82 protein-coding genes, 2 tRNA genes and 2 pseudogenes are annotated in these 90,932 nt (G+C 68.0%); 33 read left to right on the top strand and 53 right to left on the bottom strand.

Annotated elements, in window-relative coordinates; genetic code table 11:
• Nucleotides 1-155: 155 nt before the first annotated feature.
• A complete protein-coding gene (locus tag A5680_RS12505; RefSeq protein WP_067819711.1) occupies nt 156-929 on the top strand; it encodes an MmpS family transport accessory protein in 774 nt (257 codons plus the stop codon).
• A gap of 5 nt (nt 930-934) precedes the next feature.
• Here A5680_RS12505 and A5680_RS12500 read toward each other — a convergent pair whose 3' ends face one another.
• Nucleotides 935-2,275, bottom strand: coding sequence for an MFS transporter (locus tag A5680_RS12500; protein WP_067819691.1), 1,341 nt, complete (start codon nt 2,273-2,275; stop codon nt 935-937).
• 69 nt (nt 2,276-2,344) lie between these two features.
• On the opposite strand from A5680_RS12500, the gene cmrA reads away from it, so the two are divergent.
• Complete coding sequence (gene cmrA, locus A5680_RS12495; RefSeq protein WP_055404879.1) at nt 2,345-3,151, top strand: mycolate reductase; 807 nt, start codon at nt 2,345-2,347, stop codon at nt 3,149-3,151.
• On the opposite strand, the gene A5680_RS12490 is transcribed toward cmrA, so the two are convergent.
• Nucleotides 3,152-4,714 carry a helicase HerA-like domain-containing protein gene (locus tag A5680_RS12490; protein ID WP_067819708.1) on the bottom strand — a complete coding sequence of 521 codons (1,563 nt, stop codon included), beginning with the start codon at nt 4,712-4,714 and terminating at the stop codon, nt 3,152-3,154.
• Nucleotides 4,715-4,823: 109 nt separating this feature from the next.
• Between A5680_RS12490 and orn the strand changes: the two genes are divergently transcribed.
• The 3 genes from orn (at nt 4,824) to A5680_RS12475 (ending at nt 6,053) form a co-directional block, all read left to right on the top strand.
• A complete protein-coding gene (gene orn, locus A5680_RS12485) occupies nt 4,824-5,471 on the top strand; it encodes an oligoribonuclease (RefSeq protein ID WP_055404880.1) in 648 nt (215 codons plus the stop codon).
• 30 nt (nt 5,472-5,501) lie between these two features.
• Nucleotides 5,502-5,577, top strand: a tRNA-His gene (locus tag A5680_RS12480).
• An 86-nt stretch (nt 5,578-5,663) separates the two neighbouring features.
• The gene (locus A5680_RS12475; RefSeq protein ID WP_156349678.1) at nt 5,664-6,053 is read left to right on the top strand and encodes a hypothetical protein; all 390 of its coding nucleotides are present in this window, start codon (nt 5,664-5,666) and stop codon (nt 6,051-6,053) included.
• 5 nt (nt 6,054-6,058) lie between these two features.
• Here the strand turns inward: A5680_RS12475 and A5680_RS12470 are convergent, their stop codons facing one another.
• Together A5680_RS12470 and A5680_RS12465 are read right to left on the bottom strand one after the other, a co-directional pair.
• Entirely contained in the window at nt 6,059-7,255 is a 1,197-nt protein-coding gene (locus tag A5680_RS12470) for an Ig-like domain-containing protein (protein ID WP_082459959.1), read from the bottom strand.
• Nucleotides 7,256-7,386: 131 nt separating this feature from the next.
• Nucleotides 7,387-9,672, bottom strand: a complete 2,286-nt coding sequence (locus A5680_RS12465; RefSeq protein ID WP_082970349.1) for an MMPL family transporter — start codon at nt 9,670-9,672, stop codon at nt 7,387-7,389.
• 221 nt (nt 9,673-9,893) lie between these two features.
• Here A5680_RS12465 and A5680_RS12460 point away from each other — a divergent pair, with 221 nt between their 5' ends.
• The 3 genes from A5680_RS12460 (at nt 9,894) to A5680_RS12450 (ending at nt 13,203) form a co-directional block, all read left to right on the top strand.
• Complete coding sequence (locus A5680_RS12460) at nt 9,894-11,105, top strand: GNAT family N-acetyltransferase (RefSeq protein WP_369827653.1); 1,212 nt, start codon at nt 9,894-9,896, stop codon at nt 11,103-11,105.
• Between the two features lie 147 nt (nt 11,106-11,252).
• Nucleotides 11,253-11,328: transfer RNA gene (locus tag A5680_RS12455), tRNA-Lys, on the top strand.
• 132 nt (nt 11,329-11,460) lie between these two features.
• Nucleotides 11,461-13,203 carry a DUF3556 domain-containing protein gene (locus A5680_RS12450; RefSeq protein WP_067819686.1) on the top strand — a complete coding sequence of 581 codons (1,743 nt, stop codon included), beginning with the start codon at nt 11,461-11,463 and terminating at the stop codon, nt 13,201-13,203.
• 4 nt (nt 13,204-13,207) lie between these two features.
• Here the strand turns inward: A5680_RS12450 and A5680_RS12445 are convergent, their stop codons facing one another.
• Nucleotides 13,208-13,435 carry a DUF3618 domain-containing protein gene (locus tag A5680_RS12445; protein ID WP_067819696.1) on the bottom strand — a complete coding sequence of 76 codons (228 nt, stop codon included), beginning with the start codon at nt 13,433-13,435 and terminating at the stop codon, nt 13,208-13,210.
• A gap of 98 nt (nt 13,436-13,533) precedes the next feature.
• Between A5680_RS12445 and bcp the strand changes: the two genes are divergently transcribed.
• Nucleotides 13,534-14,007, top strand: a complete 474-nt coding sequence (gene bcp / locus A5680_RS12440) for a thioredoxin-dependent thiol peroxidase (protein WP_055404883.1) — start codon at nt 13,534-13,536, stop codon at nt 14,005-14,007.
• An 11-nt stretch (nt 14,008-14,018) separates the two neighbouring features.
• Here the strand turns inward: bcp and A5680_RS12435 are convergent, their stop codons facing one another.
• A complete protein-coding gene (locus A5680_RS12435) occupies nt 14,019-14,369 on the bottom strand; it encodes an MmpS family transport accessory protein (RefSeq protein ID WP_082956067.1) in 351 nt (116 codons plus the stop codon).
• Between the two features lie 179 nt (nt 14,370-14,548).
• Here A5680_RS12435 and A5680_RS12430 point away from each other — a divergent pair, with 179 nt between their 5' ends.
• The gene (locus A5680_RS12430) at nt 14,549-14,854 is read left to right on the top strand and encodes a hypothetical protein (protein WP_156675083.1); all 306 of its coding nucleotides are present in this window, start codon (nt 14,549-14,551) and stop codon (nt 14,852-14,854) included.
• A gap of 66 nt (nt 14,855-14,920) precedes the next feature.
• Nucleotides 14,921-15,442 (top strand): DUF3060 domain-containing protein, encoded by a 522-nt coding sequence (locus A5680_RS12425; protein ID WP_067819680.1) that lies wholly within the window; start codon nt 14,921-14,923, stop codon nt 15,440-15,442.
• 9 nt (nt 15,443-15,451) lie between these two features.
• On the opposite strand, the gene A5680_RS12420 is transcribed toward A5680_RS12425, so the two are convergent.
• The 5 genes from A5680_RS12420 to A5680_RS12400 all read right to left on the bottom strand — a co-directional run bounded on the left by A5680_RS12420 (nt 15,452) and on the right by A5680_RS12400 (nt 28,717).
• Nucleotides 15,452-16,777, bottom strand: a complete 1,326-nt coding sequence (locus tag A5680_RS12420) for a dipeptidase (protein WP_067819677.1) — start codon at nt 16,775-16,777, stop codon at nt 15,452-15,454.
• An 82-nt stretch (nt 16,778-16,859) separates the two neighbouring features.
• Nucleotides 16,860-17,252: a holo-ACP synthase gene (locus tag A5680_RS12415; protein WP_055405288.1), complete on the bottom strand. Its 393-nt coding sequence runs from the start codon at nt 17,250-17,252 to the stop codon at nt 16,860-16,862.
• A gap of 11 nt (nt 17,253-17,263) precedes the next feature.
• Nucleotides 17,264-26,497 (bottom strand): type I polyketide synthase, encoded by a 9,234-nt coding sequence (locus A5680_RS12410; RefSeq protein ID WP_067819671.1) that lies wholly within the window; start codon nt 26,495-26,497, stop codon nt 17,264-17,266.
• Nucleotides 26,498-27,040: 543 nt separating this feature from the next.
• The gene (locus A5680_RS12405) at nt 27,041-27,763 is read right to left on the bottom strand and encodes a DUF1906 domain-containing protein (RefSeq protein WP_067819669.1); all 723 of its coding nucleotides are present in this window, start codon (nt 27,761-27,763) and stop codon (nt 27,041-27,043) included.
• A 60-nt stretch (nt 27,764-27,823) separates the two neighbouring features.
• On the bottom strand, nt 27,824-28,717 hold the full coding sequence (locus A5680_RS12400; RefSeq protein WP_067819666.1) for a MerR family transcriptional regulator: 894 nt from the start codon (nt 28,715-28,717) through the stop codon (nt 27,824-27,826).
• Between the two features lie 40 nt (nt 28,718-28,757).
• On the opposite strand from A5680_RS12400, the gene A5680_RS12395 reads away from it, so the two are divergent.
• Nucleotides 28,758-29,897 (top strand): aromatic ring-hydroxylating dioxygenase subunit alpha, encoded by a 1,140-nt coding sequence (locus A5680_RS12395; RefSeq protein WP_067819664.1) that lies wholly within the window; start codon nt 28,758-28,760, stop codon nt 29,895-29,897.
• A gap of 59 nt (nt 29,898-29,956) precedes the next feature.
• Here A5680_RS12395 and A5680_RS12390 read toward each other — a convergent pair whose 3' ends face one another.
• Nucleotides 29,957-31,303 (bottom strand): lipocalin-like domain-containing protein, encoded by a 1,347-nt coding sequence (locus A5680_RS12390; protein WP_055405413.1) that lies wholly within the window; start codon nt 31,301-31,303, stop codon nt 29,957-29,959.
• A 93-nt stretch (nt 31,304-31,396) separates the two neighbouring features.
• Here A5680_RS12390 and A5680_RS12385 point away from each other — a divergent pair, with 93 nt between their 5' ends.
• Nucleotides 31,397-32,863, top strand: coding sequence for an aldehyde dehydrogenase (locus A5680_RS12385; protein ID WP_067819661.1), 1,467 nt, complete (start codon nt 31,397-31,399; stop codon nt 32,861-32,863).
• Between the two features lie 17 nt (nt 32,864-32,880).
• Here the strand turns inward: A5680_RS12385 and A5680_RS12380 are convergent, their stop codons facing one another.
• From A5680_RS12380 to A5680_RS12360, 5 genes are all read right to left on the bottom strand, one after another.
• Nucleotides 32,881-33,333 (bottom strand): MaoC family dehydratase, encoded by a 453-nt coding sequence (locus A5680_RS12380; protein WP_067819659.1) that lies wholly within the window; start codon nt 33,331-33,333, stop codon nt 32,881-32,883.
• Complete coding sequence (locus tag A5680_RS12375) at nt 33,330-33,803, bottom strand: MaoC family dehydratase N-terminal domain-containing protein (RefSeq protein WP_197499783.1); 474 nt, start codon at nt 33,801-33,803, stop codon at nt 33,330-33,332. Before A5680_RS12375 ends, A5680_RS12380 begins: the two co-directional genes overlap by 4 nt.
• Nucleotides 33,804-33,865: 62 nt before the next feature.
• A complete protein-coding gene (locus A5680_RS12370; RefSeq protein ID WP_067819656.1) occupies nt 33,866-34,291 on the bottom strand; it encodes a nuclear transport factor 2 family protein in 426 nt (141 codons plus the stop codon).
• Nucleotides 34,292-34,386: 95 nt separating this feature from the next.
• Nucleotides 34,387-35,973 (bottom strand): AMP-binding protein, encoded by a 1,587-nt coding sequence (locus A5680_RS12365; RefSeq protein WP_067819653.1) that lies wholly within the window; start codon nt 35,971-35,973, stop codon nt 34,387-34,389.
• Between the two features lie 11 nt (nt 35,974-35,984).
• Nucleotides 35,985-37,112: an aromatic ring-hydroxylating dioxygenase subunit alpha gene (locus tag A5680_RS12360; protein ID WP_055402513.1), complete on the bottom strand. Its 1,128-nt coding sequence runs from the start codon at nt 37,110-37,112 to the stop codon at nt 35,985-35,987.
• Between the two features lie 103 nt (nt 37,113-37,215).
• On the opposite strand from A5680_RS12360, the gene A5680_RS12355 reads away from it, so the two are divergent.
• Entirely contained in the window at nt 37,216-38,502 is a 1,287-nt protein-coding gene (locus A5680_RS12355) for a cytochrome P450 (protein ID WP_369827652.1), read from the top strand.
• Between the two features lie 4 nt (nt 38,503-38,506).
• Here the strand turns inward: A5680_RS12355 and A5680_RS12350 are convergent, their stop codons facing one another.
• Together A5680_RS12350 and A5680_RS12345 are read right to left on the bottom strand one after the other, a co-directional pair.
• Entirely contained in the window at nt 38,507-38,698 is a 192-nt protein-coding gene (locus tag A5680_RS12350) for a ferredoxin (protein ID WP_055402510.1), read from the bottom strand.
• A 17-nt stretch (nt 38,699-38,715) separates the two neighbouring features.
• Complete coding sequence (locus A5680_RS12345; RefSeq protein WP_067819649.1) at nt 38,716-41,100, bottom strand: CoA transferase; 2,385 nt, start codon at nt 41,098-41,100, stop codon at nt 38,716-38,718.
• A 98-nt stretch (nt 41,101-41,198) separates the two neighbouring features.
• On the opposite strand from A5680_RS12345, the gene A5680_RS12340 reads away from it, so the two are divergent.
• Nucleotides 41,199-42,020 carry a FadR/GntR family transcriptional regulator gene (locus A5680_RS12340; RefSeq protein ID WP_067819646.1) on the top strand — a complete coding sequence of 274 codons (822 nt, stop codon included), beginning with the start codon at nt 41,199-41,201 and terminating at the stop codon, nt 42,018-42,020.
• A 10-nt stretch (nt 42,021-42,030) separates the two neighbouring features.
• On the top strand, nt 42,031-42,750 hold the full coding sequence (locus A5680_RS12335) for an SDR family oxidoreductase (RefSeq protein WP_067819644.1): 720 nt from the start codon (nt 42,031-42,033) through the stop codon (nt 42,748-42,750).
• On the opposite strand, the gene A5680_RS12330 is transcribed toward A5680_RS12335, so the two are convergent.
• Nucleotides 42,713-43,582 (bottom strand): LLM class flavin-dependent oxidoreductase, encoded by an 870-nt coding sequence (locus A5680_RS12330; RefSeq protein WP_067819641.1) that lies wholly within the window; start codon nt 43,580-43,582, stop codon nt 42,713-42,715. The two genes, A5680_RS12335 and A5680_RS12330, sit on opposite strands and share 38 nt — an antisense overlap.
• A 76-nt stretch (nt 43,583-43,658) precedes the next feature.
• On the opposite strand from A5680_RS12330, the gene A5680_RS12325 reads away from it, so the two are divergent.
• From A5680_RS12325 to A5680_RS12305, 5 genes are read left to right on the top strand one after another with little or no spacing between them, the layout of a single operon-like run.
• Nucleotides 43,659-44,723: an acyl-CoA dehydrogenase family protein gene (locus A5680_RS12325; protein WP_067819638.1), complete on the top strand. Its 1,065-nt coding sequence runs from the start codon at nt 43,659-43,661 to the stop codon at nt 44,721-44,723.
• Nucleotides 44,720-45,826, top strand: a complete 1,107-nt coding sequence (locus A5680_RS12320; RefSeq protein WP_055402498.1) for an acyl-CoA dehydrogenase family protein — start codon at nt 44,720-44,722, stop codon at nt 45,824-45,826. Before A5680_RS12325 ends, A5680_RS12320 begins: the two co-directional genes overlap by 4 nt.
• 6 nt (nt 45,827-45,832) lie before the next feature.
• Nucleotides 45,833-46,981, top strand: a complete 1,149-nt coding sequence (locus A5680_RS12315; protein ID WP_055402496.1) for an acyl-CoA dehydrogenase family protein — start codon at nt 45,833-45,835, stop codon at nt 46,979-46,981.
• Nucleotides 46,978-47,913 (top strand): acyl-CoA dehydrogenase family protein, encoded by a 936-nt coding sequence (locus A5680_RS12310; RefSeq protein ID WP_067819636.1) that lies wholly within the window; start codon nt 46,978-46,980, stop codon nt 47,911-47,913. The genes A5680_RS12315 and A5680_RS12310 overlap by 4 nt, the downstream gene beginning before the upstream one ends.
• The gene (locus tag A5680_RS12305) at nt 47,910-49,412 is read left to right on the top strand and encodes a class I adenylate-forming enzyme family protein (RefSeq protein ID WP_067819633.1); all 1,503 of its coding nucleotides are present in this window, start codon (nt 47,910-47,912) and stop codon (nt 49,410-49,412) included. Before A5680_RS12310 ends, A5680_RS12305 begins: the two co-directional genes overlap by 4 nt.
• Nucleotides 49,413-49,422: 10 nt before the next feature.
• On the opposite strand, the gene A5680_RS12300 is transcribed toward A5680_RS12305, so the two are convergent.
• From A5680_RS12300 to A5680_RS12250, 11 genes and pseudogenes are all read right to left on the bottom strand, one after another.
• Nucleotides 49,423-49,827 carry a hypothetical protein gene (locus A5680_RS12300; protein WP_231977618.1) on the bottom strand — a complete coding sequence of 135 codons (405 nt, stop codon included), beginning with the start codon at nt 49,825-49,827 and terminating at the stop codon, nt 49,423-49,425.
• A gap of 11 nt (nt 49,828-49,838) precedes the next feature.
• The gene (locus A5680_RS12295; protein WP_231977617.1) at nt 49,839-50,381 is read right to left on the bottom strand and encodes a carboxymuconolactone decarboxylase family protein; all 543 of its coding nucleotides are present in this window, start codon (nt 50,379-50,381) and stop codon (nt 49,839-49,841) included.
• Nucleotides 50,382-50,383: 2 nt separating this feature from the next.
• Nucleotides 50,384-51,223: a TauD/TfdA family dioxygenase gene (locus tag A5680_RS12290; protein WP_067819625.1), complete on the bottom strand. Its 840-nt coding sequence runs from the start codon at nt 51,221-51,223 to the stop codon at nt 50,384-50,386.
• Nucleotides 51,224-51,251: 28 nt separating this feature from the next.
• Nucleotides 51,252-51,587, bottom strand: coding sequence for a hypothetical protein (locus A5680_RS12285; RefSeq protein WP_067819623.1), 336 nt, complete (start codon nt 51,585-51,587; stop codon nt 51,252-51,254).
• Nucleotides 51,588-51,591: 4 nt separating this feature from the next.
• Complete coding sequence (locus A5680_RS12280; protein WP_055402485.1) at nt 51,592-52,860, bottom strand: aromatic ring-hydroxylating dioxygenase subunit alpha; 1,269 nt, start codon at nt 52,858-52,860, stop codon at nt 51,592-51,594.
• A 19-nt stretch (nt 52,861-52,879) separates the two neighbouring features.
• Nucleotides 52,880-53,623: an SDR family NAD(P)-dependent oxidoreductase gene (locus A5680_RS12275; RefSeq protein ID WP_055402524.1), complete on the bottom strand. Its 744-nt coding sequence runs from the start codon at nt 53,621-53,623 to the stop codon at nt 52,880-52,882.
• A 17-nt stretch (nt 53,624-53,640) separates the two neighbouring features.
• A pseudogene (locus A5680_RS12270) lies at nt 53,641-53,919 on the bottom strand (2Fe-2S iron-sulfur cluster-binding protein); the annotation flags it as partial.
• Between the two features lie 106 nt (nt 53,920-54,025).
• Entirely contained in the window at nt 54,026-54,478 is a 453-nt protein-coding gene (locus A5680_RS12265; RefSeq protein WP_055402481.1) for a MarR family winged helix-turn-helix transcriptional regulator, read from the bottom strand.
• Nucleotides 54,462-55,724: an amidohydrolase family protein gene (locus A5680_RS12260; RefSeq protein ID WP_055402479.1), complete on the bottom strand. Its 1,263-nt coding sequence runs from the start codon at nt 55,722-55,724 to the stop codon at nt 54,462-54,464. The genes A5680_RS12265 and A5680_RS12260 overlap by 17 nt, the downstream gene beginning before the upstream one ends.
• Complete coding sequence (locus tag A5680_RS12255; RefSeq protein WP_197281196.1) at nt 55,721-56,059, bottom strand: hypothetical protein; 339 nt, start codon at nt 56,057-56,059, stop codon at nt 55,721-55,723. The genes A5680_RS12260 and A5680_RS12255 overlap by 4 nt, the downstream gene beginning before the upstream one ends.
• Entirely contained in the window at nt 56,056-57,324 is a 1,269-nt protein-coding gene (locus A5680_RS12250) for an aromatic ring-hydroxylating dioxygenase subunit alpha (protein ID WP_055402476.1), read from the bottom strand. The genes A5680_RS12255 and A5680_RS12250 overlap by 4 nt, the downstream gene beginning before the upstream one ends.
• Before the next feature lie 126 nt (nt 57,325-57,450).
• Here A5680_RS12250 and A5680_RS12245 point away from each other — a divergent pair, with 126 nt between their 5' ends.
• A complete protein-coding gene (locus A5680_RS12245; protein WP_082459818.1) occupies nt 57,451-58,890 on the top strand; it encodes an aldehyde dehydrogenase in 1,440 nt (479 codons plus the stop codon).
• A 75-nt stretch (nt 58,891-58,965) separates the two neighbouring features.
• On the opposite strand, the gene A5680_RS12240 is transcribed toward A5680_RS12245, so the two are convergent.
• On the bottom strand, nt 58,966-59,826 hold the full coding sequence (locus A5680_RS12240; protein ID WP_067819621.1) for an SDR family oxidoreductase: 861 nt from the start codon (nt 59,824-59,826) through the stop codon (nt 58,966-58,968).
• A 194-nt stretch (nt 59,827-60,020) separates the two neighbouring features.
• Here A5680_RS12240 and A5680_RS12235 point away from each other — a divergent pair, with 194 nt between their 5' ends.
• From A5680_RS12235 to A5680_RS12225, 3 genes are all read left to right on the top strand, one after another.
• Nucleotides 60,021-61,046 (top strand): hotdog fold thioesterase, encoded by a 1,026-nt coding sequence (locus tag A5680_RS12235; protein ID WP_067819619.1) that lies wholly within the window; start codon nt 60,021-60,023, stop codon nt 61,044-61,046.
• Between the two features lie 81 nt (nt 61,047-61,127).
• Complete coding sequence (locus tag A5680_RS12230; protein WP_055402470.1) at nt 61,128-62,333, top strand: amidohydrolase family protein; 1,206 nt, start codon at nt 61,128-61,130, stop codon at nt 62,331-62,333.
• A 96-nt stretch (nt 62,334-62,429) separates the two neighbouring features.
• Nucleotides 62,430-62,807, top strand: a complete 378-nt coding sequence (locus tag A5680_RS12225; RefSeq protein WP_082970348.1) for a hypothetical protein — start codon at nt 62,430-62,432, stop codon at nt 62,805-62,807.
• Here A5680_RS12225 and A5680_RS12220 read toward each other — a convergent pair.
• From A5680_RS12220 to A5680_RS12210, 3 genes are read right to left on the bottom strand one after another with little or no spacing between them, the layout of a single operon-like run.
• On the bottom strand, nt 62,770-63,069 hold the full coding sequence (locus A5680_RS12220; protein WP_067819613.1) for a hypothetical protein: 300 nt from the start codon (nt 63,067-63,069) through the stop codon (nt 62,770-62,772). The two genes, A5680_RS12225 and A5680_RS12220, sit on opposite strands and share 38 nt — an antisense overlap.
• Before the next feature lies 1 nt (nt 63,070).
• Entirely contained in the window at nt 63,071-64,564 is a 1,494-nt protein-coding gene (locus A5680_RS12215; protein WP_067819610.1) for a molybdopterin-dependent oxidoreductase, read from the bottom strand.
• Between the two features lie 13 nt (nt 64,565-64,577).
• Nucleotides 64,578-65,078 (bottom strand): oxidoreductase, encoded by a 501-nt coding sequence (locus A5680_RS12210; RefSeq protein WP_067819607.1) that lies wholly within the window; start codon nt 65,076-65,078, stop codon nt 64,578-64,580.
• A 217-nt stretch (nt 65,079-65,295) separates the two neighbouring features.
• On the opposite strand from A5680_RS12210, the gene A5680_RS12205 reads away from it, so the two are divergent.
• Nucleotides 65,296-67,263, top strand: coding sequence for a SpoIIE family protein phosphatase (locus A5680_RS12205; RefSeq protein WP_067819604.1), 1,968 nt, complete (start codon nt 65,296-65,298; stop codon nt 67,261-67,263).
• On the opposite strand, the gene A5680_RS12200 is transcribed toward A5680_RS12205, so the two are convergent.
• The 6 genes from A5680_RS12200 to A5680_RS12175 all read right to left on the bottom strand — a co-directional run bounded on the left by A5680_RS12200 (nt 67,260) and on the right by A5680_RS12175 (nt 73,388).
• Nucleotides 67,260-68,504 carry an acyl-CoA dehydrogenase family protein gene (locus A5680_RS12200; RefSeq protein WP_067819601.1) on the bottom strand — a complete coding sequence of 415 codons (1,245 nt, stop codon included), beginning with the start codon at nt 68,502-68,504 and terminating at the stop codon, nt 67,260-67,262. The genes A5680_RS12205 and A5680_RS12200 overlap by 4 nt on opposite strands.
• A complete protein-coding gene (locus tag A5680_RS12195) occupies nt 68,501-69,643 on the bottom strand; it encodes an acyl-CoA dehydrogenase family protein (RefSeq protein ID WP_067819599.1) in 1,143 nt (380 codons plus the stop codon). The genes A5680_RS12200 and A5680_RS12195 overlap by 4 nt, the downstream gene beginning before the upstream one ends.
• Nucleotides 69,644-69,738: 95 nt before the next feature.
• A complete protein-coding gene (locus A5680_RS12190; RefSeq protein ID WP_067819597.1) occupies nt 69,739-70,710 on the bottom strand; it encodes an alpha/beta hydrolase in 972 nt (323 codons plus the stop codon).
• Between the two features lie 136 nt (nt 70,711-70,846).
• Complete coding sequence (locus tag A5680_RS12185) at nt 70,847-71,995, bottom strand: amidohydrolase family protein (RefSeq protein WP_067819594.1); 1,149 nt, start codon at nt 71,993-71,995, stop codon at nt 70,847-70,849.
• A complete protein-coding gene (locus tag A5680_RS12180; RefSeq protein ID WP_067819591.1) occupies nt 71,992-73,032 on the bottom strand; it encodes an amidohydrolase family protein in 1,041 nt (346 codons plus the stop codon). Before A5680_RS12180 ends, A5680_RS12185 begins: the two co-directional genes overlap by 4 nt.
• Entirely contained in the window at nt 73,029-73,388 is a 360-nt protein-coding gene (locus A5680_RS12175; protein ID WP_055402515.1) for a Rieske (2Fe-2S) protein, read from the bottom strand. The genes A5680_RS12180 and A5680_RS12175 overlap by 4 nt, the downstream gene beginning before the upstream one ends.
• A gap of 150 nt (nt 73,389-73,538) precedes the next feature.
• On the opposite strand from A5680_RS12175, the gene A5680_RS12170 reads away from it, so the two are divergent.
• Together A5680_RS12170 and A5680_RS12165 are read left to right on the top strand one after the other, a co-directional pair.
• The gene (locus A5680_RS12170; RefSeq protein ID WP_067819588.1) at nt 73,539-74,765 is read left to right on the top strand and encodes a cytochrome P450; all 1,227 of its coding nucleotides are present in this window, start codon (nt 73,539-73,541) and stop codon (nt 74,763-74,765) included.
• Between the two features lie 9 nt (nt 74,766-74,774).
• Nucleotides 74,775-75,932 (top strand): Zn-dependent alcohol dehydrogenase, encoded by a 1,158-nt coding sequence (locus tag A5680_RS12165; protein ID WP_067819579.1) that lies wholly within the window; start codon nt 74,775-74,777, stop codon nt 75,930-75,932.
• Here A5680_RS12165 and A5680_RS12160 read toward each other — a convergent pair.
• From A5680_RS12160 to A5680_RS12125, 8 genes are all read right to left on the bottom strand, one after another.
• The gene (locus A5680_RS12160; protein ID WP_067819577.1) at nt 75,925-76,665 is read right to left on the bottom strand and encodes an SDR family NAD(P)-dependent oxidoreductase; all 741 of its coding nucleotides are present in this window, start codon (nt 76,663-76,665) and stop codon (nt 75,925-75,927) included. The genes A5680_RS12165 and A5680_RS12160 overlap by 8 nt on opposite strands.
• The gene (locus A5680_RS12155) at nt 76,662-77,102 is read right to left on the bottom strand and encodes a VOC family protein (protein ID WP_082956153.1); all 441 of its coding nucleotides are present in this window, start codon (nt 77,100-77,102) and stop codon (nt 76,662-76,664) included. The genes A5680_RS12160 and A5680_RS12155 overlap by 4 nt, the downstream gene beginning before the upstream one ends.
• 68 nt (nt 77,103-77,170) lie before the next feature.
• The gene (locus tag A5680_RS12150) at nt 77,171-79,075 is read right to left on the bottom strand and encodes a YhgE/Pip domain-containing protein (protein WP_067819571.1); all 1,905 of its coding nucleotides are present in this window, start codon (nt 79,073-79,075) and stop codon (nt 77,171-77,173) included.
• Nucleotides 79,076-79,077: 2 nt separating this feature from the next.
• The gene (locus A5680_RS12145; RefSeq protein WP_067819568.1) at nt 79,078-79,755 is read right to left on the bottom strand and encodes a hypothetical protein; all 678 of its coding nucleotides are present in this window, start codon (nt 79,753-79,755) and stop codon (nt 79,078-79,080) included.
• Nucleotides 79,756-79,778: 23 nt separating this feature from the next.
• Nucleotides 79,779-80,396 carry a TetR/AcrR family transcriptional regulator gene (locus tag A5680_RS12140; protein ID WP_067819566.1) on the bottom strand — a complete coding sequence of 206 codons (618 nt, stop codon included), beginning with the start codon at nt 80,394-80,396 and terminating at the stop codon, nt 79,779-79,781.
• A gap of 55 nt (nt 80,397-80,451) precedes the next feature.
• Nucleotides 80,452-81,276 carry an SDR family NAD(P)-dependent oxidoreductase gene (locus A5680_RS12135; RefSeq protein ID WP_067819562.1) on the bottom strand — a complete coding sequence of 275 codons (825 nt, stop codon included), beginning with the start codon at nt 81,274-81,276 and terminating at the stop codon, nt 80,452-80,454.
• Between the two features lie 48 nt (nt 81,277-81,324).
• The gene (locus A5680_RS12130) at nt 81,325-82,560 is read right to left on the bottom strand and encodes a cytochrome P450 (protein ID WP_067819559.1); all 1,236 of its coding nucleotides are present in this window, start codon (nt 82,558-82,560) and stop codon (nt 81,325-81,327) included.
• Entirely contained in the window at nt 82,557-83,579 is a 1,023-nt protein-coding gene (locus A5680_RS12125; protein ID WP_067819555.1) for an LLM class F420-dependent oxidoreductase, read from the bottom strand. Before A5680_RS12125 ends, A5680_RS12130 begins: the two co-directional genes overlap by 4 nt.
• An 85-nt stretch (nt 83,580-83,664) precedes the next feature.
• On the opposite strand from A5680_RS12125, the gene A5680_RS12120 reads away from it, so the two are divergent.
• The gene (locus A5680_RS12120; RefSeq protein ID WP_067819553.1) at nt 83,665-85,161 is read left to right on the top strand and encodes an acyl-CoA carboxylase subunit beta; all 1,497 of its coding nucleotides are present in this window, start codon (nt 83,665-83,667) and stop codon (nt 85,159-85,161) included.
• Nucleotides 85,162-85,167: 6 nt separating this feature from the next.
• On the opposite strand, the gene A5680_RS12115 is transcribed toward A5680_RS12120, so the two are convergent.
• Genes A5680_RS12115 through A5680_RS25200 form a run of 4 tightly spaced genes read right to left on the bottom strand, consistent with a single transcriptional unit; the run spans nt 85,168 to nt 87,831 of the window.
• The gene (locus A5680_RS12115) at nt 85,168-86,211 is read right to left on the bottom strand and encodes a TIGR03857 family LLM class F420-dependent oxidoreductase (RefSeq protein ID WP_067819550.1); all 1,044 of its coding nucleotides are present in this window, start codon (nt 86,209-86,211) and stop codon (nt 85,168-85,170) included.
• Nucleotides 86,208-86,588 (bottom strand): nuclear transport factor 2 family protein, encoded by a 381-nt coding sequence (locus A5680_RS12110; RefSeq protein ID WP_067819547.1) that lies wholly within the window; start codon nt 86,586-86,588, stop codon nt 86,208-86,210. Before A5680_RS12110 ends, A5680_RS12115 begins: the two co-directional genes overlap by 4 nt.
• Complete coding sequence (locus tag A5680_RS12105) at nt 86,588-87,706, bottom strand: PHB depolymerase family esterase (protein WP_067819544.1); 1,119 nt, start codon at nt 87,704-87,706, stop codon at nt 86,588-86,590. Before A5680_RS12105 ends, A5680_RS12110 begins: the two co-directional genes overlap by 1 nt.
• Entirely contained in the window at nt 87,694-87,831 is a 138-nt protein-coding gene (locus A5680_RS25200; protein ID WP_231977616.1) for a hypothetical protein, read from the bottom strand. Before A5680_RS25200 ends, A5680_RS12105 begins: the two co-directional genes overlap by 13 nt.
• A gap of 80 nt (nt 87,832-87,911) precedes the next feature.
• Between A5680_RS25200 and A5680_RS26280 the strand changes: the two are divergent.
• The 4 genes and pseudogenes from A5680_RS26280 to A5680_RS12090 form a co-directional block, all read left to right on the top strand.
• Nucleotides 87,912-88,013: pseudogene (locus A5680_RS26280) on the top strand (cysteine hydrolase); the annotation flags it as partial.
• A complete protein-coding gene (locus tag A5680_RS12100; protein ID WP_067819542.1) occupies nt 88,010-88,630 on the top strand; it encodes a PaaI family thioesterase in 621 nt (206 codons plus the stop codon). The pseudogene A5680_RS26280 and the gene A5680_RS12100, both read left to right, overlap by 4 nt.
• Before the next feature lie 8 nt (nt 88,631-88,638).
• Nucleotides 88,639-90,291 (top strand): acyl-CoA synthetase, encoded by a 1,653-nt coding sequence (locus A5680_RS12095; RefSeq protein ID WP_067819539.1) that lies wholly within the window; start codon nt 88,639-88,641, stop codon nt 90,289-90,291.
• Nucleotides 90,292-90,420: 129 nt separating this feature from the next.
• Entirely contained in the window at nt 90,421-90,879 is a 459-nt protein-coding gene (locus A5680_RS12090) for a cupin domain-containing protein (RefSeq protein WP_067819530.1), read from the top strand.
• The last annotated feature ends 53 nt before the right edge of the window (nt 90,880-90,932 follow it).

Raw genomic sequence — 90,932 nt, 5'->3', positions numbered from 1 at the left:
GGAAGCCGGCCCGCGCGGCGCGGTCCCGCGCGGTCATGCGGGCGATGACGGTCGCCGCCCTCGCCGCCGGCAACGGGTGCCCCTGAGCCGGCGCCGGTGAGGTGATTCGCCGTTCGAGCGCCCGGCGCAGGTACTCTGCAATCCATGAGGTGGACATGAACGATTCACGTCCCACCGACCGGTTCAGTCCCCCGTTGCCGGCGCAGGGCCCGTGGTACCCACCGCCCACCGATCCGGCGTACGCCGAGCAGGCGCCATACGCCCCCGCCTACGGCGGGCAGGTTCCGCCGTGGGCGCCGAACACGAACGACGCCAACACGACCAGGCAGCTGCCGGCGTATTGGCAACAGGACCTCCCCCCGTCGGGCGACCTGCCTTCGCAGGGCACGGGTTCCGCGCCCCCTGGAGGCCCGAAAAACCCACCGCGCTGGCTGTGGATCGTCGCCGCCGCGGCGGTGCTGCTGGTGGTCGCCTTGGTCATCGCCCTGGTGCTAGTCAACGACGCGATCAAGACGCAGACCGCCGTCCCGCCGCTGCCCGCCATGCCGGAGACGACCACGACGATGCCGAGCCCGTCGCCGCGCACGTCGTCACCGCGCCTGCCGGCTCCGGTGCCGCCGAGCGCCGGCGCGCCCACGCCCACCGAGTCCACCGGGCCGGCCGCCATGCAGGACATCGTCTACAGCGTCGCCGGTGACGGCCGCGCGATCAGCATCATGTACGTCGACAGCGGTGACGTCATCCAGACCGAATTCAACGTCGCGCTGCCGTGGACCAAAGAGGTCAGCCTGTCCAAGTCGGCGGTGCACCCGGCCAACGTGACGATCGTCAACATCGGCCACAACGTCACCTGCTCGGTCACCATCGACGGTGTCCAGATGAGCAAGCGAGTCGGCGTGGGGCTGACGATCTGCGACAGCAGGGGCTGAGCGCCCTACGACGGTTCGGCCGCGAGCGCGCCGCGCGCCGGAACCCGGACCGCCAGCATCGCCAACAGCCCGGCGGTCAGCACCAGGCAGATGCCGGCCAGCCCGGCGCGCACGGCGCCGAAGATGTCCACGAATACGGAGAACAGCCACGGCGCGAGGAACGCGACCGCGCGGCCGGTCATCGTGTACAGGCCGAACGCGACCCCTTCCCTGCCGTGCTTGGCCATCTGCAGCAACAGGGCGCGTGAGGACGACTGCGACGGGCCGATGAACATGCACAGCAGCAGGCCGCAGATCCAGAAGGCCACCGAGCCGGACAGCAGCATCAACGTCAGCCCCAGGGTGACGATCGCGGCCAGCGACCCGACGATTACCGGCTTCGACCCGATTCGGTGATCGACGAATCCCCCGGCGACCGCGCCCACCGCCGCCACCACGCTGGCCACCACCCCGAAGATGAGGACGTCGCCCTGCGAGATGCCGTACACGTTGACCCCCAACACGGCGCCGAAGGCGAAGATCGCCGCCAGCCCGTCGCGGAACAACGCGCTGGCGAACAGGAAGTACACCAGGTTGCGGTCGCGCCGCCATTCGGCGGCGACCTCCGTGACGAGCTTGCGGTAGCCGCCGAGCATGCTCGTCGGCTCGTGCAGCTCGGTCGAATCGGGCAGCCGGTGCGCGACGAACAGCAGGGGCAGCGCGAAGATGGCCAGCCACGCCGCCGCGACCAGCATCGCCTCGCGGACGTAGAGGCCGTCGTGCAGGGACACGTGCAATAGCCCTCGGGTGGCATCCGGTCCGGAGCCCTTCCCGGAGATGAACCCGGTGTAGACCACGAGCAGGAGCAGGACGCTGCCGGCGTAGCCGGCCGCCCAGCCCAGGCCGGAGATCCGGCCGGCGGTCTGCGGCGTCGAAAGTTGGCGCAGCATAGCGTTATACGGGACGCTGGCCAGGTCGCTACAGGCCGCCGTCGCTCCCATCAACACCAGCCCCGCCCACAGGTAGCCGGGGCGGTTATGGATGAAGAACATCCCGCACGTCAGCGCCACCGCCAGCGCGGTCAGCACGCCAAGTGCCACCCGCCTGCGGCGCGGCGACTCCACCCAGACGCCGACCGCCGGCGCCAGCAGGGCGACGGTCAACCCGGCGATGGCCGCGGCGCGGCCCAACCAACTCGCCGGGGTGGTGCCACCGGAAATGCCCACCCCCACGCTGCTGGTCAGATACACCGCGAAGACGAAGGTGGCCACGATCGCGTTCAGTCCGGTGGAGCCGCAATCCCACAGCGCCCACGCCACCACCCGCGATGGCACCGGCGTGAGTGAACGCGACGACGGCTGGGCCATGCCCGGCAGCCTATGTGCAGCTCACCCGCCACGCCCAGCCGCGCTGCGCCCGCTGTCTACGATTGCCCTATGCCGATCCCAGCTCCCAGCCCAGAGGCGCGCGCCGTCGTCACCGGGGCTTCGCAGAATATCGGCGAAGCGCTGGCCACCGAACTGGCCGCGCGCGGACACAGCCTGATCGTCACCGCGCGACGCGAAGACCTGCTCAACCAGCTGGCCGCCCGCCTGACCGATAAGTACCGCGTCGCGGTCGACGTGCGGCCCGCCGACCTGGCCGACCCGGGTGAGCGGGCGAAACTGTGCGACGAACTGGCGGCCCGGCCCATCTCGATCCTGTGCGCCAACGCGGGCACCGCCACCTTCGGTCCGGTTGCCACGCTGGACCCGGCGGGGGAAAAAGCCCAGCTGCAGCTGAATGTGCTGGGCGTGCACGACCTTACGCTGGCGGTGCTGCCCGGCATGGTCGAGCGCCGGGCCGGCGGCATCCTGATTTCCGGTTCGGCGGCGGGCAATTCGCCGATTCCCTACAACGCCACGTATGCCGCCACCAAGGCGTTCGCGAACACCTTCAGCGAATCGCTGCGCGGCGAGCTGCGCAACTCGGGGGTGCACGTCACGCTGCTCGCGCCCGGTCCCGTGCGCACCGACCTCCCCGATGACGCCGAACGCTCGCTGGTCGAACGGTTGGTGCCGGACTTCTTGTGGATCTCGACCGAGCACACCGCCCAGCTGTCACTGGATGCGTTGGAGCGCAACAAGATGCGCGTCGTTCCGGGTTTGACGTCGAAGGCGATGTCGGTGGCCAGTGGGTACGCGCCGCGCGCCATCGTCGCGCCGATCGTCGGCAGCTTCTACAAGAAGCTCGGCGGCGGCTAGCTATTTCCGGCCGCGCCGGCCGGTGCCGAAGATGCCTTTCACCGCTTCCCGGATGGCGGTGTTGATCCCGCTCTTCACGGTTGGGTTGCTGAGCACGTCCTCCCACAAGGCGGGCCCCTTGGGTTCCGCCGGCTGCGGCATCGGCGGGGGCGGCTCGTTCGCCGGGACCGGCGGGTAGTCCGACTGCGATTGCGGCGGCTGCGGCGCGCTCGGGGCACCGACATCGGGCGGCGGCGCCGCTCGTTGGGCCGTCTGGCCGTACTTCACCTGCAGCGGACTGGCTTTCGCCGCCTTCGTGATCTCGTCGGTGCCGATCGAGGCCATCAACGAGCGCGGCACCCGCATCCGGGTCCACGCCACGGGCGTGGGGGCGCCCTTCTCGGAGAGCACAGTGACGACTGCCTCGCCGATACCAAGGGACGTCAGCGCCGACTCCAGGTCGTAGACATCGGTTTTCGGATACGTGCGCACGGTCTTGCTCAACGCCTGCTGATCGTCGGGCGTGAATGCCCGCAGCGCGTGTTGGATTCGGGCGCCCAGCTGGGAGAGCACGTCGTTGGGCAGGTCCGTGGGCAGCTGGGTGCAGAAGAACACCCCGACACCCTTGGAGCGAATCAGCTTCACGGTCTGCTCGACTTGTTCGAGGAAGGCCTTCGACGCATCGGCGAACAACAGGTGCGCCTCGTCGAAGAAGAACACCAGCTTCGGCTTGTCGACGTCGCCGACCTCCGGCAGCACCGCGAACAGGTCGGCGAGCACCCACATCAAGAACGTGGAGAAGATCACCGGGCGTAACGACTGACCGCTGAACTCGAGCAGCGAAACGATGCCGTGCCCCTGGCCATCGACGCGCAGCAGATCCTGGGGATCGAGCTTGGGCTCACCGAAGAAGGTGTCGCCGCCCTCGGCGGCGAGGTTCACCAGCGCCCGCAGGATGACCCCGGCGGTCGTCGACGAGACGCCGCCCAGGTCTTTGAGGTCGGCTTTGCCCGCGTCGCTTGCCAGGTGGCTGATGACTGCGCGCAGATCGTCCAGGGTGACCAGCGGGCGGTTGGCCTGCTGAGCCCAATGGAATATCAGACCCAGCGTCGATTCCTGAGTGGCGTTGAGCCCCAACACTTTCGACAGCAAAACCGGGCCGAAGCTGGCCACCGTCGCGCGCACCGGCACGCCCAATCCCCCGGTGCCCAGCGACAGGAACTCGACCGGGAACCCGGTCGGCGCCCAGTCGTCGCCGGTGTCTTTGGCGCGCGCGGCGGTCTTGTCGTTGGCCTCCCCCGGCCGCGCCAGACCGGACAGGTCGCCCTTGACGTCGGCCATCAGCACCGCGACACCGGCCGCACTGAGTTGTTCGGCGATCAGCTGCAGCGTCTTGGTCTTCCCGGTCCCGGTGGCGCCGGCCACCAGGCCGTGGCGGTTGATCGTGGCCAGCGGGATGCGGATCTGCGCGGTCGGGTCGGCCGCCCCGTCGACGACCACCGTGCCCAATTCGAGCGCCTGCCCGTCGACGGCGTAGCCGTTGGCGATCCGGCGCGCGGGTGTCTCCGCCGATTCGGTGCTCATCGTGCTGCGCCCTTCGAGTGGTTCGGCATGCAGTCCGGCACCGCTCACACTACTTCTCCGGCGGGGGCGACGGGCGGCGTGAGCGCCGCGGGGGCCTAGTGTGAGCGCTGTGCGTGACGAGTTGGTGTGGATCGACTGCGAGATGACCGGGCTGGATCTCGGCTCGGACAAATTGATCGAGATCGCGGCCCTGGTCACCGACGCCGATTTGAACATTTTGGGCGACGGAGTCGACGTCGTGATCCACGCCGACGACGCGGCGCTGTCGTCGATGATCGACGTCGTCACCGAAATGCATTCGCGTTCAGGGCTGATCGACGAGGTGCGGGCGTCCACCGTCGACCTGGCGACCGCCGAGGCCATGGTGCTCGACTACGTGGGCCAGCACGTCAAGCAACCGAAGACGGCGCCGCTGGCGGGCAATTCGATTGCCACCGACCGCGCCTTCATCGCCCGCGACATGCCCGCGCTGGACTCGTTCCTGCACTACCGGATGATCGACGTCAGCTCGATCAAGGAGCTCTGCCGGCGCTGGTATCCGCGGATCTACTTCGGCCAGCCGGTGAAGGGCCTCGCCCACCGGGCGCTCGCCGACATCCACGAATCCATCAACGAGCTGCGGTTTTACCGCCGCACGGCGTTCGTGGCGCCGCCGGGACCGTCTACCAGCGAGATCGAGGCGGTGGTCGCCGATCTGGGCGGCGGCGACGGCGCATCGGGACCAATCGATTCGGCCCCGGAGCCACCGACCGGTTAGTATCGACGTCGCCGCTCGTTGGCGGCAATGGTGGCTGTAGTTCAGCTGGTAGAGCACCAGGTTGTGATCCTGGATGTCGCGGGTTCGAGCCCCGTCAGCCACCCCAATCGGCTGGGAGGCGTTGCCTTCCCGCCCGCTCGGGTCCTCGACGACCCACGCGTTTGCACCCGTGAGCGGAAGGGACAGCGGGCCGTGCCGCCGAACCCACAGATCCGAGCAGCCGTCGCGGTCTGCGCCGTGTTGCTCGCGGGCTGCGGCGGGGCCAGCCACCCGGCGGCCACCGTCACCTCGACCCTGCCCGCGGAAACCAAGACGGTGACGGTGACCGTAACCCCGCCGCCCCCGCCCGGGCCGAAAACGACCATCGAGTCGGACGGCACGTTCATCGTCGGCACCGACATCGAACCGGGCACCTACCGCAGCGCCGGCAAGAGCGGGTGTTATTGGGCGAGGCTGCGCAGCCTGAACACCAACGACGTCATCGACAACAACGTCAACGACGGTCCCCAGGCGGTGCAGATCCTGCCGACCGACCGGGCATTCATGACCAGAAACTGCGGGGTCTGGCAGAAGGTCGGCTGAGCGCCTCAGGTGTTGGCGTTGCCCGCTTTCCACTGCGGCCAGGGGACGTTCCAGTCGCCCAGCCCCTCGGTGCCCGGCAGCGTCGACCCCACGGTGTTGATGACCTCGACGATGTCGCCGCTCTTGCTGTGGTCGTAGAACCACTCGGCGTTGCTGGGGCTCACGTTCAGGCAGCCGTGGCTGGTGTTGGTGTGCCCCTGGGCGCCGACCGACCAGGGCGCGGAGTGCACGAAGACGCCGCTGTAGGACATCTGGGTGGCCCAGTCCACCTCGGTGCGATATCCGTTGGGCGAGTTGACCGGAACGCCGTAGGTGGACGAGTCCATGATGATGTGCTTGAACCGCCCACCGATGATGTAGAAACCGTTCGCGGTTGGCGTGCTGTCCTTGCCCATCGACGTCGGCATCGTCTTGACCACTTCGCCGTTGACGCGCACGGTCACGGTCTTGGTGGTGTCGTCGGCGGTCGAAATGACCTCGTCGCCAATGGTGAAGTGGGTCTTGACGTTGTCCTCGCCGAACATTCCGTCACCCAGGTCGACGCCGTAGGTGTTGACCGCCACATCGATGGCCGTGCCGGACTTCCAGAAATGCTCTGGGCGCCAACGCACTTCGCGATTGTTGAGCCAGTAGAACGCGCCCTCGACCGGCGGGTTGGTGGTGATCTTGATGGCCTTCTGCGCCGCGGCGCGGTCCGCGATGTTCTCGTCGAACCGGATCGCCACCGGCTCGCCGACGCCGACGACCTCGCCGTCGCCGGGGGCGACGTAGGGCATGGTCAGGTGGGCGGGTGAGCTGGTCTGGAAGGTCATCTGCCTACTCGCCGCGCCGCCCATGCCCAACGCCTTGACGCTCAGGGTGTAGCGCCGGTTGTAGCCGAGCTGGTCCGTGGTGGACCAGCGCAGCCCGTCGGGGCTCAGCTGGCCGCCGATCGACTTGCCGTTCTCGTTGACCATGGTGACCGACGCGAGGACGCCGTCGGCGACGCTGACGGTCACCGGCGCATCGACGGTGACGCCGACGGCGCCGTCGGTTACTGAGGCGGTGAGCTTCGGCACCAGCAGGTCGGCGAAGGGGGTGCCCTTGTCGAAGATCACTTTCGCCGGCGCCGCGGTGTGGTTGCCACCGCAGGCAACGCCGAACACAGCAACCGAAGCGATCGCGGCAGCCAGCCACGATCGTCGTCTGCGCAAAGGCGTCATCGAGTGACCTTCCACGAATTTGATCCCGTTGGTCACCGCTGACCAGAAACAGTGCATGCATTGTAATGCGTTTTGTGTGTTCGCATGCCGACCTTGACAGCTGCGCGATCAGGTGTCACGCGCCGGCGCGCTCAGGCCGGTTGGCCGACCCTGTCGCGGAGTTCCGCTTCACCCGTCTCGAAGCGTTCCCGCAGCCTCTGCAGCGGTTTGGGCGCCCACCACGTCCACCGACCGAGCAGGTGAAGGAACGCGGGCACCAGGACCATCCGCACCAGCGTGGCGTCGGCCAGCACGGCCAGGGTCAGCCCGACGCCGAGCATCCGCATGAACGACACGTGCGCGGGAATCAACGCGGCGAACGAAATCGACATCACCACCGCCGCGGTGGTCACGACCCGGCCGATGCCGGCGATGCCCAGGGCCGTGCTCTCGTCCGTGGCGGCACGCGCCTCGGCCGGCGTCGGCGGCGTCTCCTGACTCGCCTGCGACGCCAGCCAGTATTCGTGGATCCGCGAGACCAGAAACACCTCGTAGTCCATGGCCAGACCGAAGGCGATGCAGAACAACAACACCGGGATGTTGGCGTTCAACGTCCCGTTGGGGGTGGTCCCCAAGGCGCCGAGGTTGCCGTCCTGGAAGATCCACACCATCGCCCCAAACGCGGCCGTCAGCGACAGCAGATTGCACGCCAGCGCCTGCAGGGGCAGCAAGGCGCTGCCGGTCAGCAAGAACAGCAACGCGAAGGTGATCAGGGCGATCAGCCCGAACACCACGGGCAGCCGCTTGGTGATCGCGCCGACGCTGTCGCGGTTGATCTGCGCCAACCCGGTCATCTCGACCGCCCGCCCCGCGGGCCCGGCGACCTGGTGCAATCGGTCGAGCTGGGTGTTCGAGGCCGCCGAGTAGAGCGGCGCGCTGCTGGCCACGGTGAGGAACGCGGTGCCGTTGGCGGCGCCGGTGGGCCCGGCGGGCGGGCCGACCCGGCTCCCGGCGACGAACGTCCCGGTTGGTGCGGTGACCGCGGACACGCCGGACACCCAGGACAGCTCGGCGGCGTAGTGATCCAGATCCGCGGGGCCCACGCCGCGGGCGTCGGGCACGACGACGGTGACCCCGTTGCCGAACCCGTTGGCGAAGTCGTTGTCCAACATGTCGGCGACCTGGCGCGCCGACGCCGACCGCGGCAGCACGCGCTCGTCGGGGAACCCCCACTTCACGCCCAAAAACGGCACCCCCAGCAACAGCAGCAACGCCACGACGCTCAGGCCGACCGGCATGGCGTGGCGCACCACGTACCGGGTCGACCGGTACCAGAACTGCTCCTCGAGCGGTTTGTGCGCGTGGTCGCGGAACGACCGCTGCCCGTGCAGGATGCGGTGCAGCACACGGCGGCCGTCCAGCGAGTCCAGCCGGGGACCCAGCAGCGCGATCGCCGCCGGGGTGACCACCACCGCCGCGACCGCGACGATGACCGCGGTGACCACGATCGTGTAGGCCGACGACTTGAGGAAGTACATCGGGAAGACCGCCATCACGGCCATCGACAACCCGACGGTGGTGGCCGAGAACAACACCGTCCGGCCGGCGGTGGCCATGGTCCGCACGAGCGCGCGCTCGCGGTCGCCGCTGCGCGCCAGCTCCTCGCGGAAACGGCTGATGATCAGCAGGTTGTAGTCGATCGCCAGGGCAAGCCCCATCGCGATGCTCAGGTCCAGTGCGTAGGTCGACACGTCGGTCGCGAAGCTGATCAGCCGCAGCACCGACATGGTGCAGACGATCGCGAGGGTGCCCAGCACGACCGGTAGCGCGGCCGCCACCACGCCGCCCAGCACCCAGACCAGCACCGCGAAGCTGAGCGGGATCGCGATGGATTCCATCAAGAGCAGGTCGCGCTCGTTCTGGTCGTTGATCTGGGCATACGCCACCGCCATGCCCCCGGCGCGCACGGTGACACCGTCGCGGTCGTGCACCAGTTTGTCGGTGAGCCGGCTGGCGTATTTCTGGGCGTCGTTCTCCCCGCCCTTCAGGCCGGCCACCACCATCCCGGATTTTTGGTCCTTGCTGATCAGTTGGGTGGCGGCCTGCGGCGACGACGTCCACGCCGAGGACACGTTCAACACCCACGGCGATCGGCGCAGGTGGTCGACGATGTCCAAGCCGACCCGCCGCGCCTGATCGCTTTGAGCGCCGGCGGGGGCGGTTACCACGATCAGCATTTGCTGATCCGTTTGGTTGAACTTGTCGCGAAGGACGCCGGACGCCCGGGCGGACTCCGAAGTCGGGTCCTGAAAGCCGCCGCCGGACAAACTCTTGATCACCGGCAGACCGAAGATCGCCGCTCCCACCAGGACCAAGACCGCAACCGCGATGACGCGGCGCGGCGCGGCGATGGCAAGTCGGGTGATCGCTTGCAGCATCTTCGGTCCCTTCGGTAGGAATCCCCCGGCGTATCCCTATACCCGAACGCGACGACCTGACCCATATGCAGTTGGGACGGCGGCCATGTTTGGTTATCCACCGCTCGGGTATCGGACTCAAAGGGGCACCCTCAGTACGGCATTCGCTCTGCGGAGCGCCGGTTCGGCTGGGCTATAAGCGGATTGGATGAGCCTTGAACTCGAAAAACGACGCCATCAGCATGCGACATCCAACCGAAGACGACCTGGCCGCCGTTTACGAAAATCAGGCCCGCACGTTCGGCGATCCGGTCGACCCACGCGGCATCGAGGCGTGGAAACGCCGCGTCGACGTCGACGACATTCTGGTGGCCGAGGACGTCTCCGATCCCCGACAGCCATTCCTGGTGGGCACGTCGATCATCTATCCCACGCAGCTGACAGTGCCGGGCGGCGCGAGCCTGCGAGCCGCGTGGCTGACGATGATCGCCGTCGCGTCCACACATCAGGGAAAAGGCGTGTGGGGACAGCTCAGCGCCGAGGGGCTGGGCATCCTGATCGAGCGGGGCTATCCGATCGTCTTCGGCGTGCCGACCCAGACCGCGATGTACGACGGCTTCGGCGCGGGCGTGGGAAGTTACCTGCGCAGCTACTCGATCGACCGCCGGTTCGCCAAGCTGCGGACGCCGCCGAAGGAGATCCGCGCTCGGGAGATCACCGCCGCGGAGGCGAAAAGCCATCTGCCGGAAATCTACGAACGATGGTGTGCCACAACGAATGGCGCGGTCGCCCGGGACGAGGCGTGGTGGGCGGATCACCTGCAAGACCTGCCGACGCAGCGAGGCAACGGGACCGCGCTGAACTACACGATCCACCCGGACGGCTTCCTGACCTACCGCGTCGTCGGTGGGGCGGATCACGGCTACCGGCCGCCGCTGGGCACCGTGGTGGTCGAAGACTTCTGCCCCATCACCGACGAGGCCCACACCGAATTACTGCAGACGTTGCTGGTCCTGGAGATGTTCAACACCGTCGAGATCGACCTGCCTGTGGACGACCCGCTGCCTCTCAAGCTCACCGACCCGCGGGCCGCCGAAACCACCGGCGTCAGCGATTTCCTCTGGGTGCGCATCAACGACGTGCCCGAGGTGCTTGGCACCCGCGCGTACGCCGCGGATATCGAGCTCGCACTCGAGGTCACCGACCCCCTCGACCTGGCCGGCGGCCGGTTTCTCCTGCAGGCCCGCGACGGCGTGGGGAAATGCACCCCGCACGACGGGCCCACCGACGTCAAGATCGGCCTGGCCGACCTGGCCACGATCTACCTGGGCGCGCACCCCGCCTCCGAGCTCCTGCGAGCCGGCCGGATCACCGAAGAGCGCCCGGGTGCAATCCTGGACCTGGATGCCGCCTTCAGCACGGATCGCGCGCCGTACTGCGGGACGCTTTTCTGAGAGACGTTGCGCCGCAGTCGCTTCCGCCGCTCGGCAGCGCCGACGCCCCCGCGGGCCCTCCCGGGTGGCTACCGCACGAGAAATCGCGGGATTTCACTCCGCGGCAGGACCCTGTTATTGTCGCGTACGCGGTCTCGGCCGTCGAAAGCGCCGTTAGCTCAGTTGGTAGAGCAGCTGACTCTTAATCAGCGGGTCCGGGGTTCGAAACCCTGACGGCGCACCATTGAACGTTTAGGGCGGCCGCCGACCGCCCCATTTTTTTCGGCCTGATTTGCCCGCCGCGCGGCCGATCCTGCCGGTAGCTTCTCCTTCACAGCGATTGCCCCTAGAAACGAGCCGCGTCGAAGGAGCTGCAATGGGGTTCATCCAGCCGAATCTGCCCGTCGTCGACGTGGCCGAATGGAGCAAGCAGACCCGCGCGCAGCGGATCGTGCCGATGGTGCGCCACATCGCCGAGAACGGCTTCGGCACCCCGCTGATCATGCACGTGATGTATGGCGTGAAGATCGCGCTCTACATCCTCGGCGGCTGGGTGTTCGGGTGGTGCACGACCGGCATCGGCAGCTTCACGGGCGTCGCCGCGTGGTGGTCGGAACCGATCGTGTTCGAGAAGGCCGTGCTGTACACGATGCTGTTCGAGGTGATCGGCCTCGGCTGCTGCTTCGGTCCGCTGGCCGGCCGGTACTTCCCGCCGATGGGCTCGATCCTGTACTGGTTGCGGCCCGGCACCATCCGCTTGCCGCCGTGGCCCGACCGGGTGCCGCTGACCAAGGGCAGCGTCCGAAGCCCGATCGACGCGGTGCTTTACGGCGCGCTGCTGGTGCTGCTCGCCATCGCCCTGGTGTCCGACGGAACCGGCCCAATCCCGGCCCTGCACACGAACATTGGCGTCTTGGCGCCCTGGCACACCGTCGCGATCCTGGCCGTGCTGGCCGTCGTCGGCCTGCGGGACAAGGTGATTTTCCTCGCCGCCCGCGGCGAGGTCTACGCGCCGCTGGCTTTGGTTTTCCTGTTCGCCGGGGCGGACTCCATCATCGGGGCCAAGGTCGTCTTCATGGTGATCTGGCTCGGGGCGGCCACCTCAAAACTCAACCGGCACTTCCCGTTCGTGATCTCGACGATGCTGGCCAACAACCCGTTCATCCCGTCGGGGGCGCTCAAGCGGTCGATGTTCAAGCGCTATCCGGACGACCTGCGGCCCAGCGCGCTCGCGGGATTCATCGCGCATTTCTCCACCGCCGTGGAAGGCCTGGTGCCGCTGGCGCTGCTCCTCTCGCACGGCGGCTGGCCGACGGCCGTCGCCGCGTTCGTGATGATCGTCTTCCACCTGAACATCCTGCTGGCCTTCCCGATGGGGGTGCCGCTGGAGTGGAACGTCTTCATGATCTTCGGGGTGCTCTCGCTGTTCGTCGCGCACGCATCCCTCGGGCTGTCCGACCTGGCCAACCCGGTGCCGGTGGCGATCCTGTTCGTCGTCATCGCCGGCGTCGTCGTCGTCGGAAACCTCTACCCCCGCAAGGTGTCCTTCCTGCCGGGCATGCGGTATTACGCGGGCAACTGGGACACCACCGTGTGGTGCGTCAAGCCGTCGGTCGACGACAAGTTCCGCACCGGCTCGCGCGCGCTGGGGCCGATGCAACACCTGCAGCTCGAGCGGCTGTACGGCTCCAAGGAACAGACCCTGGTCCCGCTGCACCTGGCCATGGCGTTCCGCGGGATGAACACCCACGGCCGCGCGCTGTTCACCCTCGTGCACCGCGCCCTGGCCGGCTACGACGAGGACGACTACAACCTGTGCGAGGGCGAGGTGCTGTGCGCGATGGTGCTGGGCTGGAACTTCGGCGACGGGCACATGCACAACGAATGCCTCATCGAGGCGCTACAGCAGCGCTGCGACTTCCAGCCCGGCGACGTGCGGGTGGTGATCCTGGACGCGCAGCCCATCCACCTCCAGCGGCAGGAGTACCGGCTGGTGGACGCGGCGACCGGCGAATTCGAACGCGGCTACGTCGAGGTCGAGGACATGGTCACGACGCAGCCCTGGGCCGACGACCTCCCGGTGCACGTTCAGAGCGGCACGGGCGCCGGCATGACCTGAGGGGTCAGCGGTTGCGAACCCGGTGCACCACGACCACGACCACCAGGACGCCGACCCCGGCCAGCGAGACGGTCACCGCGGGCTTCTTGACGAACTCGACCACCTTGACCTTCAGGTCGTCGGCCAGGCGGCGCGGGTTGGCTCGCACGGCCAGCGAGTCGACGGTCGCCGCCAGCTGGTCGCGAGCGACGTCGATGTCGCGCTTGATGGCCTCGGGGTCCCGGTCCGCCACGTGTCTGTCCTCCCAATCGGCCTGATGCACCTGAGGCACTACCCTAGATCAGCTGGCGATAACCCCAACGCTCCGGTGAACAGAAAGGGGCCCCAGAATTGGCCGAGACCACGCGGCTTGCGCCGGGTGACAAAGCGCCCTCCTTCAGCCTGCCCGACGCCGACGGCAACACGGTGTCGCTGTCCGACTACAAGGGCCGTCGCCTCATCGTGTACTTCTACCCCGCCGCGTCGACGCCGGGCTGCACCAAGCAGGCCTGCGACTTCCGCGACAACCTGCACGAACTGAGTGACGCCGGCCTCGACGTCATCGGCATCTCCCCCGACAAGCCCGAGAAGCTGGCCAAGTTCCGCGACGCCGAGAAGCTGACGTTCCCGCTGCTGTCGGATCCCGACCGCAAGGTGTTGACGGCCTGGGGCGCCTACGGCGAGAAGCAGATGTACGGCAAGACCGTGCAGGGCGTCATCCGCTCGACGTTCGTGGTCGACGAGAAGGGCAAGATCGCCGTCGCTCAATACAACGTGAAGGCCACCGGCCACGTCGCCAAGCTGCGCCGCGACCTGTCAGTCTGAGCCGCCCCCGGTTACGCGGCGCACTGCGCCAGGCCGGCTTCACCCGTGCCCGTCGTCGACTTGGTGTCCTTCACCGTCCCATTGACCGTGATCGTGCAGGTCGTCTTCTGGCCGGTCGGGTTCGCGGCGACGGTGAGCACCGCCGCGGGACTGGTGTCCTTGCTGGTAAACGAGATCGACCACGGCACAGGCTGATTGGTCACCATCTGCAGGGCGCCGGTCGCGTCGATGTACGACACCGCCGCCAACGGCGCGTCCGAGGTCACGGTGTACACCACCGCATCGCCCGGCGCGGCGAGTGCACCCGGCGCAGTTATCGCTGACGCCAACAGTGCGGAGGCCGCAGCGATTTGTGACTTCATCAGTGCTCCCTTCTGCCGCCCCCGCTGACGCGTACTCTGCGCCAACTCCGGAGCTTCGGCAACTTCTACACCGGTGTGCACGTCAACCAGGTTGAGATCGGTAGCGCGAGTGAACGCCGAAAATTTCGCCAGCGGTGCGCTTCGGCGTGCGGCACAATCAGCAACGAAAGGACCATCAGATGAACGCACCTCGCTCTTTGCGGCGGGTCATTGCAGCCGCGCTGCTTTCGGGCGGCGTGGCCGCGGCCGGCATGGGTTTGGCCGCACCCGCCGAGGCCGGCCCGTCGTATTGGCACTACTGCCCGGGCCAGAAGTGGCAGTACACCACTCCGATGCCGCCCGGAACGGACCTCAGCGTGTGCCATTGGTTTGCGGCTACCCCGATTCCCGGTTCCACGCCCGTGCGGTTCAACCTCGTCGAAATCGATGAAAGCCAGATTCCGCCGTCGGTACTGGCACCGCAACCCGGCTTCCCCTGGCCGTGACGGGTTGATGCCGCCCTTGCCGGCAGACCGTTGCGCTGCACACCGCGCGAAGCGGATCATCTAGCCGTGGACGCGGACGACCCCGAGCAATACATTCGCAAGCTCGAGCATGGCGCCGGCCAGGGCAACGGGTCCACCCCTCAGCCGTTCGGCACGGCGAACGACGGGCAATCCGGCGGCCTACGCGCGTTCGCGGATTTCGTGAAGTCACTAAACACGCCGCGGGGCAAGGTGATCTTGGGAGCGTGCTCGGTCGTAGCGGTGTTCGCGATCGGGTTCTTCTTGAGCCACTCCGGCACCACCGTGCAGGGGAACCTCGTGATGATCAATAGCGGCGCGAGGGACAAGATCGACTGCAACAACGGAAACCTGAAGCTGGACGGCGACAACAACAACTACACGGTCACCGGCCACTGCAAGAGGCTCGAGGTCTTCGGCAGCGGGAATCGCGTCGCATCCGACAGCGCCGACACCATCAGCGTCTTGGGCAACGACAACGCGGTGACCTACCACTCGGGCTCACCGAGGATCGAGAAGACGGGAAACAACAACGCCGTGTCTCAGCGGCCGTACCCGGTTGGTACGTAAGGCCACCCGTCAGCCCAGGTTGGCCAGCAGTAGGGCCTCGGCGACCGCGGCGCGTTCCAGCACGCCGAGGTGCAGGCTCTCATTGATGCTGTGCGCCTGGGTGTTTGGGTCCTCGACGCCGGTGACCAGGATCTTGGCTTGCGGGAAGGCCTCGGCGAACTCGGCGATGAACGGGATGGAGCCGCCCATCCCCATGTCGATGGCATCGGTACCCCACGCCTGCCGGAACGCGGCGCGCGCGGCGTCGTACACCGGGCCGCTGGCGTCGATGGCGTAGGGCTCGCCGATGTCGCCACGGGTGACGGTCAGGCGCGCGCCCCACGGCACGTGCTCGTGCAGGTGCGACGTCAACGCGTCCAGATGCGCCGCGGCGTCGCCGCCGGGCGCGACCCGCATGCTGATCTTCGCCCGGGCCCGCGGGATGAGCGTGTTCGACGCCTTCTCGACGGGCGTGGTGTCGACGCCGATCACGGTGATCGCCGGCTTGGCCCACAGCCGCTGCGGCGCCGAACCCGAGCCGATCTCGGCCACCCCGTCCAGCAGTCCGGAGTCGGCGCGCACCCGCTCGGGTGGGTAATCCACCGGGGCAGCGGTGCTTTCGTGCAGGCCGGCCACGGCCACGTTGCCGTCGTCGTCGTGCAGGCTGGCCAGCAGCCGCACCAGGACGGTCAAGGCGTCGGGCACCACGCCGCCCCAGATGCCGGAGTGCAGCCCGTGGTCGAGCGTGGCGACCTCGACCACGCAGTCGACCAGGCCCCGCAGCGAAACCGTCAGCGCCGGAACGTCGGTGCTCCAGTTGTCGGAGTCGGCGATGACGATCACGTCGGCGGCGAGCGCCTCGCGGTGGGCGGCCAGCAGCCGGCCCAACGACGGCGAGCCGGATTCCTCCTCGCCCTCGACGAAGACGGTCACGCCGACCGGGGGTTGGCCGCCGTGCGCCCGGAATGCAGCCAAATGCGTTGCGATGCCGGCCTTGTCGTCGGCACTGCCGCGGCCGTAGAGCCGCCCGTCGCGTTCGGTGGGCTCGTAAGGCGGCGACGCCCACTGGCCGGCGTCGCCCTCCGGCTGGACGTCGTGGTGGGCATACAGCAGCACGGTCGGCGCGCCCGGGGGTGCGGGATGGCGCGCGATGACCGCGGGCGCGCCGCCCTCGGTGACGATCCGCACGTCACCAAAACCGGCCTGTGACAACAGCTCCGACACCGCCCGCGCGCTACGGTGCACTTCGTCGCGCCGGGCCGGGTCGGCCCACACCGATTCGATGCGCACCAGGTCTTCGAGGTCGCGGCGCACCGCCGGCAACACCTCGCGGACGCGCTCGACAAGATCGCTCATGCCCTCGAGGCTATCGTCCCGTAGACCGTCGAGCGTCACGCCAGCGTGACGCTGGACGTCGAGCGTTACGCCAGCATGACGTTCAGGGCGTCTCCAGGATCGCCACCGCGGCGGCGGTGTCCCCCTCGTGGGTCAGCGACACATGGATCGTCACGTCGGCCAGATGCTTGGCGATGTCGCCGCTCAGCCGCACCCGCGGCCGCCCCCACATGTCGGTGACCACCTCGATGTCGCGGTGGATGTCCTCGGGCAGCACGGGTCGCTGCGCGAACCGGGATCCCGACCAGGCCTTGATCACCGCCTCCTTCGCGGCCCAGCGGGCCGCCAGGTGGCGCGCCGCGAACGAACTCTTGTCCGAGGCGTCGCGGCGCTCACCCGGCGTGAACGTCTCGGAGAAGACGGTTCCGGGCTGGTCGACCTGCTCGGCGAAATCAGGGATGGAGACGACATCGATCCCCACACCGACAATTCCCATGGCAGGCCAGGCTAACGGACGACCTCGTAGGCGTCGTCGTCGCCCAACCGGGACGCCGGGTTCAGCAGCATCGCCGCCTCCTGGCGCTTCTCCGGCACGTCGTGGTTGAAGCGACGGTCCGCCGGCCGCTCGTACATCGGCGCACCGCCGGCGATAGCCGAGGCCAATCGCCGCTGACCGGCCAGCAGCCGCGCCTCGGCGCGCCGCTGGTAGTCCGCGCGCTGCTGCGGGTCCAGGGCGGCGATGAACGCCTGCGGGTGCACCAGCGCCACCAGCCCGGACACGTGGCCGAACCCGAGGCTGGTCAGCATGCCGGCCTTGAGCGGGAACTTGTCCCCGAGCCGCAGCGTTTCGCGCACCCAGACGAAGTGCGCCGAGCCGGCCAGTTCGTCGTCGACGCAATCCAGGCTGCGGTTGGGCGGGATGACCCCGTCGCGCAGCATCTGGCACAGCCCCATCATCTGGAACACCGCCGCCCCGCCCTTGGCGTGGCCGGTGAGGCTCTTCTGCGACACCACGAACAGCGGCGCGCCCTCGGAGCGGCCCAGCGAGTCGGCCAGCCGCTCGTGCAGCTCGGTCTCGTTGGGATCGTTGGCCAGGGTCGAGGTGTCGTGCTTGGAGATCACCGCGACGTCGTCGGCGCCGACGCCGAGCTTGGCCAGCGAGCGCGCCAACTGCGAGTCCTTGCCGCCGCGGCCGGCGCCCAGCGCGCCGAGCCCAGGGGCCGGGATCGACGTGTGCACCCCGTCGGCGAACGACTGCGCGTAAGCCACCACGGCCAGCACCGGCAGGCCCATCTTCAGCGCCAGGTCGCCGCGCGCCAGCAGGATGGTGCCGCCACCCTGCGCCTCGACGAAGCCGAGCCGGCGCCGGTCGTTGGGCCGGGAGAACTTCGCGTCGTCGATGCCCCGGCCCCGCATCATGGAGGTGTCGGCGGTGGCGGCCATGTCACCGAAGCCGATGATGGCCTCGAGCGTCAGGTCGTCGAACCCGCCGGCGACCACCAGCTCGGCCTTGCCGAGGCGGATCTTGTCGACGCCTTCCTCGACCGACACGGCCGCGGTGGCGCACGCGCCGACCGGGTGGATCATCGCGCCGTAGCTGCCCACGTAGCTCTGAATGACGTGCGCCGCAACGACGTTCGGCAGCACTTCCTGCAGGATGTCGTTCGGCTTGTTCCGGCCGAGCAGGTTGCCGTGATACATGGTCTGCATCGACGTCATGCCGCCCATGCCGGTGCCCTGGGTGCTGGCCACCAGGCCCGGGTGCACCCACCGCATCAGCTCGGCCGGGGTGAATCCCGACGACAGGAACGCGTCGACGGTCGCGACGATGTTCCACAGCGCCACCCGGTCGGTCGAGCTGGCCATGTCCTGGCTGATGCCGAACACCGTCGGGTCGAACCCGGTGGGGATCTGCGCGCCGACGACCCGCGACAGCTTGGTCTTGCGCGGCACCCGGATCTCGGTGCCGGCCTTGCGGATGACCTGCCAGTCACTGGAATCGGGCACCGGCCGGATCACCGTGTGCTCGGGATCGAACTCGACGAAGGCGCGGGCGTCGGCCTCCGAGGACACCACGAAGGCGAAGTCCTTTTCCAGGAACACCGACACCAGCAGTGGCGACGCGTGATCGGGGTCGATCGCGCCGTCGTCGACGAACTCGCGGATGCCCACCCGCTCGACCACGACGTCGTGGTAGCGCTCGACCAGCTCGGTCTCGTCGACCAGCTCACCGGATTCGGTGTCGTACCAACCGGGTTGGGGGTCGTCCTCCCAGCGGACCAGCCCGGTGGTCCAGGCCAGCTCCAGGACGCCGGCCGCCGACAGTTGGTTGTCGACCTCCATCTCGAACCGGGTGCGCGACGATCCGTACGGCCCGATCTCGGCGCCGCCGACGATGACCACCAGGTCGGCCGGGTCAACGTCGAGGTCGGCCCATTGCGGGGGCGGCGCCGGGTTGAAGCCGCGCGGCGGGGACGGCAACGCGGCGATGGTGCCCTCGGCGTCGACGCCGTCGGCGTCGTCATCCGAGGCGGAGCCGGCCCGCTCGCGCGCCTTGGCGGCCAGCTCGGCCATGTCGAGGTTGGCCTCGGCGAGGCCGCCGGTCAGGTCCGCCTTGATCGGCGCGCCCGCCGCCGCGACCTTGGACTCGACGTCGCAGAGGTCCAGCAGCATGGCCGCCATCTGCTCGGTGGAGTACGTGGTGACACCGGCCTCCTCGACCGCGGTGACGATGGCGTCGTTGTGGCCCATCAGCCCGGTGCCGCGGGTCCAGCCGATCAGCGCGTGCGCCAGGCTGACCCTTGCGGCCCAAGAGGATTCGGCGTGCCAACGGCTCACCAACGCGTCCAGCGCCGACTTGGCCTCGCCGTAGGCGCCGTCGCCGCCGAACATTCCGCGGTTGGGCGAGCCGGGCAGCACCACGTGCAGCCGCGACGCGATGTCACGTTCGGCGCCGATCTTGGACAGGCCGCCGATCAACCGCTGCACCGCCCACAGCAGGACCTTCATCTCCATCTCGGAGCGCGAGCCGGCCTCCGAGAGGTCGCCGGCGACGCGGGGCGCCGCGAACGGGAACAGCAGCGTGGGGGTCTGCGCGTCCTTGATGTGAATGGACTGCGGCCCAAGGCTTTCGGTCTGCTCGTTGCCGACCCATTCGACCAGCGCGTCGATGTCGGAGTAGGACGCCATGTTCGCGGCGACCACCCAAAGCGACGCCCCGTACCGGGCGTGGTCGCGGTACAGCCCGCGATAGAACGCCAGCCGCTCGTCGTCGAGCTTGGATGTCGTGGCGATGACGGTGGCCCCGCCGTCGAGCAGTCGCGCCACCACCGAGGCGGCGATCGAACCCTTCGACGCGCCGGTCACCACGGCGACCTCGTTGCTGTAGGGGCCGGGGTCCGGATTCTCGGCGCCGGCGGCGATGCGGCCGTACAGCGACGCGTGAATCTGGCGACCGGCGGCCAGCGCCTTGCCCTGCCACCAGGTGGCCTGGGTGGCGACGACATGGCCCGCGCCCTCGAACCTTTCGGACAGGCGCGTCCACCGGGCGTCGATGTCACCCTCGTCGGCCAGCCAGAGCTTGACCAGGTCCTCGCGGGCACTGGCCCAGCGGTCGTCGAACACCACCGCCTTCTTGGCGTCGAAGGCGGGCGCCACCAGCCGCGGCCAGTCCGCGCCCAGTTCGGCGGTGACCAGGTCGATGAGCTCGGCGTCGGTGGCCGCCGGCATCGCGCTCACCGGGTCGTCGTGTCCCAGTTGGCCCAGGATCAGCCGGGCCGCCGAGGCGAGCACGCCGTCGCGACCGGTGATCTGGTCGGTGAACTCGCTCAACGCGGCCGCGTCGACGGTCGCACCGCCGCCACCCGACGACGGCAGCGCCACCGCGATGCCGCGGCGCGCGGCGGCCAGCGCGACGGCGGCGTCGATGACCTTGTCGACCGAGGCGGCGTCGGCCAGCGCGCCCTCATGCAGGTGGCCCATGGCCCCGCCGCGGACGCTGGTGCCCTCGCGGGTGCCCAGCGCGACTTCGACCGTGACGTGCTTGGCCCAGCCGTCGCCGAGCTCCCACGTCTTCTTGACCCGTTCGGCGATCGCGGCGGGCCGCTTGCCCGAGGGCCCCAGCACCGTGCGCAGCTGGTCGTTGATCGCGTCGGAAAGCACTGGGCCGAAAGGCTTGTAGGTGCGCGCCAACTTGGTCACCTGCGACCGCAGGCCGGCCAGGTCGGCCTCGGCGGCGCCGTCGATGGCGCCCAGGTTCAGCTCCGAACCGAGGTCCACCAGCAACTGGTTGCGCCGCGACGAGGCGCCGTCGGTGATGGACTCGATGGAGTCCAACTCCTCGATCTGGTCGATGCGCATCTTCGCCGACAGCGCGATCAACGCCAGGGTGGCGTCGGCGGCGTCGAACCCGATGTCGTCGGGCCTCGGAGCCCCGGACGGAGCTCCGGCGGCAGCCGGAGCGACGGCTGGGGCGACATTAGAAAGGGGCGCACCGTCCGCGGCGACAGCCGCGGAATCATCCGCAACCTCTTCCGGCTCGGGCTCGGGGTCGGTGTCGGTGGCGAACAGCACCGCGGCGTCACGCTCGGCGTTGAGCACTTCGACTGTGCTGTGGGCATATTCGGGGAGCTTGAGGGTGTTGGTGGCCAGTCCGGCGACGGTCGGCGCCGACTTCACGCCGATCTCGACGAAGCGCTCCACGCCCAGGCCGCCCGCGGCCTCCTCGGTGAACAGCAGGTCCTGGGTCTCGATCCAGCGGACCGGGCTGGCGAATTGCCACGCCAGCAATTCGATCAAGACGATGCGCGCCATCTCGTTTCGGCGCTCGGTGAGCCACGTGTCGTAGTCGGCAAGGATCGCATCGAGCGGCTCGGCGGGCACCAGGTCGCGGATCTCCTGAATGAAGTCGCGGTCCAGGGTGAACGGCCGTGGCACCAGGTTGGGGATGTAGCGGCCGATGATGACATCGGGATCCTTGTCGCGCGGCATCACGCGCTCGAGCGAGCGGCGGAACTCCGCCACCCCGACGCGCAACACCCGCGAGTGGAACGGCACGTCGATGCCCGGCACCAGGATGAACGAGCGCTTGCCGCCGGTGAGTTCGCGGCGCCGCTCCACCTCGGCTTCCAGCTCCTCCAGGCCGCGGACCGTGCCGGCGATCGCGTACTGCGAACCGCGCAGGTTGAAGTTGACGATCTCCAGGAATTCACCGGTGCGCTCGGCGATTTCGGCGACGAACGCGGGCACCTCGTTGTCCGGCAGGTCGATCTGCGACGGCCGGATCGCGGCCAGCCGGTAGTTGGAGCGGCCCAGCTCGTCGCGCGGCACGATGTCGTGCATCTTCGAGCCGCGGTGAAACACCGTCTCCAGCAACGCTTCCAGCTCGTAGATGCCGGTGACGCAGGCCAAAGCGGTGTACTCGCCGACGGAATGACCGCAGGCGATCGCACCCTCGACGAAGGCGCCCTGCTCACGCATCTCGGCGACCTGCGCCGCCGCCACTGTCGCCATCGCGACCTGGGTGAACTGCGTCAGGTAGAGCACGCCCTCCGGGTGGTTGTAGTGCACGCCGCTGGCGATGATGCTGGTCGGATTGTCGCGCACCACGTGCAGCACCGAGAAGCCCAGCGTGTCACGGGTGAACTTGTCCGCTTTGTCCCACACCTTGCGGGCCGCCTTGGACCGGGCGCGGACGTCCATGCCCATGCCCTTGTGCTGAATCCCCTGACCGGGGAAGGCGTACACCGTGTGCGGGGCGGCCAGGCGCGCCGTCGCCGACATCACCAGGTCGGACCCGATCCGGGCGGCGACCTCCAAAACCTCGGCGCCCTGGTCGATTCCGACGCGGTCGACGCGGAAGTCGACCTCGTCGCCGGGACGCACCATGCCCAGGAACCGCGCGGTCCAACCGACCAGCCGGGCCGGGGGCCGGGCCTGCCCGTCGGTGGCGGTCACCGCGTGCTGCGCGGCGGCCGACAACCACATGCCGTGCACGATGGGCGATTCCAGGCCGGCCAGCAGCGCGGCCGCCCGGTCGGTGTGAATCGGGTTGTGGTCACCGGAGACCACCGCGAACGGCCGCATGTCGACCGGGGCGGTCAGCCGGACGTCGCGGCGGCGGCGCCGCGGGGTGTCGGTCGCGTTCTCCGACACCGCGCCACCGGCCCGCACCGGGTCGGTCAACTCGGCGGCGCCGGTGCGCCCCAGGATCGCGAACCGCTCGTCGAGGCTGGCGATGGTCGCGCCGTCGGCGCCGGCGATCGTCACCGCGACCCGCACGACGCGACCCATGTCGGTATCGACAGCCGGGAAAGCCGTTGCCCTGACGGCTAATTCGGCTGGCTCCTTGGGCAACACGCCGGCCACATGGGCGGCGTGGTCGAGGTGCACGAGGCTCAGCAGGCCTTCCACGACCGGGACACCGGCGTCGGTGACGGCCGAGCCGATCGCCGAGAAGACCGCGGGCCAGCACAGGCCGACGAGCGCGTCGGGCACGGTGGTGAGGCCGGGCGCCAGCGGCTCGCCGAAGGTGGCCGTGACGCCGGTGTGGTCGGCGACCCGCTCGGGGTCCCAGTCCACCGTGACGGCGGCCGTGCCGTCGACGACCGCGGGCAGGAACTCCGGGCCGTCGACACCGGCGGCGATCGCCAGCACCGCGCGCATGGCGGTGGCTGCGTCTTCGGTGGACACCACCGGGGTGCCGCCATCAATGGTGTTGGCGGGCAAGGTGAATGGGATGTCGATCCAGGTACCCGACAGCGGAACGCTCAGCACCACACGGTCGCCGTCAACCTCAAGGCGGGCCCCGGTGAACGAGTGGGTGGCGCGCCGACTTTCGGGACCGTCGTGCACCAGCCAATCGCCGGGGTCGGCGATGCGGTGGACCGGGTTGGTGGCGGTGCGGCCGGCCCACTGCACGTCGGGGGCGTCGAGCACGACGGCCAGCGGCCCGGTCACGTCGGGACGGCCCCGCCGGCGCGACGCCACGTCTCGCGGTTGCCCGTCGGCCGACAGCACCTCGTCGATGGCGGCCTGCTCGAAACGGTCGAGCAGCTCGCCGACCGGCTCGTCCATCCGGGTGATGCCGGCCACGGCCGCGGTCCCCGGGATGATGCAGACCTGGTCGGCGTCGTAGCGGGCGTCGTGCGCCTGCCACAGCGAGTCGCTGCGCCACCAGCGCCGCACGTCCTTGTCGATGACCGGCACGAAGTTGACCGGTTTGCCCAGCGTCTTGCACAGCGTGACGAAGAACGGGACGTCGGCCGGGTGCAGCTGCACCGACTCGGCATCCGGGTAACGGGCCAGCAGCGTGGCGATGGCCTGCTGCGGGCTCTCGAGCAGCGCGGGGTCGTCGAAGAGCGTCTCGATCGGGCCGAAATCCTGTGGGTGCAAACGGGCTTCGGCGCGTTGCAGCATCTGCTGGAAGCGGTCGCGCCAGGTGTCGGCCAGCCACGGGCTGCCGGGCGCGGCGGTGTCGGCGGTCGAGTTGCCCTCACCGATGGCGAGCTCGACGTAGCGCTGCAACCACTGCAGGTAGGTCATGTCGGCGACGTCACCGAAGTACGGCTTGGCCGTGTTGGCCATCGCCGCGATGATCTCGTCGCGGCGCTCGGCGACGGCCTCCGCGTCACCGGCGACCTCGTCGAGCAGCCGGCCGCACCGCGAGGCGCTGTTGTCGATCTCGTGAATGTCGGCACCCAGCTGGCTGCGGCTGGAAGCCATGCCGCCCACGGCTTTTCCGGCGCCGATCCACTGGTCGGTGCCCTGGGTCTCGACCAGCATCCGCTTGACCGACGGCGACGTGGTGGCCTCCTTCGTCGCCATCGCCGCGGTGCCGACGAGGATGCCGTCGATCGGCATCAGGGGGAAGCCGTACGCCTGCGCCCACCGCCCGGACAGGTACTCGGCGGCCCGCTCGGGCGTGCCGATGCCACCGCCCACGCAGACGGTGATGTTGGGCCGCGACCGCAGCTCGGAATACGTTGCCAGCAGCAGGTCGTCGAGGTCTTCCCAGGAGTGGTGCCCACCGGCGCGCCCACCCTCGATGTGCATGATCACCGGCTTGGTGGGCACCTCGGTCGCGATGCGGATGACCGAGCGGATCTGTTCGACGGTGCCGGGCTTGAATACGACGTGGCTGATGCCGACGTCGTTCAGCTCCTCGATCAGCTCGACGGCGTCCTCGAGGTCGGGGATGCCAGCGCTGATCACCAGGCCGTCGATCGCCGCCCCGGACTGACGGGCCTTCTGCACCAACCGCTTTCCGCCGACCTGCAGCTTCCACAGGTACGGGTCGAGGAACAGAGCGTTGAACTGATAGGTGCGGCCGGGCTCGAGCAGCGTGCCGAGTTCCTCGATGCGCGCGGCGAAGATCTCCTCGGTAACCTGCCCACCGCCGGCCAGCTCGGCCCAGTGCCCGGCGTTGGCCGCGGCGGCGACGATCTTGGCGTCGACGGTGGTCGGGGTCATGCCCGCGAGCAGGATCGGCGAGCGTCCGGTCAACCGGGTGAACTTCGTCGAGAGCTTGACCCTGCCGTCGGGCAGGCGAACGACGGTGGGCGCGTAGGTCGACCACGCGCGCGCCACCTCGGGAACGGCCCCGACGGTGAAGAGGTTGCGCTGGCCGCCGCGGGTCGCGGCGGGCACGATGCCGACGCCCAGCCCGCGGATCACCGGCGCGGTCAGCCGGGTCAGGATGTCGCCGGGCCCCAGGTCGAGAATCCAACGCGCGCCCGCGTCGTGCACGCGGGTGATCTCCTCGACCCAGTCGACGCGGCGGACCAGGATGGACTCGGTCAGCTCGCGGGCCAGCGCGACGTCCAGGCCGACCTTCTCGGCCCAGCCGCCGACGATGTCGATGCCGTCGGCCAACCGGGGCGTGTGGAAGCCGACCTCGACCTGCACCGGATCGAAGACCGGCGAGAAGACGTCGCCGCCGCGCAGCTTGTTCTTGCGGTCGGCCTCTTCCTTCTCCGCGATCTGCTGGCAATAGAGCTCGAACCGGGACAGCTGTTCGGGCGTGCCGGTGATGACGACCGAACGCCGGCCGTTGCGGATGGACAGCACGGGCGGCAGCACGGTCCGGACGTCCTGCGCGAACTCGTCGAGCAGCCGGCGAATGCGCTCCGGGTCGGCGTTGGTCACCGACACCATCGGCGGGCGGTCGCCCAGCACGGAGATCCCGCGCCGGCGGGCCACCAGCGTGCCCGCCGCGCCGATCAGCTGCGCCATCGCGAGCAGCTCGGCGTCGCGGGCGCCCGCAGCCTTCAGCGCCTCGACGGCCAGGACGCCCTGCGAGTGCCCGGCGACGGCCACCGGCGGGGTCTCGTTGAGGTCCATGCCCTGGCGCGCCAGCGCGCGCACGGCCGCCATCTGGGTGAGCAGCACGCCGGGGATGGACACCGCGGCCGACGTCAGGTGCTTGGCCGACGGGACGGGGTCTTCGGCCGCCAGCGCGCGCACCCAGGCGAGCGGCTCGAAACCGATCGGGCGCACCACGACGAGCTCCTTGGCCACCGGCTCGAGCAGCAGCTCGACCTCACCGACCAGCGTTGCCAGGTCGGATTCGATGCCCGCCGACGACACCAGTTCTTCGAGGGTTTCCAGCCAGGCGCTGCCCTGGCCACCGAACGCGACGGCGTACGGCTCTCCGGCCGTCAGACGGTCGACCAGAGCATGGGCGGTGTGCGGTCCGTTCGGATCGCGCTCAGCGGACACCCGGCCGTGCTCGTGGATCGTCACGTCTGTATCTCCCTCAATGCCTCATGTACGTCTTACGTATCAGTGCGTTCAGCCGGTCCGAAGGGGACAGGAACTCTGGAGAGTCCGTCGATTCCGCATCGAATCGCGACCAAAAATCCGTCTGGCCGGTGTGTTGTCGGCGGGCCGCCGTATGGCTCGAGCGGCGCGGCGGACTGCATCGGCCCCACTAAGAGTGTCATAAGGATCGACCCTCGTTTCGCGTGCTGATCGGTTACTGGTGAGTTCTACGCGCGGGTAACCGTGTCGTGGGTAACACCGGGTTTAGGCCGCGGCGCGGGCGCGCCGAACAAACCCGCTGCATGCAGGTGGTTACGGTCGAGTAGCTATAACTGCGCTGATCAAAGCAGTTTTGTTATGTAATCGTTATGTAAAAATTTCGAGCCGTCGAGCCGTGCGGAGGCCGCCTCAGTCGCGTCGGCGCGGCGGCGGCCGCTCCCGCCGTTTCCGGAAATGAGCGAACGAGTGTTTGCTGGGATCTCTAAGAGTTGCGGCCCGCCGGTGCCGGCGGAAGGGCCGGGGAGGCTAGGCCCACTGCCCGAATTGCGGCTGGAGGATCTCGTTGACGTCCACCCCGACCCCGCCGACGCTGCGTTTGTCGATTTCGACCTGATGCAGATGGGCCGCGGGATGGGTGAATCCCTTGGGCGAGCCCCAGTTGTGCTGCCAGAAGTAAGAGCCCAATCCGTCGTGCAGCGCCCAGTCGATCGTCTTGGAATTGGCGTACACACCTGTGCGCTGATGACCGATCACCGACTCCCATGACCGCAGATACGGCGCGATCTGCTGTTTGTACTGGTCGTAAGAGGGGTCGTCGTCGATGGATGCGTAGATCGGCGCGGTGGCGGGCCCGCCCGCGGCGGCGTGGAGTTGCATTCCACGTTGCGCGTGCTGGATGCCGGCGTTGGCGCCGCCGAGCCAGTCGGCGGTGTTGCCCTTGCCGTACTGATAACAGGAGACGATCTTCAGCCCGCTGCTGTTGAGGTCGCGCGCCTCGTCGACCTGGATGGGCTTGCCCAGCATCCAGTTGCCGCCGGGTCGTCGGTCCGACACGTACCTGATCGCGCCCACGGCGCCGGCGGCGCGGATCTGGCTGGCCGGGATGACGCCGGCCGCGTAGTCGAGCAGGGTGCCGAGCGACGCCGCCGCGGGAGCCGGGCGCAACGAGGCGCCGGCGACGCCCAGGCCGACCAAGGCGGGCGTCGCCGCCGCCAATTTGAGCAGGTCACGCCGCGACACCGAGGACACAAGCGACAGGGTACGACAGAAATACCATCTGACACATTGACCACACAGGTCACATGTGCATCACAGTGCCGCATCGTCGGTTTGGCAAGGCGGCGGCGCGGGCAGGACGATGACGCTGACGGCCTCCAGGCCGCGGCGAGAAGTCTCGCGCGCGATCTCGTCCAGGAAATGAGCGGCCGCCGGGTTGATCGATCCCGCCCAGGCGCGGAAGCCCTGCACGATCACGGGGTCACGCTCCAACGACGGTTGCACGCTCCGAAGCACGCCGACCACGTCGTCGGGCAGCGGGTCGGCCAGCTGCTTGGCGATCCAGCTGCGCGCGAGTTCCGTCGCGGCCGCCCGATCGTCACCCAACCCGATCACGTCGCCCGCGAGGGTGCGCAACCGGTCGAACAGCACCTCGCGTCCCGGGGTCTCGGCCAGTTGGGCCAGCAGGGTGCTGGCCGCCGGCGGCAGCACCATCTGGCCGAACAAGACCGGAACCGGTAACTCCCACTCGTCGAACAGGTCGGCGTACATGGCGGCGACGGGCGCGGCCAACGGCGCGCTGAGCCGCCCGATGACGCCGATGCTGTCGCGGTGCGTGGTCGCCAGCCGGCGCAGGATGTCCTCGCTGACGTCGGCGTCGGGACAGTCGGTCGCGGCATCGATGGCCGCGATCAACTGGTCCAGCCGGTCGCGCTGGCGCATCAGCAACGTCCGGTGCTCGTCGAGGACACCCGCCAGCGTGGTGCGCCCGCCCTCGGTCAGGCGCTGGATGTCATTGATGCTGAGGCCGAGACTTCGCATCAGGTCGATGCGCAGCAGGTCGAGGACCTGCTCCACGTCGAAGACCCGATAGCCGTTGGACAGATGCTCGGCGCGCAGCAGGCCGATCTTCTCGTAGTGGCGGATGCGGCCGGACGCGATCCCGGTCAGGGCCGTGACGTCGCCGATCAGCAACTGCTCAGCCACTCCTTGACCTTACAACTGTGGCAAGGTCTGTACTGGTCAGATGGAACGCGACCAGTTGATCGACCTCACCCGCCGCGCCTTGAAGCTGGCGCGCGACAAGACCACCGACCTCGCCCCGGAGCAGGCCCGGGTCGAGGCGCGGGCATACACCTCGGCCGAGCGTCACGAACGGGACCGGGCCATGGTGCTGGCCAGCCCGCAGTTGGTCGGCTACGTCTCGGAGTTGCCCGGCCCCGGCGCGTACTGCACCAAGACGGTGATGGGCCGGTCGCTCCTGCTGACCAGGACGGCCGACGGGTCGGTCAAGGCGTTCGACAACGTCTGCCTGCATCGCCAGTCGCAGGTGGCGACCGGCTGCGGCACGGCCAAGCGTTTCACCTGCCCGTACCACGCGTGGACGTACGACAACACCGGGCGGCTGGTCGCGCTGCCCGGTCGCGAGGGCTTCCCGGACATAAGCGTTAAGGCCGAAGGGCTGACCGAGCTCCCGGCCGCCGAGTTCGCCGGATTCCTCTGGGTCGCATTGAATCCCGGGTCCGTCCTGGACGTGGCCGCACACCTCGGCCCCCTGGCCGACGAGCTGGATTCGTGGGGCATCGGACGCTGGTCGCCGCTGGGCGAAAAGGTGCTCGACTGCCCGATCAACTGGAAGCTTGCGGTCGACACCTTCTCGGAGAACTACCATTTCGCCACCGTGCACCAGCAGACCTTCGCCACCATCGCGCGCAGCAACTGCACGGTGTTCGACGCGTTCGGCCCGCACCATCGGTTGATCTTCCCGCTCAACACGATCCTGGGACTCGACGAAGTGCCCGAGGAGCAATGGGATCCGTTCCAGAACATGGTCGTCATCTACGCGTTGTTCCCCAACATCGTGCTGTCGGTGACCATCGCCAACGGCGAGCTGTTTCGGATCTACCCCGGTGATCGCCCGGGGAGATCGATTACGGTGCATCAGAATTCGACGCCGCTGGACATTTCGGACGAATCGGTGGCCGCGGGCGCGCAGGCCGTCTTCGACTACGCCCACGCCACGGTGCGCGACGAGGACTACCGGCTGGTCGAAGGCCTGCAGGCCAACCTCGAGTCCGGTGCCCGCGATCACCTGCTGTTCGGCCGCAGCGAACCGGGACTGCAGCATCGCCACAACGCCTGGGCCCAGGCGCTTCGCGACACTTAAACCACGCACACGACACGCCGCAACACACGTGCGTGGTTTCAGTCTCGCGGCCCGGTCCCTCAACCCTCGACGGACAGCGCCGTTACCAGATCGTCCAACAACGTTGTGAGCGTGTCGTTTTGGCCCGAACGCACCGTGGTCAACAAGCCGATCGCTTCGCTTCGGCGGCCCCGGGCCAGCAGCTGCACCAGCAGGCCGGCGGCCGTCTGCAGGTCCCGGTCGGCCGGCTCCATGTTCGCGACGGTGGTGGTCAGCACTTCGACCAGCTCCCAATCCCGGTACAGGGCCAGGGAGCGCTCATTGAACGCGAAGCCGGTCACGGGCTCGCCCCACAACGTTCCGCGGTACCGGTAGGGGCCCTCCATGTACTCGATGGGCAGGCCGTGGGCGGGCGCGGGCACCAGCGGCTCCCCGACGATGTCGAGTTGCATGGTGCGGCAGGTGATCCGGTGCCGGTCCGGCAGGTAGCGGGCGTCCGCGTGTGGCCGCACCAACGGCTGCACCGCGTCCGGCCAGCGCACGTAGCTGCTGACCGTCACCTCGACGTCTTCGGCGCATTCGGGCGGCACGGCGGGATCGGGATGGCTGGTTGTCACGCCGGTAAACGGTTGCAGCGCATTGCCATTGGTGCGGTCGAACTGCCGCCAGATGCTCAGGTCCACGCCATTGTCGAAGTTTATGGTGCGCCATTCGTGCGAGCGGGCCCTCGGGTCTCCCCCGGTTCCCCCGCCGCCGGCGTATTTCGGGAACCATTGCCGGTCGATGTGCCCGCTGCTGCCGGACACCTGCTGGACCAGGTCACCCCAGCGCAGGGTGCCCGTCATCGCCATGCCGGTCTGGAAATACGAATAGGTTTCGGTCTGGCCGAAGCAGCAGATCTTCCCGTTGTAGGTCGACGCGCCCACCGGTGTCGGTGCGCGCGTTGGTGTTACGGCCAGGTCCAGCCGCATGGGCCGGCCCGACTGGTCCTCGCCGACCAGGCTGACGCGGTAGGTGTAGGGCAGCAGCCCGCCATCGCCGTCGCGACAGGTGGTCCAGGAGGCGGTGCCGGCCCCGCTGGCGTAATGGATGTCGAGATAGCCGGGGGTCAACGCCAACTTGTGCTGCGCTCCGGGCTTGAGGTTGGCCGGCGGCATGTCGTAGTCCGTGTAGGTGCCGTAGTCCCCGGAATCCAAATCGAACAGCGCCAGCGTATAGAAATCCGCGACCACGGTGCCGCCGGGCCGGTTCTTGTTGAAGATCGTCAGAAAGGCGAACGACCGGCCGGTCTCGGCGGCATCAAGCTGCCCGGCGATGAACCAGGTGTCCGACTCCTGATCCGGATGCTCGCCCTCGGCGGCGGGGAAATCCAGCTGGCTGTCGCCGGGCACCAACTGGAACGGGTAACTGCGCCAATCGCTGGTCATATCGGCCCTCGCTGCTTTTTTCGCTATGTTAGCGTCAATAGCGAATTCACGGTCACTGTGCCAGGTGCGCCCAACCCCTCGAGGAAGTGTCCGATGACAGCAGTTGTCGACCACCGGTCCTACAGCGAACTCTTCATCGGGGGGCAGTGGCGCAAGCCCGCCAACCCCCGGCAGCTCGCCGTCATCTCCCCGCACTCGGAGGAACCGATCGGCCACGTCCAGTTGGCCGGGCCCGCGGACGTGGACGCCGCGGTTGCCGCCGCGCGAGTGGCGTTCGACCGCGGTCCGTGGCCGCGGATGACGCACGCCGAGCGCATGGCCAAGGTCGAACAGCTCGCCGGGATCTACGCCGGACACATCGACGAGATGGCCGACCTGATCACCGACGAGATGGGCTCCCCGCGCAGTTTCAGCCGGCTGGGCCAAGCGGCGGCCGCCGCGACGCTCATCCATCTGGCGCTGGCCGCCGCGCGCGAGTTTCCCTGGGAGGAACGGCGCCAGGGCGTGCTGGGCGAGGTGCACCTGCGCCGGGCCCCGGTCGGCGTGGTCGGTGCGATCGTGCCGTGGAACGTGCCGCAGTTCCTGATCATGCCCAAACTCATTCCGGCGTTGATCGCCGGTTGCACGGTCATCATCAAGCCGGCACCCGAAACGCCCTTGGACGCTTTGTGGTTGGCGGAAATGATCGAGCAGCTCGACCTCCCCGACGGCGTCGTCTCGGTGCTGCCCGGCGGCCCCGAGATCGGGGAGGCGCTCGTGCGCCATCCGGGTGTGGACAAGATCGCGTTCACCGGTTCCAGCGCCGTCGGGCGTCGCATCGCCGCCCTGTGCGGCGATCAGCTCAAACGCGTCAGCCTGGAACTGGGCGGCAAGTCCGCGGCGATCATTCTCGACGACGCCGACATCGACAAGACCGTTGCCGGCCTGAAAACCGCCGGTCTGATGAACAACGGTCAGGCCTGCGTCGCGCAGACCCGCATCCTGGTCAGCGACCGGCGCCACGACGAGGTCGTCGACGCGCTGGCCGAGATGATGTCGGGCCTGAACGTCGGCGATCCGGCCGACGACGCCACCGACATCGGACCCCTTGTCGCGCAACGGCAACAGCGTCGCGTGCAGGACTACATCAAGTCCGGCCAGGCCGACGGCGCCCGCATCGTGCTCGGCGGCCAGGACAGTCCGTCGGCCCGGGGCTGGTATGTGCGGCCGACGCTGTTCACCGACGCCACGAACGACATGCGCATCGCCCGGGAGGAGATCTTCGGGCCGGTCTTGACCGTGCTGCGCTACCGCGACGAGGACGACGCGATCCGGATCGCCAACGAAAGCGATTACGGCCTGGCCGGTTCGGTGTGGACCTCCGACATCGCGCACGGCCTTCAGATCGCCGCGGGTGTGCGCACCGGCACCTACGGCATCAACATGTACACGCTGGACATCGGCGCGCCGTTCGGCGGCTTCAAGCAGTCCGGGATCGGTCGCGAGTTCGGCCCCGAGGGCCTCGACGAGTATGTCGAGCTTCAGACCCTGGTGTGCAAAGGGCAGTTGCCGCCCTTATAGAACCTGCGGCCACCTCGTCATCGCCCGGGGCCATGCGGCATCTGCAGGGTGAGTTCGACCGGGCAGCACAGCGCGCCGTGCTGATTGGTCACTTGGATCTCGAGGTCGACGAGGCGACGCGGCGGGTCCACCGAGGTGTCCAGCCGCTTGGCCACCGCTCGTCCCCGGCCGATCATGGTGTCGCCGGCGTACACCGAGCCCATCAACCGCAACGAGCGCCGCACCACGCGGCTGCTCGGGCCCGCCCAATCGGTCGCGACGCGGTCGGCGAAGCCGGCGAGGTGCATCGTGTTGACGTAGATCGTCGGATTGCCTTGCCGCCGAGCGTATTCGGGGTCGAAGTGGCCCGGGAAGTAATCCCACGTCGCTCCGGCATTCTCGACCACCCGCTGGTAGCCAATGTGGTCGACCACCTCGGGCAGGTCGACCGGAACGGTGATGTCGTCGAAGCTGAGGTCGTCTGCGGTCACGATGCCGCCCCCGGCGTGAACCGGAACAACGTGTTGCGGCAGGTGGCGACCACCGCCCCGTCCTGGCGGCGGTACGTCTCCAGCGTTTCGACGAAATGGCCGACGCCCAGCCGCGTCCGCTTCTCCGGTGACACCGACACCAGTTCCTCGACCACGGTGAGCACGTCGCCTTCGATGATGGGCTCTCCGAACTCAACGTCGTTGGCGGCGTTGATGAATGTGGTGCCCGGCAGCGGTACCCGCAACACCAGCGATGCCACCGGCGGCCGGCCTCGCGGCTCCCAGGGCGGCGGGATCAGCCAGCCCATCAGCAAGGCCGGCGGCGCCAGCAGGCCCCCCCATTTGCCGCGGGCGAACTCGGCGTCCCAGTAGGAGCGATTGCCGTCGTGGACCATCGCGGCGAACAACTGGATGCGCGCCCCGCTGACCGCCGTGGCCGCGGTGCGCGGCTCGCTGGTCGCGCCGACCATCCGCAGCGCGTCGTCGTAGGTGCCGAAGGCCAGCTGGTAACTGAGGTCCGGGTCCACGCCGCTCACATAACGAGCGGGTGCCGACTGGGCACCGAATCCCATTGCAGCGAGCGGGAAGTGAAGTACCAGCCGCCCCGCTCGTAGATCAGCGTGTCCCGGAATATGCCGGTGGCGCGCAGCGTGGTGTCACCGTACATCGCGGCGAAAAGCACGGCGACGCAATGCTGTGTCGCGTTGACCCCGTCGACGCGGATCTCGTGGTCAACCGTGACCAGCCGCTGCCCGTCGCCACCGTCGAATGCCGCGCGCAGGTCGTCGAACGTGTCGCCGTCGCGGTGATAGGTGGCGCCGGAGTGGCGGAAGGTGGCGATCCAGCGCTCGCGATCCCCGTCGGAGTAGGCGCGGTTGTGTCGGGCGTTCAGGTTGAGGATGGCAGCGCGACCCGTGGCGGCCTGCAGCATCTGCTGCTCCTGATAGGACATGGTCATTCTGGACTCCAGACTCTCCTGGGAAACGACTGCCAATGAGCGGACGGACGTAACATTAAAGTAACTTTCCGACGATTACGTAACATTAACGTAACTTACCGGCTAACGATATAGCCCTGAGCTTCACGATCCCACGCCTTTGCAGTCACCCCCCGCTCGCGCAACAAGTCCTTGCGTATCCGCCCGATGACATTCTTCGGGAGCTCGTCGACGGTCTCGACGAATCGCGGCACGCAAAAATAGGGCATCCGGGCCGCGCAGAAGTCGAGCAGCTCGGTGTAATCGACTGCCGCCCCGGGCCGCAACGTCACGACCACCAGGATGTCGTCTTCGCCCAAGTCGCTGGGCACCCCGACCGCGGCGGCTTCGGCCACGGCGGGATGACTCATCACGACGGTTTCCACCTCCACCGAGGAGACGTTCTCGCCACGGCGGCGCAGCGAGTCTTTTCTGCGGTCGACGTACGTCAGGTTGCCTTCCGCGTCGATCCGGCCCAGATCGCCGGTGCGAAACCATTCTTGGTGGGGAATCACCCGCAGGCCTTGGCCGACGTAGCCCTCGCTCATGACGTGGGGATGGCGCGGTCGGCACGCGATCTCCCCGAGTGCGCCGGCGGGCACCGGATCGCCGCCGTCGTCGAGGACGCGCACGTCGAAGTTCGGATTCGGCCGCCCCGATGTTCCGGGCGCCCCGTCGTCGGCGAGGGCCTTGACGGCGATCGGGAAGGCCTCGGTCATCCCGTACATCGTGACGACGCGGCAGCCGTAACGCGTTTCGATGTCGCGATAGGCCTCAGCGGTGATCGGTGCCGCGGAGATGAACCGCAACGGCAGCTGCCCGTCGCGCGGATCCGGGGGTAGGTTCCGCAGCATGGCCACCATCGCGCCGGCGCCGGCGAAGCCGACCGCGCCGCGGGCGCGGACGTCGTCCCACACCTCGCCGGGGTGAAACGCCCGCGCCAGCGCCGTCGTCGCGCCCAGCAGCATCGGCGCCAGCACGCTGGGCGCCGCGCTCAGGTGGAACAGCGGCATCGCCGTCCACAGCACCTCCCCGGCGCGCAATTCCCAGGCCGACGCGACCGTCGCGGCCACCGTGAACAGGTAATGCCACGTCGTGGCAACCGCTTTCGACGGCCCGGTGGTGCCCGACGTGTAGAAGAGACAGCCCACCTCCCCCAGCGCCGCGGTGAGGTCGGCGACCGGCCGGCCGGCGTCACTGTTCAGTGCCGCCTCGAGCGAATCGCCTTGCAGCACAACGGTGGGCACCTGATCCAGCGCGCCGACGACCTCGTCGACCCGGGGCCGGCGCTCGGCATCGGTGAGGATCACCTTGGCCTGGGCCAGCCGCAGGGTGTGCGCCAGAAAGTCGCCTTTGTTCGCGGCGTTGACCGCCGCGCTGACCGCGCCGATGCGCGCCGCACCCAACCAGAAGTAGACCCATTCCGGGCACGTGCCGGTGAACAAGGCCACGCCGTCGCCGCGTCCAACACCCAAGTCGGTCAGCATGTTCGCCGCGGCGCAGGACCGCTGCCGCATCTGCTCGAACGTCACGTCGACACCGCCGATCGACATCATCACCCGGTCGGGATGCTGCTCGGCGCGCCGATCGAGCACGGCGGGGACGGTGAAGCTCTCGACGCCGAAATCGGAGGGCCCTGACGGCGCGCTCCGGTCGGCATGCATCGGCTCGCCGATCAGGCTTTTGCGGCCGCCGGGTCGGGCTCACCGGCCGCGGTGTAGCCGAAGTCGGACGGCGCGGGCTGCGGGCCCGGATAGAAGCGGTGGGCCCAGCGACGAAGGGCCGCATAGTCATGCGCCTCTTCGGGAGCCAGGTTCGGCTTCTCCAAGTACTTCATGTTCTCCCAGGTGAAGAAGTCCTGTTTGATGACCTCTTGCTGCAGCGCCAGGAATTTGGCGGCGCGACCGGTCGGCACGTCGCCCGTGTCGCCGGGCTCGCGGACGGAGGCCTGCGTGTAGAAGTAATCAGTGTAATCCTCGTCCACCGGCGTCTGCCCGGTCACCTGGACCGTGGCCACCAGCTCGCTGGGGAACCGGACGACCCCCAGCCCCAGCGAGTAGTTGTCGTAAATGATCTTGGCGTCGACTGGCCCGTTGGGGGTCAGCCAGGTTGACGCGCGCCCGCCGCCGAAATGGGCGTTGACGGTGGCGTGCAAGTGGTAGCCGGACACCTCGAACGACGCGGTGGTGGCCGGGTTGGCGGCCTTGTGCACGTATTGCACGTGGTAGGGGTCGGCGGCGTTTTCGATGATCATCTGCGGGTGCACCTTCACCCGGTTGAGCATCTGGGTGTGCGGGTGCAGCGGGTAATACTCGTCGGTCTCCAGCTCGGGCAGCACGGGGGGCTGCCAATACGGCGCCCGGCCGTGGCGCTCGTGCCAGGCCAGCACGAAGCCGTACCACTCCACGGTCGGGTAAGTGCGGATACGGACGTTGTTCTTGCAACCGATCTTGCTGTAGGGAATCAGAGCATTCGTGCCGTCGCCCCGCCAGCGCCAGCCGTGCCACGGGCAGACGATGTTGTCGCCTTCCACCGTGCCGCCGACACCGAGGTTGGCGCCGAGGTGCTGGCAATAGGCGTCCATCACGTGCACCCGGCCGGACTCGGTGCGGAAGATGACGAGCTCCTCACCGAAGTAATGCGCCCGCTTGACGTCACCCGCGGCCAGGTCGGAGCCGAAGGCGACGATGAACCAGCCCGTCGGGAACCGATAGGTCGACAGCGCGATGCCGGACTGTCCGAACTCACGTTCCGACGGATCTCCGGCCGGATCCGACGCCGGATCCGAAATTGTATGCGTCACGAGCTCTCCATATCCCGCCCTGACCGAGGCGAGCCGAGCGCAACTGGGCCGCCCATCACTCACCGCGGTTCGACGACAAGGTCTATTTTTACTATTTTAAGCATTGAACGTCAACGCGGGACCAAACGCGTCCGGCAGAGCGGGGTTACAGATGACGGCTGCGGCAGTGGATCTTTCCGATTTCGGCTTGTGGCGCAACGGGTTTCCCGACGAGTTGTTCACGGAGTTACGGCGCAGCCGGCCCCTGTTCCGACACGAACTGACCCCCGGCGTCGCCCAGACCGTCCACCGCGATTTCTGGGTGGCGACCAAACACCGGCACGCCGTCCGCCTGCACCGCGACACCGACTCGTTCACCGCGGCCGACGGGCCGCTCATTCAGCCGGTTGCCATGTTCTCGTCGTCGCCGACGATCATCACGCTGGACCCCCCGGACCTGAACAAACGTCGCAAACTCATTTCCAACGCGTTCAATCCGCGGGCGATCGCCAAGCTGGAGGCCGGCATCCGGGCCCGGGCGGCGCGGATGATCGACGACCTACTCGCCGCGGGCGGTGGCGATTGGATCTCCGACGTCGCCGACGCGTTGCCGATGACGGTGATCGGCGACATCATCGGCATCCCGGAGGAGGACCGACCGCGGGTCTTCGACCTCTTCGACCGCATCCTGAAGGCGCTCGCCCCGGAAGCGAGCCCGAGCGGGCACGTGGAAGTGGAGCTCTTCGCGTCCGTCTTCGACTACGCGATGGAGCTGACCGCCGAGAAGCGACGCAATCCCACCGATGACATCTGGAGCACCCTCGCGTCGGCGGTGATCACCGGCGACGACGGCGTGGAATTCCGGTTGCCCCCCAACGAACTCGAATTCTTCTTCTTCGTGTTGGCCTTCGCCGGCAGCGACACCACCAAGAACGCCCTGGCGATCGGACTGCAGGCCTTCCTGGCCAACCCGGAGCAGGTCGAGCGCTATCGCTCCGACGAAGGCCTGCGGCCGACCGCGGTCGAGGAGGTGTTGCGCTGGGCGTCCCCGGTGGCCTACTGGACGCGCACCGCCAAGGTCGACGTCGAGATGGACGGCCAGCGCATCGCCAAGGGCGAGCGAATGGTCTCGACGCTGCGGTCGGCGAACCGTGACGAGGACGTTTTCTCGTCGCCGTTCACGTTCGACATCGGCCGGCAACCCAACCCGCACGTGGCTTTCGGCGGCGGCGGGCCGCACCACTGCCTCGGCGCGATGCTGGCGCGCGCCGAACTCCGCGCGGTGTTCGACGAGCTGTTGTTGCGCTGCGACGACATCGAGATCGGGCCGGCAACGGTCGCTCACCCGAACCTGATGACCAACATGTCCATCTTCGACGCAATGTCGATCTCGCTGGCCGAGCGGCGCTAGGGGCTCACTGGGTGAGCCGCAGCGCGGCCTTGGGGCACTGGTCCACCGCGGCGCGCACGTCGATCTCCAGTCGCGGCGGCACGGGGCCCTCCGCGATCTGCACGACGTCCTCGTCCCCCAGTTCGAAAACCTCCGGCGCCAGCGATTCGCAGAAGCCATTGGCCTCGCACAGGTTCTCGTCAACCGTCACGCGCATCAGATGCCCTCCACTCCTTACAGGCCCTTGGGTCGGGTCCCGATCACCCCGCTGGTTGCGAGGCGCGTCAGTTCTTCGTCGGTCAGCCCGCACCGTTCGCGCAGTATCTCCTCATTGTGCTCGCCCAACCGCGGCGGCGGACACCGCAGCCACTCGTCCTGACCGGCCAGCCGGGCGAACGGTGGGCAGGGATAGAGGCCCGCGCCCGTGCTCGGGTGGTGCAAGGTCTCCAAAAACCCCCGATGGCGCAGCTGCGGATTGTCGGTGACCAGCGACGGCGACACCACCGGCGCGGCGGGAACACCGGCGGCGGCCAGCCGCTCCACCGTCGGCTGAAGGGGTTGGCCGGCAAACCAATCCGCGAGCCGGCGATCGACGTCGTCCGCCCGCTGCCGCCGCCCGGCGACGGTGGCCAGCCCCTCGTCGCACCACGCGGGTCGGCCCATCAACTCGACCAGGGCACGCCACTGCGCGTCCTCGCGCACGGTGACGGCGATCCAGTCGTCGTCGCCGGCACACCGGTAGATGTTCTGGATCGCCTCGCCGTGACCGCGATTGCCCCGGCGGGTCATCGTCGTCCCGAAGACCTCGGCTTCGATCGCCTGAATCGCGGTGGCGTTCAGCACCGTCTCGAGCATCGGCAGCTCGACCAGCTGGCCCGAACCGGTGCGTTCGGCGAAGGTCAGCGCGGCCAGCACGGCGAACGCGGCGTGCACCCCGGCCAACGGATCGCAGGCACCGCGCGGGGTCACCGGCGGGGCATCGGGCAACCCGGTCACCCAGGCCAGGCCGGCGATCTGTTCCATGGTCGGGGCGAACCCGACCCGGTCCCGCCACGGCCCGTCCAGTCCGAACGCGGGCATCCGGGCAACGACGAGCTTGGGGTTCACGTTTAGCAGCGCCTCGGCGGTCAGGCCGAACTGGTCCATCACCCGCGGTGAGAAGTTCTCGATCACCACGTCCGCGCCGGCGGCCAGCTCGGTGAACAGGCGACGGCCGTCGTCGCAACCCAAATCCAATGTGACGGAACGCTTGTTGGTGTTCATCGCGTGGAACACCCAGCCGTATTCCCACCAATCGTCGACATCGGTGCGCATGCCGCCGGAGTATCGGATGCCGTCGGGCCGCTGGATCGACTCCACCTTGACAACGTCGGCACCGAAGGCGGCCAGCAGGTGGGTGGCCGCGGGACCGGCCCAGAACGCGGTCAGGTCGACGATGCGCACACCCGCCAGGGGCAGCCCACGCACGTCCGGGCTCACCTCGGATCCCCTTGGCCGCCAGGGGTTCTCGTCGTTATCCGCACCCAGGGCCGGGGCGGCCCGCGCCGGGGCGGCCGCGCACGCCGACATCAGCCACGGCGGCCGGGGCTGGTGGAAGCCGGCGGGATTGGCGATGAACACCCCCCGTTGCGTCACGTACTCCAGCTGGCGGATCGTGGAGCCGTTGCCCAGCGCCGCGATGGGCAGCCGGAACAATTGGCCAAGCTCGACGACCTCCTCGACCGTCCGTTCGGCCAGCCATGGCCCGATCTGTTCGCGGATCAGATCGCGGTAGGCCCACCGGCCGATCTGGAAGCGCAGCTGCTCGATCTCCTCGAGCTGGGGGCACTCGACCATCGCGACGAAGTCCAGCCATTGCTGACCGGTGACCATGGTGATCCCGACGTAGCCGTCTTTCGCGGGCTCGATCGATGGCACCTCGAGCGTGCGACGGATCGGCGGAACGCGCAGCAGCTGGGAGTGCAGCCATTCGCTGCTCTGCATCGCGGTCAACGCCTCGAGCATGGACAGATCGAGGTGCTCGCCGGGGCCGCCGCGCTCCACCCGGCGGCGCAGGGCCAGTACGCCGAAAGCCGCGTACACGCCGCCCATGTACTCCCCCAGGTCGCCGCCGATGGAGATGGGCGGTCCGGCGGGATCGCCACGGAAGCCCGGCGAGCCCGCCCACGCTTGCAGGGTGAATTCGCTGGCGGCCCGCTCGGCATAGGGGCCCGTCCAGCCGAAGTCGGAGATCGTGACGACGATCGCGTGCGGCGAGGCGGCCAGCAGCCGCTGCGGGTCGACGCCCAGCGCCGCGGCCCGCGCCCGGCCCGCGGTGACCACGACAACGTCCGCGCCGGCCAGTTCGTCCGAGAACCGCTGCGTGCCGGGCGGGTAAGTCATGCTGCGCTTGCCGGCGTTGAGGTAGGCGAAGAACGGCGAGCTCTGCCCGTCCGGCACCGTCGATTGCGTCGCGGAGTACCGGCGGAGCCAATCTCCTTGCGCCGGTTCGATTTTGCGCACCTGCGCGCCGGCGTCGGCCAGTAGCTTGCCGCAGTAGCTGCCGGCTATCCGGTCACTGATCTCAATGACACGCAGGTCATGCAGCGGTGCCGGGTGGCTGTCGGACCGCTCGCTCACTTACACCGCCCTCCCGACCGGCACGCGATCGAAGAAGCTATTTATACCATTACTGCTAAAATAGCTAAGCCAGCGAGTTGAGTTGTTTCGAGGATCGGATGACCGCCTTGGGAATTGGCCCCGACGCCCGTCGCCGATTGTCGGCGCCGCGGATCGCAGAAATCGTAGCCGACGAGCTGCGCCGCCAGATCATCAACGGCGAGCTCGCCGACGGCGACCTGTTGCCGCGCCAAGAGGTGCTCGTCGAACAGTTCAACGTGAGCCTGGTTTCTTTGCGCGAAGCGCTGCGAATCCTGGAAACCGAGGGGCTGGTTTCGGTCCGGCGGGGTAACCGCGGGGGCGCCGTCGTGCACGCCCCGGCGAAGACCAGCGCCGCGTACATGCTCGGGCTGCTGCTGCAAAGCGAGTCCGTCGCGGTGGCCGACCTCGGCATGGCGTTGCAGGAACTCGAGCCCGCGTGCGCCGCGCTGGCCGCGCGCCGCCCCGACCGGGCCGACACCTTGGTCCCCGAGCTCAACCGGGTCAACGAGTCCATGGCCGACAACATCGAGGACGGCGGCCTGTTCACCGAAATCGGCCGCGAATTCCACGATCTCGTGGTTCGCGGCTGCGGCAACCACACCATCATCGCGGTGGTCGGCAGCCTGGAAACGCTGTGGACCAGCCATGAACAACAGTGGGCGGACGAGAGCGCGGCACGCGGCACCTACCCGTCGCTGGCTCAACGCCGCGCGGTGCTCAGCACGCACGTCAAGCTGACCGAGACCATCGCCGAGGGCGACGTCGACCGGGCGCGCCGCATCGCGGGTCGTCATCTCGCCGACACGCAGACCTATGTGCTCTCCGACCGGCACGATCAACGAATTCACGCGCTGTCGCCGCAGGCGCTGTCGCGGACGCGGGACTTCCGCCAACCCTAAAGAGGCAGCCTTGAGAACCGCATTGGTCACCGGCGGCAGCGGCGGGATCGGCAAGGGGTGCGCTCGCAAGCTGGTGGAGCTGGGCTACGACGTGGTGCTGGCGGCGCGCCGCGAGGCCCCGCTGCGGGCGGCCGCCGCGGAGATCGGCGCGCGCCACATCGTGGCCGATGCATCGGACCCGGACGGATTTGCCGCTGCCACAAGCGCATTGGAGCGGATCGACCTCCTCGTGCACGCCGCCGGAACGCTGGGCGGGACGTACGTCCGCAAGCAGACGTTCGAGCAGTGGCGGACCATCCTCTCGGCCAACCTGGATTCCTGCTTCGTGGTGACCGCCGCCGCGCTGCCGCGGATGCGGGCGGGCTCGCGGTTCGTGTTCGTGTCGTCGTCGGCGGCGCACGAGCCGATGATGGCCCGGACCGCCTACTCGGCGTCGAAGGCCGGCATGAACGCGTTCGCCCGCGCCCTGGCGGCCGAAGTCGACCGCGACGGCATCGCCGTGCACATCGTCACCCCGGGCCCGGTGGAAACCGAAATGCTGCAGGACGTTCCCTTCGAGATGCACGCGATCCAGGTGTCCGACGTCGCCGAGGCCGTCGCGTGGCTGGACACCGTCGACCCGTCGGTCGACCTGCCGGAGATCCGGCTCAGCGCGGTGCCGCGCGGGCCGTTCGCCCGGCCGCCGGTCGTGCCTACGGAAGCCCGGCGCCGGCGGCAGCAAACGCCTTGATCACCGTTTCGCCGAACTCGTGCAGGGAATCGGGAACGGCGAAGTCGGCGAACCACACATAGAACCGCTCCACCCGCTGGGCGGCCAGCCCGGTGAAGTGGGCGATCAGCTCGTCGGCGTCGCCGCACACCAGCCCGGACCCCAGGTTGCCGAACCGGCGCGTGCTCACTTCGCGCACCTGGTCCGGATCACCGCCCGCCCGCACGAACCCCACCATCTGCTGAACCGAGACCCGGGCCGTCCCCGCGGCGGGGACCAGCGTGGACAGCTTGTCGAGGTGGTTGGCCGGTAGGTTCCACCAATCCGCGTATGTGCGAACGAGTTTCATCATCCGGGGCCCGGTGCCGCCGAGGACGAGCGGGATGGGATGAGACCTGCGGGGGGCCTGCGGGGGGCCTGCCTGCGGATCGTCACCCCAGTAGCGCCGCAGCAGCGCCAGGTGCCGCTCCAGCTGCTCGACCCTGGCCACCGCATCCCGCCGGCCGACGTCGAATCGGGCGAACTCCGCGGGCCAGGACCCCGCGCCGAGGCCCAGATCGAATCTGCCCCCAGACGCGTCGGACAGGGTGACGGCTTGTTTGGCCAACACGGCGGGGTGCCGAAACGCGTCGCACAGCACCAGGTGGCCGATCCGCAGCCGTTCGGTCTTGGCCGCCACCCAGCTGGCGACGCCCATTGCCTCCCAGATGCTTTCGTCGGGCAGACCCGGCGCCTCGAGGTGGTCGATGAACGCCATGCCGTCGAAGCCGCTGGCCTCGGCGTGACGTGCCCGCTCCGCGATGTCGGCCACCGACAGCCGCACCTGCGGCAGGAACAAATACCACTCGACCATGCGCCCACCTATGCGTGTTCCCGTGCGATTGCGAACCGGGCCGCTAGTTTACTATTTTTATTATGTTAGGGGTCTTATGGATGTCGGACTGAGTTCGGAGCAGCTGTCGCTGCGCGACACCGTGCGCGACATCCTCCGCGCGGAGTGCCCGCCCGACTCCGCTCGCCAGGCGATGACGGATCCGGAGCGGTGGCGCACGCTGTGGAAGACGGTGGTGGACCTCGGCTGGACGGAACTGGCGGCGCCCGGGGCCGGCGACTACGGACCGGTCGAGCTCGCGGTGGTGCTAGAGGAATGCGGCGCCGCGATCGCACCGATTCCGCTGCTGAGCAGCGTCGGCCTGGCCGCAGGCGCGTTGCGGGGCGCCGGTCTCGACGCGGTTCTCGACGACATCGCGGGCGGTGTCGTCGCCACCCTGGCCGTGCACTCCCGGGGATCTCGGCTGCCCGGCGCGCCGATGACGCTGCGCGGCGGCCGCCTGCGTGGGCGAGCGGTCGCGGTCCCCAACCTGTCCCGTTCGGAACTGCTGGTGACCCTGGCGCACTCCGATGACGGCACCGTGGTGGCGGTCGCCCGCTGCGGCGCGGGGGTGACCGTGGTCGCGGGGGAATCGACCGACCCCGCCCAGCCGCTGGCGGACGTCGAGGTCGAAGCCGAGCCGCTGGCCACCGCGCCCGTCGGCATCGAAAAGGCGTTGACGGCGCCCATGGTCGCCGCGGCCGCCGACCTGGTCGGCACGGCGAGCGCCGCCCTGCATCGCGCCGTCGAGCACGCGAAGACGCGCCGCCAGTTCGGCACACCGATCGGCGCGTTCCAGGGAATCAAGCATGCGCTCGCCGACAACTACGTCGGAGTGGAGCGCGCCCGCAGCCTCACCTACGCCGCCGCCGCCCGCCTCGGCGACCCGGCCACACCCCCGGCCGATGCCTGGACCGCCGCGGCGCTGGCCAAGGCGGCGGCCGGTGATGCGGCCGGCAATTGCGCGCGAACCGCGGTCCAGGTGCACGGCGCGCTCGGGCAGACCTGGGAGCACGACGCCCACCTCTACGTCCGGCACGCCTGGCAGGCCGCCGCCATGCTGGGCGACAGCCGCGCGCTCTATCTCGAGGTGGGCCGCCGTTTCGCGGGAGGCGCGGCATGACCGCGCCGGTTTCGATAGTCGACGAATTCGGCGCGTGGCTGACGGACTTCCTGCCGAGGGACTATTACGACAACTATCGCGACTACCGCTGGGACCTGAAGCTGCGGCGCGATTACCAGCGGGCGGCCTTCGAGGCCGGCTGGCTACAACCGACCTGGAGCCGCGAACACGGTGGCCGGTCGCTGGGCCTGCGCGACGCCATGGAGGTGCGGCTCGAGGCGGCGATGCGGTCCGCGCCCAAGCTGCCCAACATCGCCGGCCCCAACGTCGCCGCGCCCGGCATCCGCCAGTTCGGCACGCCGGCCCAGGTCGACCGCCTCCTGGTTCCGCTGCTGCGCGGTGACGAGTGGTGGGCGCTGGGCATGTCCGAGCCGGAAGCCGGTTCGGATTTCGCCGGCCTGCGCACGCGCGCCGAACGCCACGGGGACAGCTTCTGCGTCAACGGTCACAAGATCTGGACCACCCAAGCCCACGAATCGCGATGGTGCACGCTGTACGCCCGGACCGACCCGGCGGCGCCGAAACACCGTGGCATTTCGTGCCTCATCCTCGACCTGCACTCCCCGGGGGTGCGCATCGAGCCCATCCGGATGGCCTCGATCTCCGACGAGACTTTCTGCGAGGTCTTCCTCGATGACGTCGAGGTGCCCGCGGAAAACCTGCTCGGCCCCCTGCACGGCGGGTGGAACGTCGCCTTGTCGTCGCTGCACCACGAACGCCAGATGATCTGGATCATGAACTGGGTCGAGATCAAGCGCGGGCTGGATGCGGTGCGCGGGGCGCAGCCGACCGCCGACATCTGCACGGAACTCGGCTCCCTGCTCGCGGACGCCGAAGCGCTGCGGGCCACCGGCTACCGCGCCCTGGGCAACGAGCTGGCCGGACGACCGAGCCCGGAGGCCGACACCATGAAGTTGCTGGGATCGGTTACCTTGCAGCGTGTTTGGGAGCTCGCCGCCGTCGCCGAGGGGACGCAGTCGCTCAGCGATCCGGATCTGCTCTTCGAACGCCAGGACGCGCTGGCCGCGACCATCTACGGCGGCACATCGGAGGTCCAGCGCAACATCATCGCCGAGCGGCTGCTCGGGCTGCCGAAGGGATGACGACGAATGGATTACGACCTCGGCGACGACGCCGCGCAGCTGCGAAAGCACCTGCGCGAGCTGGTTTCCAACAACATCCCCGCCGACTTCCTCGGCGCCTGCACCGAGAACCCGCGCGACCTGGCCACCACCGAGACGTTCTGCAAACTGCTGGCGGCCGAGGGCCTGCTGGCGCTGGCCTGGCCGAAAGAGCATGGCGGCGGCGGCGGTTCGGTCTGGCAGCAGACGGTGCTGCGCGAGGAGATGTGGGCCCAGCACGAGCCCCGCGGCCCGCAGTACATGGGAATCAACTGGGTGGGTCCGGCACTGATGCGTTACGGAACGGCCGAACAGAAGGCCAAGCACCTGGCCGCCATCGCCGCCGGCGACGTGATCTGGTGCCAGGGCTTCTCCGAGCCGGAGGCCGGTACCGACCTGGCCTCGCTGCGCACGCGTGCCATCCCGGATGGGGACGGTTGGCGCATCACCGGCCAGAAGGTGTGGACGTCGTACGCTTTGATGGCGTCGTGGTGCGTGCTGGCGGCGTGCACCGATCCCGAGGCGCCAAAACCCAAGCGCCTCACGCTCTTTCTGATCCCGATGGACCGGCCCGGCTTCACCGTCCGGCCCATCGGGTCGATGCTGGGACCGCATCACCTCAACGAGATGTTCCTCGACGACGTGCAGGCGTTCCCCGGCGACGTTCTCGGCGAGGTCGGCGACGGCTGGCGCGTCATGCGCGAGGCGCTGGCCTTCGAGCGGGTCGGCATCGCCCGCTACGCGCGCTGCGAATCGCTGCTCGACCGGATGAGCACCGCGCTCGGCGACGACTGGGGCGCGCTGCCGGAATCGCTGCGCTCCCGGTGGGTGCGGGCGCTCGTCGATCTGCGGGTGGCCCGGCTGCTGGCGTATCGCGCGGTGTCGTTGCAGGACGACCCCGCGGCCGGCGCGGCGGCCAGCGCCGCCCGAATCGCCACCACGACCTGTGATCAGCAGGTGGCCGAACTACTTTTCGACGTCCTGGGCCCGGTCGCGTTGGACAGCGGCGCCGGTGCCGCACTGCACGGGGCGATCGAAGACCATTGGCGTTACGCACAGGCGGCCACCGTGGCATCGGGCACCATCGAGGTGCAGAAGATGCTGGTGGCCCGCGACGTGTTGGGAGAACACCGGTGAAAACCGATCTGCCACAAGACATCAGCGACTTTGCCGCCGTCGCGGCCAAGCGGCTCGCCCGGTTGGGCGGCCCGCCGGCGGCGTTGCGCGCCGAAACGGACGACGGTGTCCGGGACGCCGCCCGCGCGGCCCTGACCGAGGTCGGCGCGTTCGAGCTCGATGTCCGGTCGGCGCCCGACGACCTGCTCGCAGCGGCCGTGCTGTGCCGCGCGGCCGGCGCGACCGTGTTGCCCTATCCCCTCGTCGAGGAGTTGCTCTCGATCGACGGCGCGCGCCTCGCCCTGGTCAACCCCGAGGCGCCGCGCATCGACCACGGCGACCTGCCCGGCGACTGGGTCGCCGCCGACTTGGACGGCAACAGGTACCGCCCGCGGGCCGCGTCGCGCACCAACGCCAAACTGGGGCCGTTCCTGGCGCCCGCTTCCCTCGACGCACCCGATGGCACGATTCCGGCCGACGACGTTAACCTTCATCTCGTGCTGGGATCATGGCGGATTCTGGGATCGGTGCAGCAGGCGCTGCAGATCGTCACCGATCACGTGCGCTCCCGAATCCAGTTCGGCAAGCCGCTGGCGGACTTCCAGGCCGTCAGGTTCGCCGTCGCCGAGGCCGCCGTCGCCGTGCGTGGACTGCACGAGTTGGCGAAGTACACCATTTGCCGCCCGGAATCGCTGCCGACGCAGATTCGGTCGGCGGACGCACTCGTTCTGCGGCTCAAGGCATCCGACACCGCCCGGCAGGTGTTGCGCACCTCCCATCAATTGCTCGGCGCCCTGGGCTTCTGCGATGAGTCCGACGTGAGCGTGCTCGACCGGCACACCCAACCGCTGATCCGCTTGCCGCTGGGTGCCGAGGGGCTGGCGCTGCGGCTCATCCCGGGCGTCCCGGACGGCTCCCTGGAGACGCTGTTCAGCGGGCCGGTATCGGCGTGAGCACCACCGAACCGATCGCGGCCGAAGGCGCGGCGAATCCGCTAGCTGACGGAATCCCGTTCGGGGTCAAGCTTTCCGAGCTCGCCGCGCAGCGTCGGGACGAGCCGGGGGTGACCATCGTCGCCCTCGACGGCACCGCGGAGTCGCTGACGTTCGGCGAGCTCGACGCCCGTGCCAACCAGTGGGGGCGCGCGCTGGCCGCCAACGGCGCCGAGCTCGGTTCCCTTGTGGCGCTGGCAATTCCGAACTCGACGCACCTGGTCCTCGCCACGCTCGGCTGCTGGAAGATCGGCGCCGTTCCCGTTCCCATGCACTGGGACCTGCCCGAATGGGAGCGGGATCGGGTGCGCGAGGTGATCGATCCGGCCGTCGTCGTCGATGAGGCGAGTCGGTGGCGCCTCGAGGAGCAGGCCGCGGCCGAGTCCGACGCCCCGATGCCGGTGGCAGTGTCCCCCAACGTCAACGGCATCTGCAGCAGCGGTTCGACCGGCACACCGAAGGTGATCCTCAGCCTGGCGCCGTCGCTCTGGACGCCCCAGCACGGCGAGCCGTTCCTGTCGAACTGGACGCCGGTGGCGCAGCCGCAGACCATCATGGTGCCCGCGCCGATGTATCACACCAACGGCTTCGCCACCTTCTTCTTCCTGTTGACCGGCGATCATCTGGTGATACTGGAAAAGTTCGATGCCGCACTGGTTCTGGACGTGATCGAACGCTTCAAGATCACCAACTTCACGGCCACGCCCACGATGCTCGCGCGGATAGCGGCCCGACCGGATGTCCGGGAACGCGACCTGTCCAGCATCGTGTTCATCCTGCAGGGCGCCGCGGTGATGCCGCCGTCGCTCATGCATACCTGGTTCGAGTTGTTGAGCCCGCAGCAGATCGTGTCGGCATACGGCATGACGGAAAACCTCGGGCTGACCGCGCTGCGGGGTGACGAGTGGCTCGCTCATCCGGGCAGCGTCGGCCGCGGATTCCGGGACACCGAGATCCGGATTCTCGACGCCGGCATCGGACAGCTCGGCCCGGGCGAGCACGGCGAAATCTATCTGCGCGCACCGATGAGCGCGGGGTCCCGCTACGTCGGCGGCGCGGCGCCGCTGCCGACGACCGAGGACGGCTTCCGCTCCGCGGGCGACATCGGCTACCTCGACGAGGACGGCTACCTCTACATCGTCGACCGCCGGGTCGACATGATCATCACCGGCGGCGCGAATGTGTTTCCGGCGGAAGTGGAGTCGGCATTGGCGGGCCACCCCGAGATCGCCGACGTCGTCGTGATCGGCCTCGCCGATGCGCAGTGGGGACGACGGGTGCATGCGGTGGTGCAGCTCGCCGCCGGCGCGACGCTCACCGAGGACGACGTGATCGAGTACGCGAAGGGCCGGCTCGCCCACTACAAGGCCCCCAAGACCGTCGAGTTCGTCGATGCCATCCCCCGCACCGCGGCGACCAAGGTCAACCGCTCGGCGATGATCGAGGCGCGGGGCGGCTGAGGGCCGAAAGTCAGCCCACGGCCGTTATCCCGCCGTTGGATATGGTGAAGCCGCGCCCCGAGGTCACCGTGCACGTCACGCCGGCCGTCTCGGACCGGCAGCTAAACGGCCCGGCTCCAGCCGTCTGGCCGTAGCCGAGGCTCGGCGTGCCTTCCGGCGGATTGGCCAGACAACCCTCGCCGGCGCAGCGCGAAAGAACACCGGCGGCATCCATGGTCACCGACTGCGGCGGGGTGATGCTGAAGCAGAACGCCCCGTCGGGGATGCCGCGGCGCTGGTAGTCGATCTCGCAGCTGATGTTGCGCGACGGGGACAGGAAGGCCACGTAGTTGTCCGGATCCGCGGCGGCCGAGGGAACGAAGGCCACGGCACCGGCAAGGGCGGCCGCCGCGGCGGTCAGCGGTTTTGTCAACACAGCAGACAACCTTACGACTCGTCCGCAACGCCGAAGGTGTTCACGGCCATCGCCAGCAACAGGTATCCGCCGATGGTGAACACCAGATCCATGCGTTGCCGGTCGCTGAAGGCGCGGCCCAGCTCGTCCCAGGTGGACTGCGTCACGTTGCTGTCGGCCGTCAATTCGTCGACGGCGCGAATCACCGTCCGGTCCAACGGATCCAGGCCCGCCCCGGAGCGGATGCCGTCGATATCCCGCGAACTCAGGCCGGCTCGTTCGGCGATGGGCAGGTGGTGTGACCACAGGTAGTGACAGTCGGCAAGGTGGACCACCCGCAGCAGCGCAACCTCGCGAATCCGCGGCGACAGCGTCGAGCGCTTGAGCAGGTAGGCGTTGAACGGAAGGTAGGCGCGGGTCAGGTCGGGATGGCGCACCAGGGTCGACAACACGTTGCCCGCGCCGCCGGGATTCGCCCGCTCCGCGGGTATCAGTGACGCCAGCGACGTGCGGGTGCGCTCGTCCCATTCCTCGGCGGGCAAGGGCGTCAACCGGATTGGGCGCGGACCGGTCACGGCTATTGGATCGGTTCGTCGCCGAGCACGGTCGTGCGCAACATCTCGCGCTGGGAGCTCGGATCATAGGGAGCGGCCCGGTGCAGCACCCCGCGGTTGTCCCAGATGACGGTGTCGCCCACCGACCATGTGTGGCTGTACACCTTGTCCGCCCCGGTGGCCCGCTCGAGCAGTTCCTCGAGCAGCGCCCGGCCCTCATCGAGGTCCATGCCCACCACGTAGTCGGCCGACGCGCCCAGCACCAGCGACTTTCGGCCGCTGCGGTGGGTCCACACCAGCGGGTGTTCATGGGTGCGCCGGGATCGCCACGCGGCCACCTGCTCGGGTGTGGGGTTCCGATGGGCCCGCCGCTGCGAGGCCTCCAGGGAGTGCACCACGCGCAGGGAACCGAAGCGGCGCTTCTCCTCGTCGGTCAGTTCCTCGTAGGCGGCGTACGAGTTGGCGAATTCGGTTTCGCCGCCCCAATCGGCGATCTGCACCGCGGACAGCACGGTGGCCTTCTGCGGGTACTCGTCGTCGAGGGGCGTGCAGCCATCGATGTGCCAGTCGAACGTCGCCTTCAAGATGGCGGCCGACGAGTTCTTCGACGGATCCAGCGTGATCGGATAGATGCCGGCGACCGGGTGGTGGCCGTCGGCCGAGTGATCGACCTCCCCCAGCCGGCGACAGAACTCGACCTGGACCTCGGGGGTGAGCCCCAGACCGCGGAACACCAGAACGCCGTTGTGCTCCAACGCATCCAGGATGGCCCCGCCCTCGTCGGAAGCCAGGCGGGCCGGATCGAGGCCGGTCACCTCCGCGCCGACGGACGCCGTGAGCTTGGTGATGGTGAGCAGACTCATGGTCCGTCCTTTCTGGTTAAGAGCCGGGTCACGGCGCCGGCTCGACGGTCCGGATCATGACCGCGTCCGCGGCGCTGACGGGAACGGGCTGGTGCATGATCTCCACCGCCATCGCGACCATGATCAGCGAATAGATCATGCGCAGGAGGTTGAGCGCGTCGTCGGGCAGGCTGTCGAGGGGAAACTTGTCGCAATACTCGATCGCCTCTTCGAGCCGCGGGAAGAACGCGTCGTAGAACTCGTGCATCTCGGGCATCGTGCTGGTGACCCTGGCGTTCCAGCGCTCGGTTTCGGTTGCCAGACACCACCTTTGGGCATATTTCTCCAACTCGGCGAACGCGCTGGGCAGCATGGCACCGGACATCGGGCTACACCCCCGCCGGTTCGGCGGCGCGTTCGCGCCGGTAGGCATCCACCCAATCGACGACGACCTTGTGCAGATGGCGCACCAGGATCTCCTGGTCGCCCAGCGGAAACTCGTCGACGATGCCGTATTCCAGTGCCGCCTGCGTGCCTCCGAGCATCCCCGCGTCCTGCAGCGCGAATTCCTTGAGCACCACCGACGCCACCTCGTGTTCGATGCGTTCGCGCACACTGCGGGCGGGGTGGAAAAACGTGTAGGCCTCGAAGCGATGCGTGTTGTGCGAGGTGGGCCAGTACCGATAGAGCAGATACCAGCCGCCGTAGATCAATATCTCGATGTTGGGGAAGATCTGGAAATTGCTGATCCCCCACGGCTCGATGCCGCCCGGGTTGAGGCCGGGCGGCAGCTCACCGATATCCGGTGTGCGCCACGGTCCGACCAGCCCGCTCTTGGTGACCCGTTCGATCGGGTACATGTACTCCTCGGGCAGCAGCCACCGCCGCCGCCCGGCGGTTGACACCAGCCGGTGCGGCCCGTCGAGCTGGAAGTGCCCGCACGTGAATCCGGCGTTGGGGTCCCGCACGTCGGGCGGCACCTGCTGCGGATGCAGGGAGGGCACGTGGTAGTACTCCTGAAACGCGTCCGCGAAGATCTTCCAGTTGCTGTTGTTGTGCGCCACCCACTCGTAGCGTTCGGTCAACTTGTCGAAGCGGTAACCGTCGAGGCCGGTGACCATGGGCCCGAGGAACTCCCGCAACGTCTGCCGCGGCTCGGCGTCGAGGTTGATGAATATGAACCCGTTCCAGACGTCGCAGTGCACTCCCCGCAGCCCGTACTCGGACGGGTCGAGGTCGAAGAATTCGCCCTGCTGCTGCACGAATTTCAGGGCGCCCTCGAGGTCGTAGCGCCACCCGTGGTACTTGCAGGTGAACTGCCGGCAGGTTCCCCTCGTCTCCTGGGCGGGAAAGTCGTTCCATACCAACTTGTTTCCCCGGTGCCGGCAGACGTTGTGGAAGGCGCGGATGCGCTCGTCGCGGCCCTTCACCACGATCACCGACGTCCCGACGACGTCGATCTCCTTGGTCAGGTAACTGCCGACGCGGGGCACCTCCTCGACCCGGGCGACGTTCAGCCAAGCACGCTTGAAGATCGCCTCCCGTTCGAGTTCGTAGAACTCGGGCGAGGTGGAGTCGCCGAACGACACCGGACCGGTGCCCAATTCGGGATAGTGCTCGGTCCAGGACCCCTCCGCGGGCCTGCCTGACCGCGTCATCGCAACCTCCTGATCGACGTCACAACACCGCCCCACCGTTGACGCCCAAGACCTGGCCGGTGATGAACCTGGCCTCCTCCGAGCACAGAAACCCCACCGCCGCGGCGACGTCGGCCCCGGTGCCCAGGTGGCCCAGCGGGATGTTGGCGGCGATCTGCTCGTTGGAAGGCAGATAGCCGGCGGCTTGGCCCCGATGCTGCATCGGCGTCTCGATGCCCGAGGGCGGGATGGTGTTGACCGTGATCCCGTGCGACGCGTACTCGCGCGCCAGGGACTTGGTCAGCGTGATCACGCCGCCCTTGGACGCCGCGTAATGGGCGGCGAACGGTGAGCCGCGCTGAGCGCTCGACGACGAGATCATCACGATCCGGCCCCAATTGGCGTCGACCATGTCCGGCAACGCGACCTGGCAGCAATGAAAGGTGCCCGTCAGATTGACGTCGACGATCCGTGCCCAGGCCTCGGCGGTGATGTCGGCGAAGGGCGAAAAATCGAACAGGCCGGCGCTGGTCACCAACACCGTGACCGCACCCAATTCGGTACGAACCTTGGCGAACGCCTGCTCGAGCGCGGGCCGGTCGGTGACATCGGCGCCCACGCCGACCGCGGTCATGCCCCCCGCACGCAGGTCCTCGGTGACACGTTGCGCCGCTTGTTCATTGACGTCGAGCACGGCGACCCGATGCCCCCGCCGACCCAGCTCGTGGCAGGTGGCTTCGCCCATGCCCGAGCCGCCTCCGGTCACCACCGCCACCCGGCCCATCGCCGTTTCCCGACCGTTCACTCGTACACCACGTGCACCGTGCGACTGGTCGGCAACGCCTGGCAGGTCAGGACCCAACCCTCGTCGACCTCGTCGTCGTCGAGCGCGTCGTTGTTGAGCATCCGGGCGCTCCCCTGGACCAGGCGCGCCATGCAGGTTGCGCAGGAACCGGTTTCGCACGACGACGGTGCGGCCAAACCCGCCATGCGGGCGGTCTGCAGCAAGGTGTCGCCCGCACTGTAGGGCACCGTCGTGGTGCGCCGGTCCAGCTCTATGGTCACTTTCTCGGTCACGACCCCGTCGCTGTCGCGCGACCCCGCCCCGGTGGTCGCAGTGGGCTCTGACATCCCCCCGACAATATCAACTACTTGCGATCATTATCAAGTACTAGATATTCGCTCTTCAGTTGTCGACGTGATCGTTGAAAAGCTCATGGCCGGTGCCCTTTTCGACCACGCGGCCCAACAGCTCCCGCAGGGTCTGCTGCTCCTGCACGGTGAGGACACCGAAAACCCTCTCGTGAGCGGCGATGGCATCGTTGACGACCGTCCCCGCGACGTTGCGGCCCTCCTGCGTCAGGTAGGCCTGCAGGATGCGGCCGTGCTGGGGGTCGCGCTTTCTTTCCACCAGGCCGCGGCGCTCCAGGGCGGTCAGCGCGAGCTGAACGCCCTGCGGGCTGATCAACAGGCGTCGCGCGAGGTCGGCGCCGGAAAGGCCGGGCTCGTTGGCGAGTTGGCGCAGCACGCCGATCTGGGCGGTGCTGACCCCGTGCACCCGCATCGAATCGTTGATCGTGGTCAGCGAGTAATAGAAGGCCTGCTTGAGCAACCACAAGATGTTATCGGTGAGTTCCATCGCCGCCTCCCTGCTTGAAGATTTCGCCGCCCTTCATGACGAACGACACCTCGAGCGTGGTGTCGATGTCCCGCGAGGGATCGCCGGGCACGGCGATGATGTCGGCGAGGTACCCGGGCGCCAGCCGGCCCAGCTCGTCGTCGGCGTCGATGAGCTCCGCGGCCACCACCGTGGCGGCCCGGATCGCCTGCATCGGCGTCATCCCCCGCCGCACCAGCGCCGCAAGCTCCTTGGCGTTGTGGCCGTGCGGAATCGCCGGCGCGTCGGTTCCGCACGCGATGCGCACCCCCGCGGCAATCGCCTTCGGCAGCATGGCCTTTGCCCGGGGGAACACCTCTTCGGCCTTCTTGCGCAGCTCCGGCGCGATGCGGTCGACGGCCATCGCCTCGGTCAGATAGGTGGTCGAGACCAGGAAGGTGCCGTGATCGACCATCATCTGGATCGTCTCGTCGCTGGCCAGGAATCCGTGTTCGACGCAGTCGATCCCGGCCCGGATGCACGCCCGGATCGCGGCGTCACCGACGGCGTGCGCGGCCACCCGCACCCCGGCCCGGTGGGCTTCGTCGGCGATCGCGGCGAACTCGGCGTCGGAGTATTGCTGGGCGCCGGGGGCCGTGCTGTGCGACATCACGCCGCCGGAGGCGGACACCTTGATCAGCTTCGCGCCGTGCCGAATCTGGTAACGCACACAGGCGATCACGTCCGGGACACCGTTGGCGATGCCCTCGGCCACCGACAGCGGCATGATGCCGGGCGCGAGGCGCTGGAACACCGTCGGATCCAGGTGCCCGCCGTACGGCGTCACGGCGTGGCCGGCGGGATAGATCCGCGGCCCCGCGTGCCAGCCCTGGTCGATGGCGCGCTGCAGCGCCACGTCGAGCAGGTACCCACCGGTCTTGACCATCAGCCCAAGGTTGCGCACGGTGGTGAAGCCCGCGTCCAGCGTGGTGCGCGCATTGACCGCGCCACGCAAGGTGCGGTAGGCCGGGTCGTCCTGGACGCCGTGCATCGGTGACGGCAAACCCTCGGGTCCACCGGGGCCGCCGATCAGCAGGTTGAGTTCCATATCCATCAGCCCCGGCAGCAGCGTCACGTCGCCCAGGTCGATGACGGTGGCCGAATCCGGCACTGGACCTTCGGGATTGACGGCGGCGATGCGCTCGCCCTCCACGACCACCACCGCCGGCGAGCGCACCCGGCCGTCGACCACGTCGGCCCACCGCGCCGCCCGCAAGACGGTGGTCATGGAACGGGCTCGGACACGCAATCCAGGGTGGACGCACCGGAGTCGGGCACCCGCGGCTGCTTCCAGCACTCCACCGGAAACGACACCATGATCATCGAATACAGCAGGTGCATGAGATTGAGCACGTCGTCGGGCAGGTCGTCCAAGGAGAACTTGTCACAGTACGCCAGGGCCTCTTCCGCCCGCGGCGTGATGGCGTCGTAGAAGGCCTTCATCTCCGTCATGGTGCTCGCCAACCTCTTGGCGTAGCGCTCCGGCTCGGAACCCAGACACCAGTCCGTGAACGCCTCCAGGTCGGCGAATTCGCTTGGCAGCATGGGCGACATCGCGCTCACACTCCCGCCGGCAAGGTGCGGCGATACTGGTCGATCCACGCCGCGGTCTCCTTGTGCAGGTGTCGCAGCAGGATCTCCTGGTCGTTGAGCACGAACTCCTCGACCACCCGCGACTCGATCATGCTCTGCGTCGCCTCGAGGGTGTTGGCGTCCTGCAACCCGTATTCCTTGAACGAGACCGCCGCCAGTTCCTGGGCGACGCGCTCACGCGGGGTGCGCGGCTGAGGGAAGTACAGCGTTCCCTCGAAGATGTGCGAATTGTAGGAGGTGGGCCAGTAGTGGTAGGTCAGATACCAGCCCTGGCCCCAGAACAAGATCACGAAGTTGGGGAACAGCTGGAACGAGTCCAGGCCCCACGGATCACATTTCGCGGGGTTCAGCCCGGCGGGCATCGCCCCGAGCTCCGGTTTGTCCCACGGACCGAACAGCCCGCTCTGGCAGATGTCCTCGATCGGCTTGCGCATCTCCGCCGACATCTCCCACGCGCGCACGCCCGACGTGCTGACCAACCGGTGCGGGCCGTCCAACCGGTAATGAGGGGCCTCAAAACCCGCCTCGGCGGCCGCTTTTGAGTACGCCGTGGGTGACTGGTTCGCGTGCAGCACCGGCGCGTGATAGAACTCCTGGAACGCGTCCATGTAGAGCTTCCAGTTAGCCTTGACCTCCGAGCGGTAGTACCAGCGCGAGGTCATCTTGTCGAACGGATAGCCCTCCAGCGCGGTGACCATCGGCCCGAGGAATTCGCGCAACGACTGTTCGGGCTTCGTGGCGAAGTTGACGAAGACGAAGCCCTCCCACACCTCGCAGTGCACCGGCACCAACCCGTAGCGACCCTTGTCGAGATCGAAGAACTCCTCCTCCTGCTGCACGAACGTCAGATTGCCGTCCAGGTCGTACCGCCAGGCGTGGTACTTGCAGGTGAATTGCCGGCACACACCGCTGGTCTCCTCCAGCGGCATGTCGTTCCACACCAGCTTGTTGCCGCGGTGGCGGCACACGTTGTGATACGCCTTGATCTCCCCGGACTTGGTGCGCACCACGATGATCGAGGTGTTGACGGCTTTGAGCTCTTTGGTGAAGTAACTGCCGGTACGCGAAAGTTGTTCAACGCGGCCAACATTGAGCCAGGCGCGCTTGAAGATGGCTTCGCGCTCCAACTCGTGGATCTCCGGGCTGATGGAATCCTCATACGAGACCGGTCCGGTTCCCAGCTCGGGGTAATGCTGCGTCCAGCTGCCCTCCGGCGGCTTGGGGAATCGAGCCATGATCGCTCCTATCCGAATAGCCACGCGGCCACCGGTTTCAGTGATTCGGTGGGACCCCGTCGGGGCCGACGGTATATGCTCGACCGCGTAATCGCAAGTAGTTGATATTGCCGACGGGAGTCCTCGATGGAGCATGGCCTTGGGTTGCGGATCGCCAACGGCGGCCTGGTGCGGGCGCACGCCGACGCATTCGAGGTCATCTCCCCGCACACCGAGCAACCCATCGCCGAAGTGGCCGCCGCCGGGCCGGCCGACGTCGACGCGGCGGTCACCGCCGCCCGCTCGGCGGTCGAGGGGCCCTGGGGCCGGACGGAGCCGGCCGAACGGATCGCGGCAATCCGGCGCCTCACCGAGATCTACGATCAACGGCGCGCCGAGATGGCCGGCGTCATCACCGCCGAGATCGGCGCCCCCATCACCTTTTCCCAGCGCGCGCAGGTCGGCCTGCCCGCGATGATGATGCGAGCGTTCTGCGACCTGGCCGAGCGGCACGCCTGGAAGGAGACCCGCCGGGGCTTCTTCGGCGCCGACGTGCACGTGCACAAGCAACCCGTTGGCGTCGTCGCCGCGATCGTGCCGTGGAACATGCCCCAATTCCTCATCGTCACCAAACTGGTGCCCGCGCTGCTCGCCGGCTGCGCGGTTGTGCTCAAGCCCGCGCCCGAATCACCCTTGAACGCTTTGCTTTTGGCGGAGATGCTGGAAGAACTCGACCTGCCCCCGGGCGTGGTCAGCGTGCTGCCCGGCGACAGCGCGGTGGGTCAGCTCCTGGTGTCCCACCCCGGCGTGGACAAGGTGTCGTTCACGGGGTCGACGGCGGCGGGCCGGGCGGTGGCTGCCGCCTGCGCGACCAACCTCACGAAGGTCAGTCTCGAACTCGGCGGCAAGTCGGCCGCCGTCATCCTCGACGACGCCGCACCCGAGGCGGTCGCGGCCGGCGTGCGGTCGGCCAGCCTGTCGAACAGCGGCCAGATCTGCAACGCCCTGACCCGCGTGCTGGTCCCCGGCCATCGGGAGGACGAGTACGTCGACGCGCTCGCCGCCGAGATGACCGCCCTGCGGGTGGGCGATCCCAACGATGCAGGCACGCAGCTGGGGCCGCTGGTCTCGCGCCGGCAACAGAAACGCGTCCGCGATTACATCCGGGTCGGCCAGGACGAGGGCGCCCGCCTCGTCATCGGGGGGACCGAGATGCCCGACGGGCTGGACCGGGGCTGGTACGTCAAACCCACCCTGTTCGCCTCCGCCGAGAACACGATGCGCATCGCCCGCGAGGAGATCTTCGGGCCGGTGATCACCGTCATCCCGTATCGCGACGAGGACGACGCGGTCGCGATCGCCAACGACTCCGAGTACGGCCTGGCCGGATCGGTGTGGAGCGCCGACACGGACCGCGCCTTGTCGATCGCGGCGCGGGTGCGCAGCGGCACCCTCGGCGTCAACCAGGGCTACACCATGGATCCGTTCGCCCCCTTCGGCGGCGTGAAGGGCAGCGGTTACGGACGAGAACTGGGCCCCGAGGGCATCGACAGCTACCTGGAAACCAAATCCATCGCGGTCTCCTGATCACCCTCAGTCGCAACGGATTTGGGCCGCCCAACGGCGGGCGACGAGAGGGACAGGCGCCGCGGCCAGTCGATGTCAACCCACCGACGGCGCCGACGCCTGCTCCATTGCGCGAACGCGCTTGAGCATTGCTTTTGCGGCACGCATCGACAACGCGGGCGATAGCCGCTCGAGGTACCAAAATGCCTTCCACCACCCGGGCACCACGACGATCGCGTCACCACGCAACACGGCACGAAGCGCGCGCTCGGCAAACTTCTCAGGCGCCAGCGGATGCAACCGCTCCCACATATCGAGGATTTCCTGGTTGCTGATGCCTGCCATCTCGGTCCGTCCGTACTTGCCGCCGGTAAGGATCGGAGTCCGGATCACGCCGGGGCAGAGCACCGAGACACGCACCCCGTGGCGCTCGGCTTCCAGCCGTAACGATTTCGACAACGCGACGACGGCGTGTTTGGTGGCGGTGTAGCTCGCCTGGCCCGCGGTTGTCATGAGACCGGCCATGGAGGCCGTGTTCACGATATGCCCGGAGTGCTGCCGGATCATGATGGGATACACCGCTTGGATACCGTGCACGACACCGCGCAGGTTCACATCGAAAACGTCGTTCCAGTCGTCGAGCGTGTATTTGTCAACCTCACCGGCGACTCCGATGCCCGCATTATTGAACAGGTAGTCGATCCGCCCGGACTGCCGCACCGCCTCGCCGATGGCCCGCTCGAACGATGAGTAGTCGCGCACATCGAGCTCAACCGCGTGCGCTTTAACACCGCCGCCGCTGTTGAGGCGGTGCGCGAACTCCTGCGCAGGGCCGATCTGCCGATCGGCGATCCAAACCTCGGCGCCCCCGCCAACCAACTCGGTGGTCAGCGCCGCACCGATGCCGGACGCGCCACCGGTGACGAATGCAACTTTCCCGGACACGCTTGCTGCCATTCCAGCAGCGTAATCCCTGAATCGTCGCCGGTAGGGCTGATTGTCACGGCAAGGCGGCCGAGACGACGCCCCGCACCGTCGCGCCAGCGCCGAACCAGGTGCCGACCGGAATAGCCGGATTCTCGGATATACCGGTGCCCGCGGTAACCTCATTCTCATAGTGCGCACCGCGCCCAGGAAGGGATGAAACGCTCATGACCCAGCTTGGCGATGATGTGGAAGTCACGCGCGGCGACCGCTTCATCAAGACGGCCGTCGAGATCTTGGGCGAGACGGGACGCACCGACTTCACGGTGCAGGAGGTCGTCGCCCGGTCCAAGACGTCACTGCGCGCCTTCTACCAGCACTTCAGCAGCAAGGACGAATTGCTGCTGGCGCTGTTCGACCGGACCATTGCGCAATCGGTGGACATCTGGCGCACCGAGACCGACGGGCTGGACAGCACGGCGGCGCTGAAGCTGGTGATTGACCGCGTCAGCCAGCAACCGGAATCGAGCACCCAGGACAGCCTCAATCGTGCGCTAACTCTCTACAACCAACACCTGGCCGAGACCCGCCCCCGCGACTACGCCCGGGTGCTCTCGCCGCTGCATCGACTCATCCGCGACATCGTGGGTCAGGGCATTACCGAGGGGGTCTTCAACCCGGGGCTCGACGTCGGCGCGGCGGCCGCGGTCGTCATGCAGACGGTGATGGGCGCACAACGATTGCATTGGCTGGGAACGGAATTGAACGGTTCACCGGTCAGCGCGGGCCAACTCTATGACTTCTGCAGCCGCGCCCTCGGCATCCGGGAAACCGATGACGAATCTGTGCAGCCTTCGCTGGCCGAGCTGTTCGCCCAAATCGGGATGCGCCCAGGCACCCACAACGGCGAGTTCGCTATGACCATGCCCGTCAGTCCCCACGTGACAAACACTTCCGGCGCCTTACAGGGCGGGCTGATCGCCACGCTCGTCGACGTGGCGGGGGGACAGTTCGGGCTCGAACACCTGCAGCCGGGAACCACCATGACGACCGCCGACCTGTTCGTCCGCTACCTGCGGCCGATCAAACAGGGTGCCGCCCGCGCGGTGCCGCGGCTGCTGCGAGCCGGCCGCCGGGCGATGGTCATGCAGGTCGACATCTACGGCGACGGCGATGAACTCGCCGCGACCGCGACGGTGAACTTCGCGATCATCAACGGGCCGACACCCACCGGACTCCCAACGGACGCTTAGGCGCACTACACCGCGTCGCGCAATGGTGGTAACGTCATTACCACTTACCGAGAATTCGAAACTTCCGCCAAGGAGATCGCCATGCCGTCCCGCGAACTTTCCTTTCCCGTATTCGACGCGGACAACCACATGTACGAGCCGCAGGAGGCGCTGACCAAGTTCCTGCCCGAGAACCGCAAGCGCGTCATCGACTACGTCGAGGTCCGCGGCCGCACCAAGATCGTGGTCCGCGGCCACATCAGCGAGTACATCCCGAACCCCACGTTCGAGGTGGTGGCGCGCCCCGGGGCGCAGGAGGACTACTTCCGCAACGGCGCGCAGGGCAAGAGCTATCGCGAGATCCTCGGGGAGCCGATGAAGGCCATCCCAGCCTTCCGCGAACCCGGCGCGCGGCTCGAGGTCATGGACGAGCTGGGCATCGACTACGCCCTGATGTTCCCGACGCTGGCCAGCCTGGTCGAGGAGCGCATGAAGGACGACCCGGAGATGACCCACGACGTCATCCACGCGCTGAACCAGTGGATGTACGAGCAGTGGTCGTTCAACTACCAAGACCGCATCTTCGCCACGCCGGTGATCACCCTGCCGATCGTCGAGCGGGCGCTCGAAGAACTCGAATGGGTCCTCGAGCGCGGCGCCCGCACCGTCCTGGTGCGCCCGGCGCCGGTGCCCGGTTACAAGGGCAGCCGGTCGTTCGGCCTCGAAGAGTTCGACCCGTTCTGGCAGGCCTGCATCAAGGCCGAGCTTCCCGTCTCGATGCACGCCTCGGACAGCGGCTATTCCGAATTCGCCAACGTGTGGGAGCCCGGCGACGAGTTCCTGCCGTTCAAGCCGACCCCGTTCCGCAGCCTGGTGATGGGCCACCGGCCGATCATCGACGCGATGGGTGCGCTGGTGTGCCACGGCGCGCTGTCGCGCAACCCGGAGCTGCGGATCCTGTCGATCGAGAACGGTGCCGACTGGGTGCCGGATCTGTTCAAGGGCCTCAAGGGCGTCTACAAAAAGATGCCGCAGGCGTTCAGCGAGGACCCCATCGAGGCCTTCAAGCGCTGCGTCTACATCACCCCGTTCTGGGAGGACCGGTTCGCCGAGATCGTCAAGATGGTCGGCACCGACCGGGTCCTCTTCGGATCCGACTGGCCGCATCCCGAAGGCCTCAAGGACCCGATCTCCTTCGTCGACGAGCTCACCGACTTCGAGCAGGAAGACGTCGCGAAGATCATGGGCGGCAACCTGATGAAGCTGATGAAGGTCTCTGCGGATTCGAAGAAACCCGTCTCGGCCTGATCGGTCGTCGGTGCCGGACGGCCCGGCGCAGGGATACGACTGCACTACCCAACCGACTCGGCGTGTAGACCGCCGTCGCGGGGTATACGCCCCGGTGTGGACACGGCATCGGAAGGCCGGCCGTCGGTGGCCATCGACGCCGACGTCGAGTACCTCGCGGAGCAAATCGAGGCCCTCGAGGCGTTGGGCCGAAAGGATTCGGTCGACGACGGCGAGGTCTATGACCTAAGCGTCCGCTGGGGCGCGGCGCTGGCGGGCCGGCTCCCCCGGCTCGTGCACTACGGCTCGCTCGGTCTGCTCGACGACGCGGACCAGCAGCGCTTCTCCTCGCTGTGCGCCGATCTGCGCAGGGTTTCCGATCTCGCCGAGAGCTTGGGGCTGCCGCGTCCGGCGCTGTCCGCCGGAGAGGCCGCGATGGCTGATCGACCCCGCGGATTCAGGATGCCGTGGCGTTCCCCGAAGCGTCGTAGCTGAGGAAGTCGTTCCGCGGCAACACGATCCCGGTGCGCGGCTTCGGGCATTCCGGATTGCGGCAAGTCAAGGCCACCATGTACGCGTCATTGTCCTCGTTGAGGAATAGGAACCCGAGGTACAGGGCGTGGCCGACGTCGAAGTCGGTCCCGCCGCACCGCTCGCAGTGGCCGCCCTTGGCGGCGATGTTTTCCAGCACCCGGTGCCGCGCAGCGGAATTCAGGTCGATGAGCTCGGGGCGCACGGCCGGGTCGTGCTCGGTCATGTCAAATCTCCACGTCCTTGTCGTAGTGGACATGGTCCTCACGCCAGCCGCCCAGGCCGTGGCCGATGCCGGAATAGTCGTCGATGAACTCGATCCCGTTGATCCACTTGACCATCTTGAAGCCGACCTGGGTCTCCACCCGCAACCGCAGCGGCGCACCATGTTTGATGGGCAGCGGCCGGCCGTTCATCTCGTACGCCAGCAGCGTCTGCGGCTTGTAGGCGAGTTCGAGGTCCATCACCTCGTAGAACTGGCCCCCCGGCGTCTCTGCCGCGGGTTCGTCACGGCCGGTGTCCTGCATGCTGAGGAAACAGATGTACTTGGCTTGCGGCAACGGCCGCACGACGTCGGCCAGTTGGGCGAGCAGTATCCCGCTCCATTCGCCGATGCTGGTCCAGCCCTGCACGCAGTTGTGCATCGTACGTTGCGTGTGCCGTTCGGCGAGCGCGCGCAGCGCGGCCAGGTCCAGTGTCACCGGGTTTTCGACGAGTCCGCCGACGGGTAGCCGCCAGTCGACGAAGTTATGGACCGCCATCACCTTGTATTCGGTGCTGGCGGGCGGCTTTCCGTTCACCCGGTGATCTTCGGTCAACTTGCGGACCGGATAGTCCTGCCGGGAGTTCAGCGGGCGCAGCAGGAGCAGCCGGACGCGGGTGACGACGGCGCCGAGCAGGCGATGGACTTGAACCGGGCGCCGAAGGCTCCACTTGGTAGCCGCGATGTGGATGGCGACGATCGCTCCAATGATCACGAAAGACAGCGCCGTCGCCCAATTGATGTTGCGAACCGAGCCGAAGATCATCGACGCCGTCAGTTGACCCCAGCCCCAGAAGAAGATCATCGACAGATGAATCACGATGAAGACGACGAAGGCCAGCAACCCCAGGAAATGCAGGCTTCGGGCCCATTGCCGACCGCCCCACATCCGCACGTACCACGGGAAGCGCGCCTCGATCGCCGGGGATTGCGCGGCGCCCGTCAAGATCTGGAATGGCGCGAGGACGAAGACGACGCCGGCGTAGGTCAGTTTCTGAATGGCGTCCAGGGGCTCACCGGGCAGCAGTGGCGGCAGGTTGAACGAGAGGTACGTGACGATGTCATTGGCGGCCTCGGGAAAAATCGACCACGAATACGGCCAGTAACGGTGCCACTGCCCGGTCGCGAAAAGCAGTACGTAATACGACAACCCGAGCAGAATCCAGCAGATCACCGTGAAGAAGTGCCAGTGGCGGCCCATCCCCAATTTCTTGTGACCGGGCAGCGCGACCAGGGAGCTGTATGACTCTTCCTCGTCGAGGGTGTCGTACAGCCGGTCGCGCGGCATGACCTTGCGGGTGAAGCGCGCCCACTCGCTGCCGGGTTTGCTGTCGTCGTGCCAGTACAACTTGGGGTGGGTGGCGAGGATCTCGATGCCGCTGCGGATGATCAGCGTGACGAACAGGACGTTGAGCCAATGGTCCACTCGCAGCCACGCCGGGTAGTCGAGCGTCGTCATGCCTGGGCTCTCCTCAGTCGTACCACTGTTGGCGTTGCGGGTAGGCCACGTTGATGCCGGACAGCACCGTCGTGTGCACCGCGATGAAGCCGGCGGCGCACGCAAGCGCCAACGTCCCCGGCGCCAGGTCCCAGCGGCCCGTCAACGCCTCCAGCCCCGGCAGGCGGAACCACCGGCTGACCAGGTAGATGGCGAGGAAGGCAAGGCAGGTCAGGCTGCCGAGGTACCAGCCCGCCTGCGGCACATGCGGTTTGAGGGCGAACGCCATCGCGGCGGCGGCCGTCAGGCAACAGATCGCCAGCAGCGCCGCGTAGACGGCGAAGTACCCGGGCGTCCCGGGTTCCGTGGCGAAGACGTAGGCGTGCACCGCCAGCAGGCCCACCAGCAGTGAAGCGCCCAACGCGGTCACGGTTCGCGGCAGGTTGAAGGCGACCCAGCCATCCATGGTGAGCACCGGTGAGGACCAGATGCTTCGCCACAGCGAGATCAACCGCCCTGGGACGACATTGACCATGGCCGCGTGATACCCGCGCTGAGTAATTACAAACGGTCCTGGCTTAATTGCCGCGCCCGGGCTGACCTCGGTGTAGCCGCACGCCACGCGAGGAAAATTGATGCGCCGAGCACGAGTCCGCCGTTGATACGCTTGATGCCTGTGCCTGGCGAGTGCTCAGCGTTTTGACCAGCTTGCGGGACTCGGTCCGAGGAAGGGTCCGTAGGAGGGACGGTCAATGGCCGCCGAGAGGAACTGGGACAAGACCGTGGGTGCGGCCGACGACGTCCGCCGCATCTTCGAGAACGTCCCCGCGCTGTTGGTTGGCCTCGACGGGCCCGACCACCGATTCGTCGCGGTCAACGCCGCCTACCGGGCCCTGAGTCCCCCGGTCGACAGCATCGGGCTCCTGGTGCGCGAGGTCTATCCTGAGCTGGAGAGTCAGCAAATCCTGCAGATGTTCGACCGGGTGTATCAAACAGGCGAACCCCAATCGGGAACCGAGTGGCGGGTGCAGGCCGACTTCGAGGGCTCGGGGACCGCACAGGAACACTTCTTCGACTTCATCGTCACCGCGCGCCGCGCCGACGACGGCTCGATCGAGGGGGTGCAACTCGCCTTCGTCGACGTCACCGACCGGGTGCGGGCGCGGCTGGCCGCCGAGTCCCGCATGGAGGAGTTGTCCGAGCGGTACCGCAATGTCCGTGATTCGGCGACCGTCATGCAGCAGGCGTTGCTGGCGCCGTCCGTGCCCGTGGTTCCCGGCGCCGACGTCGCGGCCGAGTACCTGGTCGCCGCGCAGGACACCGCCGCCGGTGGCGACTGGTTCGACGCGATACCCCTCGGGGATCGACTGGTTCTCGTCGTCGGCGACGTCGTAGGCCACGGCGTCGAAGCCGCCGCGGTGATGTCGCAATTGCGCACCGCGCTGCGGATGCAGATCTTGGCCGGCTATCCGATCGCCGAGGCGCTGGCGGCGGTCGACCGCTTCCACGAACATGTTCCGGGCTCGAGGTCCGCCACGATGTGCGTGGGATCGCTCGACTTCACCACGGGCGAGTTCCAATACTGCACCGCCGGGCACCCACCGCCGCTGCTCGTTGCGGCGGACGCCGAATCGCGCTATCTCGAGCCGTCCGGTGCCGGCCCGCTGGGCAGCGGCACAGGTTTTCCGGTGCGCACGGAAATCCTGGGCGTCGATGACGCCGTCATGCTCTACACCGACGGCTTGATCGAACGCCCGGGCCGGCCGCTGATGGCCAGCACCGCCGAATTCGCCGAATTGGCGGGCAACATCGCGGGCGGCCAGGGCGGTTTCGTGATCGACTCCTCGCGGCGGCGCATCGACCGAATCTGTTCGGAGACTTTGGAATTGCTGCTGCGCCCGACCGGCTACAACGACGACATCACACTGCTTGCCGCGCAACGGCGGACGCCGCCGCCACCGCTGCAGATGACGGTGGACGCGACGATTCAGGCCGCCCGCGCGGTCCGCGGCCGCCTGCGTCAATGGCTCTCCGACATCGGCGCCTCCCCCGACGACATTTCCGACATCGTGCACGCGGTCTCGGAATTCGTCGAGAACGCGGTCGAACACGGTTACGGCGCAGAGGTTTCTGACGGGATCGTCCTCGATGCATCGCTGTCCGGCGACGGCAACCTGTATGCGTCGGTCATCGACCACGGGCAGTGGAAGGATCACCGTGAAGGCGAGCAGGGCCGCGGACGCGGCCTTGCCATGGCCGAAGCCCTGGTGTCCAGCGCGCACGTCAGCCATGGGCCAGGCGGGACGACCGCCAGCTTGACGCACCGCCTGTCGCGGCCGGCCAATTTCGTCACCGACACGCTGGTCAGTCACGCGGATCGCCGGCGGTCGATCAACTCCGAATTTGCCTGCGTGGTCACCGAACCCGGCCGCATCGTCGTCAGCGGCGACGTCGATTCCGGCACGGCCTCCACCCTGGATCGAAAGATCGCGGTCGAAAGCCGCTCCGGCGTCGCGCCGTTGACGATCGATCTCAGCGGCGTGACCCAACTCGGCTCGGCCGGGGTCAGCGCGCTGGCCGCCGCCCGCGACCGGGCACAACGACAGGGCAGCGAGTACGTGCTGGTGGCCCCGCCGGGGACCCCGGCGCATCATGTGCTGTCGCTGGTCCAGATCCCGGTCGCCGGCGGGCTCGCCGAGAACCTCGTCGCGGAGGGCTAGGGGCGGCCCGGCCGCGGGCCGTGCTTCACCTGTTTGAACGGCACGCCGCGGTCGGCCGCGAATTCCCGGGGGAAGCCCAGCACCCGCTCACCGATGACGTTGCGCGCCATCTCCGTGGTCCCGCCACCCATCGCGACGGTCTGGCGGGACAGGTAGCGCAGCCCGGTTTCCAGGCCGTCGCCGGGTTCCCCGACAACGCCGGCGCTACCGGCGATCGCCATGGCGGTGTCAACATTCACGAACACGGTCTCGGCGTGGAACAGCCGGATGAGCGTGCCGCCGGCCGGCGGTAGCGCGCCGTCTCGGACGCTGCGGTACACGTGGCCGATCAACTGCTCGGCCACCGCGCGCTGCACCAATGCGCGGCCGGCCAACTGCTCCACGCGTTCGTTACCGGCCTGGCCCGTCTTCTCGATAAGGCTCACGTAGTCAACGGGAATCGTGTTGCCGCCCTCGCTGCCGCTGCCGCTGGCGAACTCGGATCCCTGCCCCACCGCCCGGCGCTCGTGATACAGCTGCCGTGACGCCACCGCCCAGCCGCCGTCGACCTCCCCGACGACGGCGTCGTCGCCGACGTCCACCCCGTCGAGGAACTCCTCGCAGAACTCGGTGGAACCGCTCAGCATCGTGATGCGGCGCAACGTGATTCCCGGGTGGGCGATCGGAACCAGGAACATCGTCAAGCCCTCGTGCTTGGGCACGTCCCAATTGGTGCGGGCCAGGCACAGCGCGTAGTCGGCGGCGAACGCGCTGGTGCTCCAGGTCTTGGCCCCGTTGAGTATCCAGCGGTCGCCCTGACGTTCGGCTCGGGTGAGGACGCCGGCCAGGTCGGAACCACCGCTGGGCTCAGACAACAACTGCACCAGCACCTCGTCACCGCGCAGCGCCGCGGCGATGTGGCGCTTCTTTTGCTCCTCGCTGCCGGTGTCGAGCAGGGTGGCGCAGCAGATGGTGAAAGTGGGGGTGTTGAGGATCAGCGGCATCTCGTAGGTCAGCGATTCCGCGTCGAAGGCCTTCTGATACTCGTAGTCCAGCCCGAGCCCGCCGTACTCGCGGAGGAAGCAGATGCCGGCGAATCCGCCTTCGTACAACCGCTTTTGGAGTTCTCGGGCCCGCAGCCAGGATCGTTCGTCGTCACGCGGGGCCGGCGGGGGCGACTCGGGGTCGACGGGCGGCATGTTGTCGGCCAGCCAGGCCCTGGCCCGGGCCGCGAACTCGGCAACGGATTCGGTCGGGGTCATCGGTTCTCCCGACCCGCCTTCTCGTGTTCGTACACGCGCAGGTTGTGCTCCTCCGGCGTCCCGAACATGGAGCGGTACAACGTAACCCGGCGCAGGTAGAGGTGCAGGTCGTGTTCCCAGGTGACGCCGATGCCCCCGTGCATCTGCACGCAGGCCTGCACGATCTGGCCGGCCATCTCGCCCACGTAGGACTTGGCGATGCTGGCCGACAGGCCGGCACCGGGCGCGTGGGCGGCGACGTCGGCGACCGCCGCGGCCGTGGTGGCGCGGCATGCCTCCAGCCACAGCTTCATGTCGGCGAACTTGTGCTTGAGGGCCTGATAGGACGCCAGCGGCCGCCCGAACGTGTGGCGGTCCAGGGCCCACTGGACGGTCAGGTCGAACACCGTCTGCAGAACGCCGACCACCTCGGCACACTGCAGGATCTGGGCGATTTGGCTCTGGCGCTCGATCAGCGCGGGGGTCTCGGCGGCCGTGCCGACGGCCGCCGATCGCTGCACCACCGCACCGTCGAAACGGACCCGGGCGTACTGCTTGACCAAATCGACCGACTGCTGCGGCTCGATCGTTACGCCCGCCGCATCCGTGGGAACCAGGAACTGGCGGAGCTCGTCGCCGCAGCGCGCCACCACGAGTAGCACCGCGCTCTGCGCGCCCGCCTCGACCCGGTCCTTGGTGCCGTCGATCCGGTAGCCCGAATCGGTCGGGGTGGCCGTCACCGACGGATTCAGCGGCGCCCAGCCCTGGCCCGGCTCCGAGACCGCCCACGACGCCACCGCTTCACCGGACATCAGCGCCTCGACGGTGGCCGCGTGCGGCTCGCGGTCTGAGCATTCGACGAGCGCGGACAGCACCACGCTGACGGGATACAACGGCCCGGGGGCCACCGTCTTGCCGAGCTGCTCGGCGACCATGGCCAGGTCCACCACGCCGCTGTCGGAGACGCTGCCGCCGCCCAACTCCTCGGGCACCAACAGGCCCGTCCAACCGAGCTCCGCGGCGCGCCGCCACCAGGCCGGGTCGAACGACACCCCGGCGGCGTGCAACTCCCGCACCCGGCGCAGCGGCGCTTCCTTCTCCAGAAAGGCTTGGGTCGTGGAGGTGAACAGCGTCTTTTCGGGAGAGTCGACTGTGGTCATGCTGCCTCTCGGGGAGAGTTCACCGGCGTTTTCGATGGTAGCAACGGGCACTACGGTAAGAGATACCGGAGTTGCGTCGATAGCGAAGCTCGCCGCTACATGGCGAACACGCGGCGCAGCGAACGCGCGTGCAGGGCCCGGTTCTCCTGAGAAACAACCCAATCCGGGACCACCGAGTCGAACCCGTTGAATGCCGCTGCGATGACGTGCAATTCGGTGTGCACATACGCGTGCAACAGTCTGTTCGCGTAGTCGATGGCTTCGTCGCGGCACGGGTCGATCTCCGCGCAGCTGATGAAGGTGGGCGGCAGGCCCTCGAGGTTCGCCCGGTGCGCGGGAACGTGTTGACCGCTGGCGCTGGCGTGCCCGAGGTAATGACCCCACGCCCGGCTCACCGCCGGCCCGTTGAGGCCCGGTGTGCGCTGGAACTCGCGCCGCGATTGGGTGGCATCGGAGTCGAGCATCGGCTGATGCAGGATCTGCACCAGGATCTGCGGGCCCTCGTCGTCGAACATGCGCTGACTCACGCCCGCGACCAGCGCCGCACCCGCGTCGCGGCCCATCACCGCGATCCGGTTCACGTCCACGTTCAGCTCGGCGCAATTGCGGATGGCGTAGTAAAAGCCGGCCTCGACGTCGTCCAGGGCCGCCGGGCACGGGTGCTCCGGCGCGAGCCGGTAGTCGACCGAGATCAGCAGGCAACCCGCTTCCCTGGCCAGCTCCACGCAGCGCGCGTGGTCGGTGTCCAGATTCCCGGTCACAAAGCCACCGCCGTGCGCGTACAAGACCAGGGGCGAACCCGACGCGGCCCCATCAACGTCGGGACCCCGGTAGATGCGCAGACTCAGCTGGTGTCCACCCGGTCCGGTGATGGTGCGCGTTTCGACCGAGACGCCGGCGGTGTCGACCTCCGCGGCGCGCTCGGCGGCGAGCCGGTTGGCGTGTTCCCGTTCGGCGGGCAGGGTCTCGGCGCGGAATTCGGCGACGCCCAGTGCGGCGGCGGCCTCCCGGAGCACCGGGTCGATGCGGGTAAGGCCCTGCGGCCGCGTCAGATTCGTTTGTGTCATACCCTCTCATCTTCCGGGCTGGTCATGCGTGCTCGGCCGGTCGCGGCGCGGGCCGCGCACGAGACCCTCTTCAAGGTAGACCTGCGATTGCGCGCCGCAAATGACGCGGTGCTCGTTGCCGGGGTGGTAACCAAGCTCAGCGTTCTCCGGGGAGCGCCTTGACCGTCGGCGGAAGCCCGTAGAGAGCGGTCGCGTTGCCCCGCATGATCCGCTCGCGCTGGTCGGCCGGGAATCGGTTGATCGCGTAGTCCGGCGAGTCGTAGCTCCAATGCGGGTAGTCCGTCGAGAACATCAGGTTGTCGCCCAGGTCCATCATTTCCAGGTATTGCCGAAACTGCACGGTGTCCGTGTCTTCCAGCGGCTGGGTGGTGAACCGGACGTGTTCGCGCACGTACTCCGACGGGCGGCGCCGCACGTTCGGCAGGTCGCCGCGGCGGGCCTCCCAAATCCGGTCCATCCTCGACATCACCGGCATCGCCCACGTGAAGCCGCCCTCGACGAACACGATCCGCAGGTCGGGGTGGCGGTCGAATGCGCCGTCGAACACCAGGCTCATCAGGTGCGAGACGTAAAGCAGCGGCCAGGCGGCGAAGAAGTCGTGCCAGTGCGCCGGGTTGCCGACCGGGTACAGCGGGATCAGCTCGAACGGCGTCTGCCCCATCAGGTGCGTGGCCACCGGGAAACCGTTGCGCGACGCGGCTTCATAGAGCGGGTCGAAATGCGGGTTGCCAAAAGGGATTCCGCGGGTCTGCGGCGTCATCAGGACCTGCGCCATGTACGGATGCCCCGCCCAGCGCTCGACCTCGCGCGCCGCCTGCTCGGGCGTCTGCGCGCTGACGCTGATCGATCCGCGCCAGCGGCCGTGCGCGTTGTTGGTGTCGAGCCACACGTCGGCAAGCCAATCGTTGTAGGCCGACTTCAGCGCGTGTTCGGCTTGGGGCAGTTGGGCGTCACACATCGGCTCGAGCGTCGCGATGCTGACGCCGGCGTCGATCAGCAACTGCTTGGCGGCGAAGTCCGGGTCGCTGCCCGCGACCCCGCCGTTGGGCGGCCACGCGTCCATACGCAGCGACGACGTCTTGTACGAATCCGGTGTGTCGTAGAAATGCGGCACCGGGGTGACCGCGTTGCCGGTCGGCCAGATCTTGTCCACCCATTCGGGCGCCGCGTACGACTTGAGCACGTCGGTCGAGACGGGCAAGGGGTGCACGTCGGTGTCGACGATGCTGACCGCTATCTCGTCGTGTTGGCCCGTCGGTGAATCGACTCGTTCGATCGTGGTCATCGGACACGCTCCTTCAGTCCGTACAGCTCACTGGCGTTTCGCCACAACACCTTGTCGCGCTGGGTGGCGTCGAGGCCCTCGGCGGCGCCCTCCGGGGTTGAGGTGGACCAATGGGGATACGCCGACCCGTACATCACCAGGTCGGTCTTGTCGGTGAAGTCCATCCAGCGCCGCACGTCGGCGGCATCCGTCGGCCCGTCGAACGCCGAGGAGCAGAACCTGACGTGGTCGGGCAGGTATTCGCTCGGGTAGCGGTCGACCCAGGGCGTCTGATCGCGCATCGATACCCAGAAGGTGTCCAGCCGCCAGATGAACGGGGTGAGGATGTCGTATCCGCCGTCGGCGAAGACGAATTTGAGGCCGGGGTGCCTGCCGAACATGCCCTCGATGATCAGGGTGGCCAGGTGCACGAAGTAATTCAGCGGCATGAACGCCGCGTATCCCGGATAGGTGTGGGCGTGCCCGGCAAAGGTGGGCGGGTAGTCGACGCCGTTGCCGCCGTTGATGTGCACCGCCACCGGCAGCCCGTGCGCGGCGGCGGCCTCCCAGATCGGCTCGAACATCGGTTTGCCATACGGCTCCCGTGACTGCATCGGGACGCCGACCTGCACCAGCTTCGGGTGGGCGGCCAGCCGCTCGATCTCCGCGACGGCGCCCCTGGGGTCTTCCGGATTGACGCGGATGGTGCCCCGGAACCGATCGGCGGCGTCGGGCTCGAGCCAGCGGTCGAGCAGCCAGTCGTTGACGGCCGCGCAGATCCGGCTGTTGAGCAGGTAGTCGGCGATGTTCCCGCGGGTCAGCGGGTTGAGGATGGCGTAGTCGACACCGGCGTCGTCGAAGAGGTGCCGGCCGACGGTCTCGGGGTCCGATCCCGGGTAGTGCTCGCCGTAGAGGTCCTGCCGATAGTCGCCGCCCGGCGCGGAGTACCACTGTTGTTCGACGTCGGGGATCGCCCGCAGCTGGTGCGCGGCGGGCAGATAACGCCGGATCTCGGCGTTGGAGCGGAAGTGCGGTTGCACGTTTGCATCAATGATCATGCGGTGAGGTACACCTCCCCGTCGGTGACGTCGACGCGGTAGGTGCGGATGCGCCGCGTCGGATCGGCCAGGTTTTGCCCGGTGGTGATGTCGAATTCCCAGTTGTGCCAAGGGCATCGGACGATCTGCCCGTCGCGGACGCGCCGCAGCCCACCGGGTTCGTCCGGGTCGAACTCGTTGGTGCCGCCGAGCAGGCCGAGGCACAGCGGGGCGCCCTCGTGCGAGCAGTAATTCACGATCGCGTAGAACTCGCCGCGCACGTTGTACACGCCGACGCCGAACTTCCCGACGTCGACGAGCTTCATTCCGCCAGGCGGCAGCTCGTCCTGTGCGCACACAAATCGCCGCTCCGGCATTTGCATCACCGCCTCCGACGCCACGCAGCATCAATACTGTGCCCGTTACGGTAACCACGACAAGCCCGTTGGGCTTAGTTGCTATCTATACTATGATAGCGATATTCCCCGCGTACCGATCCGCTCAGCGGCTGTTCAGGAGGAGCGCTGATGACGCTCAGCACCGACCCCGCCAACCAGCCCGTCACCCTCGACTTCACCGGCGAAACCAGCCCGTATCCGTTCTTCGAATACATGCGGCGCACGGACCCGGTTTGGCACGGCGCGCTGGCGGACCACTCGCAGATGCCCGAAGAGATGCGGCCGAAGGACGAGTGGGTGCTGTTCGGTTACGACCCGTTGTTCCAGGCGTTCCGCGACGACCGGATCTTCAGCTCCCACAAATACGACGACACCATCGGGTTGGTGATGGGCCACACCATCCTGGCGATGGGCGGCCGGGAACACCACGACCACCGCAACCTGGTGGCCAAGGCCTTCCGCGCCACCGCGCTGGAACGCTGGGAGCCCTCGGTCATCGGACCGGTGTGCGACCGACTCGTCGACGAGATCAAGAACGACGGACACGCGGACCTGGTCAAGGCGGTGACGTTCGAGTTCCCCACCCGCATCATCTCCACGCTGCTCGGCCTGCCGCCCGAGGACCTCGACTTCTTCCGGCGGTTGTCCCTGGACCTCATCTCCATCCCGACCGACATCGTCGCCGGGCTGAACGCGGCGGCGGAGTTGCACGGCTACTTCCTCGGCCAGGTCGAGCAGCGGCGGCGCAAACTCACCGATGACATCATCGGCGACCTGGTGGCCGCGGAGATCGACGGCGAAAAGCTCTCCGACGAGGCCATCATCGCGTTTTTGCGGCTGCTGCTGCCCGCCGGACTGGAAACCACCTACCGATCGTCGGGCAACCTGCTGTACCTGCTGCTGACCCATCCCGAGCAGCTGGCGCAGGTCTATCACGACCGCTCGCTGATACCGATGGCGATCGAGGAGGGGCTGCGCTTCGAAACCCCGCTGACGATGGTCATGCGAACTACCACCCAGGAGGTCGAAATCGGCGGCAAGACAATCCCACCCGACGCGCAGATCGACATGTGCATGGGCTCGGCCAATCGCGACGAGAGCCGCTGGACCAACGCCAACGCCTTCGACATCCGCCGGCCGCGCCAGGCGCACATCGCGTTCGCCGGCGGCATCCACATGTGCCTCGGCATGCATCTGGCCCGCCTCGAGACCCGGGTCATGCTGAACAGCCTGTTCGACCGCGTCAAGGATCTGGCCTTCGTGGCCGACGACGGAACCGGCCAGGAGTCCAAAATCGTGGGGCTGACCTTCCGTTCCCCCAACAAGCTTCCGGTCACGTTCGCCCCGGCCGCATAGGGAAGCCGCTTGAAAACCAAGGGAGCGATTCTGCACGACGTCGGCGGGCCCTGGTCCGTCGAGGAATTCGAACTCGACCCGCCCCGCGCCGGCGAAGTCCTCGTCGAGATGGCGGCGGCCGGGCTGTGCCACTCCGACGACCACATCCTCAACGGCGACATGTCGGCGCCCAACGAGATGATGCGGTCCCTCGGCCTGCCGACCATGTTCCCGACGATCGGGGGCCACGAGGGCTCCGGCATCGTGCGCGAAGTCGGCGACGGCGTAACGGATTTCGCGCCCGGCGACCATGTGGTGATGTCGTTCGTCGCGGTGTGCGGACAGTGCCGCTGGTGCGCGTCGGGCATGGAATACATCTGCGACGTCGGCGCTTTCACGCTGACCCCGGGAATGCCGACCGACGGCACCTTCCGTCATCACACCGCCGACGGCCGGCCCCTGGGCCATCTGGCCAAGGTGGGGGCGTTCGCCGAACACACCGTGGTGTCGACCAGGTCGCTGGTGAAGATCGAGCCGCACCTGCCGCTCGCGCCGAGCGCGCTGCTGTCGTGCGCCATTCCCACCGGTTACGGTTCGGCGGCCAACCGCGCCGGCGTGCGCGGCGGTGACACCGTCGTCGTCGTCGGGGTTGGCGGGATCGGGACGGGCGCGATCCAGGGCGCGCGGATCAGCGGCGCCGCGCAGATCGTCGCCGTCGACCCGGTGGACTTCAAGCAGAAGTCGGCGCTGCAGTTCGGCGCCACCCACAGCGCGGCCACGATCGCCGAGGCGCAGGAGATGGTGCGGGACTTGACCTACGGGGTCATGGCCGACGCGGTGGTGGTTTCGCCGTCGCTGATCACGCCCGCCGACGTCCGCGACGCCCTGCAACTGACGCGCAAGGGCGGCACGTGCGTGCTGACCGGCATGACCTCGCAGCTGACCCGGTCGGTGAAGATCGACCTGCAGGACTTCATCCTGATGAACAAGACGCTGGCCGGGACGATATTCGGCTCGTGCAATCCCAAGGCGGACATCGCCCGGCTGGCCAGGCTCTATCAGACCGGGCAGCTTCAGCTCGACGAGATGATCACCCGGCGCTATCGCCTCGACGAGATCAACGACGCGTACGACGACCTCCGCAACGGCAAGATCATCCGCGGCATCATCGATTACGGCATCAGCTGAGGTCTTTTCCGCCCATCACCCGCTGCAGCTGGCCGTACGCGTCGATGGGGCTGTGCAACGCCAGCCCGCCGTCGGCATGCACGACTTGACCTGTCACCCAGGGCAATTCGAGGACACCGACGATGGCTGCGGCCACGTCGGTCGCGGCTCCCAGGCCGCCCAGGGCCGTGCGTTCGGACAGGGCTTCCACCCAGCCGGGCAGCTGCTCGGGTTTGGCCAGCATGGGCGTGCGCGTCACGCCCGGGCCGACGGCGTTGACCCGGATGCCGTGCGCGCCCCACTCCGCGGCGGCCACCTTCACCAGCATGTCCACCCCCGCCTTGGACACGCAGTAGGCGCCCATGTCGCGGTCGGCCAGGGTGCCGCTGATGCTGGAGACGGCGACGATCGAGCCGCTCACCCCCGCGTCGATCATCGCCCGCGCCGCCGCCCGGATCGTCAGCCACGTGCCCGTCAGATTGACGGCCAGCACCCGGTTCCATTCCGCGGGCGACTGGTCGAGCAGCAGCCCGGAGGCCCCAACTCCCGCGCACGTGACGACGCGGGTGGGCGCGCCGTGCTCGCGGACGGTTTGGTCCATCGCGGCCGTCACCGCGTCGGGATCGCTGACGTCGCAGGCGATGTCGGTGTTGGACAGGTCCCACACCACGACGCCGTGCCCCGCGGCGCGCAACCGGCCGGCCACTTCACGCCCGATTCCGGACGCGCCGCCGGTGACCAGCGCGGTGCTCATTTCGCGCGGCCGATCAGCTCAACGAGTACCCCGTCCGGCGCTTCGATCACCGCCATCGCGACGGTCCTTCCGTCCGGGGCCACGACGTCGATGCGCCGCACGCCGTCGGTGAAACCCAACGCGGCCAAAGCGGCGAGCGTTTCGTCGACTTCACGCTGCAGTGAGAGCAACATGAACCCGTGCCGTAACGCGGTCGAATCCGGCAGTGCCTCAAGGGCACCGGCCACCTCCACCAGTTCGACAAACCCGCTGCCCGATGTCTGCGGATCGCCGAGAAACACCGATCGCAGCCGATCGCTGCCGGCCCCGAACAGTCCCGGCCAATCGCCGACGAAGTCGTAATCCATCAACTGGCTCAGTCCCAGGCCTTCGCACCAGAATCGGAGCGACCGTTCAACATCGGAGGTGCAAATCGCCGAATGATGCACACCTAACATGGGCTTCCTCTCGATTGCAGAGCTTGCCCACCATCATGCAGCGTCGATCGTTGACGCGGAACGTTTGCCTACATCTTGATCGCCGGGATCAGCCTGCTGAGGTTCCACAGGCGATCTCGTCGTGCGGACAGCGATGAGATTGCCAGCGCGACAGCCGTTATCGCAACCAGCACGGTGATCGCCTGCCAGAGCCGCCCGTCGATGCCGCCGAGGATGAGCTGGCGCAGCCCGTTGACGCCGTAGGTCATCGGGTCGAAACGATGCAGGACCTGGAAGGGCCGCGACGTGGTCTCCACGGGATACATGCCGCCGGCGCTGACCAACTGCAGCATCAGCAGGGCCATGATCAGCACGCGTCCCACCGCCGGGCCGACAAGCGCGTTGATCGCCTGGGTGGCGGCCACGAATGCCGCGGAGATGAGGATCATGAACCCCAGCATCGCGACGGGATGCACGGCGTGCATGCCGAGGGCGAACCGGACCACGCAGTAGAGAATGATCGCCTGGAACAGCGCGATCGCGGCCGCAGGCAAATAGCTGGCGAGCACCACCCGGATTTCCAGCACCTCCGCGGCGATCGCACGACTCTGCAAGGGCCGCAAAATCATCCACAGCACCAATGCGCCGAAGAACAGCGCCAGCGTCAGGAAGAACGGGGCCATGCCGGTGCCGAAGTTGGGCGCGGCGTTCTCGTGCGAGGCTGCGAGCTGCACCGGCCCGCCGATGGTGTCGGCGACCGCGTCCTTTTGCTGAGTCGTCCAGTTGGGCAGCTGGCTCGCCCCCTCGCCGAGCTTGCCGGCCAGCTCGGCCGACCCCGCCTTGAGTTGGCGTGCCCCGTCGTCGAGTTTGACCATGCCGCTTGCCAACTCGGCGTTGCCGGCGGCCAGCTGCTGGGCGCCGTCACGGAGCTGGGTGAGCTTGCTCGTCAGCTCCTGCCCCTTGGTGCCGACCTGGTCGAGGGCCGAACCCAGCGGGCTGCCGGGCGTGCGCATGGCGGAGGTCATCGCGATCGCGGCGTTTTGCGCGTCGGTGAGACGCTGGCGGATCTGCGGCGTGAACTGATGGCCCCGCAGCTGATCCTGGATGCCGCGCAGGTTGTTCGCCAACGGATCCTGGCGCGCGGCGAGCTGGTCGATCACCGGCGACAACGCATCCGCGGCGCCGTCCTGTGCCGTGGCGATGGTGCCGATCTGGTCGTTGGCCTGCTGCAGCGCGGCCGCGCCCTGCTGCAATTGCTGCGTGTCGCCGCCGATCTGTGACAGGGCCCGGGTCACCGTGAGCAGCGGGTCGGTGGCCTGGTTGATTCCGTCGGACAATTGCTGGGCCCCGGCGGCGAGGCGCGCCGAGCCGGACCGGGCCGTGTCGAGGCCGGCGGCCAGCTGCCCGGCACCGTCGTCGAGTCGGGCCGCGCCGTCGGCGGCCTGCTTGATGCCCGCGCCCGACGAAACCACCACCGACAGCATGTGATTGACGGCCTGGCCGGAGATCCGGCTGGACACCGCGTTGAGCACCTGAGTGATGGCGGTGCGGCCGATGCTGGTGGAGATGTAGTTGTTGGCGTCGTTGTAGACGGCGATCAGGTTGGCCTTCTTCGGCTGTCCCGTCACCGGCGACGCGATCGCCGCGCTGAAGTCCGAGGGCAACTCGACCATGAAGTAGTACTTGCCGTGGTCGACTCCGTTGCGCGCTTCGGTCAGGTTTACGACATGCCAGTCCAACCCGCCGTCCGCGGTGAGGCTCTTGGCAATCTCATCGCCGGCGTTGAACTGCTCACCGGAGACGACGGCACCGCGGTCGGAATTGACCAACGCCACCGGCATTTTGTTGGTGTGGCCGAAGGGGTCCCAGAACGCCCACAGGTACAGCGCCCCGTACACCAGCGGCAGCAACATCAGCACGACGATCGCCACGCGCGTCAAACGGCTGCGACCGAAACGCTTGATCTCCGAGCCGAATGCGAGTCCAGCCAACATCGTCAATCTCCTCCGGTCAAAACGCGGCGATCGTGAAGCTCGTGCTCGGGTGCGTCGGTGCCGAGCGGGTTGGTGACTCCGACGACGACGGTGCGCTCTCTCGCGATCACACCCAGCCGATCCACCGCGATCGCTCGCCGGGAGTTGTCGCGCACCTGCTCGAGATCGCCGACCACCAGAATCGGACGATTCGACAGCAGCGCAAGCGTGATGCGCAGCAAAAACAGTTCCAGGTCGGACAATTCGACGATGTAGGTGTCCGAGGACGGCGTCGGTATGTCGCCGAAGACCTCCGTCAGCTCGGCCTGGCCGGCTTGCAGCGGCACCAGCGAGTACCACGGCGCCAGCCACCGGCGTTGCTCGGCGAGTACGGTCGCCACGGTCACCGACTCTTCGAGTTCGTCGATGTCGTCGAAGGCCGCGATCGCGCACAGGCGGCGGATCGCGCGCGGCGTCGTCTCGCCGAGCACGGTCAACGAGCCGTAAGTCGCCTTGAATCGGCCCGCGAGCGTCAACAACAACGTTGTCTGACCCGGACCCCCGGGCATCTGAATCGCGTGAAAGCCCGGCGTCAGGGCGAGGTCGACCCCCGAGAACAGTGGCCCGTGCTCACCGTCGACCCCCAATCCGGCGGCGGTGATCACCGGTGCGACGTCGTCCGGTTCGTCGTTGGCATCCATGGTGTGGCTTTCCCTCATCGCCTTCAAACCGGAATCGATTCCAGCAGTGCGGTGATCACTTGCGCGAGCAGATCGGGGTTGATGGTTCCCGGACGCAGCACCTCCTCCATCGCGACGCCCAGGTTGAGGGTGACGACGAGCTGGGCGATGTCGGTCAGCCGCCGGTCGCCCGGCACGGTGTCGGTCGATTCGACGATGTGCAGCGCCTGGTCGGCCGCGGCGCGGCGGCGCTCGATCAGGCGTTCCCGAAGCTGCGGATCGCGCTGAGCGCGCAGCCAGTACTCGACCAGCAGCACGTAGTAGTCGGAATGGTCGCGGACCGAGTCGAGCACCGACCGGCTCACCTCGCGCGCGGCCGCGGCGGTGTCACCGTCGCTGCGGTCCAGCGCTATCGCGATCTGCTCGCCGCGCAGCTCGAACTCGCGGTCGAGCAGGGCCAGGAACAGCTCGTCCTTCGACTCGAAGTTGGAATAGACCGCGCCCTTGGTGAAGCCCGCGGCCTGCCCGATCGCGTCGATGGTGGCGCCGGCGAACCCCTCGGCCGCGAACACCTTCGACGCCGCATCGAGGATCCGGTCGCGGACCTCGCCGCGGGTGGGGCGGGTGCGCAGCGGTTTGACAGGCGACATGTGCAGCAGCATACCCTTCAGTATCGGTTAGATACTATTGGGTATCGAAGATCACCCCCGGGTGGCGTCAGCCCAGCCTTGACGCCGTCCGCTCCCACAGTTCGGCGGCCAATCGTGGGTTGTCCGCCAGGCGACTGGTGTTGGCGATCTTGCGCTTGGCGTAGTACGCGCCGGGCGTCCACTGGGAAATGGGCGTGCTCGACGCCAGCCGCACCAACTGCTCGGCGCCCTGGTCCGGGCTCGAAATGAACAGCACCGCCGGGGTGTACCGCTGCATGAACACCAGAAATCGCGAACCCGAGGCAATGCCGATGTTGGAGTTGACATTGCCGGGATGCACCGCCGCGACGGAAAGGCCGCCGGCATGGTAGCGCCGGTGTAACTCCCTGGTGAACAACACGATTGCGAGCTTCGACAACGCGTAGGCTGCGGCGGGCCTGCGGCCGGCGGTGTTCTCCAGGTCGTCGACGGTGGCACGGAAGATCAGCTTGTGCGACGAGCTGGTCGTGTTGACGATCGTCGCGCGGGACTCCAGCAGCACATCCAGCAATCGGGTGGTCAACAGGAACGGCGCCAGGTAGTTGACCTGATAGGTGCGTTCGTAGCCGTCGGGCGTCAGCTCGATCGTGCTGGCCATCCTGCCCGCATTGTTGAGCAAAACGTCGATGCGCGGGTATTGCGAACGCAATTTGTCCGCCAGCGCCCGCACCTGGGAAAGGTCGGCGTAGTCGACGACAAAGTAGTCCGCGTCCAACTCGGCGGCCACCGCGGCGCTCTTGGTTTCCGAGCGGCCCACCACGACGATCCGATCGCCGGTGCGGCTGAGGCGACGGGCCGCGGCCGCGCCGATGCCGTCGCTGGCGCCCGTGATGACGATCGTCCTGCGCGTCATTGCGAGACCTCCGCACGGAGTGTAGCGATCACGCGCTAAGCGGGCCGCTCAGGCCAGCGAATAACGCACCGGCAGATGCTTGAGGCCCCCGACGAACGTGGTAGCGACCAACTCCGGATCACCGGTCAGCTCAATGGATTTGAGCCTGGGCAGCAACTCGGTGAAGAAGCTGTTGACCTCCATGCGGGCCAACGCCGCGCCCATGCAGAAGTGCACCCCGTAGCCGAACGCCAAGTGCTTGTTGGGGTCGCGCCCGACGTCGAAGCGGAACGGGTCGACGAAGACATCCTCGTCACGGTTGCCCGAGACGTAGGACAGGAGCACCGAATCACCCGCCGCGATCGGCACCCCGCGCACGGTGGTGTCCGCGGTGGCGGTACGCATGAATTCCTTGACCGGGGTGACCCAGCGGATCATCTCCTCGGTGGCCAGCGGCATCAGGTCGAGGTTGTCGCGCAACCGCTCGAGCTGGTCGGGGTTCTCGATGAGTGCCTGCAGCCCACCGGAGATGGTGGCGCTGGTGGTGTCGTGGCCGGCGGTCGCGACGATGAGGTAGTAGGACACCGTGTCGATGTCGGACAGCGGCTCCCCGTCGACGCGGGCGTTGGCGATGGCGGACGCCAAGTCCTCGGTTGGGTGCTCGCGGCGCGCGGCGGTTACCCCGTTGAAGTACTGGAACATGTCGAACAACGCGGGCAGCTGGTCCTCGTTGGTGGTGCCCCGTTTGAATTCGGAGTCGTCGCTGCCGAACAACTCCTGGGTCAGCTTGAGCATCCTGGGGAAGTCGGCCTCGGGCAGTCCCAGCAGCGACATGATCACGAAGAGCGGGTAGTTGACCGCCACCTCCTGGACGAAATCGCATTCCGGGCTCGCGGCCATCATCTTGTCGACGTAGATCTTGGCCAGCTCGTCGACGCGAACCTTCAACGCCCGCATCGCCTTTGGGCGGAACCAATCGGAGCCGATCGCGCGGACCATCCGATGCTGGGGGTCGTCGAGATGGATCAGGGTGCGCACGCCCGCGGCGGCCTGCATCTCGTCGCCCTCGGCGGTCGTCAGGACGGGCCGTGGCCAGTTGGTGAAGAGCACGTTCTCGCGCTCGATGTCCATGATGTCGGCGTGCTTGGTGATCGCCCAAAACGGACGGTAGTTGGGCACCTCGACCCAGGACACCGGTGCGCTGGTGCGCAGGTGAGTCAGCGCCGCGTGCAGTCGCCGCTCGTCGGTGTAGGCCAAGGGGTCGGCCAACAGCTTGGCGGACTCGTCTACCGTGGTTGTGCTCACTCGCGAAACTCCTTCATTGCGGACCTGATACACGACGCGGAGGCGTTGTAGAAGATCGGCAGCACGCGGTCGACCACGCCGCGGCAACGGTCCTTGAGGGCGGCGGCGACGCCGTCCGCCGGGCTGACCACCGCGAAGGCCGCCAGCATCTCGTCGTCTACCAGCGAACCCATCGTGTCCCACTCGCCCGCGAGCGACAGCCGGTGCAGTTCGGTCTGCGCCTCGCCCCAACCGTGCAACTCCAAGACCTTGCGGTAAGCGGGCGTCGACCCGTAGAAGGCGATCTGCTTGCGCACCGCAGCGGTGGCTGCCGTCAGCTCATCCTCGTTCTCGCCGGTCGCGATCAGCACCTCGCTGCACACTTCGAAGTCGTTGCGGCGCCGGCCGGCTCGCTGCATGCCACGCAGCAACGCCGGCATGGTGACCTCGTCGAGGTAACGCCTGGAAACCATCGGATGCCCCAGGTGACCGTCGGCGGCCTCCCCGCACATCTCGGTCATCGCCTCGCCCACCGCCGCGACAAAAACCCTGGGGACGGAGTAGGGGTGCGGCTCCGGCGTGAACATCGGGGTCATGATCTTGTGCGTGTAGAAGTCGCCCTCGAAACGCAGCTTGCCGCCGTCCTGCCACGCCGACCAGATCGCGTGCAGCGCGGCGACGAACTCGCGCATCCGGCGCGCGGGTTGGCTCCACGGCATGCTGAAGCGTTTCTCGATGTGCGGTTGAATCTGGGTGCCCAGGCCGAGGATGAACCGGCCCTTCGAGTACGCCTGCAGATCCCAACCGATGTTCGCGACGATCATCGGGTTGCGGGCGAAAGCCACCGCGATGTTGGTGCCGAGTTCGAGCCGCGACGTGTGCTCGGCGGCCAGCAGCAGCGGCAGGAACGGGTCATGGCTGGTCTCCGCGGTCCAGCCGCCGTCGTAGCCCTCTCGTTCCAGGGCCACGGCCGCGTCGGTCACCCGTGCGAGTTGATTGGGGATGCCCCCGTCGACCTTGAGTCGGGCGGCGTCGACCATGCGGGTAACTTTACAGTAAGCAATCCAGTATGTGACCACACGCATCTGGTCGCGTGACGGAACCTCCATGAGGTAGGACATAGGCATGCCGAACACCCAGGACTGGGGAGAAACGCTCGACGACCTCGGGCGGCGCCGTCAGCACGCACGGGACATGGGCGGACCTGAGCGGCTCGACAAGCACCGCGGCAAGGGCAAGCTCGACGCCCGCGCGCGCATCGAGCGCCTCCTCGACCCGGGGACGTTCCGCGAGATCGGCACCCTGGTCGGGGGCCAGGTGGCCGCGGACGGGATCGTCGTCGGTTCCGGCTTGATCAACGGCTCGCCGGTGATGCTGGGCGCCGAGGACTTCACCACGATGGCCGGCAGCATCGGGCCCGGTGGCAACTCCAAGCGCTACCGCATCGCCGAACTCGCACTGCGCGACAGGATTCCGTTGGTGATGCTGCTGGAAGGCGCCGGCTTCCGTCCCGGCGGCGGACACTACGGCCGCACCCCCACCGATCTGCTCGCCCAGGCGCAGTGCTCGGGCCGGGTGCCGACCGTCGCCGCCGTGCTCGGCCCGTCTGCCGGGCATGGCGCGCTCGTCGCCCCGGTCTGCGACTTCCGGATCATGAGCGCCCAGGGCGCGATCTTCACCGCCGGACCGCCGGTCGTCAAAGAGTCCACCGGAGAAGAGATCTCGAAGGAGGACCTCGGCGGACCCGTCACCGCCTTGCCGAGCGGGGTGATCCACAACGTCGCCGACGACGACGAAGCGGTGATCGCCGACATCCGGCGGTACCTGTCGTATTTCCCGCGCAGCGCGTGGTCGTACCCTGCGCCGCTACCGCCGGACCAGGACAGCGAGCCACGCGCGACGCCCGAACTGCTCGACATCGTCTCGCGCGACAACCGCCGCGTGTACGACATGCGCGCCGTCCTCGACGTGATCTTCGACCGGCCCGACTGGTTCGAGGTGCAGCCACAGTACGGCAAGGCGATCATCTGCGCGCTGGCGCATCTGGGCGGGCATCCGGTCGCGGTGGTGGCCAACCAGCCCCAGGTGATCGCCGGCTCGATCGACGCCGACGCCGCGGACAAGGCGGCGCATTTCATCTTGGTGGCCGACTCGTTCCACCTACCCATCGTCTTCCTTGCCGACAACCCGGGCATGCTGCCCGGCAGCCGCTCCGAACGCAGCGGGGTGCTGCGCGCCGGCGCGCGGATGTTCGCCGCCCAGACCGCGGCCACCACGGTCAAGCTGCATCTCACCTTGCGCAAGGCCTACGGATTCGGCTCGATGGTCATGTCGCTGTTGGGTTTCGATCACCAGAGCGCGACCTTCGCCTACCCCGGCGCGACCATGGGCGCCATGAGCGCGGCGGCGCTGGGCCGGGCGACGCATGCCGGTGAGGACATCACCGCGAAGCTGCGTGACGCCGAGCTGCAGGCGTCCTATCGCTCGGCCGAACATCTGGGATTCGACGAACTCATCGATCCCCGGGAGACCCGCGATGCCTTACTCGGTGCGCTGCTTCGTGGACTGTCCAGCCGGCAGGCCGCCGCGGAGCCGGTCAGTCGGACCGTCATCATGCCCTGACCGGCGCTACTCCCCCGCCCGGTACGCCGCGATCACCGGCTCCAGTTCGTCCGGGGTGGCGCCGTGCATGATCACCGCGTCGGCGCCGTAGTCGAACTCCTTGCGGACGCGGTCCGCGCATTGGCCGGCCGACCCGGTGGCCGACGGCTCGAGCCACTCGTCGGGGATCAACGTCGCGATGTGCTCGATCTGCTCCGCGGTGGCCTTGTGGTCGATCCCGCCGGCGATCGACGTCACCACGGGATCTTCCCGGAAGCGTTGCAGCACAGCGGGATCCCAGTTGTTGGTCCGCACCATCAGGTCGCCGTAACCCTGCAGGTAGGTGGCCAGGCGCGCGACCGTCTTCTTCAGCCGCAACTCCTCGGGAAGGTGGTCACCGACCGTAGCGAAACACGACCAGACCCGCACGCTGTCCGGATCGCGGCCGGCCTTTTCGGCGGCGGACTTGACGGTCTTGACGCAGCGCTGCAGCGTTTCCGGGGTGAAGTAGGTGTGCAGGATGACGTCGTCGAACACCCGGCCGCCGAGCGCCAGCGTGTTCGGCCCGAAGGCCACCAGCGCCAACCGGATGTCCTCGTTGAAGTCCGGATCGAGGAACAGGATCGGGTACTTGCCCATCGGGCCGTCATGGTTGAAGATCAGCTCGCCGTGCCACAGCCGGCGCATGACCTGGGCCCAGTCCTCCATCTGCGCGGTGGTGACCGCCGGAATGCCGAACGCCCCGTAGATCGCCGCGGTGCCGCGGCCGATACCCAGCGTGAAGCGCCCGCCGGAGAGCCGGTGCATGGTGGTGGCCCACGACCCGGTGATCAACGGGTGGCGGGTGTTGTGATTGGTTGCCGCGGTGGCGATCTGCATCCTGGTCGTGACGGCGCAGGCGGCCCCGACGAGGCTCGACGCCTCCTTGACGTTCCACCGCTCGGAGATGAACGCGGTCCCCATGCCCAGCTCCTCGCCGCGGCGGGCCTCGTCGACCAGCGTCGCCGGCCCCTCCCCGCCGGCGCCGGCCAGCAGGTAGTAGCCCAATTCATCCAGGGTGCGCTCGCTCAACTCCAAACTCCTTGCCGGTAGCCGCAATTCCAGACTTCGGTGATCTGCCCGTCGACGACGCGGAACACCTCGATGCTGCCGACGTTGGTTTGGGCACCGTCCTTGGTGGTCATCGACGAGTCGTAGACGATCGCGACGTGCTCGCCGTCGTCACCGGCCGCGACGACGTTCAGGTCGAAGCGCAGCTCGTCGAACAACGCCCAGACGTCCTTGATCCGGGTGACCGCCTGCTCGCGGGTGAGCGTGTGCGCCTCGCCCACCTCGTGCCGGATCACGTTGTCCGCGAACAACTCCTCGGCCAGGGCCAGATCGTGCCGGTTCCAGACCACCAGGTTGTAGAGTTCCACCACCTCGCGGGCCGTGCGCGTGGCCGCCATCAGCCGACCACGCCGCGCAGGAATCGGTCGGTCACCCGCTGCACCCGCCGGGAGAAGATGTGTCCGACGTGGCTGCCGTCATACCAGTACAGCTCGCCACCCCAGCGCTGCTGCAACGCGACCGCGGGCTCGCGCATGGCCATCCGGTCGTGCCAGGCGCCGACGATGAGTCGCCGGTCCGGCGCCGGCGCCGGGTCGACCTGCAGCGGATCGATCACCGAGGTCAGCTTCGCCACCTCCGGGGACGCCAACAGCTCCCGGAATCCGTCCCGCGACGATCCCCCACGGCCCAGGTGCCTGGCGATCATCGCGTTGAGACCGAGGATCGGCGTGTATAGCGCGACCGCATCGATCTGCCGCTCCAGGTGCGAGATCAGCGCGGCGACCGGAGTTCCCATCGAAATACCGGCCACCACAACGGCACTCGCCTGTGGCTGCACCCAGCGCACCACCGCCCGGATCTCCGACACCGAGCGCATCATGCCGGCGACGTTGCCCAAGGGGTCCATATCCGGGTAGGCCGGCCATTCCCGGCGCCGGCAACCGTGACCGGGCTGCACCGGCAGTGCGACGTTGAACCCCAACTGGTGGTGGATTCGGCCGATGCGGGTCAGCAGCAGGTCTTCCGTGCCGCCCTGACCCGCGCCGTGCACCCAGATGAGCCACGGTCTGGGGCCATCGGTGTGCCGGCACAGGTGCACCACCGCACGCGCGGGCCCGCCCAGGCCCTCGGCTCGCAGCGTGTTCGGCAACCCCGGATCGTGCTCGAACTTCATCCGCTCGTAGGCGAGATTGCCGATGCGGCGCCGCCGCACCGAACTCGGGCGCAACGGCGGCGGGTCCCCGTGCGCGCGGTCGATGCCCAGGGCGGACAACTCCTCTGCGGCGGCCGCGCAGCCCCCCAGCGGCCGCATCGCCGCCGGTTGCCCGCCGATCAGTGAAAAGCCACTCAGCACAAGCTCATCCAGCAGCACCTCGCCGAACTGGCGCACACCGCGTGGGGACACGGGCGCCCAGCCGGTCGATTCGCTCAGCCCGGCCACCGTGCGGGGTAGCAGCATACCGAGCTCACGGGTCGCGTCCCTGGCGAGGTCAAAGCCTTGCGTCAGCTTCGGCATGCCGCCGCCCCGCCCAGCACCATCGGCGCGAAGTTGTCGGTGCCCGCCAGGGGTGGGACCGTCTTCGGGGCGGCACCCGCCGTGGAAACCGCCACGTCGAGGGTGACGACAGCCGCCTGTGTCATTTCACTCCTTGCCGTGCGCGGACCGGACTGCTGAAATCTATACTGTAACGGACTTAGTATCAGGCAATCGGAGGCTCCGCATACCCACTGAATATGGAGAGGCCATCATCACCAACACCCTGTCGCTGCTCGCGACCATCACCAGCACCGACGAGTTGCTCCGAACGTGGGCCCGGAAATGACCGACACCGCGCCCGGAGTCCGCGGCGGATTCCCCGACATCAGGCCGGCCGACCACGCGCCGCCCGGCCTGGGCCGATTCGTCGCCGCGCTGCGCCGCCTGCAGGATCTGACCGTCGCCAGTAATCCGGACGGTTCGGCGTGGACCGCCGCCGCGGGGCACATCGAGAACGCCTGTGCGTTACTCGACGGCCATCAGGTGCCCGAAGGCATGGCGCCGGCCGGCCGCGTCCTCGAACTGCCCGGCCTGGGCCACCCCCTGATGCCGCCGTGGACCATCACCGAGTCGGGGCCGAACGGCGTCACGATGTCAGGGCACTTCACCCGATCGCATGTGGGCGGGAACAATGCCGTGCACGGCGGCATGATCCCCCTCTTCTACGACTGGCTGCTCGGCATGGTGGTCTCCACCGCCGGCACGCCGCCCACCCGGACGGCCTATCTGCATGTCGACTACCGAAACATCACCCCGATCGACGAGCCGCTGACGGCAGCCGGCCGCATCACCGACATCGACGGCAGGAAGATCTTCATCTCAGCTACGATGACGACCGCGGACGGCACGCTGCTGACCGAAGCCAACGGCCTGATGGTCCGACTGCTCCCGCACCAGTCCTGAGAGGCCTGATGTCCAACACAGCAACACAATTCACGGTTCCCGCCGTAGCGGCGGCCGTTGCGGCAGCGATTCCCGACCGGGAGTTGCTGATCCAGGGCGAACGGCGATACAGCTATTCACAGGTGATCGAGCGGTCGCGCCGCCTCGCCGCATACCTGCATTCCCGCGGCCTCGGTTGCCACACCGAACGCAACGCTCTCCCCGGCCATGAGACGGGCCAGGACCTACTGGGTGTCTACGCCTACAACGGAAACGAATTCGTCGAGGCGCTGCTGGGCACGTTCGGAGCCCGAGTCGCGCCGTTCAACGTCAACTACCGCTACGTCAAGAGCGAGCTGCAGTATCTGTTGGCGGATTCGGGGGCAACCGCGCTGATCTACCACGCCGCATTCGCGCCGCGGGTGGCCGAGATCCTGCCTGAACTCCCACAGCTGCGGGTGCTGATACAGATTGCGGACGACTCCGGCAACGACTTGATCTACGGCGCAGTGGATTACGAGAGCGTCCTCGCTTCGTGCGCACCCGAGCCACCACCGGTGCAGCATTCACCGGACGACCTCTACGTCCTGTACACCGGCGGCACGACGGGAATGCCCAAAGGCGTGCTGTGGCGACAGCACGACATCTTCATGACTTCCTTCGGCGGGCGCAACCTGATGACCGGAGAGCCGTTCGGGTCGGTCGAGGAGATCGCGGCCGGTGTGCTCGCGGGCCCCGGTACCAAGTTGATGATCCTGCCGCCGCTGATGCACGGCGCCGCGCAGTGGAGCGTGATGACGGCGATCACGACCGGGCAGTCCGTCGTCTTCCCGTCGGTCGTCGATCGTCTCGACGCCGACGAGGTGATCCGCACCATCGAGCGCGAGCGCGTGAGCGCGGTGACGGTGGTCGGTGACGCGATGGCCCGCCCGTTGGTCGCCGCCATCGAGAAGGGGATCGCGGACGTGTCGTCGCTGGCCGTGGTGGCCAACGGGGGCGCGTTGCTCACCCCGTTCGTCAAGCAACGGTTGATCGAAGTCCTGCCGAACGCGATCGTGGTCGACGGTGTCGGGTCCTCGGAGACCGGCGCGCAGATGCACCACATGTCCACTTCCGGGGCGGTGTCGACGGGCATCTTCAACGCCGGCCCGGACACGTTCGTGGCGGCCGAGGATCTGACGACCATCCTGGAGCCGGGCCACGACGGCATGGGCTGGCTGGCGCAACGCGGTTACGTCCCACTGGGCTACAAGGGCGATGCGGCCAAGACCGCCAAGACATTTCCCGTCATCGACGGGGTGCGATATGCGATCCCCGGCGACCGGGCACGCCACCATCCCGATGGCAAGATCGAACTGCTCGGCCGCGATTCGGTGACCATCAACTCGGGCGGCGAGAAGATCTTCGTCGAGGAGGTCGAGACCGCGATCGCGTCACACCCTGCGGTGGCCGACGTGGTGGTCGCCGGACGGCCCAGCGAGCGGTGGGGCCAGGAGGTCGTCGCCGTCGTCGCGCTGGCCGAGGGCGCTCGTGCGAGCGCCGAGGAGTTGGTCGCCCACGCCGGGCAATCGTTGGCTCGCTACAAGCTTCCCAAGGCGATCGTGTTCCGCGCGGCGATCGAGCGCAGCCCGTCGGGCAAGGCCGACTACCGGTGGGCGCGCGAGCAGGCGGTCAACGGCTGACCGGCGAGGGTTGATGAGGAAGCTACTCTCCGCAGATGTATCTGCGCTGACTTGAGATGATCGATGGTTCTCCTGAATTCGTCCCCGACGGACCCCTGTTGGACCCGGTACAGGTCTAGGCTAAGGTCCATGGCCGGCCTCGACGGATTCCATCCCGATCTCGCACCCGATCCCACGCATCGCGTGCCACAAAATCGCGTGCGCCACGTCAAATCAACCGAACTCGATGCGACCACGGCGCAAACCGACGGCATGCGGCGCTTCGCTGCGTTGAGTGGATCCACAGTCGGCAGCCAGAAGCTGTGGATGGGAGAGACCGTCGCTTCGCCCGGCAGCGTCTCGGCCGACCATCACCACGGTGATTCTGAGACGATGATCTACGTCCGTAGCGGGCACCCAGAGTTTGTTTTCTTCGATGGCGAGGGTGAGGTTCGGATCCGGACTGACCCAGGCGATTACGTGTTCGTCCCACCGCATCTGCCGCATCGTGAGGAGAATCCCGACCCGAACACGCCGGCAGAGTTAGTCATTGCCCGGAGTAGCCAGGAGGCGATCGTCGTTAACCTGCCGGCGTTGTACGCGCTTTGACCGGCGAACTCGAACATTCGACGTTCGCTCCGTTCGGAGAGCTCCTGCGTGAA

This window comes from Mycobacterium sp. E2989, from assembly GCF_001667595.1.
Taxonomy (GTDB): domain Bacteria; phylum Actinomycetota; class Actinomycetes; order Mycobacteriales; family Mycobacteriaceae; genus Mycobacterium.
Note: the sequence above shows the minus strand (reverse complement) of the source record. Positions and strands in the feature narration are given on the sequence as shown.

Coding starts and splice junctions, on each gene's coding strand:
- A5680_RS12185 (WP_067819594.1), bottom strand. CDS start 71,995: ATGACCACGATCGAACGAGTCGATTCACCGACGGGCCAACACGACGAG.
- A5680_RS12280 (WP_055402485.1), bottom strand. CDS start 52,860: ATGACGCGGTCAGGCAGGCCCGCGGAGGGGTCCTGGACCGAGCACTAT.
- A5680_RS12275 (WP_055402524.1), bottom strand. CDS start 53,623: ATGGGCCGGGTGGCGGTGGTGACCGGAGGCGGCTCGGGCATGGGCGAA.
- A5680_RS12245 (WP_082459818.1), top strand. CDS start 57,451: ATGGAGCATGGCCTTGGGTTGCGGATCGCCAACGGCGGCCTGGTGCGG.
- cmrA (WP_055404879.1), top strand. CDS start 2,345: ATGCCGATCCCAGCTCCCAGCCCAGAGGCGCGCGCCGTCGTCACCGGG.
- A5680_RS12095 (WP_067819539.1), top strand. CDS start 88,639: ATGTCCAACACAGCAACACAATTCACGGTTCCCGCCGTAGCGGCGGCC.
- A5680_RS12100 (WP_067819542.1), top strand. CDS start 88,010: ATGACCGACACCGCGCCCGGAGTCCGCGGCGGATTCCCCGACATCAGG.
- A5680_RS12210 (WP_067819607.1), bottom strand. CDS start 65,078: ATGGTCAATGTCGTCCCAGGGCGGTTGATCTCGCTGTGGCGAAGCATC.
- A5680_RS12235 (WP_067819619.1), top strand. CDS start 60,021: ATGACCCAGCTTGGCGATGATGTGGAAGTCACGCGCGGCGACCGCTTC.
- A5680_RS12150 (WP_067819571.1), bottom strand. CDS start 79,075: ATGTTGGCTGGACTCGCATTCGGCTCGGAGATCAAGCGTTTCGGTCGC.
- A5680_RS12375 (WP_197499783.1), bottom strand. CDS start 33,803: ATGGTCGGCGCGACCAGCGAGCCGCGCACCGCGGCCACGGCGGTCAGC.
- A5680_RS12490 (WP_067819708.1), bottom strand. CDS start 4,714: ATGAGCACCGAATCGGCGGAGACACCCGCGCGCCGGATCGCCAACGGC.
- A5680_RS12220 (WP_067819613.1), bottom strand. CDS start 63,069: ATGACCGAGCACGACCCGGCCGTGCGCCCCGAGCTCATCGACCTGAAT.
- A5680_RS12240 (WP_067819621.1), bottom strand. CDS start 59,826: ATGGCAGCAAGCGTGTCCGGGAAAGTTGCATTCGTCACCGGTGGCGCG.
- A5680_RS12415 (WP_055405288.1), bottom strand. CDS start 17,252: ATGGGAATTGTCGGTGTGGGGATCGATGTCGTCTCCATCCCTGATTTC.
- A5680_RS12370 (WP_067819656.1), bottom strand. CDS start 34,291: ATGACCATGTCCTATCAGGAGCAGCAGATGCTGCAGGCCGCCACGGGT.
- A5680_RS12190 (WP_067819597.1), bottom strand. CDS start 70,710: ATGACACAAACGAATCTGACGCGGCCGCAGGGCCTTACCCGCATCGAC.
- A5680_RS12260 (WP_055402479.1), bottom strand. CDS start 55,724: ATGACCACCGTCTTGCGGGCGGCGCGGTGGGCCGACGTGGTCGACGGC.
- A5680_RS12170 (WP_067819588.1), top strand. CDS start 73,539: ATGACGCTCAGCACCGACCCCGCCAACCAGCCCGTCACCCTCGACTTC.
- A5680_RS12250 (WP_055402476.1), bottom strand. CDS start 57,324: ATGGCTCGATTCCCCAAGCCGCCGGAGGGCAGCTGGACGCAGCATTAC.
- A5680_RS12330 (WP_067819641.1), bottom strand. CDS start 43,582: ATGGTCGAGTGGTATTTGTTCCTGCCGCAGGTGCGGCTGTCGGTGGCC.
- A5680_RS12160 (WP_067819577.1), bottom strand. CDS start 76,665: ATGAGCACCGCGCTGGTCACCGGCGGCGCGTCCGGAATCGGGCGTGAA.
- A5680_RS12505 (WP_067819711.1), top strand. CDS start 156: ATGAACGATTCACGTCCCACCGACCGGTTCAGTCCCCCGTTGCCGGCG.
- A5680_RS12215 (WP_067819610.1), bottom strand. CDS start 64,564: ATGACGACGCTCGACTACCCGGCGTGGCTGCGAGTGGACCATTGGCTC.
- A5680_RS12140 (WP_067819566.1), bottom strand. CDS start 80,396: ATGCTGCTGCACATGTCGCCTGTCAAACCGCTGCGCACCCGCCCCACC.
- A5680_RS12155 (WP_082956153.1), bottom strand. CDS start 77,102: ATGTTAGGTGTGCATCATTCGGCGATTTGCACCTCCGATGTTGAACGG.
- A5680_RS12110 (WP_067819547.1), bottom strand. CDS start 86,588: ATGGCGGCCACGCGCACGGCCCGCGAGGTGGTGGAACTCTACAACCTG.
- A5680_RS12385 (WP_067819661.1), top strand. CDS start 31,397: ATGACAGCAGTTGTCGACCACCGGTCCTACAGCGAACTCTTCATCGGG.
- A5680_RS12145 (WP_067819568.1), bottom strand. CDS start 79,755: ATGGATGCCAACGACGAACCGGACGACGTCGCACCGGTGATCACCGCC.
- A5680_RS12175 (WP_055402515.1), bottom strand. CDS start 73,388: ATGCCGGAGCGGCGATTTGTGTGCGCACAGGACGAGCTGCCGCCTGGC.
- A5680_RS12200 (WP_067819601.1), bottom strand. CDS start 68,504: ATGACCCCGACCGAATCCGTTGCCGAGTTCGCGGCCCGGGCCAGGGCC.
- A5680_RS12285 (WP_067819623.1), bottom strand. CDS start 51,587: ATGTCCGGTGCCATGCTGCCCAGCGCGTTCGCCGAGTTGGAGAAATAT.
- A5680_RS12135 (WP_067819562.1), bottom strand. CDS start 81,276: ATGACGCGCAGGACGATCGTCATCACGGGCGCCAGCGACGGCATCGGC.
- A5680_RS12465 (WP_082970349.1), bottom strand. CDS start 9,672: ATGCTGCAAGCGATCACCCGACTTGCCATCGCCGCGCCGCGCCGCGTC.
- A5680_RS12090 (WP_067819530.1), top strand. CDS start 90,421: ATGGCCGGCCTCGACGGATTCCATCCCGATCTCGCACCCGATCCCACG.
- A5680_RS12290 (WP_067819625.1), bottom strand. CDS start 51,223: ATGAGTCTGCTCACCATCACCAAGCTCACGGCGTCCGTCGGCGCGGAG.
- A5680_RS12125 (WP_067819555.1), bottom strand. CDS start 83,579: ATGGTCGACGCCGCCCGACTCAAGGTCGACGGGGGCATCCCCAATCAA.
- A5680_RS12420 (WP_067819677.1), bottom strand. CDS start 16,777: ATGAGCGATCTTGTCGAGCGCGTCCGCGAGGTGTTGCCGGCGGTGCGC.
- A5680_RS12470 (WP_082459959.1), bottom strand. CDS start 7,255: ATGACGCCTTTGCGCAGACGACGATCGTGGCTGGCTGCCGCGATCGCT.
- A5680_RS12205 (WP_067819604.1), top strand. CDS start 65,296: ATGGCCGCCGAGAGGAACTGGGACAAGACCGTGGGTGCGGCCGACGAC.
- A5680_RS12390 (WP_055405413.1), bottom strand. CDS start 31,303: ATGACCAGCGATTGGCGCAGTTACCCGTTCCAGTTGGTGCCCGGCGAC.
- A5680_RS12180 (WP_067819591.1), bottom strand. CDS start 73,032: ATGATCATTGATGCAAACGTGCAACCGCACTTCCGCTCCAACGCCGAG.
- A5680_RS12195 (WP_067819599.1), bottom strand. CDS start 69,643: ATGACCACAGTCGACTCTCCCGAAAAGACGCTGTTCACCTCCACGACC.
- A5680_RS12430 (WP_156675083.1), top strand. CDS start 14,549: ATGAACGCACCTCGCTCTTTGCGGCGGGTCATTGCAGCCGCGCTGCTT.
- A5680_RS12325 (WP_067819638.1), top strand. CDS start 43,659: ATGGATGTCGGACTGAGTTCGGAGCAGCTGTCGCTGCGCGACACCGTG.
- A5680_RS12320 (WP_055402498.1), top strand. CDS start 44,720: ATGACCGCGCCGGTTTCGATAGTCGACGAATTCGGCGCGTGGCTGACG.
- A5680_RS12395 (WP_067819664.1), top strand. CDS start 28,758: ATGGAACGCGACCAGTTGATCGACCTCACCCGCCGCGCCTTGAAGCTG.
- A5680_RS12265 (WP_055402481.1), bottom strand. CDS start 54,478: ATGGAACTCACCGATAACATCTTGTGGTTGCTCAAGCAGGCCTTCTAT.
- A5680_RS12230 (WP_055402470.1), top strand. CDS start 61,128: ATGCCGTCCCGCGAACTTTCCTTTCCCGTATTCGACGCGGACAACCAC.
- A5680_RS12435 (WP_082956067.1), bottom strand. CDS start 14,369: ATGAAGTCACAAATCGCTGCGGCCTCCGCACTGTTGGCGTCAGCGATA.
- A5680_RS12365 (WP_067819653.1), bottom strand. CDS start 35,973: ATGCATGCCGACCGGAGCGCGCCGTCAGGGCCCTCCGATTTCGGCGTC.
- A5680_RS12120 (WP_067819553.1), top strand. CDS start 83,665: ATGCCGAACACCCAGGACTGGGGAGAAACGCTCGACGACCTCGGGCGG.
- A5680_RS12500 (WP_067819691.1), bottom strand. CDS start 2,275: ATGGCCCAGCCGTCGTCGCGTTCACTCACGCCGGTGCCATCGCGGGTG.
- A5680_RS12315 (WP_055402496.1), top strand. CDS start 45,833: ATGGATTACGACCTCGGCGACGACGCCGCGCAGCTGCGAAAGCACCTG.
- A5680_RS12450 (WP_067819686.1), top strand. CDS start 11,461: ATGGGGTTCATCCAGCCGAATCTGCCCGTCGTCGACGTGGCCGAATGG.
- A5680_RS12105 (WP_067819544.1), bottom strand. CDS start 87,706: ATGCCGAAGCTGACGCAAGGCTTTGACCTCGCCAGGGACGCGACCCGT.
- A5680_RS12350 (WP_055402510.1), bottom strand. CDS start 38,698: ATGCGCGTGACGGTTGACGAGAACCTGTGCGAGGCCAATGGCTTCTGC.
- A5680_RS25200 (WP_231977616.1), bottom strand. CDS start 87,831: ATGACACAGGCGGCTGTCGTCACCCTCGACGTGGCGGTTTCCACGGCG.
- A5680_RS12460 (WP_369827653.1), top strand. CDS start 9,894: ATGCGACATCCAACCGAAGACGACCTGGCCGCCGTTTACGAAAATCAG.
- A5680_RS12340 (WP_067819646.1), top strand. CDS start 41,199: ATGACCGCCTTGGGAATTGGCCCCGACGCCCGTCGCCGATTGTCGGCG.